Origin of the sequence: Nocardioides cremeus, assembly GCF_030518195.1 — a bacterium.
In the GTDB taxonomy this organism is placed as follows: Bacteria; Actinomycetota; Actinomycetes; order Propionibacteriales; family Nocardioidaceae; genus Nocardioides; species Nocardioides cremeus.
In genome coordinates this window covers 1-111,561 of sequence record NZ_JAULSC010000007.1, presented here as the reverse complement: position 1 = coordinate 111,561, position 111,561 = coordinate 1, and the positions used below count along the sequence as shown (strand labels likewise).

109 protein-coding genes are annotated in these 111,561 nt (G+C 73.2%); 71 read left to right on the top strand and 38 right to left on the bottom strand.

What is annotated here, in order from left to right:
• Positions 1 to 57: 57 nt before the first annotated feature.
• From QWJ41_RS09545 to QWJ41_RS09530, 4 genes are all read left to right on the top strand, one after another.
• Positions 58 to 504: an acyl-CoA thioesterase gene (locus tag QWJ41_RS09545; protein WP_302707640.1), complete on the top strand. Its 447-nt coding sequence runs from the start codon at positions 58 to 60 to the stop codon at positions 502 to 504.
• A 54-nt stretch (positions 505 to 558) separates the two neighbouring features.
• Complete coding sequence (gene ychF, locus QWJ41_RS09540; protein WP_302707638.1) at positions 559 to 1,635, top strand: redox-regulated ATPase YchF; 1,077 nt, start codon at positions 559 to 561, stop codon at positions 1,633 to 1,635.
• A gap of 144 nt (positions 1,636 to 1,779) precedes the next feature.
• Positions 1,780 to 2,553, top strand: coding sequence for an SDR family oxidoreductase (locus QWJ41_RS09535; protein ID WP_302707636.1), 774 nt, complete (start codon positions 1,780 to 1,782; stop codon positions 2,551 to 2,553).
• A gap of 101 nt (positions 2,554 to 2,654) precedes the next feature.
• Positions 2,655 to 4,022, top strand: a complete 1,368-nt coding sequence (locus QWJ41_RS09530) for a wax ester/triacylglycerol synthase family O-acyltransferase (protein ID WP_302707635.1) — start codon at positions 2,655 to 2,657, stop codon at positions 4,020 to 4,022.
• Positions 4,023 to 4,040: 18 nt separating this feature from the next.
• On the opposite strand, the gene QWJ41_RS09525 is transcribed toward QWJ41_RS09530, so the two are convergent.
• The gene (locus QWJ41_RS09525) at positions 4,041 to 4,289 is read right to left on the bottom strand and encodes an SCO4226 family nickel-binding protein (protein ID WP_302707633.1); all 249 of its coding nucleotides are present in this window, start codon (positions 4,287 to 4,289) and stop codon (positions 4,041 to 4,043) included.
• Between the two features lie 102 nt (positions 4,290 to 4,391).
• Positions 4,392 to 5,060 (bottom strand): acyltransferase, encoded by a 669-nt coding sequence (locus QWJ41_RS09520; protein ID WP_302707631.1) that lies wholly within the window; start codon positions 5,058 to 5,060, stop codon positions 4,392 to 4,394.
• 54 nt (positions 5,061 to 5,114) lie between these two features.
• Here QWJ41_RS09520 and QWJ41_RS09515 point away from each other — a divergent pair, with 54 nt between their 5' ends.
• The 4 genes from QWJ41_RS09515 (at position 5,115) to QWJ41_RS09500 (ending at position 9,241) form a co-directional block, all read left to right on the top strand.
• Positions 5,115 to 6,251 carry a DNA glycosylase AlkZ-like family protein gene (locus tag QWJ41_RS09515; protein WP_302707630.1) on the top strand — a complete coding sequence of 379 codons (1,137 nt, stop codon included), beginning with the start codon at positions 5,115 to 5,117 and terminating at the stop codon, positions 6,249 to 6,251.
• 109 nt (positions 6,252 to 6,360) lie between these two features.
• The gene (locus tag QWJ41_RS09510; protein ID WP_302707628.1) at positions 6,361 to 7,935 is read left to right on the top strand and encodes a serine/threonine-protein kinase; all 1,575 of its coding nucleotides are present in this window, start codon (positions 6,361 to 6,363) and stop codon (positions 7,933 to 7,935) included.
• A 120-nt stretch (positions 7,936 to 8,055) separates the two neighbouring features.
• Positions 8,056 to 8,229: a hypothetical protein gene (locus QWJ41_RS09505; protein ID WP_302707627.1), complete on the top strand. Its 174-nt coding sequence runs from the start codon at positions 8,056 to 8,058 to the stop codon at positions 8,227 to 8,229.
• Between the two features lie 22 nt (positions 8,230 to 8,251).
• Entirely contained in the window at positions 8,252 to 9,241 is a 990-nt protein-coding gene (locus tag QWJ41_RS09500; RefSeq protein WP_302707625.1) for an alpha/beta hydrolase, read from the top strand.
• Here QWJ41_RS09500 and QWJ41_RS09495 read toward each other — a convergent pair.
• Complete coding sequence (locus QWJ41_RS09495) at positions 9,225 to 9,548, bottom strand: DMT family transporter (protein ID WP_302707623.1); 324 nt, start codon at positions 9,546 to 9,548, stop codon at positions 9,225 to 9,227. The two genes, QWJ41_RS09500 and QWJ41_RS09495, sit on opposite strands and share 17 nt — an antisense overlap.
• Before the next feature lie 33 nt (positions 9,549 to 9,581).
• Between QWJ41_RS09495 and QWJ41_RS09490 the strand changes: the two genes are divergently transcribed.
• Together QWJ41_RS09490 and QWJ41_RS09485 are read left to right on the top strand one after the other, a co-directional pair.
• Positions 9,582 to 10,139: a TetR/AcrR family transcriptional regulator gene (locus QWJ41_RS09490; protein WP_302707621.1), complete on the top strand. Its 558-nt coding sequence runs from the start codon at positions 9,582 to 9,584 to the stop codon at positions 10,137 to 10,139.
• Positions 10,140 to 10,267: 128 nt separating this feature from the next.
• Positions 10,268 to 11,248, top strand: a complete 981-nt coding sequence (locus tag QWJ41_RS09485) for an SGNH/GDSL hydrolase family protein (RefSeq protein ID WP_302707620.1) — start codon at positions 10,268 to 10,270, stop codon at positions 11,246 to 11,248.
• Positions 11,249 to 11,371: 123 nt separating this feature from the next.
• Here QWJ41_RS09485 and QWJ41_RS09480 read toward each other — a convergent pair whose 3' ends face one another.
• Both QWJ41_RS09480 and QWJ41_RS09475 read right to left on the bottom strand, forming a co-directional pair.
• Positions 11,372 to 12,349: a hypothetical protein gene (locus QWJ41_RS09480; protein ID WP_302707618.1), complete on the bottom strand. Its 978-nt coding sequence runs from the start codon at positions 12,347 to 12,349 to the stop codon at positions 11,372 to 11,374.
• A gap of 219 nt (positions 12,350 to 12,568) precedes the next feature.
• The gene (locus QWJ41_RS09475; protein WP_302707616.1) at positions 12,569 to 14,074 is read right to left on the bottom strand and encodes an AtzH-like domain-containing protein; all 1,506 of its coding nucleotides are present in this window, start codon (positions 14,072 to 14,074) and stop codon (positions 12,569 to 12,571) included.
• 57 nt (positions 14,075 to 14,131) lie between these two features.
• On the opposite strand from QWJ41_RS09475, the gene QWJ41_RS09470 reads away from it, so the two are divergent.
• Positions 14,132 to 14,467, top strand: coding sequence for a YnfA family protein (locus QWJ41_RS09470; protein WP_193669048.1), 336 nt, complete (start codon positions 14,132 to 14,134; stop codon positions 14,465 to 14,467).
• 6 nt (positions 14,468 to 14,473) lie between these two features.
• Here QWJ41_RS09470 and QWJ41_RS09465 read toward each other — a convergent pair whose 3' ends face one another.
• Complete coding sequence (locus tag QWJ41_RS09465; protein ID WP_302707614.1) at positions 14,474 to 14,734, bottom strand: hypothetical protein; 261 nt, start codon at positions 14,732 to 14,734, stop codon at positions 14,474 to 14,476.
• Between the two features lie 62 nt (positions 14,735 to 14,796).
• Here QWJ41_RS09465 and QWJ41_RS09460 point away from each other — a divergent pair, with 62 nt between their 5' ends.
• On the top strand, positions 14,797 to 15,612 hold the full coding sequence (locus QWJ41_RS09460) for a thioesterase family protein (RefSeq protein WP_302707613.1): 816 nt from the start codon (positions 14,797 to 14,799) through the stop codon (positions 15,610 to 15,612).
• Between the two features lie 9 nt (positions 15,613 to 15,621).
• Here QWJ41_RS09460 and QWJ41_RS09455 read toward each other — a convergent pair whose 3' ends face one another.
• From QWJ41_RS09455 to QWJ41_RS09435, 5 genes are all read right to left on the bottom strand, one after another.
• On the bottom strand, positions 15,622 to 16,266 hold the full coding sequence (locus QWJ41_RS09455; RefSeq protein WP_302707612.1) for a hypothetical protein: 645 nt from the start codon (positions 16,264 to 16,266) through the stop codon (positions 15,622 to 15,624).
• Complete coding sequence (locus tag QWJ41_RS09450; RefSeq protein WP_302707610.1) at positions 16,266 to 16,556, bottom strand: SHOCT domain-containing protein; 291 nt, start codon at positions 16,554 to 16,556, stop codon at positions 16,266 to 16,268. The genes QWJ41_RS09455 and QWJ41_RS09450 overlap by 1 nt, the downstream gene beginning before the upstream one ends.
• 102 nt (positions 16,557 to 16,658) lie before the next feature.
• Complete coding sequence (locus tag QWJ41_RS09445; protein ID WP_302707608.1) at positions 16,659 to 18,239, bottom strand: sulfatase family protein; 1,581 nt, start codon at positions 18,237 to 18,239, stop codon at positions 16,659 to 16,661.
• Positions 18,240 to 18,330: 91 nt separating this feature from the next.
• Positions 18,331 to 19,638: an HNH endonuclease gene (locus tag QWJ41_RS09440; protein ID WP_302707607.1), complete on the bottom strand. Its 1,308-nt coding sequence runs from the start codon at positions 19,636 to 19,638 to the stop codon at positions 18,331 to 18,333.
• 68 nt (positions 19,639 to 19,706) lie between these two features.
• Positions 19,707 to 21,257, bottom strand: coding sequence for a hypothetical protein (locus tag QWJ41_RS09435; protein ID WP_302707605.1), 1,551 nt, complete (start codon positions 21,255 to 21,257; stop codon positions 19,707 to 19,709).
• A gap of 365 nt (positions 21,258 to 21,622) precedes the next feature.
• Here QWJ41_RS09435 and QWJ41_RS09430 point away from each other — a divergent pair, with 365 nt between their 5' ends.
• Both QWJ41_RS09430 and QWJ41_RS09425 read left to right on the top strand, forming a co-directional pair.
• Positions 21,623 to 24,853, top strand: a complete 3,231-nt coding sequence (locus QWJ41_RS09430; RefSeq protein ID WP_302707603.1) for a hypothetical protein — start codon at positions 21,623 to 21,625, stop codon at positions 24,851 to 24,853.
• Between the two features lie 335 nt (positions 24,854 to 25,188).
• Positions 25,189 to 25,695, top strand: a complete 507-nt coding sequence (locus tag QWJ41_RS09425; RefSeq protein ID WP_302707601.1) for a hypothetical protein — start codon at positions 25,189 to 25,191, stop codon at positions 25,693 to 25,695.
• On the opposite strand, the gene QWJ41_RS09420 is transcribed toward QWJ41_RS09425, so the two are convergent.
• A complete protein-coding gene (locus tag QWJ41_RS09420; protein ID WP_302707599.1) occupies positions 25,676 to 26,611 on the bottom strand; it encodes a hypothetical protein in 936 nt (311 codons plus the stop codon). The two genes, QWJ41_RS09425 and QWJ41_RS09420, sit on opposite strands and share 20 nt — an antisense overlap.
• Positions 26,608 to 27,561: a DMT family transporter gene (locus tag QWJ41_RS09415; RefSeq protein WP_302707597.1), complete on the bottom strand. Its 954-nt coding sequence runs from the start codon at positions 27,559 to 27,561 to the stop codon at positions 26,608 to 26,610. Before QWJ41_RS09415 ends, QWJ41_RS09420 begins: the two co-directional genes overlap by 4 nt.
• Before the next feature lie 362 nt (positions 27,562 to 27,923).
• Between QWJ41_RS09415 and QWJ41_RS09410 the strand changes: the two genes are divergently transcribed.
• The 5 genes from QWJ41_RS09410 to QWJ41_RS09390 are packed head-to-tail and all read left to right on the top strand — an operon-like array spanning position 27,924 to position 32,825.
• Positions 27,924 to 28,640 carry an NUDIX domain-containing protein gene (locus QWJ41_RS09410; RefSeq protein ID WP_302707595.1) on the top strand — a complete coding sequence of 239 codons (717 nt, stop codon included), beginning with the start codon at positions 27,924 to 27,926 and terminating at the stop codon, positions 28,638 to 28,640.
• Positions 28,641 to 28,650: 10 nt separating this feature from the next.
• A complete protein-coding gene (mshB, locus tag QWJ41_RS09405) occupies positions 28,651 to 29,577 on the top strand; it encodes an N-acetyl-1-D-myo-inositol-2-amino-2-deoxy-alpha-D-glucopyranoside deacetylase (protein WP_302707593.1) in 927 nt (308 codons plus the stop codon).
• Between the two features lie 35 nt (positions 29,578 to 29,612).
• A complete protein-coding gene (locus tag QWJ41_RS09400) occupies positions 29,613 to 29,945 on the top strand; it encodes a hypothetical protein (protein ID WP_302707591.1) in 333 nt (110 codons plus the stop codon).
• A 24-nt stretch (positions 29,946 to 29,969) separates the two neighbouring features.
• The gene (locus tag QWJ41_RS09395; protein WP_302707590.1) at positions 29,970 to 31,748 is read left to right on the top strand and encodes a VanW family protein; all 1,779 of its coding nucleotides are present in this window, start codon (positions 29,970 to 29,972) and stop codon (positions 31,746 to 31,748) included.
• A 39-nt stretch (positions 31,749 to 31,787) separates the two neighbouring features.
• Positions 31,788 to 32,825 (top strand): DUF389 domain-containing protein, encoded by a 1,038-nt coding sequence (locus tag QWJ41_RS09390; protein ID WP_302707588.1) that lies wholly within the window; start codon positions 31,788 to 31,790, stop codon positions 32,823 to 32,825.
• Between the two features lie 7 nt (positions 32,826 to 32,832).
• Here QWJ41_RS09390 and QWJ41_RS09385 read toward each other — a convergent pair whose 3' ends face one another.
• The gene (locus QWJ41_RS09385) at positions 32,833 to 33,825 is read right to left on the bottom strand and encodes a GNAT family N-acetyltransferase (protein WP_302707587.1); all 993 of its coding nucleotides are present in this window, start codon (positions 33,823 to 33,825) and stop codon (positions 32,833 to 32,835) included.
• A gap of 87 nt (positions 33,826 to 33,912) precedes the next feature.
• Here QWJ41_RS09385 and fdxA point away from each other — a divergent pair, with 87 nt between their 5' ends.
• Together fdxA and dapC are read left to right on the top strand one after the other, a co-directional pair.
• Entirely contained in the window at positions 33,913 to 34,239 is a 327-nt protein-coding gene (gene fdxA, locus QWJ41_RS09380; protein ID WP_302707778.1) for a ferredoxin, read from the top strand.
• On the top strand, positions 34,236 to 35,384 hold the full coding sequence (gene dapC / locus QWJ41_RS09375; RefSeq protein ID WP_302707776.1) for a succinyldiaminopimelate transaminase: 1,149 nt from the start codon (positions 34,236 to 34,238) through the stop codon (positions 35,382 to 35,384). The genes fdxA and dapC overlap by 4 nt, the downstream gene beginning before the upstream one ends.
• A 165-nt stretch (positions 35,385 to 35,549) precedes the next feature.
• On the opposite strand, the gene QWJ41_RS09370 is transcribed toward dapC, so the two are convergent.
• Positions 35,550 to 35,936: a cupin domain-containing protein gene (locus QWJ41_RS09370; RefSeq protein ID WP_302707585.1), complete on the bottom strand. Its 387-nt coding sequence runs from the start codon at positions 35,934 to 35,936 to the stop codon at positions 35,550 to 35,552.
• Positions 35,937 to 35,993: 57 nt separating this feature from the next.
• Complete coding sequence (locus QWJ41_RS09365) at positions 35,994 to 36,188, bottom strand: hypothetical protein (RefSeq protein WP_302707583.1); 195 nt, start codon at positions 36,186 to 36,188, stop codon at positions 35,994 to 35,996.
• A 265-nt stretch (positions 36,189 to 36,453) separates the two neighbouring features.
• On the opposite strand from QWJ41_RS09365, the gene QWJ41_RS09360 reads away from it, so the two are divergent.
• The gene (locus QWJ41_RS09360) at positions 36,454 to 38,049 is read left to right on the top strand and encodes an ATP-binding protein (protein WP_302707582.1); all 1,596 of its coding nucleotides are present in this window, start codon (positions 36,454 to 36,456) and stop codon (positions 38,047 to 38,049) included.
• 18 nt (positions 38,050 to 38,067) lie between these two features.
• Here the strand turns inward: QWJ41_RS09360 and QWJ41_RS09355 are convergent, their stop codons facing one another.
• The 5 genes from QWJ41_RS09355 to dapD all read right to left on the bottom strand — a co-directional run bounded on the left by QWJ41_RS09355 (position 38,068) and on the right by dapD (position 44,384).
• The gene (locus QWJ41_RS09355; RefSeq protein ID WP_302707580.1) at positions 38,068 to 40,638 is read right to left on the bottom strand and encodes an ABC transporter permease; all 2,571 of its coding nucleotides are present in this window, start codon (positions 40,636 to 40,638) and stop codon (positions 38,068 to 38,070) included.
• Positions 40,639 to 40,641: 3 nt separating this feature from the next.
• Entirely contained in the window at positions 40,642 to 41,433 is a 792-nt protein-coding gene (locus tag QWJ41_RS09350) for an ABC transporter ATP-binding protein (RefSeq protein ID WP_302707579.1), read from the bottom strand.
• 66 nt (positions 41,434 to 41,499) lie between these two features.
• The gene (locus tag QWJ41_RS09345) at positions 41,500 to 42,297 is read right to left on the bottom strand and encodes a methyltransferase domain-containing protein (protein ID WP_302707577.1); all 798 of its coding nucleotides are present in this window, start codon (positions 42,295 to 42,297) and stop codon (positions 41,500 to 41,502) included.
• A gap of 70 nt (positions 42,298 to 42,367) precedes the next feature.
• Positions 42,368 to 43,336, bottom strand: coding sequence for a VldE C-terminal domain-containing protein (locus QWJ41_RS09340; RefSeq protein WP_302707575.1), 969 nt, complete (start codon positions 43,334 to 43,336; stop codon positions 42,368 to 42,370).
• 70 nt (positions 43,337 to 43,406) lie between these two features.
• Complete coding sequence (gene dapD, locus QWJ41_RS09335) at positions 43,407 to 44,384, bottom strand: 2,3,4,5-tetrahydropyridine-2,6-dicarboxylate N-succinyltransferase (protein ID WP_302707774.1); 978 nt, start codon at positions 44,382 to 44,384, stop codon at positions 43,407 to 43,409.
• 206 nt (positions 44,385 to 44,590) lie between these two features.
• On the opposite strand from dapD, the gene QWJ41_RS09330 reads away from it, so the two are divergent.
• The 3 genes from QWJ41_RS09330 (at position 44,591) to ileS (ending at position 49,956) form a co-directional block, all read left to right on the top strand.
• Positions 44,591 to 45,565, top strand: a complete 975-nt coding sequence (locus QWJ41_RS09330; protein ID WP_302707573.1) for a hypothetical protein — start codon at positions 44,591 to 44,593, stop codon at positions 45,563 to 45,565.
• Between the two features lie 95 nt (positions 45,566 to 45,660).
• Positions 45,661 to 46,248, top strand: a complete 588-nt coding sequence (locus QWJ41_RS09325) for a P-loop nucleotide/nucleoside kinase family protein (RefSeq protein ID WP_302707571.1) — start codon at positions 45,661 to 45,663, stop codon at positions 46,246 to 46,248.
• A gap of 375 nt (positions 46,249 to 46,623) precedes the next feature.
• Positions 46,624 to 49,956, top strand: a complete 3,333-nt coding sequence (ileS, locus tag QWJ41_RS09320) for an isoleucine--tRNA ligase (protein WP_302707569.1) — start codon at positions 46,624 to 46,626, stop codon at positions 49,954 to 49,956.
• Between the two features lie 20 nt (positions 49,957 to 49,976).
• On the opposite strand, the gene QWJ41_RS09315 is transcribed toward ileS, so the two are convergent.
• The 3 genes from QWJ41_RS09315 to QWJ41_RS09305 all read right to left on the bottom strand — a co-directional run bounded on the left by QWJ41_RS09315 (position 49,977) and on the right by QWJ41_RS09305 (position 52,471).
• On the bottom strand, positions 49,977 to 50,462 hold the full coding sequence (locus tag QWJ41_RS09315) for a cupin domain-containing protein (protein WP_302707568.1): 486 nt from the start codon (positions 50,460 to 50,462) through the stop codon (positions 49,977 to 49,979).
• 14 nt (positions 50,463 to 50,476) lie between these two features.
• Complete coding sequence (locus QWJ41_RS09310) at positions 50,477 to 51,532, bottom strand: helix-turn-helix transcriptional regulator (protein WP_302707566.1); 1,056 nt, start codon at positions 51,530 to 51,532, stop codon at positions 50,477 to 50,479.
• 93 nt (positions 51,533 to 51,625) lie between these two features.
• Complete coding sequence (locus tag QWJ41_RS09305) at positions 51,626 to 52,471, bottom strand: LLM class F420-dependent oxidoreductase (RefSeq protein WP_302707564.1); 846 nt, start codon at positions 52,469 to 52,471, stop codon at positions 51,626 to 51,628.
• 108 nt (positions 52,472 to 52,579) lie between these two features.
• Here QWJ41_RS09305 and dapE point away from each other — a divergent pair, with 108 nt between their 5' ends.
• From dapE to QWJ41_RS09285, 4 genes are read left to right on the top strand one after another with little or no spacing between them, the layout of a single operon-like run.
• On the top strand, positions 52,580 to 53,719 hold the full coding sequence (gene dapE / locus QWJ41_RS09300; RefSeq protein ID WP_302707563.1) for a succinyl-diaminopimelate desuccinylase: 1,140 nt from the start codon (positions 52,580 to 52,582) through the stop codon (positions 53,717 to 53,719).
• Between the two features lies 1 nt (position 53,720).
• A complete protein-coding gene (locus QWJ41_RS09295; protein WP_302707561.1) occupies positions 53,721 to 54,470 on the top strand; it encodes an LOG family protein in 750 nt (249 codons plus the stop codon).
• On the top strand, positions 54,467 to 54,754 hold the full coding sequence (locus QWJ41_RS09290; protein WP_302707559.1) for a DivIVA domain-containing protein: 288 nt from the start codon (positions 54,467 to 54,469) through the stop codon (positions 54,752 to 54,754). The genes QWJ41_RS09295 and QWJ41_RS09290 overlap by 4 nt, the downstream gene beginning before the upstream one ends.
• A gap of 15 nt (positions 54,755 to 54,769) precedes the next feature.
• On the top strand, positions 54,770 to 55,195 hold the full coding sequence (locus tag QWJ41_RS09285; RefSeq protein WP_302707557.1) for a hypothetical protein: 426 nt from the start codon (positions 54,770 to 54,772) through the stop codon (positions 55,193 to 55,195).
• A gap of 15 nt (positions 55,196 to 55,210) precedes the next feature.
• Here the strand turns inward: QWJ41_RS09285 and QWJ41_RS09280 are convergent, their stop codons facing one another.
• Positions 55,211 to 56,017: an enoyl-CoA hydratase/isomerase family protein gene (locus QWJ41_RS09280; protein ID WP_302707555.1), complete on the bottom strand. Its 807-nt coding sequence runs from the start codon at positions 56,015 to 56,017 to the stop codon at positions 55,211 to 55,213.
• Positions 56,018 to 56,194: 177 nt separating this feature from the next.
• Here QWJ41_RS09280 and QWJ41_RS09275 point away from each other — a divergent pair, with 177 nt between their 5' ends.
• The 4 genes from QWJ41_RS09275 (at position 56,195) to QWJ41_RS09260 (ending at position 59,285) form a co-directional block, all read left to right on the top strand.
• Positions 56,195 to 56,362: a DUF3117 domain-containing protein gene (locus tag QWJ41_RS09275; protein WP_082602897.1), complete on the top strand. Its 168-nt coding sequence runs from the start codon at positions 56,195 to 56,197 to the stop codon at positions 56,360 to 56,362.
• 20 nt (positions 56,363 to 56,382) lie between these two features.
• The gene (locus tag QWJ41_RS09270; RefSeq protein WP_302707548.1) at positions 56,383 to 57,993 is read left to right on the top strand and encodes a leucyl aminopeptidase family protein; all 1,611 of its coding nucleotides are present in this window, start codon (positions 56,383 to 56,385) and stop codon (positions 57,991 to 57,993) included.
• Positions 57,990 to 58,334: a hypothetical protein gene (locus QWJ41_RS09265; RefSeq protein WP_302707547.1), complete on the top strand. Its 345-nt coding sequence runs from the start codon at positions 57,990 to 57,992 to the stop codon at positions 58,332 to 58,334. The genes QWJ41_RS09270 and QWJ41_RS09265 overlap by 4 nt, the downstream gene beginning before the upstream one ends.
• Before the next feature lie 96 nt (positions 58,335 to 58,430).
• Complete coding sequence (locus QWJ41_RS09260; protein ID WP_302707545.1) at positions 58,431 to 59,285, top strand: hypothetical protein; 855 nt, start codon at positions 58,431 to 58,433, stop codon at positions 59,283 to 59,285.
• Here the strand turns inward: QWJ41_RS09260 and QWJ41_RS09255 are convergent.
• Positions 59,282 to 59,938, bottom strand: coding sequence for an O-methyltransferase (locus tag QWJ41_RS09255; protein ID WP_302707772.1), 657 nt, complete (start codon positions 59,936 to 59,938; stop codon positions 59,282 to 59,284). The two genes, QWJ41_RS09260 and QWJ41_RS09255, sit on opposite strands and share 4 nt — an antisense overlap.
• Before the next feature lie 259 nt (positions 59,939 to 60,197).
• Here QWJ41_RS09255 and sigE point away from each other — a divergent pair, with 259 nt between their 5' ends.
• From sigE to QWJ41_RS09240, 3 genes are read left to right on the top strand one after another with little or no spacing between them, the layout of a single operon-like run.
• Positions 60,198 to 60,884 carry an RNA polymerase sigma factor SigE gene (gene sigE / locus QWJ41_RS09250; protein WP_302707543.1) on the top strand — a complete coding sequence of 229 codons (687 nt, stop codon included), beginning with the start codon at positions 60,198 to 60,200 and terminating at the stop codon, positions 60,882 to 60,884.
• Positions 60,881 to 61,333 carry an anti-sigma factor family protein gene (locus QWJ41_RS09245; protein WP_302707541.1) on the top strand — a complete coding sequence of 151 codons (453 nt, stop codon included), beginning with the start codon at positions 60,881 to 60,883 and terminating at the stop codon, positions 61,331 to 61,333. The genes sigE and QWJ41_RS09245 overlap by 4 nt, the downstream gene beginning before the upstream one ends.
• A gap of 60 nt (positions 61,334 to 61,393) precedes the next feature.
• Entirely contained in the window at positions 61,394 to 62,671 is a 1,278-nt protein-coding gene (locus QWJ41_RS09240) for a S1C family serine protease (protein ID WP_302707540.1), read from the top strand.
• A gap of 28 nt (positions 62,672 to 62,699) precedes the next feature.
• On the opposite strand, the gene QWJ41_RS09235 is transcribed toward QWJ41_RS09240, so the two are convergent.
• The gene (locus tag QWJ41_RS09235) at positions 62,700 to 62,936 is read right to left on the bottom strand and encodes a helix-turn-helix domain-containing protein (protein ID WP_193669083.1); all 237 of its coding nucleotides are present in this window, start codon (positions 62,934 to 62,936) and stop codon (positions 62,700 to 62,702) included.
• 99 nt (positions 62,937 to 63,035) lie between these two features.
• Between QWJ41_RS09235 and QWJ41_RS09230 the strand changes: the two genes are divergently transcribed.
• The gene (locus QWJ41_RS09230) at positions 63,036 to 63,719 is read left to right on the top strand and encodes a hypothetical protein (protein WP_302707538.1); all 684 of its coding nucleotides are present in this window, start codon (positions 63,036 to 63,038) and stop codon (positions 63,717 to 63,719) included.
• Complete coding sequence (locus QWJ41_RS09225) at positions 63,716 to 65,107, top strand: CpaE/TadZ family protein (protein ID WP_302707536.1); 1,392 nt, start codon at positions 63,716 to 63,718, stop codon at positions 65,105 to 65,107. The genes QWJ41_RS09230 and QWJ41_RS09225 overlap by 4 nt, the downstream gene beginning before the upstream one ends.
• Here the strand turns inward: QWJ41_RS09225 and QWJ41_RS09220 are convergent.
• On the bottom strand, positions 65,070 to 66,443 hold the full coding sequence (locus QWJ41_RS09220) for a hypothetical protein (RefSeq protein WP_302707534.1): 1,374 nt from the start codon (positions 66,441 to 66,443) through the stop codon (positions 65,070 to 65,072). The two genes, QWJ41_RS09225 and QWJ41_RS09220, sit on opposite strands and share 38 nt — an antisense overlap.
• 1 nt (position 66,444) lies before the next feature.
• Positions 66,445 to 66,843 carry a hypothetical protein gene (locus tag QWJ41_RS09215; protein WP_302707532.1) on the bottom strand — a complete coding sequence of 133 codons (399 nt, stop codon included), beginning with the start codon at positions 66,841 to 66,843 and terminating at the stop codon, positions 66,445 to 66,447.
• 104 nt (positions 66,844 to 66,947) lie between these two features.
• Between QWJ41_RS09215 and QWJ41_RS09210 the strand changes: the two genes are divergently transcribed.
• Genes QWJ41_RS09210 through pruA form a run of 3 tightly spaced genes read left to right on the top strand, consistent with a single transcriptional unit; the run spans position 66,948 to position 70,378 of the window.
• Complete coding sequence (locus tag QWJ41_RS09210; RefSeq protein ID WP_302707530.1) at positions 66,948 to 68,393, top strand: WS/DGAT/MGAT family O-acyltransferase; 1,446 nt, start codon at positions 66,948 to 66,950, stop codon at positions 68,391 to 68,393.
• The gene (locus QWJ41_RS09205) at positions 68,390 to 68,731 is read left to right on the top strand and encodes a DUF6912 family protein (RefSeq protein WP_302707528.1); all 342 of its coding nucleotides are present in this window, start codon (positions 68,390 to 68,392) and stop codon (positions 68,729 to 68,731) included. Before QWJ41_RS09210 ends, QWJ41_RS09205 begins: the two co-directional genes overlap by 4 nt.
• 9 nt (positions 68,732 to 68,740) lie before the next feature.
• Complete coding sequence (pruA, locus tag QWJ41_RS09200; RefSeq protein ID WP_302707526.1) at positions 68,741 to 70,378, top strand: L-glutamate gamma-semialdehyde dehydrogenase; 1,638 nt, start codon at positions 68,741 to 68,743, stop codon at positions 70,376 to 70,378.
• Positions 70,379 to 70,473: 95 nt separating this feature from the next.
• Here the strand turns inward: pruA and QWJ41_RS09195 are convergent, their stop codons facing one another.
• Positions 70,474 to 70,626 (bottom strand): hypothetical protein, encoded by a 153-nt coding sequence (locus QWJ41_RS09195; RefSeq protein ID WP_302707524.1) that lies wholly within the window; start codon positions 70,624 to 70,626, stop codon positions 70,474 to 70,476.
• Positions 70,627 to 70,705: 79 nt separating this feature from the next.
• Positions 70,706 to 71,776, bottom strand: a complete 1,071-nt coding sequence (locus QWJ41_RS09190; protein ID WP_302707522.1) for an alkene reductase — start codon at positions 71,774 to 71,776, stop codon at positions 70,706 to 70,708.
• 65 nt (positions 71,777 to 71,841) lie between these two features.
• Between QWJ41_RS09190 and QWJ41_RS09185 the strand changes: the two genes are divergently transcribed.
• Entirely contained in the window at positions 71,842 to 72,048 is a 207-nt protein-coding gene (locus tag QWJ41_RS09185) for a hypothetical protein (RefSeq protein ID WP_302707520.1), read from the top strand.
• Here QWJ41_RS09185 and QWJ41_RS09180 read toward each other — a convergent pair.
• Both QWJ41_RS09180 and QWJ41_RS09175 read right to left on the bottom strand, forming a co-directional pair.
• Positions 72,033 to 72,515: a DUF2505 domain-containing protein gene (locus QWJ41_RS09180; protein WP_302707519.1), complete on the bottom strand. Its 483-nt coding sequence runs from the start codon at positions 72,513 to 72,515 to the stop codon at positions 72,033 to 72,035. The two genes, QWJ41_RS09185 and QWJ41_RS09180, sit on opposite strands and share 16 nt — an antisense overlap.
• Positions 72,515 to 73,009 (bottom strand): DUF2505 domain-containing protein, encoded by a 495-nt coding sequence (locus tag QWJ41_RS09175; protein WP_302707517.1) that lies wholly within the window; start codon positions 73,007 to 73,009, stop codon positions 72,515 to 72,517. Before QWJ41_RS09175 ends, QWJ41_RS09180 begins: the two co-directional genes overlap by 1 nt.
• Positions 73,010 to 73,052: 43 nt before the next feature.
• Between QWJ41_RS09175 and QWJ41_RS09170 the strand changes: the two genes are divergently transcribed.
• The 7 genes from QWJ41_RS09170 to QWJ41_RS09140 all read left to right on the top strand — a co-directional run bounded on the left by QWJ41_RS09170 (position 73,053) and on the right by QWJ41_RS09140 (position 85,489).
• Positions 73,053 to 73,862, top strand: coding sequence for a tryptophan 2,3-dioxygenase family protein (locus QWJ41_RS09170; protein ID WP_302707515.1), 810 nt, complete (start codon positions 73,053 to 73,055; stop codon positions 73,860 to 73,862).
• A 64-nt stretch (positions 73,863 to 73,926) separates the two neighbouring features.
• The gene (locus tag QWJ41_RS09165) at positions 73,927 to 78,828 is read left to right on the top strand and encodes an NAD-glutamate dehydrogenase (protein WP_302707513.1); all 4,902 of its coding nucleotides are present in this window, start codon (positions 73,927 to 73,929) and stop codon (positions 78,826 to 78,828) included.
• Between the two features lie 95 nt (positions 78,829 to 78,923).
• Complete coding sequence (locus QWJ41_RS09160) at positions 78,924 to 80,729, top strand: ABC transporter ATP-binding protein (protein WP_302707511.1); 1,806 nt, start codon at positions 78,924 to 78,926, stop codon at positions 80,727 to 80,729.
• Positions 80,726 to 82,558 carry an ABC transporter ATP-binding protein gene (locus QWJ41_RS09155; RefSeq protein WP_302707510.1) on the top strand — a complete coding sequence of 611 codons (1,833 nt, stop codon included), beginning with the start codon at positions 80,726 to 80,728 and terminating at the stop codon, positions 82,556 to 82,558. Before QWJ41_RS09160 ends, QWJ41_RS09155 begins: the two co-directional genes overlap by 4 nt.
• A 38-nt stretch (positions 82,559 to 82,596) precedes the next feature.
• On the top strand, positions 82,597 to 83,496 hold the full coding sequence (locus QWJ41_RS09150; protein WP_302707509.1) for an ABC transporter ATP-binding protein: 900 nt from the start codon (positions 82,597 to 82,599) through the stop codon (positions 83,494 to 83,496).
• The gene (locus QWJ41_RS09145) at positions 83,493 to 84,566 is read left to right on the top strand and encodes an ABC transporter permease (protein ID WP_302707507.1); all 1,074 of its coding nucleotides are present in this window, start codon (positions 83,493 to 83,495) and stop codon (positions 84,564 to 84,566) included. Before QWJ41_RS09150 ends, QWJ41_RS09145 begins: the two co-directional genes overlap by 4 nt.
• Entirely contained in the window at positions 84,563 to 85,489 is a 927-nt protein-coding gene (locus tag QWJ41_RS09140; protein WP_302707505.1) for an SDR family NAD(P)-dependent oxidoreductase, read from the top strand. Before QWJ41_RS09145 ends, QWJ41_RS09140 begins: the two co-directional genes overlap by 4 nt.
• A gap of 108 nt (positions 85,490 to 85,597) precedes the next feature.
• Here QWJ41_RS09140 and QWJ41_RS09135 read toward each other — a convergent pair whose 3' ends face one another.
• From QWJ41_RS09135 to ku, 3 genes are all read right to left on the bottom strand, one after another.
• On the bottom strand, positions 85,598 to 86,623 hold the full coding sequence (locus QWJ41_RS09135) for an IS3 family transposase (RefSeq protein ID WP_302707504.1): 1,026 nt from the start codon (positions 86,621 to 86,623) through the stop codon (positions 85,598 to 85,600).
• Between the two features lie 23 nt (positions 86,624 to 86,646).
• A complete protein-coding gene (locus QWJ41_RS09130) occupies positions 86,647 to 87,081 on the bottom strand; it encodes a hypothetical protein (RefSeq protein ID WP_302707502.1) in 435 nt (144 codons plus the stop codon).
• Positions 87,082 to 87,160: 79 nt separating this feature from the next.
• Positions 87,161 to 88,153, bottom strand: a complete 993-nt coding sequence (gene ku, locus QWJ41_RS09125) for a non-homologous end joining protein Ku (RefSeq protein ID WP_302707501.1) — start codon at positions 88,151 to 88,153, stop codon at positions 87,161 to 87,163.
• Between the two features lie 120 nt (positions 88,154 to 88,273).
• On the opposite strand from ku, the gene ligD (QWJ41_RS09120) reads away from it, so the two are divergent.
• From ligD (QWJ41_RS09120) to QWJ41_RS09080, 9 genes are all read left to right on the top strand, one after another.
• Positions 88,274 to 89,218: a non-homologous end-joining DNA ligase gene (gene ligD / locus QWJ41_RS09120; RefSeq protein WP_302707499.1), complete on the top strand. Its 945-nt coding sequence runs from the start codon at positions 88,274 to 88,276 to the stop codon at positions 89,216 to 89,218.
• Entirely contained in the window at positions 89,218 to 90,126 is a 909-nt protein-coding gene (gene ligD, locus QWJ41_RS09115; protein ID WP_302707497.1) for a non-homologous end-joining DNA ligase, read from the top strand. The genes ligD (QWJ41_RS09120) and ligD (QWJ41_RS09115) overlap by 1 nt, the downstream gene beginning before the upstream one ends.
• An 82-nt stretch (positions 90,127 to 90,208) precedes the next feature.
• Positions 90,209 to 90,958, top strand: a complete 750-nt coding sequence (locus QWJ41_RS09110) for a response regulator transcription factor (protein WP_302707495.1) — start codon at positions 90,209 to 90,211, stop codon at positions 90,956 to 90,958.
• Positions 90,959 to 91,031: 73 nt separating this feature from the next.
• Complete coding sequence (locus tag QWJ41_RS09105; protein ID WP_302707770.1) at positions 91,032 to 91,823, top strand: HAD-IIA family hydrolase; 792 nt, start codon at positions 91,032 to 91,034, stop codon at positions 91,821 to 91,823.
• A gap of 9 nt (positions 91,824 to 91,832) precedes the next feature.
• On the top strand, positions 91,833 to 93,965 hold the full coding sequence (locus QWJ41_RS09100) for an ATP-binding protein (protein WP_302707493.1): 2,133 nt from the start codon (positions 91,833 to 91,835) through the stop codon (positions 93,963 to 93,965).
• Between the two features lie 59 nt (positions 93,966 to 94,024).
• The gene (locus QWJ41_RS09095) at positions 94,025 to 94,582 is read left to right on the top strand and encodes a pyruvoyl-dependent arginine decarboxylase (protein WP_302707491.1); all 558 of its coding nucleotides are present in this window, start codon (positions 94,025 to 94,027) and stop codon (positions 94,580 to 94,582) included.
• Positions 94,575 to 95,156 (top strand): hypothetical protein, encoded by a 582-nt coding sequence (locus QWJ41_RS09090; protein WP_302707490.1) that lies wholly within the window; start codon positions 94,575 to 94,577, stop codon positions 95,154 to 95,156. The genes QWJ41_RS09095 and QWJ41_RS09090 overlap by 8 nt, the downstream gene beginning before the upstream one ends.
• Positions 95,157 to 95,272: 116 nt before the next feature.
• Positions 95,273 to 95,653, top strand: coding sequence for a response regulator (locus tag QWJ41_RS09085; protein ID WP_302707488.1), 381 nt, complete (start codon positions 95,273 to 95,275; stop codon positions 95,651 to 95,653).
• 9 nt (positions 95,654 to 95,662) lie between these two features.
• Positions 95,663 to 96,610, top strand: coding sequence for an oxygenase MpaB family protein (locus QWJ41_RS09080; protein ID WP_302707486.1), 948 nt, complete (start codon positions 95,663 to 95,665; stop codon positions 96,608 to 96,610).
• Here QWJ41_RS09080 and QWJ41_RS09075 read toward each other — a convergent pair.
• Positions 96,567 to 97,661: an LLM class flavin-dependent oxidoreductase gene (locus QWJ41_RS09075; protein ID WP_302707484.1), complete on the bottom strand. Its 1,095-nt coding sequence runs from the start codon at positions 97,659 to 97,661 to the stop codon at positions 96,567 to 96,569. The genes QWJ41_RS09080 and QWJ41_RS09075 overlap by 44 nt on opposite strands.
• Positions 97,662 to 97,775: 114 nt before the next feature.
• Between QWJ41_RS09075 and QWJ41_RS09070 the strand changes: the two genes are divergently transcribed.
• From QWJ41_RS09070 to QWJ41_RS09010, 13 genes are all read left to right on the top strand, one after another.
• Positions 97,776 to 99,002: a substrate-binding domain-containing protein gene (locus QWJ41_RS09070; RefSeq protein ID WP_302707483.1), complete on the top strand. Its 1,227-nt coding sequence runs from the start codon at positions 97,776 to 97,778 to the stop codon at positions 99,000 to 99,002.
• Positions 98,999 to 99,760 carry an ABC transporter ATP-binding protein gene (locus QWJ41_RS09065; RefSeq protein WP_302707481.1) on the top strand — a complete coding sequence of 254 codons (762 nt, stop codon included), beginning with the start codon at positions 98,999 to 99,001 and terminating at the stop codon, positions 99,758 to 99,760. The genes QWJ41_RS09070 and QWJ41_RS09065 overlap by 4 nt, the downstream gene beginning before the upstream one ends.
• Complete coding sequence (locus tag QWJ41_RS09060; protein ID WP_302707480.1) at positions 99,757 to 100,539, top strand: ABC transporter ATP-binding protein; 783 nt, start codon at positions 99,757 to 99,759, stop codon at positions 100,537 to 100,539. The genes QWJ41_RS09065 and QWJ41_RS09060 overlap by 4 nt, the downstream gene beginning before the upstream one ends.
• Entirely contained in the window at positions 100,536 to 101,411 is an 876-nt protein-coding gene (locus QWJ41_RS09055) for a branched-chain amino acid ABC transporter permease (RefSeq protein WP_302707478.1), read from the top strand. Before QWJ41_RS09060 ends, QWJ41_RS09055 begins: the two co-directional genes overlap by 4 nt.
• Positions 101,408 to 102,562 (top strand): branched-chain amino acid ABC transporter permease, encoded by a 1,155-nt coding sequence (locus QWJ41_RS09050; protein ID WP_302707476.1) that lies wholly within the window; start codon positions 101,408 to 101,410, stop codon positions 102,560 to 102,562. Before QWJ41_RS09055 ends, QWJ41_RS09050 begins: the two co-directional genes overlap by 4 nt.
• A complete protein-coding gene (locus tag QWJ41_RS09045; protein ID WP_302707475.1) occupies positions 102,559 to 104,187 on the top strand; it encodes a class I adenylate-forming enzyme family protein in 1,629 nt (542 codons plus the stop codon). Before QWJ41_RS09050 ends, QWJ41_RS09045 begins: the two co-directional genes overlap by 4 nt.
• Entirely contained in the window at positions 104,184 to 104,885 is a 702-nt protein-coding gene (locus QWJ41_RS09040) for a TetR/AcrR family transcriptional regulator (RefSeq protein ID WP_302707473.1), read from the top strand. The genes QWJ41_RS09045 and QWJ41_RS09040 overlap by 4 nt, the downstream gene beginning before the upstream one ends.
• On the top strand, positions 104,882 to 105,817 hold the full coding sequence (locus tag QWJ41_RS09035; RefSeq protein ID WP_302707471.1) for an alpha/beta fold hydrolase: 936 nt from the start codon (positions 104,882 to 104,884) through the stop codon (positions 105,815 to 105,817). The genes QWJ41_RS09040 and QWJ41_RS09035 overlap by 4 nt, the downstream gene beginning before the upstream one ends.
• A 68-nt stretch (positions 105,818 to 105,885) precedes the next feature.
• Positions 105,886 to 107,205 (top strand): extracellular catalytic domain type 1 short-chain-length polyhydroxyalkanoate depolymerase, encoded by a 1,320-nt coding sequence (locus QWJ41_RS09030; protein ID WP_302707469.1) that lies wholly within the window; start codon positions 105,886 to 105,888, stop codon positions 107,203 to 107,205.
• A gap of 31 nt (positions 107,206 to 107,236) precedes the next feature.
• A complete protein-coding gene (locus QWJ41_RS09025; RefSeq protein WP_302707467.1) occupies positions 107,237 to 107,773 on the top strand; it encodes a hypothetical protein in 537 nt (178 codons plus the stop codon).
• Between the two features lie 101 nt (positions 107,774 to 107,874).
• A complete protein-coding gene (locus QWJ41_RS09020; protein WP_302707465.1) occupies positions 107,875 to 108,357 on the top strand; it encodes a YetF domain-containing protein in 483 nt (160 codons plus the stop codon).
• 324 nt (positions 108,358 to 108,681) lie between these two features.
• Positions 108,682 to 109,338, top strand: coding sequence for a hypothetical protein (locus QWJ41_RS09015; protein WP_302707463.1), 657 nt, complete (start codon positions 108,682 to 108,684; stop codon positions 109,336 to 109,338).
• Entirely contained in the window at positions 109,286 to 111,007 is a 1,722-nt protein-coding gene (locus QWJ41_RS09010) for a recombinase family protein (RefSeq protein WP_162250922.1), read from the top strand. Before QWJ41_RS09015 ends, QWJ41_RS09010 begins: the two co-directional genes overlap by 53 nt.
• Here QWJ41_RS09010 and QWJ41_RS09005 read toward each other — a convergent pair.
• Positions 111,004 to 111,225 (bottom strand): hypothetical protein, encoded by a 222-nt coding sequence (locus QWJ41_RS09005; RefSeq protein WP_156393530.1) that lies wholly within the window; start codon positions 111,223 to 111,225, stop codon positions 111,004 to 111,006. The two genes, QWJ41_RS09010 and QWJ41_RS09005, sit on opposite strands and share 4 nt — an antisense overlap.
• Positions 111,226 to 111,561 lie beyond the last annotated feature (336 nt).

Sequence of the window (111,561 nt, the reverse complement as noted above, 5' to 3'; positions counted from 1 at the left end):
ACAGGCCCGGCACCACCCCCGTCGTACGCCGCCGCCCGCGCGGGCAGACTGGGCGCCGTGACCGAGCAGAGCACCGCACAGCCCACCCAGCACCCCGTCCTCGAGGACTTCCCGGCCCACAGCCACGACAAGCTGCGCTACGGCGACACCGACCGCCAGGGCCACGTCAACAACGCCGTCTTCTCGACGCTGCTCGAGACCGGGCGCGTCGAGCTGCTGCACCCCGCCGGCGGGGCCTCGATGAACGACGAGGGCGCCTCGTGGGTGATCGTGCGCATCGAGCTCGACCTGGTCGGCGAGATCACCTGGCCGGGCAGCATCGACATCGGCACCCGCGTCGAGAAGGTGGGCCGCTCGTCGGTGACCATGCAGCAGGGCCTCTTCCAGGCCGGGCGGCCGGTCGCCCGCGCCACCACCGTCATCGTGCAGATGGACGACGAGACCCGCGGGTCACGGGCCCTCAGCGAGCAGCTGGCCGAGCGGTTCCGGGCGTTGCAGGGGTGACCTCCGGAGTGGAGATGTGACCGGGGGTCCCCGCCCCGCCTAGAGTCAGCCCACGTGGCTCTCACCATCGGCATCGTCGGTCTCCCCAACGCGGGCAAGTCGACGCTCTTCAACGCCCTGACCAAGAACGACGTCCTCGCGGCGAACTACCCGTTCGCCACCATCGAGCCGAACGTCGGCGTGGTCGGCGTGCCCGACGACCGGCTGCCGCGGCTGGCCGAGGTCTTCGGCTCGGCCAAGCAGCTGCCGGCGACCGTGGAGTTCGTCGACATCGCCGGCATCGTGCGCGGCGCGTCGGAGGGCGAGGGCCTGGGCAACAAGTTCCTCTCCCACATCCGCGAGTCGGCCGCGATCTGCCAGGTGACCCGGGTCTTCCGCGACGAGGACGTCACCCACGTCGACGGCGAGGTGAACCCGAAGAGCGACATCTCGACGATCCAGACCGAGCTGATCCTGGCCGACCTGCAGACCGTGGAGAAGGCCGTCCCGCGCCTGGAGAAGGAGGCGAAGGGCAACAAGGACCTCGCCCCCGTCGTGGCCGCCGCCAAGGAGGCGCTGGCCCACCTCGAGGCCGGCACCCCCGTCATCGACACCGACCTCGACACCGCGCTGCTGCGCGAGCTGTCGCTGCTGACGGCCAAGCCCTTCATCTACGTCTTCAACTGCGACGCCGACGAGCTCGCCGACGACGACCTCAAGCAGCAGATGCGCGACCTGGTCGCCCCCTCCGAGGCGATCTTCCTCGACGCCAAGTTCGAGTCCGAGCTCGTCGAGCTCGGTGACGAGGACGAGGCCCGCGAGATGCTCGCCGAGATGGGCGTGACCGAGCCCGGCCTCGACGTGCTGGCCCGCGTCGGCTTCGACACCCTGGGCCTGCAGACCTACCTGACCGCCGGCCCCAAGGAGACCCGGGCCTGGACGATCAGGAAGGGCGCCACCGCCCCCGAGGCCGCCGGTGTCATCCACACCGACTTCCAGAAGGGCTTCATCAAGGCCGAGATCGTCTCCTTCGACGACCTGATGGAGCACGGCACCATGCAGAAGGCCAAGGAGGCCGGCAAGGTGCGCATGGAGGGCAAGGACTACGTCATGGCCGACGGCGACGTGGTGGAGTTCCGCTTCAACGTCTGAGCCTCGCCGAGCCGGCGCGAGTTCCGCAGCTCGCGGCGATCGAGTGACCCCGCAGGGCTGTTCCGGGGCCCTCCGGCGGTGCCTGGGCGGTCACTCGACGGGCGGGGTCGGTCGTCACGGGGCCGGCTCGACATACTGGCGCGCATGACACGTCGATCCGTCCTGGTCACCGGCGCCGCCGCCGGCATCGGCCGCGCCGTCGCCCGCCGCTTCGCCGCCGAGGGGTGGCTGGTCGGCGCGTACGACGTCGACGAGCCGGGCCTCGTCTCGCTGGCCGCCGAGCTGGGAGACAGCGTGGTGACCGGACGGCTCGACGTGCGCGACGCCGACCAGTGGCGCGCGGCGCTGGGGACCTTCACCGCGCACACCGGCGGCACCCTCGACGTGCTGGTCAACAACGCGGGCATCCTCGTGGCGGGCCGCTTCGCGGAGGTCCCGCTGGAGTCCCAGCAGCGCGAGGTCGACATCAACGTGACCGGCGTGGTCAACGGCTGCCACACCGCCCACCCCTACCTGGCGGCCACGCCCGGGGCCCACGTGGTCAACCTGGCCTCGGCCTCGGCGATCTACGGCCAGCCCGAGCTGGCGACCTACTCGGCCACCAAGTTCGCGGTGCGCGGGCTCACCGAGGCGCTCGACCTCGAGTGGGCCGCCGACGACATCACGGTGCGGGCGCTGTGGCCGCTCTTCGTGCAGACCGCGATGACGCAGGGCGTCGACACCGCCTCCACCCGCTCGCTGGGCATCAAGCTCACCGCCGACGACGTCGCCGACGAGGTGCTGGCCGCGGTCAAGCCCGGCCGGCACCCCAGCGCCCACCGCGCGGTCGGCCGCCAGGCCCGGCTGATGCTGGCCTCGGCCGGGGTGACGCCCAGCTGGCTGCTGCGCGCGGTCAACCGGCGCATCAACAAGCCCTGACCGGGGATGAGCCCCGGCCACCGGGATCCACGTAGGTTCGCCGGTGACGTGCCACGCAGCCTTGGGAGGGGCTTGACGATGCTCGACGACAGGACCGCGACATGACCAGGCAGCCCCGGGAGCACCGGGTCGACCCGGTCGACGCGATCTGGCTGGGCATGGACCGGCCGCAGAACCTCATGGTCATCGAGGCGCTGATGTTCCTCGACGGGCCGCTCGACCGCGCCCGCTTCGACCACGTGGTGCGCAGCCGCCTGCTCGACGTCTACCCCGTCTTCTCGCGCCGACCGGTGCCCGGCCGCGGTCGGTTCGGCGCGCGACGGGCCCGCTGGCGCGACGTACCCGACCTCGACCTCGACCAGCACGTGCACGAGGTGCACCTCGACGCCCCCGGCGACGACGCGGCGCTGCAGGCCTACGTCAGCGGCTTCCTCGGTACGCCGCTGCCGCGGGACCGGCCGCTGTGGGACATCCACCTGGTCCAGGGCCTGCGCGAGGGGTCGGCGGTCTACGTGCGGCTGCACCACGCGCTGGCCGACGGCATCGCGCTGACCCAGGTGCTGCTCTCGCTGACCGACGAGACCCCCGAGGCCGACCGCGACGGCACGCACGCCCCGCCGCAGCCGCACCACGCGCTGGCCGACGTGGTGCAGGCCGCGCGCCGCGTGGCGCCGGAGGTGCCCAAGATGCTGCGCCCCGAGCGGGTGCGTCGCGGGCTGCTGGAAGGGCTGCGGATCGGGATCAGCGGGGTCGCGGCGCTGCGCAAGCTGCTGCTGACCTCCAACCCCGATACCGCCCTGTCGGGCGCGGCCGGGGCCCACAAGGCCGCGGTGTGGTCGGAGCCGATCGAGCTCGAGGGCGTCAAGCAGATCGCCCGTGCGACCGGCGCCACCGTCAACGACGTGCTGGTGGCGGCGCTGGCCGGCGCGCTGGAGCAGTACCAGCTCGACCACGACGGCCACGCGGTCGACATCCCGACGATGATCCCGGTCAACCTGCGCCCGATGCACCTGCCGCTGCCGCGCGAGCTCGGCAACCGCTTCGCGCTGGTGCTGCTGATGCTGCCCTCGGGTCGCCTCGACGCGGCCGACCGGCTGGCCGAGACCAAGCGGCGCATGGACGTCATCAAGCGCTCCCCGGAGCCGGTGATCACGTTCGCGCTGATCCAGGGCATCGGGCGGCTCGGGGCGCGGCTGAGCCGGGCGCTGGTGACGTTCTTCGCCGGCAAGGCCGGCGGTGTGACCACCAACGTGCCCGGCCCGCGCGAGGCGCGCTACCTCGCGGGCACCCGGATCGGGAGCCTGCTGGGCTGGGTGCCCGGATCGGGCGAGCAGACCGTCGGCACCTGCATCTTCACCTACGCCGGCACCGTGCGCGTGGGCTTCAAGGTCGACACCCGGGTGGTGCCCGACCCCGACCGGATCCTGGGCGCGTTCCACGCCGAGATCGAGGCGCTGGCCTCGGTCTGAGCGTGGAGGTGCGCGTTTCTAGGCCTGGACCGGCACCTCGAAGACCCGGTCGGCGGGGTGGCCGGCGCGCTCGTGGATGCGGTTGACCGCACCTGCGTCGGGGGCCTCGGACAGGCAGAAGACCGTGCCGGTCTCCGGGTCGGCCCAGGCGTGCTTGAAGGTGACGTTCTCCTCGCCCTGGATGGCCACGTCGGCGGCGTGCGCCTCGGCCAGCGCGTCCTCGGTGATGCCTGACATGCCTGTGTGCATGTCCATGAACTCCGGCATGGGGTGCTCCTCCTGTTGCTCGGGTGTCTCTCGACGATCCTCCTGTTCGTCGTGGTCGGCAACGGAGCGGGAGCGATTACCCGAATCGGGTCAAACCCCAGGTCAACCGCCGCTGAGCGAGGAGCCGAGCACCGGCCGTACGTCGCCGCGTGAGCCCACCCAGCCGACGTCGGGCTCGAGGCGGCGTACGACGCGCGCGGGGTTGCCGGCGACCACGGCGTGGTCCTCGACCACGCCGCGCACCACCGAGCCGGCCGCGACCACGACGTTGCGCCCGATCCGGGCGCCGGGCATCACCATGGCGCCGTGGCCCAGCCAGGAGCCGGGGCCGATCACCACGGGGTCGTGCGTGCCGAACTGGTGGCCGATCGGCACGTCGGGGTCCTGGTAGCCGTGGCTGGCGTCGGTGATGAAGACGCCCTGGCCGCAGAAGACCCCGTCGCCGATCTCGATGGACTCGTGGGCGGTGATCGAGGAGCGCGCGCCGATGGCGCAGCGGTCTCCGATGACCAGGGCCCGCTCGGGGGCGCGCGGGTCGCCGACGCCGTACCCGACCGACAGGGTGACCTGGCGACCGATCAGGGTGTCCTCGCCGATGTGGATCGAGGCGGGGTTGAGGATCGTGGCGGGGGCGAAGCCGATGCTGCTGCCGCGGCCCAGGGAGCCGAAGGCCGCGGCCGAGGTGGTGCCGGGCACGATCTCGCCGAGGCCGTCGAGGTAGCGCCAGGCCGCGTGCAGGCCTCGGTGCAGGAGACCGCTGAGGGGGTTCACGGCCGTGACTGTAGTGGCTGCGCACCGTCCCCGGGGCGCCCTACGCTGCCGGGCATGGCCACCGACTCCTCGCCGCACCGGCTCAGCGCCGAGCAGGCGCGCCGGGTCGCGGTGCGGGCCCAGCTGCTCGACGCGCCGGCGCGCCGCCGCGGCCTCGACGTGCTGGAGGTGGTGCGGGCGCTGACGATGGTGCAGGTCGACCTGACCGCGCGGGTCGCGCCCAGCGCCGAGCTGGTGCTGTGGAGCCGGCTGGGCGGGGGCCTCGACCGCGACGAGCTGCCCGCGCGCTGCGAGGAGCAGCGGCTGGTGGAGATCTCGATGCGCCTCGTCCACCACGACGACGTCGCGCTGCACCGCGCCGAGATGGCCGTCTGGCCCGACCCGGCGCTGCACGACCCCTACGAGCACGCCGCCTGGGAGTGGGTGCTCGACAACGGCGGCTGCCGTGCCGACGTGCTCGAGCGGCTGCGCGCCGACGGGCCGCTGCCGGCGACCGCGCTGCCCGACACCTGCGTGCGGCCGTGGGGCTCCTCGGGCTGGAGCAACGGCAAGAACGTCGACAAGATGCTGCAGGTCCTCGCGGTCCGCGGCGAGGTCGCGGTGGCCGGGCGCGAGGGCCGCACCCGGCTGTGGGACCTCGCCGAGCGCGTCTACGCCGACGACCCGCTGCCGCCGGTCGAGGCGGCGCTGCACGAGCGCGGCGTACGCCGCCTGGCCGCGCTGGGCGTGGCCCGCGCCCGGTCGGCGAAGGTGCCGGGCCCCGACCCCGACCACGTCGGCGAGGTGGGGGAGCCGGCCGTGGTGGAGGGGGTGCGCGGGCGGTGGCGGATCGACCCCGCCCAGCTGGCGGCGCTGGAGGAGCCGTTCGAGCCGCGGGTGGCGCTGCTCTCGCCGCTCGACCGGCTGGTCTTCGACCGCAAGCGGATGGTCGAGCTGTTCGACTTCGACTACCAGCTGGAGATGTACAAGCCCCAGGCCCAGCGGCGCTGGGGCTACTACGCGCTGCCGGTGCTGGTGGGTGACCGGCTGCTGGGCAAGGTCGACGCCACCGCCGACCGGCGCGCCCGGGCGCTGGTGGTGCACGCGGTGCACGAGGACGAGCCGTTCGGGGCCGAGACCCGGGCAGCGGTGCGGGCCGAGATCGAGGACCTGGCAGGGTGGCTCGGGCTCGAGCCGGTGCTCCAGGGGTGAGGCCCGGCGGCGTCGTCACCCGTTCGCTTGCGTGGATGTGCCCCGGAGCGGGTATGCAGGACAGGTCGGGCCCCGGACGGGGCCCGGCGCAGTCGTCGGAGGGGGAGTGATGGCACCGCAGCTGATCGCCGGGCGCTACCGCGTGGAGCGCGAGCTCGGTCGGGGCGGGATGGGCGCGGTGTGGTTGTGCCGCGACGAGATGCTGGGCCGCGAGGTCGCGGTCAAGCAGATCGGCGCGCTGCCCGGCGAGGCGGCCGACCTGGCCCGAGGGCTGCGCGAGGCGCGCAGCTCGGCGGCGCTGCAGCACCCCAACGTCGTCTCGGTCTTCGACGCCGTCGACGAGGGCGAGACCATCTGGCTGGTGATGGAGTACGTGCCCTCGCGCACGCTCTCGCAGCTGGCGCGCGAGGAGGGCCCGCTCGACCCGCGCCGCGCCGCCGCCATCGGCGCGCAGGTCGCCGACGGCCTGGCGCTGGCCCACGAGCGCGGCACCGTGCACCGCGACGTCAAGCCCGGCAACGTCCTGGTGGCCGAGGGCGACCACGCCAAGATCTCCGACTTCGGCATCGCACGCAGCAACACCGCCGACGAGCACCGCACCCAGACCGGGCTGATGACCGGCACCCCCGCCTACTTCTCGCCCGAGCTCGCCCGCGGAGCCGACTCCTCGCCCGCCTCCGACGTGTGGGCGCTGGGGGCGACGCTGTACGCCGCCGTCGAGGGTCGCCAGCCCTACGCGCCGCGCGAGAACGCCATCGCGACCCTGGCCGCGATCGCCCAGGAGAGCCCCGAGCCGCCGCGGCGGGCCGGCGCGCTGGCCGGGGCGATAGGACACATGCTGGACCCCGACCCCGAGGCGCGCTGGTCGATGGCGCAGGTCGCCCGCGAGCTGCACGACGTCGCCGCCGGCGGTGCCGGGGTGCAGGACACCCGCGCCGACGACGACGGCGCCGCGACCCAGGTCTTCCCCGCGCCCGCCGCGGTGGCCGGTGCGGCAGGTGCGGGTGCGGCTGCCGGTGCCGCGTCCGAGCCCGAGACCGAGCCTGGGGCCGAGACCGAGCCCGGGGCCGAGACCCAGCCGGAGCCCGTGCCGGCCCCGGTGCCGGCGCCCGAGCCGGGCCGCGAGCGGCAGCGGCGTACGCCGGCGGGCTGGTGGGTGGCCGCGGTGATCGTGGTGCTCGTGCTGGCCATCGGCGGCCTCGTGCTGCTCTCCATCGGTGACGACGACGGAGCCCCGAGCGCGGAGGACACCACCTCGGCGCCCTCCGGCTCGCCCGAGCCGTCCGAGGAGACCGAGCCCACCGAGGAGACCTCGGAGCCGACCGAGGAGTCGGAGCCCGAGGAGACCGAGCCGACGGAGGAGTCCGAGGAGACCGAGCCGACCCAGGGCGCCAGCGGGGGAGAGGCGGTCGGCCTCGTCGAGGACTACTACGCGGTGCTGCCCGGCGACCGCGACGCCGGCTGGGCGACGCTGAGTCCGTCGCTGCAGCAGCAGATCGGCCGCGACAGCTACGACGGGTTCTGGTCGACCATCTCGACCGTCGACATCGTGGCGATCCAGGACGTGGGCGGCGGCTCCGTCGACGTGACGCTCACCTACGACGGCGGGTCGCGGGAGACCCGGCGCCTCGACGTGGGCCGGGTGGGCGGCGAGCTGCGCATCGTCGGCGACCGGGTGGTCTGAGCCGGGCGCACCATCGCCCGCACCATCGGGGTGAGTCGGCATGAGAGCGCGCCGGTGTGGGTAGGAGACCTGGCAGCACACACCGTCGCCGGCGCTCGCGCCGGCCAGGAGGGAGACACCATGATCGGCAGCATCTTGTCCAAGGTCCTCGGCCGCGGTGGCGGCGCCCGCACGGGCGGCGCCGGCATGGGCGGGGGCGGCATGGGTGGCGGCGCGACCCGCGGTGGTGGCGGCACCGACGCCGCCATCGGCAAGGGCGTGCGCGGCATCCTGAGCCGCTTCACCCGCCGCTGACCGCGACCCCGGAACCACCCGCATGACCGAGCGGCCACCGCTGGGCGTGCGCGCGCTCGACACGCTCTTCCGCGCCACGCCCGCGATGTCGGTCGCCCGGATGAGCGAGCAGAGGTTGCGCCGGGTCCAGGGGGCCACCATCCCCTCCCGCGGCCCGGCCAACCTCCTCCTCGGCCGTCCCCGGCGCGGCGTGCGGATCAGCACCCGCACCTTCCCGGCCTCCCACGGCGACCTGCCGCTGCGCCTCTACGTGCCGCAGCGCGCGACGGCGTCGCCGCGCCCGGTGGTGCTGCACCTGCACGGCGGCGGCTTCGTGCTCGGCAGCGCCCGGCAGGGCGACTGGCTGTGCAGCGCGGTCGCCGACGAGCTCGACGCGGTCGTGGTGGCCGTCGACTACCGCCTGGCCCCCACCCACCGCTTCCCCGCCGCCCTCGAGGACTGCTACGAGGCGCTGCTGTGGACCCATGAGCACGCCGACGCCCTCGGTGCCGACCCCGCGCGCCTGGGGCTGATGGGCGACAGCGCCGGCGGCAACCTGGCGGCCGTGCTGGCGCTGCGCGCGCGGGACGAGGGCGGGCCGCAGGTGCGGCACCAGTCGCTGCTCTACCCCGCGACCGACCTGACCGAGTCGCTGCGCGAGCACGCGTCGTACGTCGGCAACCGCGGGATCGTGCTCAGCAACGACGACCTCGAGATCTTCTACGGCCACTACCTGCCTGAGGGTGTCGACCCGACCGACTGGCGGCTCTCGCCGGTGCTGGCGCGCGACCTGTCTGGGCTCCCGCCGGCCGTGGTGGTGGTGGCCGGGCTGGACCCGCTGCACGACAGCGGGGTGCGCTACGCCGAGGCGCTGGTCGCGGCGGGCACGCCGGCGCGGGTGGAGGAGTTCCACCTGATGCCGCACGGCTTCCTGAGCTTCCCCTACCTCGCCCGCAGCGCCCGGGACGCAGCCGCGGCGGTGGTGGCCGATCAGCGGCAGCACCTGTGCGACGAGGTCAGTGCGCCCCGCTGAGGTTCAGCCCGACCACGCCGACCACGACCATCCCGAGGCAGAGCGCCCGCACCCAGCCGAGTGGCTCGTTGAGGAAGACCACCCCGACGACCGCGACCAGGGCGGTGCCGAGGCCGGCCCAGGCGGCGTACGCGATGGAGACCGGCATGGTGCGCACCACGAGCGACAGCATCCACAGGGCCACGGCGTAGCCGGCGACGACGACGGCGGTCCAGCCGGGCCGGGTGAAGCCGTCGGTGCGCGGCAGGGTGGCCGTCGCGGCGACCTCGACCACGATGGCGGCGGCGAGAAGCAGGGCGGCAGGCACGGCGTCGATTGTAGCGATCGCTACAATACTCGGATGCCACGACGCGAGGAGCTGCTCGACGAGGTCACCGACCACGTCCTCGAGCACGGGTTGATCGGGCTGACGCTGCGCCCGCTCGCCGCCGCGATCGGCACCAGCGACCGGATGCTGATCTACCACTTCGAGAGCCGCGACGCGCTGGTCTCGGCGGTGGTGCTGCGCGTCAACGAGCGCGCCGTGGCGGCGCTCGAGGCGCTGCCGGCGCGGCGCACGGTGCGCGCCGGCGTGCACGGGCTGTGGGAGGCCTTCGCGGCCGCGCCGCTGCGCCCGTTGATCACCTCCTACGTGCAGGCCGCCGCCACCGGCCTGCTCGGCGAGGAGCCCTACCGCAGCGACGTGCAGGCCAGCAACGAGCAGTGGGCCGCGGCGCTGCGCGACTACTTCGTGCGCTGCGGGGCGCCGCCGCGGCGCGCCCGCCGCGTGGTGCGCCTGGTCGACGCCTCCCTGCTGGGTCTGCACGTCGACCTGGCCACCGAGACCTCCGACCAGCTCGCCGGCGTCGTCGACGACCTGGCCCGGGCGGCGCAGGGGCTGGCCGACGCCCCCGCATGAGTCCCCGGCCGGCCGGGGACTCCTGCGCTTGTCAGGGGTTGCACCACCCATCAAGCGCAGGAGAGGGCTGACAAGTCCGGGTGTCGGTGCCGCCGTGACCTCCGTCACCCGTGCCCGTTGAGGAGGTCATGACGACCCGCCCGCTGGCCCTCCTCGGTCTCCTCGCCCCGCTGGTCGGCGCGCTGCTGGTCGCGCCGAGCGCGGGCTCGACCCAGGCCGCGGCCCCGCAGGAGCGCCGCCTGCCCGCCTTCACCGAGTACGTCGCTTTGGGCGACTCGTGGACCGCCGACGTCGTGCTGGTCGACCGCTACGGCCTCCCCGACACCACGCATGCCCCGATCGACTGCGCCCAGTCGAAGGTCAACTACCCCAAGATCGTGGCCGAGGCGCTCGACGTGCCGGTCTTCCGCGACGCCTCGTGCGGGTCGGCCACCACCAGGGACTTCCGGCACCCGCAGGAGGACCTGCCGCTGGGTGGCACCAACGCGCCGCAGTTCGACCGGCTCAGCCCGACCACCGACCTGGTCAGCGTCGGGATCGGCGGCAACGACGCCGGCATCGCCGGAGCCGGGCTCGACTGCCTCAACGTCATCCCCGTTGCGAACCCGGTCTCCGACACCGGCCCCGGCCTGCCCTTCGGCGGCTGCAAGGCCAAGTACACCGCGGGCGGCGAGGACCAGCTGGCGCAGCGGATCCGCGCCTCGGAGATCAAGCTCGTCAAGGCGCTGCGCCAGATCCGTCGTCGAGCGCCGCTGGCGCGGATCCTGGTGATGGACTACCTCGACGTGGTGCCCGACCACGGCTGCTACCCGACGCTGCCGGCCACCGACGAGGACATGGCCTACATCTCCGCCAAGTTCCGCCAGCTCAACAAGATGGTGCACCGCGCCGCCCGCCGCGGCGGAGCCGAGGTGGTCAACACCTACCGCCAGAGTGCTGGGCACGACCTGTGCCAAGCGCCCCAGGTGCGCTGGGCCGAGACCTACGGCCCCTCCGTCAACGACCCCGCCGTCGGGGTGCCCGCCCACCCCAACGCCGCCGGCGCCCGCGCCCAGGCGGCGTACCTGCTGGAGCACCTGCGCGAGACCGACCCCGACGTCTCCCGCTGAGCCCCCCGGCCGGGGGTGGGGCCTGCATGAGTCCCCGGCCGGCCGGGGGCTCATGCACTGGTCAGGGGTTGCACCACCCCACAAGCGACGGAGAAGGCCGACAAGAGGAGCGGCGCACGCCGCTCAGGCGCTGAGCGAGGGCGGCGCGAGGACCTGGGCGATGCGCTGCGCTGTGGCCTGGGCGCGCTCGAGGTCGGGCCAGTCCACGCGGATGCCGCGCCAGCCGGTGGCCTCGCAGACCTCCTGCTCGCGCCTCTTCTCGCGCAGCACGACCTCGGTGATGCTCTCGCCGGGCTTCAGCAGCTTGGTGTACTTGATCTTGCCGTCGAACTCCATGAAGACGCCGAGCTCGGGCCAGGCGAAGTCGACGCGCGCGATCAGCCGGCCGTGCCGGTCGCGGACCTCGTACTGCGGGATCGGCAGCGGCAGCCCGTGGACCCAGCACAGGTGGAACAGGCGGCTCTCGCCCACCGACTCCAGGCGCGCGTCGCACAGCCGCAGCACGATGTTGGCGGTCAGCGTGCCGGGCCAGTGGTCCATCGGCGCGTCGAGCCCGTCGTCGAGGGCGAGGTATCGAGCCTCGAGCGCCTCACGGGTGGTCAGCTTGCGGTGCAGGAGGTCGTTGACGACGCACAGCGCGGCCTCGGTCCGCCCGGTGGTGGTGACCTCGATCGCCAGCCGGGTCGGCGACGAGACGATCACCCCGCCCCGGCTGATCGTGTCTCCCGGCAACAACCGGCCGCGGTGCTGCTGGACGCCGGCCTCGCGGCGTCCGGCCTTGCGGTCGCGCCGGGTCACGTGCACGGCGTCCAGGTCGAAGCCCCAGGTCGGGGCGCCCCAGAACGGCAGCGCCGAGACGTGCGAGATGACCAGCTCGGTGCCGGCCTGGGCCACCACCGCCCGGGCGCGCAGCCCGTTGCGGCCGCCCTCGTCGAGCGCGTCGTACGCCGCCTTGGTGGCGTAGGCGCCCCAGCGGACCTTGGCCAGGTCGCCCCGTGCCAGGGCGCGGGAGATCCCGCGGTCGCTCCAGCCGGCGTCGATCAGGTGCTTGCGCAGGTGGATGGGGGTGAGCAGGGGGTCCAGTGGCGTGATGTCGTCCATGCCGCAGAGTTGCCCGCCCAGCGGGTCGCCCGGAGTGCTCGCGCGGGCGTTGTGGATGGCCGCGCGGTGGGCGACGGCTGTGGACTGGAGGTGGCGCGGCGCTCCGGGATGCCGGCGCGGACTTGTCGGCCTTCTCCTGCGCTTGATGGGTGTTGCAACCCCTGACAAGCGCAGGAGTCCCCGGCTGGCCGGGGACTCCTGCAGCCGGCCGGGGCCCGGTCAGGCGAGGGAGGCGGCGAGGGCGAGCAGGTCGCGGTCGCGGCCGGGGGCGGCGGTCAGGCTGACGCCGCAGGGCAGGCCGGCGGCTGTGCGCAGCGGGAGGCTGACGGCCGGCAGGCCCGCCAGCGGGGCCAGGCAGGTCAGCGCGAGCGTGGGCTCGCGCAGGGCGGCCAGGTCGCTGCCGAGCAGCGGGGCCACCGACGGGGTGGTCGGGGCCACCAGCACCCGGTCGCCGACGAGCTCGCGCAGGCGGGCGCGCGCCGCGTGCACCACGCCCTGGGCCCGCTCGGCGGTGCGCTCGTCGATGCTCGAGGCGTGCTCGAAGCGGGCCCGGCCCTCGGCGCCGAGCACGTCGATGCGGTCACGCAGCCATCCGCCACGCACCTGCCACGCCTCCCAGGACTGCTGGGTGATGAAGGCGCGGCGCCACTCGGCGAGCTCGCCCAGCGACCAGCTCTCACGCACCACGAGCCCCTGGGTGGCCACCCAGGCCTCGACCGCCTCGCGCACGTCGGGCTCGGCGAGGTCGAGCAGCTCGGGCACCAGCACCAGCTCGGAGCTGCCGCGCGCGGTGCTGTCGGGCAGCAGCACGTCGCCGACCAGGGCGAGCAGGTCGGCGTCGCGGGTCAGCCAGCCGACGGTGTCGAAGCTGGGCGCCAGCGCCAGCACCCCGTGGGTGCCGATCGCGCCGTGCGTGGTGCGCACGCCGTACAGGCCCTGGTAGGCCGCCGGCACCCGCACCGACCCGCCGGTGTCGGTGCCGAGCCCGATGGTGGCGTGGCCGAGCGAGACCGCGCTGGCCGGGCCCGACGACGAGCCGCCGGGCACCCGGTACGGCGCCCGCGGGTTGGGCGGGGCGCCGTAGTGCGGGTTGGTGCCGAAGAGCGACCAGGCCATCTCGTCGGTGCGCGCGATGCCGCGCAGGTCGGCGCCGGCCTCGACCAGCCCGAGCACGGCCTTGGCGTCGCCCCGCTCGATCGGCGCGGCGGCCTCCCAGGCGGGGTTGCCGCCGCCGACGGGGTGGCCGGCCACGGCGTAGACGTCCTTGACCGCGACGCTCTCGCCCGACAGCGGGCCGCCGGGGGTGCCGGGCACCAGCGGGTCGCCGACCACGCGCCACACGCGGGTGTCGAGGGCGGGGGCGGGCTCGGAGGTGTGCGCGGCGGTGACGACCCAGCCGGCGTCGGTGCGCGCCCACAGCTGCGTCTGCTGCCCGCGCCCGCCCGACTCGTGCTCGGTCAGCGCCACCACCAGCGCGTGGTCGGGGTCGGTGACCTGCACGTGGGTCTGCACCAGGCGCCGCGGGCCGGGGGCGGCGGCGTACGCTGTGATCGCGTCGCTGCCGACCAGGAGCCCGCGCGGGTCGCCGGCCAGGGTGCTCGAGCCGGGGGCGACGAAGCGCGCCAGCGCTGCGGTGTCCCGCTCGGCGACGGCGCGTTCGTAGGCACGGAAGGCCTCCACCAGGCCGTCGGGCACGGGCAGGGCGGGGCCGGAAGATGCTGTCATCGCTGCTGCTCCACGGCGCCGAGTCTGCCCTGCCGGGCGGGCTGCGAGACTGCAGGCGTGCCCGTCGTCGCCTCGCTGCTGTTGTTCGTGCTGGCCGCCCTCGCCGAGATCGGGGGCGCCTGGCTGGTCTGGCAGGGGGTGCGCGAGGACCGCGGCTGGCTGTGGATCGGCGCCGGCGTGGTCGCGCTGGGCCTGTACGGCTTCGTGGCCACGCTGCAGCCCGACGCCAACTTCGGGCGCATCCTGGCGGCGTACGGCGGGGTCTTCGTGGCCGGCTCGCTCGCCTGGGGGATGGTCGTCGACGGCTTCAGGCCCGACCGGTACGACGTCACCGGCGCGCTGGTCTGCCTGGTCGGCGTCGCGGTGATCATGTACTCCCCGCGGGCGGGCTGACCCGGCTCAGTCCTCGCCGTCCCCGTCGTGCCCGGTGTCGTCACCGGTGCCCGAGACCCGCTCCTGCGGGGCGTGCAGGTCGACGTCGGAGGCGGGGTCGGTGGCGTTGAGCTGCTCGTCGGGGTCCTTGTCGAGCCGCTCGGCGGCGTCGGCCTGCGAGATGCCCTCCTCGTCGGGCACGCCCTCGGTGTGGAGCGGCTGGTCGTCGCGGCCGTGCAGGGTGCCCATGTCGTCCTCCGTGGGTCGGGTGCGGGTGGTGCCCGTCACCCTGCCCGTCCGCGGGCCGACCGGCTTCACCCGCGGGGAGGCGGGGTCGGTACTTTCTGCCCATGACGATGCAGGCCGAGTTCGACGTCGACACCACCGTGACCCCCGCGGGCGAGGGCCGGTACGCCGCCCAGCTCGCCCCGGGCTGGAAGGTCGGGGGCGGCCTCAACGGCGGCTACCAGCTGGCCGTGCTCGGCACCGCGATCAGCACCCACCTGGCCGACAAGCCCGACCCGGTGGCGGTCAGCGCCTACTTCCTCTCCGCCGCCGAGGCCGGTCCGGCCACCATCGACGTCGAGGTCAAGCGGGCCGGTGGCCGGATGTCGACGGTCGCGGCCGAGCTCAAGCAGGACGACGCGACCCGGCTCAGCGTGCTGGCCACCTACTCCGACCTCGACCGCTTCGACGGCGACGTGCGCACCACCGCGACCGAGCCCGACCTGCCGCCGCTCGAGGAGTGCGTGGGGCGCGCCGACGTGCCGTCGTACGTGCTGGAGATGGCGCCGCTGATGTCGCGCTTCGACATGCGCTTCCCGCGCGAGCAGGCGGGCTGGACGACGGGGGAGCCGAGCGGGGTGGGGCGCTTCCAGGCGTGGTTCCGCCTCGAGGGCGAGCGCGAGCCCGACCCGCTCTCGCTGCTGCTGGTGCTCGACGCGCTGCCGCCGGTGACCTTCGACCTGGGGCTGATGGGCTGGGCGCCGACGATCGAGCTCTCCGCCCACGTGCGCGCCAAGCCGGCGCCGGGCTGGCTCAAGGTGCAGCACCACACCCGCAACCTGGCCGGCGGGATGTTCGAGGAGGACTGCGAGGTGTGGGACTCCACCGGGCGCCTGGTCGCCCAGTCGCGCCAGCTCGCGCTGGCGCCCCGGGCGGACTGACGAGGCGGTCTACGGCCCTTCGGACATCTCCTCGAAGTCACCGTGCCAGCCGTGGTACCAGACGGCCCCGCTGACGTCGTGCACCGACAGCATCCCCTCGATGCGGCCGTCCCGCAAAGTGTGCAGGGTGTAGTAGCCGGGGAAGGCCTCCGCGTCCTCGACCGTGAGCCCGTCGCGGTCGTCCGCCCACTGCTGAGCGATGTCCTGAGCCTGCTCGGGCCCCAGCCGGTCGGACGAGCCGGACCGGGTCATCATCCCGTACCTCGTGTTCCACATCCTGGCGGGCCCGAACTCGAGCTGCGTCGCTCCTGAGGCCGGGTCGACCAGCACCTCGGTGGCCTTGGTCCCGTCGGGCTCCTCGAGCTCGGCGTAGTAGTTCTCGGTGAAGCGCATGACCTCGCCCACCACCAACCCCGGAGCCAGCCGCTCGGCGAACTCCTCCGCTCGTCGACGGGCCTCGCCCAGGCCGTCCACCGGCTCACCGTCCCCGGCCAGCCATCCCGCCCCCGGGTCTGCGCCCATCATCGGCATCCCCGCTCCGGTCCACCGGCCGGTCCCGCGGCCGCAGCCGTCGTCGGCGAGCAGGAAGATGCCGGAGACGAGCATCGCGAGCAGCGCGGCGACGGGCACCCACGGCCTGCTCGCGGTGGGCATCAGCGGGGTCCGTCGTGGGGAGCCCGCGACGAGCGCAGCGCGGCCCGCATCGACTGGTAGGTGTCCTCGTCGATCTCCCCGGCGGCGAAGCGCCGGTCCACGATGTCCTCGGGGCTCTCCGGGGCCGTGTCGCCGCGTCCGCGCTCCTCCGAGGTGCGCGAGCCCGCGGCCCCCCAGCCGGCACCGGCGCGGGTGACGGCCCAGATGACGAGGGCGAGGAGGCTGACCCAGAAGACGGTCATGGCGATCCAGCCGCCGGCACCGAACCCGCCGCACCCGAAGTCCATCATCGGCTTCCTCCTCCGTCGGGACCTGTCGTCGGTCCCATGCTCGCGCGCGCCCGGGTCGTGGGCCCAGGGACGTACGTCACCGGCGGGGGAGTCCTTCAGCCGTCAGGGCGAGGGCTCCGGCCCGAAGTCCTGCTGCTCGCACTGCGCCACTCCGGCGCAGTCGCCCAGCCGCTCGAGGCGTCGGCGCAGCTCGCGCCGCACCCCGGCGTACGCCGCCCGCCCGGCGACGTTGCGCAGCTCGCCGCGGTCGCGGCGACGGTCGTAGACCTCCTCGAAGCCGTCCCACCAGCGGGTGTAGGTGTAGCGGCCGGTGCGCACCCCGCGCCACGCCCACCCGTAGGCGGCCAGCGCCTCGGGGTCGCTGGTGCCGGCCTGGATCAGCGAGGTGCCGTTGACCCGCGCGCCCTTGCTCCACACGGGGCGCAGGCTGACGCCGTCGGTGTGCCCGGCGGCGCGCACCTTCTCCAGAACGCCGGCGTGGTCGAGGAAGGTGGGGGCGAGGTCGACGAGGCTGGCGGTGGCGCGGCTGGTGGTGCCGGGGGTGATGCCCGGCCCGCGGGCCAGCATCGGCACCTGCAGTGCCTCGTCGTAGGGCAGGTCCTTGCCGAAGACGCGGTGCTCGCCGAGCAGGAAGCCGTTGTCGCTGACGAAGACCACCAGCGTGTCGTCGAGCTCGCCGCTGCGGCGCAGCGCGCGGATGGTGGCGGCGTTGGCCTGGTCGATGGCCTGCAGCGAGCGGGCCCGGTCGCGTACCTGGCGGGTCAGCTTGCGCATCGACACCTTCGCGCGGCCCCGCAGCGCGGCCGGCTTGTCACTGACGTCGTCCTCGTTGAACGAGGCCTTGGTGCGGGTGGCGACCTTGAGGTCGCCGAACATGTCGGCGTGCCTGCGGGCCGGCACCGGTGAGCGCCAGCCGTCGACGTACGCCGCGTGCGGACCGACGTGGGAGGCCCACAGGAAGAACGGCTCGGGCTCGGCGGCCCAGCGCTTGATCAGCCGCTCCGACTCGTCGCGCACGATGTCGGCGACGTACTTGCGTCCGTAGCCGCGGGGCTCGCCGTCGTTGTAGAAGGTGGTGCCGTAGTAGGAGTAGGTGCGCTCGCCGGTGGGGGAGAAGAAGTCCCAGCCGCGCGGGCGCGGGTCGTCGAAGGTGTACTCGTTGAGGTTCTTGCCGACGAACCCGGTGCGGTAGCCGGCGCGGCGCAGCCAGGGCCCGAGGTTCTCCTTCTCGTTGCCGGCCACGAACGCCGACCAACCGCCGTAGGGCCCGTCGTTGTGGCGCACCCCGTTGTTGTGCGCGTACTCGCCGGTGAGGATCTCCGCGCGCGCCGGGCAGCACAGCGGGTGCGGGTTGATGGCGTCGGTGATGTCGATGCCCGCCTCGCCGATGAGGCGTCGGGTGCGCGGCATGAACCGCAGCTCCGCGTCGCTTTGGTCGTCCGTGGTGATGAGCACGATGTTGGGGCGAGGCTGGCGCTGCGTCGGCTCGGGCGCCTGGGTCGGCTCCTGGGTCGGCTCCGCCGGGGTCGGTTGCCGGCGCGGCTCCCGCTCCTGCTCGTACGCCGCCCGCTCACCGCGGCCGGGCCGCTTGGGCCTCTCGCCGTCGTCGGTGCGGGCGGGCCAGGTGGCGATGATCAGCGCCAGCACGATCGCGGTCGTCACGACCAGGACGCTGCTGCTCACGCGCACCCGCGTCGGCAGTGTCGAGAACCCCATGCCTCCTAGACGGTGCAGACGGGCGGTCGGTTGCCCTGACGGCCGAACTTTCTCGTTCTCAAGCAGCGGAGTAGTCGTCGAGCACTAGCTGCAGGCGCGCACGGAGGAGGTCGACCTGCGGTCGAACCGGTGTCGGTGGGTCGCCGGGTGGCAGGGCCGGGGCGCGGGAGCGGACCTGGTGGCCGGTGGGGGTGATCGTGGTGACGACGCCATCGTGGGCGGTGGCGGCGAAGCCGGGCGCCTCCTTGGCCTCGTTGCAGGCCTCGCACAGCCCCTGCCCGTTGCCGCCGCTGGTGGGGCCGCCCGCGCGGTCGGGGACTACGTGGTCGCGGTGCCGGATCGGTGCGTCGCACCACGGGGTGCGGCACGACTGGTCGCGCAGGTCGATGAACAACCCCAGCGCGGCCGGGAAGGTGCGGGAGCGGGCGTCCATCGCGACCAGGGCGCCGGCGCTGGTGGTGTAGAGCCGCCGCAGCGTCGCGTGCGCCTCAGCCAGCGCGGTGGCGACCAGGTCGCGGGCCACGCCGGCGGGAACCGGGCCGTAGCCGGCGATCCAGCCCGGTGCGTGGCCGCCGTCGAGCAGCGTCGCGTCGGAGACGGTCAGGTTGACCGCCACCGGCACCGGGCCAGGAACTGGCGCCGGCTCGGCGTGCTGTGAGCTGGTGAGGGAGGTGACGAGGGCGTCGGCCATCACCTGGCCGCGGCTGCGCTCGTCGCCCGCGGCGCGGGCCTGGTCAGCGGTCCGGGACAGGGCGGCATAGACCGAGACCCCTTGGGCGACCGGGAGCAGCGCGGTCAGCCAGGTCATCGTGTCGGGCGCGGGGCGCAGCGAGACGTGCCGCTCACCCTCGGCCTTTCGCGAACGCTTCAGGGCGGCGTGCGGGTCGAGCTCGTAGGCACGAGCCCGCGCCGCGGCGACCAGCCGTCGGTCACCCCAGCCCTCGGTGGTGGCGGGGTCGGCCATCAGCTCGGCATCGACCCGGCGGCGGTCCTCGAGCGACAGGCAGGCGGTCTCGCGGGCCACCAACGTGGCACGCCACTCGGTGCACCAGCCCGCGCGCATCGCTGCCAGCGTGTGCGGCATCTCGGCCACTAGGATCTTCGCCAGGCCGAGGTGGCGGGCACCCCGGTTCGGCGACTCGCGCCGGGCGAGCGCGACCTGAGAGGCCACCCCGGCGCCCAGCTTCTCCGCGCGGACACCGGCTGCGGCGTGGCGGCGGCGTACGACCTCGTCTAGACGGGCGGTCAGCTCGACCTGCAACGCCTCGAGGCGGCACTTCTCCTCCTCGGCCGCCCGCAGCGCCTCGATCAGCTCGACCTCGGAGAGGTCGGCCGGGTCGAGACCGGGTGCAGGAGCGAGAGCCATGCCCACACTTTACTCGAACACGAGTTCGACGGCTAGGGGTAAGTGGCTGCTGTGGAGAGCGTTCCGGCTCAGTCGCCGTCGACGATGCTGGGGCCCACCTTGAGCCACCAGTTGGCGGCAGCGCGCTGGTTGGCGGGGAGCGAGTCCATCATCCCCAGTCCGCTGGGGGCGCCCATCCCGAGCGCGAGGAGGCCCGCCGAGCAGACCCCTCGGTGCGAGGTGAGCAGGGTCGCGTCGACCACCTTGGCCGTCTCGGCGTCGTCGAGGGGGGCGCCGCTGTTGCCCAGCGCGGTGAGGGCCCGTCGCTGCATCCAGGGGTGTCGGCCGTTGTCGGCGAGCCGCACGATCTCGTTGCGCCGGCTGCCCACGCCGAGCTGCCAGATGGTCTCCCAGGCGCGGGCGCCGACGAACTCGCTGTCGGCCGAGGCCAGGGTCAAGCAGGCATCGGCAACGGCGGAGCCGTAGGGGCTGACCCGCAGCAGGTTGACCGCCATCGAGCGGCGGGCGCCGTGCACGTGGAAGAGCGCCTCGCCCACCAGGCGCTGCAGCAGCAGGTCGGGCTCGGCGGCGTACATCTTCGGGGTCGCGGACTGGGCCTTGGTGGCGATGTCGCGGCTCATCGTGCGACTGGTCTCGGGCACGAGCAGGCAACGCGTCTCACGGGCCTGGGTCACCCGGTTGCGCAACTGGGCGTCGCGCAGGGTCATCAGCACCCGTTGGTAGGACGACCCGGGCAGGTGGGTGGTCAGGTCGAGGATGTCGATGCCGCTGTGGCCCTGCGGGGTGACGAGCTCACGGATCGCCCGCTGCTCCAGCAGCGCCAGCGCTGCTCCCTGGAAGTGCCCGCGGGCGACCTTGGCCGCGGCCACCTGCACCGCGCCCTGGCTCAGTGCGCGGTTGTCGGAGTCGAGCAGGCGCAGCACGAGCTTGCTGGCGCCGTCGTTGCGCACGTGCTGCAGCAGCGACAGCATCGGGTTGACGACCTGTACGTGGGGGTCGACCAACCAGGCGCCGAGGGCCTGGACGACGTGGCGCTGGGCGACGGGGTGCGAAACCAGCGTGATGGCGGCGTCGTAGCGTCGCAGCCGGTCGCCGCCGGTGGTGCGGGCCAGCTCGTTGATCAGCCGCGAGCAGACGGTGGCCCACGTCTCCGCGGGCAGCAGCACCATCTCGAAGCGGGTCAGCTCGACGGCCAGGCGCAGCCAGTCGGCACCGGTCATTGGCGCCGCGCTGTCGCCGGCCTGGCTCAGCAGAGAGGAGATCAGCTCGTCGGCCGGGGTGTCGTCCTGCGAGAACTGCACCGTCTCCGGCGCGGGCGTGCGCGGGTCGGATATGCGCAGCACGCCGCGCTGGGCGGAGAGCAGCACGCCCTGCGGCAGTCCGATGGCGCGCTCGTAGCCGAGCACCACCTTGGCCGGCACCGTGTGCGCGCCGGACTCCCAGCGACTCACCCGGCTCGGGTCGGCGTTGACGTCGTGTTCGCGCAGTCGCTCGACGAAGGAGCTGCGGCTAGCCACGGCAGGGTCGGTCGAGCAGGAGCGACTGGTGGCCAGCAGCCACGAGGTGCGGGCGTTGGCGTTGATCGAGGGGGAGCGCATCGTGCTGGGGTCGTCGGGCATCTGGACGGGTCTGCCGCGGCGCTTGGTCGGCGCAGTGGTCGCGGCGTCGATGGGCGCCTTGTGGCGGGTCGGACGGGCCGATCCTCGCAAAACAGCTCTCCTGGTCATGTCGTCAGCAGTGACGCGGCCCCGATGCCGCGGCCCCATATACCCACAACTAGTGATGCCCGTCTCAGTTATTGCAAAGAACCTTCCTCGCTGCAAGAAACCCACATCACGGTTCTTTACCTTCCTAGAGTCGCGATCGTCTGGCTGGGCGCACTGTGCGTCTGCCGGGCTCACAGCGGCCTTCGGGATCGCTGTGGCATGACCTCGGGCTCGGTCGAGGTCTGTCCTCAACACATATCCGGAAGGATCACATCTTCATGAACAGCAGCGGCATTAAGCGGGGGCTGGCCGGCTCGGCCATCACCGCCCTGGCGATCTCGGGTCTCCCGTTCCTCGCCACCTCGGCCAACGCCGACTCCCTCGCAGCTCAGGAGGGTTCCGCCACCGGCGTCACCCTGCAGAGCCCCGAGTTCGTCGCCTCCGTCGAGAACGACGGCTCCGAGAGCACCGTGCACCTGGTCGCCACCGGCGGCTCGGACGTGCAGCAGGTGCGCTTCGAGTTCCAGAACGCAGCGGGCACTTGGGTGCCGATCGCTACCGTCTCGCGCAATGCGGGCGCGTTCTCCACCGAGTGGGCCCCGCCCCCGGCGACCTACAACAGCAACGTCCCGGTGCGCGCCGTGGCCCTCGGCTCGGTCGGCACCGAGATCGGCACCCCGGACGCCAACAACGTCGACGTTGACGCTGACGCTGACGCGATCGACATCGCTTACACCCCGGGCGCCGAGGTCGGCGTCTTCAAGCAGGAGTACGGCACGGAGGGCCAGGAGGCCCTGCTCGGTGCTGTCTCCGGCACCACCTCGGACCTGGCTGCCGACCCGACGCTGACCTTCGAGTCGAACACGGGCGCGCCCACCACGTCTGAGGACGTCGCGGGCAAGGTGGAGACGGGTGACACCAGCCGCACCTACTCGGCTCCTGTTGACTTCACCGGCTACGTCTTCGACACCACGGCTCCCGTCGTGAACGAGGCGCTCATCCTGGCGCAGGCCGAGGGTGAGGACGCAGAGCCGGTCAACATCTACAAGCAGAGCATCTCGGGCGTCACCGTGACCGCCGAGAACTCGAACGTCCAGGGCACCACGCCGACCGACATTGCCGTCAAGGTGACCGACTCGAAGGGCAACCCCATCGTGGGTGCCCAGGTCGTCGCTGAGGACGCCGTCACCGGCGCCAACAGCGGCACCGCCGTGGAGTACACCAACTCGCAGGGCGAGGCGGTCTTCGAGGGTGCCACTGGGTCGGCTAACGGCACGACGTACGACTTCTACGTCAACACCACCGACAACGACCCCTACGAGAACGGCGTCGACTTCCGTCGTTCGGTGACCGTGGGCAACTACACGCCGGCTCCCACCACGATTTCCACGTCGTCCAAGGACGGCAAGGCCTTCGACGTCGACGAGAACGCCACCGGTGACCTGCGTGTGCGGGTGCTGGACCAGAACGGGAACCCGGTCAACAACCAGACCGTGTCGTACTCGCTGTCCGTGGACCTGTTCCCGCCGGCAACCGGCCCGGCTCCGACGAACCCCCCGGCCACGACCGGCAACGTCACCACCGGCCCCGAGGGCTACGCCAACATTCCGTTCACCGACAAGGGTGATGGCGAGTACACCCTCTCCGCCTACGTCAACCTGGACGGCACGCCCGGTCAGGGCGCTGGCGACCTCTCGGCTCAGGACTTCGTCTTCAAGGCCGGCGACGCCGACCTCGAGTTCGATGACGTCATGGACAACGCCGCGGGCACGACGGCCACCTACGACGCCACGCTTGCGCTTTCCGACGGCACTCCGCTGGCCGGGCGCAAGGTGCGCTTCACCTACGCTGCGAACGGTGACGACGTGGTTGTCGCCGCGCAGGGCGCTCAGCCGAACGGCACCGAGCGGATCAGCAACACTGTGGCCGACGCGGTGACCGGCAACGACGGGTCGGCCAGCGTCGCCCTGTCTGACCCGGCCAACAACCCGACCCGGTCGGAGCTCGATGGCGAGCTCGACGCCGCCTCGGTGAACAACACCTTCGGCAACGCCGGTGCTGACGCCGACGCCGTCGAGGTCAACTTCGTCACCGACGAGGTCGACGGCACCGCTGTCGTGAAGATCGCCGAGAACACGGCCACCGGCAAGCCGGGCGAGGTCACCTCGGGCACCGTCAAGGTCACGGTCGACGACCCCGACACGACCGCCGTCGAGACCGCCCCGGCTGCCAACGTCCTCGTGACGCTCAAGGTTGACGGCGACGCCTTCTTCACCACCATGGGTGGCGAGCCGGCTGACCCGGAGGAGGGTGACCTCGAGGGTGACATCGTCGACCGGGGCCAGACCATCACGGTCGTCACCGATGGCAACGGCAACGCGACGTACTACCTCGGCGTCAAGCGCAGCGACGACTTCGACGACGACGGGGAGGCCACGGTCAACGTGACCGCTACGGTCGCTGGGCAGTCTGACACCGAGGACTACGACTTCTCGTCCGAGAACCCGCTCAACGGCGGCGACGTCATCATCGAGCTGGCCAGCGACCGCTTCCAGGACTCCTCCGTCCTGCCGAAGCTGCCGCTCTCTGACAGCGCTGCGTACGACGTGCAGGTGACCGACCAGTTCGGCAACCCGGTCGACAACGCCGACGTCGACATTGACATCGACGGTGTCGGTGACGCCTCCTCCACCTCGATCCGCACCGACTTCAACGACAACGTCGAGTTCGTAGTGAACTCGAACGTTGCCGGCGACTCGATGCCCGTGGGCACCTGGGACGCTCCGGTGAACGAGTACAACGCCGCCGGCGTGGTCATTCCGGACTCCGAGGACATCGAGGGCGAGGGCCCCGAGGTCGAGTTCTACGCTGTCGACTTCGCGAACAGCACCTTCACGCTGGCGCAGCAGGGACCCGAGACCGTCCCGGTGGGCACCACCGTCATCATGGATTACACGGCGGTGGACCAGAACGGGGAGCCGATCGAGTTCTCGGTCGACTTCTTCCGCACCGGTCCGGACGACTTCCAGGACGGTGACCCGAACAACCCGACCCCCGTCGCCACCGGCGAGGACGGGATGGCGACTTACGTCTTCTCGGGTGCCGCCGAGGGCACTGCCACCGTGACCGCCATCGGCTACGTCGGTGCCACGGTCATCCCCGCCTCGCAGGCCACCGACACGGTGACCTTCGGTAAGGAGAAGGACGAGAAGGCGATCGTCGAGGCGATCATCTCCGCCGACAGCAACGGCCCGAAGAAGGACGTCGTCCGCTTCCAGGTCGACGACGAGGCCGAGGGCGCCACGGTCAAGCTGTTCAAGATCCGTGGCAAGAAGTCGAAGGGCAACAAGCGTCTGGTCCAGGTCCGCGAGGACATCGTTCCCGAGGGCGGCACCCTGACCTTCAAGGTCGCGGACCGCAACGGGAACCAGAAGACTCGCTTCATCGCGAAGGTGTCCGAGACGGACATCTCGCAGAAGGCGAAGTCGAACACCCAGAAGCCGCGCTGATCCAGCGCCACCAAGTGAGGAGCTCCGGGGCGGCCCAGCCGCCCCGGAGCGACTCTCCCCGGGGGAGCCGAACGCGCCCCCACTCCTGTGCACAGTCAACTGAGCGCGATCGTTGAGCACAGCTCACTGAGCCGGAGACACAGACGCGGTCCGGGCCATTCTCTGTTGCCGCTGCTTGAGAATGGTCCGGACCGCCCTGTCACCATAGACATCAGGGTCTTCCGGCTGCATCACCGGGGCCGCACACATCGTGTGCGGCCCCGGTGGGCATTTCGGGGGCGCGATGCAGGCACCCCGCTTTACTTTGTGCCTGGGGCGGATGTTTGACTCGGGTCATGCGTCTGACCCACCCCGCCACCGCCCTGGCCGCCCTGGCCACCACCGCCCTCGTCCTCACCGGCTGCAGCGGCGACGACGACAGTTCCGCAGAGCCCGAGGCGACCTCCTCGCCCTCCGCCGGTTTCGACGAGGAGACCGGCGTGACGAACGACGGCAGCGGCGACCAGCAGCGCGACTGCAAGGTCACGGTCGACCTGACCGGTGCCGCCGAGACCTCGTTCAAGGGCAAGGGCGAGTCCGTGCAGCCCGCCAACGGCGAGCCGGCCGCCTACTACCTCTACAGCGGCAAGAAGGGCTCCATCCAGGTCTTCGCCGGGGCCGGCGACATCCCCACCAGCGCGGTCGTGACCGTCGACGGGGTCGCCTACACCACGCCGCCCGACGACCCGACCGGCGTCGAGGCCGCCGAGGACGGCACCGAGGTCAACATCGACGCGGCCGCCAACCCCACCGAGGGTGGGTCGGTCGACATCGTCGCCTCGTTCACCTGCGGGAAGGGCTGAGCCGCACGATCCAACGCCGACGCGGGTGCTCGGTGACCGTCCACAGGTCGCCGGCCGCGTCGACGTACAGGTCCTCGGGACCCATCGGCATCGCCCAGCGGCGGCGTACGAGGGCGTCGGGGGAGCCGGTCCACAGCGAGCCCGGCCCCCACGGGCCGTGCGAGGTCGTCACCGACCAGCGTCCGTCACGCTCCACCGCACCCTGCATGCCCGCGGGGCCGTCGCCGGCCACGACCGGGGCGCCGCAGGGCAGGTCGGTGGCCTGGTCGACGGGGATGCGGGCCAGGCGCCGGGTGCGCCTGCCGCGGGCGTACTCACCCACGACCAGCCCCGACGAGCCTGCCGACATGAACGAGTAGCGCAGCGGCTCGACGCCCTCAGGCGCCGAGGCGCGGTGCGCGTGGCGCACCGGCAGCACCAGCTCGCCGTCGACCTCGACGACGTCGTCGAGGTGGGCGGTCCAGAAGCCCTTCGCGGTCGCCGCGACGTGCAGCCAGCGACCGGTGCGGGCCAGGCCGCCCGCGTGCACCTTCAGCGGACCCAGCGCGACGCTGCCGTCGTCGGCCAGCCGCGGCACGGCCAGGGCGAGGTGGGCGTACCAGCCGGTGCGGGTGTCGACGACCGAGAGCCGCGAGAGCCCCTGCTTGGAGTACCACGACACCAGCAGCCCCGCGTCGCCCTCACCGGCGTCGGTGATGCCCTGCGGCCACCACTGCCGGTCGCGGCGGTCGGCCGGCTCCCACGTCCACGCCTTCATGCCGAGCGCGCCCAGCGTCCAGCTGCGTCGCAGCTTGCCGGTGAGCGGCACGCCCTCGAGGCCCACCGCCCCCGGCACCCGCGGGTACGCCGCACTCCGCGCGAGCCGCAGCCCGCTCGCCTCGTCGGTCCACGACGCCTCGACCTCGGGGTGGCTCATGCGGTCGGCTCCTCGACTCGTGGGGTGGCGGCGGCGCGGCGGGCGCGCCCGGCCCGGGTCGCCACCGCGACCCCGACCACCGACAGTGCCAGCCCGACCACCTGGCGCGGGCCCAGGGTGTCGCCGAACGCGACCCAGGCCAGCACCGCGGTCACCGGCGGCATCAGGAAGAACACGCTGGCGCCCGCGCTGGCCCCGCCGCGGCGTACGAGCACGCCCAGCAGCAGCAGCCCGACCACCGAGTTGATGCCGGCGATGTAGCCGATCGCCGCCAGGCCCAGCAGCGGGTCGTCGACCCCGCTGGTGCCCTCGACCGCCAGCGCGACCACGCCCAGCGGCAGCGCCGCCACCGCGCACTGCACCGTGGCCGACCAGATCGGGTCGGCGCTGACGTGGATCCAGCGCTGGCCCAGGGTGCCCAGGCTCAACGCCAGCAGGCTGGCCACCCCCAGCACCAGCCCCACCGGGCCGCCGGCGCCGTCGACGTCGGGGCCCAGCACCACCAGCACCCCGACCACGCCCGCTGCGAAGCCGGCCACCTGCACCCGGGTCAGCCGCTCGCCGAGGAGCAGCCCCGCCAGCACCACGGTCAGCACGGGGGACAGCGAGTGAAGCAGCGCCGCGAGGGTCGCGCCCAGGCCGAGCTCGAAGGCGACGTACATCAGGCCGAACTGCACCCCGTTGAGCACCAGCCCCACCGCCCCGACCCGCACCACCTCGTCGCGGGTCATCCGCATCGGCCCGCGCAGCCACCACGCCAGCGGCGCCAGCAGCAGCGCCGCCAGCACGAAGCGCAGCGTCAGCAGCGTGAACGGCTCGACCACGGCGACACCGGCGGGCCCGGCGATGTAGCCCGAGGACCACACCAGCACGAACGCCGCCGCCGGGATCAGCGGCACGGCGCCGGGCGGGGGAGCGGAGCGAGGGGTGGTGGCGTCCCGAGAGGTCACGGGGCCAGCCTGCCCGATGGGAGGTGGGTGTGGTGGTCGCCGGGTCTCGGCGACGCTCCTCGCTGGCGCTCGTCGCTGCTCGACCAACGGCCGGTGGTTTCGAGACGGTTGCTGCGCAACCTCCTCAACCAACGGCCGCGGTTGCTGCGCAACCTCCTCAACCAACGGCGCCTGCTCGACCAACGGCCGGTGGTTTCGAGCAACCCAGCGGCCAACCCCGGGCCGCGCCATGGCGCGGGGAAGTCGACACATCGGTCACTCCAGGCCACCGGCGTCTCAGGAGTGTCGTACTTCCGTATCAGACGGTTGCTGCGCAACCTCCTCAACCAGCGGCGGCGGTGGGGGCGACTATCGTGCGGGGCGTGGGTGAGCGGCGACTGGTGGTGGGGGCGGCGATCGTGCGGGGCGCGCGGGTGCTGGCCGCGCGGCGTACGGCGCCACCCGCGGCCGCGGGCCGCTGGGAGCTGCCGGGCGGCAAGGTCGAGCCGGGCGAGCAGCCCGCCGACGCGCTGGAGCGCGAGATCGCCGAGGAGCTCGGCTGCACCATCGAGGTGAGCGCCTGGTTGAGCGGCGCCAGCGTCATCGACGACCACCTCGAGCTGCGGGTGGCGGTGGCCCGCATCGTCGACGGCGAGCCCGAGCCCCACGAGCACGACCGCCTCACCTGGGTGGGCGTCGACGGGCTCGACGGCCCCAGCGGACTGGACTGGATGGTCGCCGACCGGCCCTTCCTGCCCGAGCTGCGCCACGTGCTGCGCGCCGCCGAGACCGAGCAGCACGACGGGGTGCTGCGCGCGGTGCTCTTCGACGAGGACGACGCCGCCGAGGTGCTGCGCCGGCTGCGCGCCGACGGCTACGAGGCCCGCCTCGAGCGCGAGCGCCTGGCCGGCGAGGACGACGACGAGGACCACCCCTGGGCGGTGCTCACCGACGCCCCCCAGCTGCTGGTCGAGGTGCTCGTCGACGAGCACGACGGCTGGCTCGACGACGACACCGTCGCCAGCGCCGCGCAGCCGGTCGCGCCGCTCGAGCTGCCCACCGGCCCCCGGCGCATCAAGCGCCCTGGCGCGCACTCCTAGGATCGTGCCCATGCCCCACACCTCCTCGACCTCCGGCGACCAGCGCCTGCTCCTCGTGCACGCCCACCCCGACGACGAGTCGATCGGCCAGGGCGCCACGATGGCCAAGTACGTCGCCGAGGGCCGCGGCGTCACCCTGGTGACCTGCACCGCCGGCGAGATGGGCGAGATCCTGGTGCCCGAGCTCGAGCACCTGGCCGCCGACCGCGAGGACCGCCTCGGCGAGCACCGCCGCACCGAGCTCGACGCGGCGATGAAGGCCCTCGGCGTCACCGACCACCGCTTCCTCGGCGGCTTCGGCCGCTTCCGCGACTCCGGCATGAAGTGGCACGCCGACGGCCACGCCGTCGCCGCCGACGACATCCACGACAACGCGTTCTGGCGCGCCGACCTCACCGAGGCCGCCGACCTGCTCGTCGAGGTCATCCGCGAGGTCCGCCCCCAGGTGCTCGTCACCTACGACCAGTTCGGCGGCTACGGCCACCCCGACCACATCCAGGCGCACCGGGTCGCGATGTACGCCGCCCAGCTCGCCGCGGTGCCGTCGTACCGCAAGGAGCTCGGCGCGGCCCACGACATCGCCAAGATCTACTGGGGCGCGATGTCGGAGAGCCGGATGCGCGCCGGGCTGCGCGCGCTGCGCGACGCCGGCGACACCACCACCTTCGAGGGCATGGACCCCGACGGGCCGCTGCCGCACTTCGTCACCCCCGACGAGGACCTCGCCTGCGGCGTCGACGCGACCGACTACGTCGACACCAAGATGGCCGCGCTGGCCGCGCACGCCACCCAGATCACCACCGACGGGCCGTTCTTCGCGCTCTCCAACAACGTCGGTGCCACCGCGTGGGGCGTGGAGTTCTACCGCCTGGTCAAGGGCGAGCTCGGGCCGGTGGGGGAGGACGGTCTCGAGACCGACCTCTTCGCGGGGCTCTGAGCACGCTGCTGCCCACCCCCCGACGCGCCCTGGGGGTGCTGGGCCTGCTGGTCGCGGGGGCCGTCGTGGGACTGGCGGTGCTGCTCGTGCACGCCACCGGCTGGGGCCTGGCGCTCGGCGCGGCCGCGGTCGTCGCGGTGCTGCTGGCGCTGCCGCCCGGCTTCACCACCCGCGTCGCGTTCGCGCTGGGGCTCGCGCTGCTGCTCGTGCAGGCCGTCCAGCAGCGCCCCGAGGGCGACTTCCTGGTCGGCTCCGACCTGGCCGGCTACGGGCTGCTGACCCTCGGCCTGGTGGTGCTGGTGGGGGCGGTGGTGAGCGTGCCGCGGCGGCGCCCGGCCACCACCGCCGCCGAGGATTCAACGCTGTAGGTAGTGGCTTTTAGAGTGGCTCGCGTGAGCCGAGACCCCAAGCGACCCTCCGACGACCGCGAGTCCAGCGGCGCCAAGGCCGTGGTGCTGGTGCTCGGCGTGCTCGTGCTGCTGGCCGCCGGCGGCTACGCCGTGGCCGGTGCCGTGGCCGGCGACAAGGTGCCGCGCGGCACCACCATCGCCGGCGTCGACATCGGCGGGCGCAGCCCCGCCCGCGCCGAGCGCACGCTGGCCGCCGGCCTCGACGAGCGCCTCGCCGAGCCGCTGAGCCTCACGGTGCCCGGCGCCGGCACCCGCGAGGTCGACCCGGCCGAGCTCGGCCTGTCGGTCGACCACGCCGCGTCGGTCGCCGCGGCCGGCGGGCGCAGCTCCTGGGCCCCCGACCGGCTCTGGGACTTCTACACCGGCGGCGAGGAGCTCGACCCCGTCGTCGACGTCGACGAGTCCGCGCTCGACGAGGCCCTCGCCGGGCTCGCCGAGGAGGTCGACCAGCCCGCCGTCGACGGCCAGGTGAAGCTGACGACCAACGGGGTCAAGACGACCAAGCCCGAGACCGGCCGCGAGCTCGACCTCGACGCCTCGCGCGAGGCCGTCGTGGCGGCGTACGTCGACCAGGCCGGCGGCGAGGAGGGCGCGACCACCGAGCTCGAGCTCACCGAGGTCGAGCCCGACATCGACGCCGCCGACGTCGACCGCGCCGTCGAGGAGTTCGCCAACCCCGCCATGTCGGCGCCGGTCTCGCTCGACTTCGGCGACGCGACCGTGACCCTCGACCCGCAGCAGTACGCACCCGTGGTGCGGCTCAAGGCCGTCGACGGCGCCCTCGAGCCGGCCGTGAAGACCAAGAAGCTCGCCGGCCTCGTCGACTCCGCCACCGCCGGCGACGGCGCCCCCGTCGACGCCACCGTGGCGCTGGTCGACGGCAAGCCGCAGGTGGTGCCTGGCAAGCCCGGGCTGGCCTACGACGCCAAGGACGTCAGCGACGCGCTGCTCCAGGTCGTCGTACGCCGCGAGGGCAAGCGCACCATCGAGGTCGAGGCCCGCGTCGAGAAGCCCGACTTCACCACCAAGGAGGCCCGCGAGCTCAACATCCGCGAGCAGGTCTCGACGTTCACCACCTACTACCCCAACGCGGAGTACCGCAACGTCAACATCGGGCGTGCCGCCGAGATCATCGACGGCACCGTGCTGGCGCCGGGCGAGACCTTCTCGATGAACGACACGGTGGGGGAGCGGACCCGCGAGAACGGCTTCACCGAGGGCTTCATCATCTCCAACGGCATCCTCAAGGAGGACCTCGGCGGCGGCGTCTCGCAGATGGCCACCACCCTGTTCAATGCCGCCTTCTTCGCCGGCCTCGAGGACGTCGAGCACAAGCCGCACTCGTTCTACATCGACCGCTACCCGGTCGGGCGCGAGGCGACCGTGGCCTGGGGCGCCATCGACCTGCGGTTCAAGAACGACACGCCCCACGGCATCCTCATCGACACCAACGTCACCCCGGGCGACGCGACCGGCACCGGCGTGGTCACCGCGACCTTCTACTCCACCGAGTACTGGGACATCACGTCCAAGACCGGGGAGCGCTACGACTACACCCAGCCCACCACGCGGACGCTCTCGGGCGAGGACTGCTACGCCTACGAGGGCTCCCCGGGCTTCTCCATCAACGTGTGGCGCTACTTCCGCCGCGCGGGGGAGTCGGAGCTGGAGCGCACCGAGAAGTTCAACACCGTCTACACCCCCTCCGACGGCGTGGAGTGCAAGCCCGCCGGTGGCGGCTCCGGCGGCTCCGGCGGCTGAGCCTGACCCGGTGGGCCGGGGTGGCCCTATCGTGAGCAGATGCTGGTCCACCTGCGGCTCACCGCACCCGCCGACCTGACCGACTCCGTGCGCGAGACGCTGTGCGCCAAGGACTGGATCACCAACGTCACCCTGCAGCGCGACGCGGTGCTCGAGCCGCCCGGTGACCTGCTGGAGTGCGACGTGGCCCGCGAGAAGGCCGGGCCGCTGATCGACAAGCTGGAGCGCTGCGGGCTCAAGGAGCGCGGCTCGATCCTGGTCGTCGAGCCCAGCGGGGCGCCCTTCGACCGCGCCGAGGAGCTCGAGGCCGTGGCCGCCGGGCACCCCGACGACGCGGTGATCTGGGAGCAGGTCGCCGCCGACGCCGAGAGTGGCGCCGACCCCACCGTGTCCTACCACCTGTTCCTGGTGCTGGCCGTCGCGCTCGGCGCGGTCGCGGTGCTCACCGACTCCGCGGTGCTGGTGGTCGGCGCGATGGTGGTGGGCCCCGACTTCGCGGTGGTCGCCTCGGCCAGCGCCGGCATCGTGCTGGGCCGCTGGCAGCTCGTACGCCGCAGCCTGCAGCTGCTGGTGCTCTCCTTCGTGCTGGCCATCGCGGTGGTCGGCCTGCTCTGCGTGCTGGGCCGGCTCACCGGGATGATCGACCTGGCCGACGTGACCGGGCCACGCCCCAACACCGGATTCATCTGGCGACCCGACCAGTGGTCGCTGGTGGTGGCACTGATCGCGGGCGCGGTGGGCGTGCTGGCGCTGTCGATCCAGAAGACCTCCACCATGGTCGGCGTCTTCATCAGCGTCACCACCGTGCCCGCCGCCGGCAACCTGGCCCTGGGCCTGGCCTTCCTCGAGGTCGCCGAGATCCAGGGCTCGCTGGCCCAGCTCGGCATCAACCTCGCCGGGATGCTGGTGGCCGGCACCCTGGTGCTCGCCTTCCAGCGGGCCTGGTGGATCCCCGTCACGGCCGGCGCCGAGCGGGTCTTCCGCGCCCTGTCCTACGGCAACGACGACGGCCGCTCCGGGGAGTCCGGCCCGGGGCACAGTCGGGAGGAGGGTGTCGGCGTACGGGACGGGGACTGAGGGGCCCTCAGCGCTCGTCGCCGGGCACCAGGTAGCGCCCCACGTGGTGCACCGCCAGCCCCAGGTCGTCGTAGAGGGCGCGGGCGGCGGGGTTGTCGGTCTCGACGTGCAGCCACACCGTCATCGCGCCGCGCTCGGCGCCCCACTCGAGCAGTGCGTCGAGGACCTCGCCGGCCAGCCCCTGGCGGCGGTGCGCGAGGTGGGTGCGCAGGCCGTTGAGGCCCAGCCAGTCGTCGTGCACCGCGCCGCGGCCCTCGGCCAGCGGCTCGGCGGGGCCGGGCACCACCACGTGCACCCGCTCGTCGCGGTCGCCCTCGAGCGCCACCACGCCCAGGCCCCGCCCGCCGCCGCGCCGGCGGCGGCGTACGGAGACCAGCGAGCCGAGGCGGAACTCGAACTCGCCGCTCGGGTGGGCGACCCAGCCGCGCTCGCGGAAGGCCGCCTCGACGTCGCTGTCGGCCTCGACGGCCACCATCGGCTCGCGGCCGCGCTCGGCGTAGAAGTCGAGCACCGCGCGCTCGGCCTCGTCGAGGTCGCAGCCCGGGTCGCCCATCGCCAGCGCGGAGTTGGCGCGCTTGTAGAGGCGCCCGATCGGGGCCGGGTCGCTGCGCAGCACCCACTCGCCGAGGTCGCGGCGCTCCACGTCGGGGAAGAGCACGAAGGAGTGCGCCTCGGCCTGGCGGGCCGAGACCCGCTGGCGCACCGAGGCCCGCGGCGGCACCGGCTTGCCGGCCACGATGTCGGCGATCGCGATCGTCACCGGCTCGCCGTCGGCGGGCTGCACCACGCAGACGCCCTCGCCCCACGCCAGGCAGGTGCCGAGCACGTCGGTCAGCGCCGGGCCGCCGCTCGGACCGGTCTCGACGACCCCGGGCGCACCCTCGCTGCGTACGACGCTGCGCACCACCACCCGGGTGCCCACCACGTGCGGGCCGAGGTGCGGGGCCCCGGGGGGCGGTGACGCCGCTCCCGAAGGGTGGGCTTCCGACGACTCAGGCACGACGGGATACTAGGCTGGAGGTCGGTGTCCACCGGACGCCACCACCACGTTCGAACCCCCGCTGACCCCGCCTCCGAGGAGGAACCGGTGACCTACGTCATCTCCCAGCCGTGCGTCGACCTCAAGGACCGCGCCTGCGTCGACGAGTGCCCCGTCGACTGCATCTACGAGGGCAAGCGGATGCTCTACATCCACCCCGACGAGTGCGTCGACTGCGGCGCCTGCGAGCCGGTCTGCCCGGTCGAGGCGATCTTCTACGAGGACGACACCCCGGAGGAGTGGAAGGGCTACTACGACGCCAACGTGCAGTTCTTCGACGACCTCGGCTCGCCGGGCGGTGCGGCCAAGATGGGTGAGATCGACAAGGACCACCCGATGATCGCCGCCCTCCCGCCGCAGAACCAGGACTCCTGAACCAGCGTCGCCGGGCAGGCGGGCCGGTCTCGGCCCGCCTGCCCGACTTCCCCTGGGACAAGCTGACGGGGTACGCCGCCACCGCGCGCGCCCACCCCGACGGGCTGGTCGACCTGTCCGTCGGCACCCCCGTCGACCCCACCCCCGAGGTGGCGCAGGCGGCCCTGGCCGCGGCCACCGACTCGCCGGGCTACCCGGTCACCATCGGCCTCGAGCGCACCCGCCAGGCCTGCCTCGACTGGCTCGAGCGGCGCCACGGCGTCAGCGGCGTGCCCGGGCTCGGGCTCGACGCGGTGATCCCCTCGATCGGCTCCAAGGAGCTGGTCGCGACCCTGCCGATGCACCTGGGCGTGGGCGCCGGCGACGTGGTCGCCTACCCCGAGCTGGCCTACCCGACGTACGAGGTCGGGGCGGCGCTGTGCGGCGCGACGGGCGTGGCCACCGACTCGCTGACGTCCTTCGGGCCCGAGGCGCCGGCGCTGCTGTGGCTGAACTCGCCCTCGAACCCGACCGGGCGGGTGCTGCCCCCGGCGCACCTGCGCAAGGTCGTCGAGTGGTGCCGCGAGCGCGGCACCGTGCTGGTCTCCGACGAGTGCTACATCGAGTGCTCCTGGGAGGGCGAGCGGCCGGTCTCGGTGCTGCACCCCGACATCAACGGCGGCTCGCTCGACGGCATCCTCGCGGTGCACTCGCTCTCGAAGCGATCCAACCTCGCCGGCTACCGCTGCTCCTTCGTGGCCGGCGACCCGGCCCTGGTCGGCGAGCTGCTCGCGGTGCGCAAGAACCTCGGACTGATCATGCCCGGGCCGATGCAGCACGCGATGGTCGCGGCCCTCGACGACGACGCGCACGCCGACGAGCAGCACGCCCGCTACGCCGCGCGGCGCGCGTCCCTGCGCGCGGCGCTGGAGGGCGCGGGCTTCCGCGTCGACCACTCCGAGTCGTCGCTCTACCTGTGGTCGACCCGCGTGGTCGACGGCGTCGAGCAGGACTGCTGGGAGACCGTGGCGTGGCTCGCCGAGCGCGGCATCCTCGCCGCCCCCGGCGTCTTCTACGGCCGCGCCGGCGCCCGCCACGTGCGGGTCGCCTTCACCGCCACCGACGAGCGGGTCGCGGCGGCCGTGGCGCGGCTGGCGGCCGGCTGAAGGTTCATCGGGGACCCGATGGAACTCGCGCCGCCTGGCTGAACCTTCGTGGGGGTGACGAGAGTTTTGTCGGCCGGCCGACAAAACTCCCGCCGGGCCGATGAAGCTTCATCGGCCACCCACCAGGTCCGTCGGCCGGCCGATGAAACTCCCGGCGGCCGCGGCTCAGACCGCCGCCCCCATCACCCCCAGCATGTGGTCGAGCACGACCGTGTGGGCGTGGGAGGGGCTGAAGAGGATGACCTCGGCGTCCTCCTCGACCCTCACGCTGTGCCCGGAGCGCCAGCTGAAGAGGTCGCCGCGGGCGCAGCGCTCCTGCTCGCCGTCGGTGTAGCTGACGACCAGCGCGCCGGAGATGACGTAGCCGATGTGGGTGGACTGGCAGGCGTCTCCGGGCAGCCCCACGAGCAGCGGGGCGATGTCGGTGCCCGCGGCGAGGGTGAACCACTCGGCGGCCAGGGGCCCCTCGGCCAGGCCGAAGTCGGGCAGCTGGCGCGCGGTGGCGCCGGGGACGTCGATCTTGACGGGGAGGTCGTGCTGGTTGACGTGCATGGCGATCACCTGTCGTCGAGTTGAGGAGCTGACACTCGTACGGCGTGACAATCGGTGTCACACTGCGACATGGCGCTCGACCGGGCTCGTGCGGCTCTCGACACCGGTGCATGGGCCGAGGCCCTGGCCGAGGTCGCGGGCCCGGCCGACGAGGGCGGGGTCGACCAGGCGGGTGCCCTGGAGGTGGAGGCCGAGGCCCACTACGGGGCCGGCGACCTCGAGCGCTGCATCGCCGCCTGGGAGCACCTGCACGCTTTGCACGTGCAGCGCGGCGAGACCGAGCGGGCCGGCCGCGCCGCGGCGATGACGGCGTTGCACCTGCTCGTCGACTCGGGCCTGATGGCCACCGTGCGCGGCTGGTGCCGGCGAGCCGAGGCGCTGCTGGAGGCCACGCCGGAGTCGCCGGTGTGGGCGGTGGTGGCGATGGTGGCCGGCTACGAACGGTTCTTCAGCGGCGACATGGCCGGCGCCGAGGAGCAGGCCGGCCGGCCACGTCGCGCTGGGCCGGGAGCGCGACGTGGCCGCGGCGGTCGTCGTCGGACGCACCACGCTGGCCCGGCTACGGATCCTCGACGGCGCGGTCGAGGAGGGTCTCGAGCAGCTCGACGAGGTGGCCCTCGAGCTCACGTCCGAGCAGGTCGACCCGCTCACCGCCGGGATCATGCTCTGCGAGCTGGTCTGCGCGGCTCAAGGGGTCGGGCGCCACGACCGGGCCCGGGAGTGGACCGAGGTGATGGACCGCTGGCGCCCGGGCCGCGCCATCGGCGGCATCAACGGCCGCTGCCGGGTGCACCGCGCCGAGATGCTGCGCTGGTCGGGCCCCGGCGACCTCGCCGAGGCCGAGGCGATGGCCGCCTGCGAGGAGCTCAGGCCGTGGATGCGTCGTGAGTTCGGCTGGCCGCTGGTCGAGCTCGGCACCATCCGGCTGCGCCGCGGCGACCTGGCCGGCGCCGAGGACGCGCTGCTCGAGGCCCACGAGCACGCCTGGTGCCCGCAGCCCGCTCTCGCCCTGCTGCGCCTCGCGCAGGGGCGCGGCGAGGAGGCGCTGGCGCTGGTGCAGGAGGCCGTCGCGCACCCGCTGCCGATGCCCTCCAAGGAGCTCCCGCCCTTCGTCGAGCTGCGGGTGGCGCCGCTGCTGGACGCGCAGGCCGAGATCGCCGCCGCCCTCGGGCGAGCGCTCCCCGCGGCCGAGGCCGCCGACCGGCTCGAGGAGATCGCCGAGCGATGGGCCGGACCGGTTCTCGTGGCCGCCGCGGCCCTGGCCCGGGCCCGCGCCGAGCTGGTGGCCGGGCGTCCCGCGGTCGACCCGGCCGCGGCCGCGGTGGCCGCCTGGGCCGACGCCGAGGCGCCCTACGAGACCGCCGGGGCACGAGAGGTGCTCGCCGCGGCGCTCGACGCGGCCGGTCGCCCCGAGGCGGCCCGGCTCGAGCGGGACGCCGCGCTGGCGGCGTACGAGGCGTTCGGTGCGGCCCTCGACGTACGCCGCCTGCGCGGGTACGACGCCGAGGAGGCCGGGGGAGCGGCGGGTGCGCCCGCGGTGGCCGTCCTCGAGCGGCTGGGCACCAGCTGGCGGGTGGCGCTGGGCGGGGTGGAGCGGGTGCTGCCCGACCTCAAGGGGCTGCGCTACCTCGAGCGGCTGCTGGCCAGCCCTGGCCGGGAGCTGCACGCGCTCGACCTGGTCGCCGCCGAGAGCGCCCCCGAAGCACCCGACGGGGCGACGCGGGTCGACAGCAGCGGGCTGCTGGTGCTCGACGAGGTGGCCAAGGCGGCCTACCGCCGACGCCTCGTCGAGGTCGAGGAGGACCTGGACGAGGCGGTGCTGACCAACGACCTGGCCCGCGAGGAGGTGGCCCGGCGCGACCGCGACTACCTGGTCGACGAGCTGGCCCGGGCGGTCGGGCTGGGCGGTCGCGACCGGCGTACCGGCGGCTCGGCGGAGCGGGCCCGCACCAGCGTGACGCGCTCGCTGCGCTACGCCCTGGCCCGCCTGGCCACCGAGCACCCCGACCTCGGCGCCCACCTCTCGCGGCGCCTGCGCACCGGCACCTACTGCTGCTACGAGCCCGACCCGCTGAGCCCGGTGACCTGGCGGCTGGGGGCGGGTGCCCGCTGAGCCCGCTCAGCCCCCTGGCTACTCGGTCGCGATCGCCTCCAGCACGTTCATCCGCGAGGCGCGGATCGCCGGGAGGATCGAGGCGACCACGCCGAAGAGCACCGAGACCGCCAGGAAGACCACCAGGCTGGTCCAGGGCAGCGCCAGCTCGGAGAGGTCCTCGCGCAGCGAGCGCTGCAGCAGCACCCCGATCACCAGGCCCAGCGCCAGCCCCAGCACCGCGCCCATCAGCGAGATGGTCACCGACTCCAGGGTCACCATTCGCCGCAGCCGGGGGCGCGAGAGGCCCACGGCGCGCAGCAGCCCGATCTCGCGGGTGCGCTCGAGGACGCTGAGGCTCAGGGTGTTGACGATGCCGATCACCGCGATCACCACCGACAGCGCCAGCAGCCCGTAGACGATGTAGAGCAGCTGGTTGATCTGCGCGGTGATGGAGTCGGCGAACTCCTCCTTGTCCTGCACCGCCACGATCGGCAGGTCGGCGACGATCTCGTCGAGCTCGTCCTGCACCGCCTGCACCCGCTCCGACGACGAGCCGGGCTCGGTGTTGACGCTCAGCGTCGTGTCGACGCGGCGCACGCCAGCCTCCTCGAGCACGTCGAAGCCGACGTTGACCGGCCCGGCGACGGGGGTGTCGTCGATGATGCCGGCGACCTCGACCTCGACCGGGTCGGCGCCGGGGAAGCCGAGCTCGAGCGTCGAGCCGACCTCGAGGTCGCGCTCGGTCGCGGTGTCGGCGCTGACCACCGCCTGACCCGCCCCCGGCTGGGCCGCGCCCTCGGTGACTGTGAGGTCGTAGACGTCGCCGAACGCGTCGTCGGAGGCCACGATGTATGTCGGCTCCTCGTCGTCACCCACCGTGGCCAGCACGCCCTGCTGGCGCGCCAGCACCGCCACCCCGTCGACCTGCGCCATCTGGTCGCCGATCGCGACCGGGAAGCTGCCGAAGACCGGCGACTGCACCAGGAAGTCGGCCTCGAACTGGTCGTCGACGAGCTTGTCGGTCGAGGCCGCCATCGACGCGGCCAGCACCCCGACCGCCGAGACCAGGGTCAGCCCGATCATCAGCGCCGACGCGGTCGCGCCGGTGCGGCGCGGGTTGCGCAGCGCGTTGTCGCCGGCCAGGCGCCCGGTGGTGCCGAAGACGGCGCTGAAGACCCGCCGCGCGCCGAGCAGCACCGGGCGGCCCAGCACCGGGCTGATCGCGGCGGCGGTCAGCACCCACACCACCGCGCCCGCCCCGATCCACAGCGCGTCGTTGCCCGGGGCGCCGACCACGCCGGCGCCGGCCGCGCCCGCACCGAGCACGAGGAGGACCACCCCGACGGCGGTGCGCCGACCCAGGCCCTGCTCGGGGGTGGCGGTGTCCTCGCGCATCGCCGCGACCGGCGCCACCCGCGAGGCGCGCCGCGCCGGCAGGTACGCCGACAGCAGCGTCACGCCCAGCCCCACGACGTACGCCGCCGCGACCGTCGCCGGGGTCAGGGTCAGCACCGCGCCGTTGATCTCGAGGCCGAAGCTGCCGAAGAGCACGGCCAGGCCGCGGGCCAGGCCCAGGCCCAGCACCAGGCCCAGCGTGGAGCCGACCAGGGCGGTGAGCCCCGCCTCGAGCAGCACCGAGCGGCGTACCTGCACCCGGCTGGCGCCCAGGGCGCGCAGCAGCGCCAGCTCGCGCACCCGCTGGGCGACCAGGATCGAGAAGGTGTTGGCGATGATGAAGCCGCCGACGATGACCGCGATCACCGCGAAGGTGCCCAGGAAGATGTCGATGAAGCCGAGGAACTCCCCGACCGCAGACTGCGACTCCTCGGCCACCTCGTCGCCGGTGACCGCCTCGTAGCCCGCGGGCAGCGCCGCGCCCGCCGCCTCGACCAGCTCGGCCTGGGTGACCCCGTCGGCGGCGGTCAGCGTCACCGAGGTGAACACGTCGGCACCGCCCAGGAACATCGCCTGCGCCCCGTCGGTGGAGAAGATCACCAGGGTGCTGCCGGCGGTGCCGGCGCCGCCGTTGAAGCCGGCCAGGCCGACCAGCTCGAGCTCGCGGGTGATCGGGCCGGAGCCGTCGATGCCCGGCGGGATGACGGTGACCCGGTCGCCCAGCTCGTAGCCGGCGTTGTCGGCGGCCGCGGTGTCGAGGGCGACCTCGTCGTCGGCCTCGGGCCAGCGCCCGCCGTCGAGCTCGAGGATCGGCTCGCCGGCCATGTTGGGGCTGGCCGCGTAGTTGAAGGCCAGGGTGGGTGCGCCGCCGGTGCCCACGAGCTTGTCGTCGGGGTCGAGGACGTAGAGGCCCAGGCCGTCGACGCTGCCGTCGGCGCGCGCCACCTCGGGCAGCGCCTCGAGGGCCGCCACCTCGTCGGGGGAGACGGTGGCCGTCGAGCCGGCGCCCACCGCCTCGAACGACGCGGTGCCCGCGGGGCGCACCAGCGCGTCAGAGGTCGAGCCCTCGATGATGCCGGTGAACGTCGTGGACAGGCCGCTGCTGAAGGTCAGCACCCCGCCCAGGAAGCCGATGCCCAGCACGATCGCCAGGGTGCTCATCGCCAGCCGCGCCTTGCGCGCCAGCAGGCTGCGCCACGTCAGTCGGAACACCGCTCAGCCCGCCTGCGGCGGCACGGCCGGGGTCTGCAGCCGGCCCATCCGCTCCAGCACCGACTCGCGGTCGGGCTCGCGCAGCTCGTCGACGATGCGGCCGTCGGCCAGGAACAGGATCCGGTCGGTGTACGACGCCGCCACCGGGTCGTGGGTGACCATCACGACCGTCTGCGCGAGCTCGTCGACGCTGCGGCGCAGGAAGCCCAGCACCTCCGCGGAGCTGGTGGAGTCGAGGTTGCCGGTCGGCTCGTCGGCGAAGACGATCGCGGGCCGGCTGACCAGCGCCCGGGCGCAGGCCACCCGCTGCTGCTGGCCACCCGACATCTCGCTGGGCCGGTGGCCCAGCCGGGGGCGCAGCCCCACCGCGTCGACGACCTCGTCGAACCACTCCTGGTCGGGCTTGCGCCCGGCCAGGTCGAGCGGCAGCAGGATGTTCTCGCGGGCGGTGAGGGTCGGGATCAGGTTGAAGGCCTGGAAGACGAAGCCGACCTTCTCGCGCCGCAGCGTGGTGAGGTCCTTGTCCTTGAGCCCGCCCAGCGCCGTGCCGTCGACGACCACCTCGCCGCTGGTGGGGGTGTCGAGGGCCGCCAGGCAGTGCATCAGGGTCGACTTGCCCGAGCCCGAGGGGCCCATGATCGCGGTGAACTCACCGCGCTGCAGGTCGACGTCGACCCCGTCGAGGGCGCGCACCTGCGCCTGGTCGGCGCCGTACACCTTGGTCAGCGCGCGGGCGCTGGCGGCGGGCTCGGTGCGCGGGGCGGTGCGGGGCTCGGGAGTGCTGGTCTCGGGCATGCTCCGAGTCTGGCAGCGCGGCGCCGGGGTGCGCATCGGGAATACCCCTGATGGTGTCCCCGGGGTTCACGCCCGGACCACGACGAGGTGGGCGGGGGCGTCGAAGACCATCCGGCCGTCGGACGCGACGTACGCAGCGAGGAGCTCCTCCGCCTCGACCAGGAGGTCCTCGACGAGGTCGTCGTCGAGGTGGACGCCCAGCACCGGCAGCCAGCCCCGCAGGTCGGCCTCGGCCATCGAGCGGACGCCGGGGAAGACGGCCGGGCGGCGCTCGCTGGTGATCGAGACCGGGGCGGCGCCGGCGGCCTCGAACAGGCCCTGCAGCCGGGCGACGTCACCCAGGACGAACGGCGCCCGGAGGGCGTCGGCCGCCGCGGTGCCGGCGCGCCGCTGCAGCAGGTCGACCCAGGCGGGGTAGACCGGTGAGCGCTCGAGGTCGTCCCACACGGCGACCACGACCAGGCCGCCGGGGCGCGTGCAGCGCACCATCTCGCGCACCGCCGCCACGGGGTCGGGGAAGAACATCATCCCGAACTGGCTGACCACGGCGTCGCAGCAGTCGTCCTCGAGAGGCTGCTGGCCGGCCTCGGCCCGCACCCAGCGGACGCCGGGCTCGATGCTCGCCGCGACGGCGAGCATGCCGGGGTCGACGTCGGAACCGGTCACCGCGCCCTGCGGGCCGACCCGGTCGTAGGCCGCCCGGGCCAGGACCCCGGTGCCGCACGCGACGTCGAGCACGCTCTCGCCCGGGCCGACCGCCGCTGCGTCGAGCACCGGGTCGGCCCACACCCGGAACAGGGCGTCGACGTGCAGCCGTTCGTAGGCCCAGGCCGCCTGCGTCGCGGGGTCGCGCTGCTCGGGCATCGGGCCTCCCGGCGTACGGGTTCGGGACCACCAGTTTACGCCCGCAGCACCGGTGCGCCAGGCGTCGCGGCTAGGCGAAGACGTCGACGTGCACGTGGTCGCGGTGCTCGAGGATCGCCGCGGTCGCCTCGGACACGTCGGAGGTGTCGACCTCGTAGTCGCGCCAGCCCTGGCCCGAGCGGCGGGCGGTCCAGATCTGGCCGTCGAAGATGACGGTGGCCACCGAGAGCCGCTCGGCCTGGGTGACCAGGTAGTGCGCGATCGCCCAGCCGCGCACCTTGTTGGCCTCCGAGACCGGGCGCACGAAGATGTCGACGGCGCGGCCCTCGTAGTGCGCCGAGCCCTCCTGGTGGCCCGAGCTGACCCCGCCGGGGGCGTAGCCGCCCAGCGACAGGTCGCCGAAGACCGAGGTGACGTCCTTGCGCAGCTGGTCGGCGCGGAAGGTCAGCCCGACCTCGCGCAGCTCGGCGTTGACCTCGTCGGCGCCCCCCGGCACCTCGCAGGTCAGAGACGCCTGCGAGTTGCCGGTCAGCGCGGAGGCGAGCACGCGCGCGTCGGCCTCGTGGTCGGCGTAGGCGTCGGGGAAGCCCGAGCGCTGCACCGCCTGGGCGGCCTCGGTGACCTCCATCTCGCGGTAGCCGTCGACCTCGACCAGGGCGTCGTAGAAGGCGTTGGTGGCGTAGACGGGGTCCTGCAGCTGCTGCTCGGTGCCCCAGCCCTGCGAGGGCCGCTGCTGGAAGATGCCCAGCGAGTCGCGGTCGCCGGAGTCGAGGTTGATGATCTTCGACTCCTGGTAGGCGGTGGCCAGCGCGATCGAGACCGCGCGCGCGGGCAGGCCGCGGCGTACGCCGATCGCGGCGATCAGCCCGGCGTTCTCGGCCTGCTGTGCGGTCAGCTCGACGTCGAGCCCGTCGACGCTGGCGGTGCAGGTGCGGCTGGTGAAGACCATGCCGGCCCGGTCGAGGACGACCCACACGCCGAGCGCGACCACCCCGGCCAGGGCCAGGGTGATCGCGACGGCGGGGACGAGCTTCCTCATGGGGACATCGTCCGGGACGACCCCAAGAGGAGCCTGAGCCGGGTGGGCCGGCTCGTCGGTCGTGGGTCGCTCAGTTGGCGTGCAGGTCGGCGTTGAGGGCGATGCCCTCGCCCTTGCGGGCCACGGCCTCGACCGCACCGGAGAGCGAGTTGCGGCGGAAGAGCACGTTGTCGGCGCCGGAGAGCTCGGCGGCCTTGACCACCCGGGCCTCGCCGCCGTCGGGGTCGGGCATGGTGACCTTGGTGCCGGCGGTGACGTAGCAACCGGCCTCGACCACGCAGTCGTCGCCCAGCGAGATGCCGATGCCGGCGTTGGCGCCGAGCAGGCAGCGCTCGCCGATCGAGATCACCGCGGTGCCGCCGCCCGACAGGGTGCCCATGATGGAGGCGCCGCCGCCGATGTCGCTGCCCTCGCCGACGACCACGCCGGCCGAGATCCGGCCCTCGACCATCGAGGAGCCCAGGGTGCCGGCGTTGAAGTTCACGAAGCCCTCGTGCATGACGGTGGTGCCCTCGGCCAGGTGGGCGCCCAGGCGCACCCGGTCGGCGTCGGCGACGCGCACCCCGGTGGGGGCGACGTAGTCGGTCATCCGCGGGAACTTGTCGATGCCGTAGACCGCGACGTGGGTGCCGCCGGCCTTCATCCGGGCCCGGGCCATCTCGAAGTCCTCCACGGCGCACGGGCCGGCGGAGGTCCACACGACGTTGGTGAGCTTGCCGAAGACGCCGTCCATCGAGACGCCGTGGGGGCGCACCAGCCGGTGGGAGAGCAGGTGCAGGCGCAGCCACACGTCGACCGTGTCGACCGGGGGCTGCTGCAGGTCGGCGATCTCGACCAGGCGCACCTCGCGGCGCACGCCGCGGGCGTGGTCGCTGCCCTCGAGGTCGAGCAGCGCCTTGGGGGCCTGCTCCTCCTCGTCGGGGCGGGCACCCAGGCGCGGCTCGGGGAACCAGGTGTCGAGCACGGTGCCGTCGTTGGTGACGGTGGCCAGGCCGTGGCCCCAGGCGGGCCCGGTGGTGCGGGCGGGGTCGGCAGCGGGGGTGGTCATGGGCTCGGGGGCGGCGTCGGAGGAGGTCACGGGCCCAGCCTAGGAAAGTCCGGGCGGTCCCGTGGCACCCTCCCCACGGCTCGGACCCGTCCCGCACGTTCGGTACGAGACATTGGCAGGTGTCGTCGCAGCGCCTAGCCTGTGGCTACCTGCTCGGGGGGAGCGGGCCGGCGCGCGCGCCGTACGTCGACCGGAGGGATCATCCGATGTCCTCCACCACCCGCGCCACCAGGCCGGCACCGCTCGTCGTGCGAGGTCGCAACCGTGAGCTGGCGATCCTCGAGGTCGTGGTGCGCGAGGTGCGCCCCGCCGTCGTGCGCGGCCGCGCGGGAGTCGGGGTGAGCACCATGCTCGACGAGGCCGCGCGGCGCGCGGCCACCGAGGGCGTGCGCGTGGGTCGGCTGCGACCCCGGCCCTGGGCCGGCTCGGCGCTCGAGCTCATCGACGACCTCGAGCCGATGCTCGCCGGCCGCGACAAGGTGCTGGTCGTGCTCGACGACGCCCACCTGTGCGACCCCGCCCAGCGCGCCGAGGTCGTGCGCCGGTGCCAGCGCTCGCGCGCGCCCCTGCTGGTCGGCGCCCACGGCGACGTGCCCGAGATCTCCGAGGCCCGCGACTGCACGCTCGTCGAGCTGGGCTGCCTCGAGCGCGCCGGCGTGGCCGACCTGGTCGGCGACGCGCTGGGCGAGCAGCTCGAGGGCACCTCCGGGCTGGTCTCGGCCTACCACCGCGCCAGCGCCGGCAACCCCGGGGTGCTGCGGGCCGTCCTCGACGACCCCGACCTGCGGGCCGAGTTCGCCGTGGCCGGTGCCGCCGCCGACCCCACCGACCACGCGCCCCGGCTGGCCCACGCGCTCACCGCCTCCGTGCACCGACGCCTCGCGGCCCTCGACCCCGCAGCCCTGCTGGCCGTGGGGGTCAGCGCCGTCGCCGGGCCGCTGGTGCCCGCCGGTGTCGTCGAGGACGCGGTCGGGCCGGCCCCGCTCGCGCGGGCCGTCGAGTCGGGCCTCCTGGTGCACACCCCCGACGGCACCCCCGCCTTCCGCCACGGGGCAGCACGCTGCATCGTGCTCGAGGAGCTGCCGGCGGCCGTCCACGCCGACGTACGCCGCCGCCTGCTCGACGCCGCGCACGCCCACGGCCTCACCGTGGTGCCCGACGACGTGCTCACCCCCGGCTGACCCGGCCCATACTTCGCGCCGACCCGGCCCATGCTTCGCGCCGACCCGGCCTGAATCTCCTCGCGCAGCCCGGCTGGGCCACGTACGGTCCGGCCATGACCGGAGAGCTGCTGCTGATCACCGGCCCGCCCGCGGTGGGCAAGATGACGGTGGGTCGCGCCATCTGCGCACGCAGCGACTTCCGGCTCTTCCACAACCACCACACGGTCGAGCCCCTGCTGGAGGTCTTCGGGCACGGCACGCCGCCCTTCGAGCGGCTGACGCTGGAGTTCCGGCGCCGGGTGCTCGAGGAGGCCGTCGAGCACGGGCTGCGGCTGGTCTTCACGCTGGTGTGGGGCGTCGACGACCCCGTGGAGGCCGCGCTGGTCGGCCAGATGGTCGAGCCCTACCGCAAGGCCGGGCTCCCCGTGCGCTGGGTCGAGCTGTACGCCGACCTCGAGACGCGGCTGGCCCGCAACGGCGGCGCCGACCGGATCGTGGCCAAGCCCTCGAAGGCCGACCTGGTGTGGTCGGACGCGCACGTGCGGGAGGTCGACCAGCGGCTCCGGATGAACACCGACCCGCTCGAGCCGACGGTGGCCGACGAGCTGCTGGCCGACGTCGAGCACCTGCGACTCGACAACGCCGCGCTCACCGCCGACGAGGCGGCGCAGCGGGTGCTGGCCTGGCTCGAGCCGCACTGACCGGTCGGTTCGGGCCGGCTCAGGGGGAAGTTAGGGCCGGCTCGGCGGGAAGTTCGGGCCGGGTGGGCGGGAAGTTCGGGCTGGGGGGCAATCGGATTGCGGGGCGGGCGGGGCGGCGGCGTACGATCGGGGGCACAGGCGTCTGAGCCGTCATCAGCGGCGAGCCTCCGGAAGAACGGTCTCGACGAGCTCGACCAACGGGCGAAGCGGGACTCAGTAGAACCGGACGGGTAGGCCCGTCACAGCCCGCAACGAGCGGCCCCCAGCACGACCCACAGCACCACCGGGGGCAAGCGAGGTGGTACCGCGGACCCCGGCAGGGGAGTCGTCCTCGTGGCAGTCAGCCCCGACGACCGACGTACCCCAGGAGCAGCCGTGACCTACCCGAAGGTCTCTACCGACGCCCAAGGCGCCGCCGTCCCGTCGAGCCCGCGCTTCCCCGAGATCGAGGAGCGGGTGCTGGCCTACTGGGCCGCCGACGGCACCTTCCAGGCGAGCATCGACCAGCGTGACGCGGGGGAGCACGGCGAGAACGAGTTCGTCTTCTACGACGGCCCGCCGTTCGCCAACGGGCTGCCGCACTACGGCCACCTGCTCACCGGCTACGTCAAGGACCTGATCCCGCGCTACCAGACGATGCGCGGGCGCCGGGTCGAGCGCCGCTTCGGCTGGGACACCCACGGGCTGCCCGCCGAGCTCGAGGCGATGCGCCTGAACGGCATCAAGACCACCGACGAGATCGTCGAGATGGGCATCGACAAGTTCAACGACGCCTGCCGCGAGTCGGTGATGACCTACACCGGCGAGTGGCGCGACTACGTGACCCGCCAGGCGCGCTGGGTCGACTTCGACAACGACTACCGCACCATGAACCCCGACTACATGGAGTCGGTCATGTGGGCGTTCTCGCAGCTGCACGAGAAGGGCCTGGTCTACGAGGGCTTCCGGGTGCTGCCCTACTGCTGGAACGACGAGACGCCGCTGTCGAACCACGAGCTGCGGATGGACGACGACGTCTACCAGAACCGCCAGGACCCCGCGGTCACCGTCGGCTACGCCCTCGACGCCACCGGCGACGACGAGGTCCTCGACGGCGCGCACCTGCTGATCTGGACCACGACCCCCTGGACCCTGACCTCCAACCTCGCGGTGATGGTCGGCTCCGAGATCGAGTACGTCGTCGTGGAGGCCGGCGTGCCCGGCACCGACACCACGGCGCGCTACCTGCTGGCCGAGGCCCGGCTGGCGTCGTACGCCAAGGAGCTGACCTCGACGGGCTCGGCCGACGACATCGAGGTGCTGGGCCGCTACCGCGGCGCCGACCTGGTCGGGCGCACCTACACCCCGCCGTTCTCCTACTTCGTGGGCCACGCCAACGCCTTCCGCGTGGTTGCGGCCGACGACGCCGTCACCACCACCGACGGCACCGGGCTGGTGCACACCGCCGGCGCCTTCGGTGAGGTCGACAAGGAGGTCACCGACCGCGAGGGCATCGAGGCGGTGATGCCGGTCGGCAAGGACGGGCGCTTCACGCACCCGGTCGACGACTACGCCGGCCTGCAGGTCTTCGAGGCCAACCTGCAGATCATCGACCACCTGAAGGCCGCGACCAAGGCGTACGGGGTTTCGGCAAGCTCAACCAACGGCACCGGCTCGACCAACGGGGCGGTCACGCCCGGCACGATCCTGCTGCGCCGCGAGACCTACGACCACTCCTACCCGCACTGCTGGCGCTGCCGCGAGCCGCTGATCTACAAGGGCGTCTCGTCATGGTTCGTCGAGGTCACCGCGATCAAGCAGCGGATGCTCGAGCTGAACCAGCAGATCAACTGGGTGCCCGACCACATCCAGGACGGCCAGTTCGGCCGCTGGCTGGAGAACGCGCGCGACTGGTCGATCACCCGCAACCGCTTCTGGGGCTCCCCGGTGCCGGTGTGGAAGAGCGACGACCCGGCCTACCCGCGCCTCGACGTCTACGGCTCCTTCGCCGACATCGAGCGCGACTTCGGCGACCTGCCGCGCAACCACGCCGGCGAGCCCGACCTGCACCGCCCCTTCGTCGACGAGCTGGTGCGCCCCAACCCCGACGACCCGCGCCCCGAGGGGGAGCGCTCGATGATGCGCCGGGTGCCCGACGTGCTCGACGTGTGGTTCGACTCCGGGTCGATGTCCTACGCCCAGGTGCACTACCCGTTCGAGAACGCCGAGTGGTTCAGCGGCACCGACGGCCACCCCGGCCACTTCCCGGCCGACTTCATCGTCGAGTACATCGGCCAGACCCGCGGCTGGTTCTACACGCTGCACATCCTGGCCACCGCGCTCTTCGACAAGCCGGCCTTCGAGAACTGCATCAGCCACGGCATCGTGCTCGGCTCCGACGGCAACAAGATGAGCAAGAGCCTGCGCAACTACCCCGACGTGCGCGAGGTCTTCGACCGCGACGGCGCCGACGCGATGCGCTGGTTCCTGATGTCGAGCCCGATCCTGCGCGGCGGCAACCTCGTGGTCACCGAGCAGGGCATCCGCGACTCGGTGCGCCAGGTGCTGATGCCGCTGTGGAACAGCTGGTACTTCTTCCAGCTCTACGCCAACGCCGGCTCCGTCGACGCCCAGGTCTCCACCGCCTCGAGCGACCGCCTCGACCGCTACCTGCTGGCCAAGTGCGGCCAGTACGTCGAGCAGATGACCACCTCGCTCGACTCGTACGCCGTCGCCGAGGCGTGCGACGCGACCCGCTCGTTCCTCGACGTGCTGACCAACTGGTACATCCGCCGCTCGCGCGAGCGGTTCTGGGACGCCGACGACTCGGCCCCCTTCGACACCCTGTACACGGTGCTCGAGACGGTCTGCCGGGTCACCGCGCCGCTGCTGCCACTGGCCACCGAGGAGATCTGGCGCGGCCTGACCGGCGAGCGCTCGGTGCACCTGGCCGACTGGCCGGGCGCGGGCGAGCTGCCCGCCGACGACCGGCTGGTCGCGGCGATGGACCAGGTGCGCGAGGTCTGCTCGGCCACCTCGGCGCTGCGCAAGGCCCGCTCGCTGCGCAACCGGCTGCCGCTGTCGCAGCTGACCGTGGTCGTCGCCGACCCCGCGGCGCTCGAGGGCTTCGAGCCGATCGTGGCCGACGAGGTCAACGTGCGCTCGGTGCGGCTGCTGGGCGCCGACGCGCCCGAGGCGGCGTCGTACGGCGTCTCGCAGCGGCTGACGGTCAACGCGCGCGCCGCCGGGCCCCGGCTGGGCAAGGACGTGCAGCACGCCATCAAGGGCTCGAAGTCGGGTGACTGGTCGGTGGCCGAGGACGGCACCGTGACCGCGGGCGGGCTGGCGCTCGTCGAGGGCGAGTACACCCTCGAGACCGTCGCCGGCTCGGCCGAGTCGACCGACGCGATCGGGATGCTGCCCGGCGGTGGGTTCGTGGTGCTCGACACCGTGGTCACCGACGAGCTGGCCGCCGAGGGCCTGGCCCGCGACCTGGTGCGCGCGGTCCAGCAGGCCCGCCGCGACGCCGGCTTCGAGGTCTCCGACCGGATCGTGCTGACCATCGCCGGCTCGGAGGCCGTGCAGGCCGCCGCGTCGGCGCACCGCGAGCTGATCACCGGCGAGACCCTGGCGACGGCCTACGAGGTCACCTCGAACGTCGACCACCCGGGCACCCCGGTGACCGTCGGGGACGGCGAGAAGGCGACCGTGGCGGTGGCGAAGGCCTGAGCGCTCGCCCCCGTCGCCGCTCAGTCGAGCGGCGGCGGGGGCGGGCCCAGCACCTGGATCTGGAACTGGGCGCAGATCTCGGCCACCCGGGCCCCGTCGACCTCGGTCGGCTCGGGGACCGTGGCGCTCTCGGCCGGGGTGCCGAGCTTGCGCACGAAGTCACCGAACTGTGCGGGCGTGGTCACCTGGAACATCTTCGCCGTGGCTGAGAGCACCTGGAACTGGTGCGGGCGCTGCTTGGGCAGGAACACCGTGCCGCCCTCGCCGACCACCTCGCTGATGTCGCCGGTGGTGAACCGGATCTCGCCCTCGAGGACGTGGAAGAGCTCCTCCTCGATGTCGTGGCTGTGCAGCGGCGGCCCGAAGCCGCGCCGGCCCTCGAAGACCAGGGCGGTCATCGCGCCGTCGGTCTGGGCGCCGTCTGCCTTGATGGACATCAGGCCGTTGAGGAAGTGCCAGTGCTCGCCCTCGGTGGGGCCGAGGATCGACGGGGTCTGCAGGGTCATCGGGTGCTCCTTGCTCAGGGATGGAAGAGGCGCTCGGCGTACCACTGCGAGAACAGGTGGGAGACGAGCTCGGTGCGGCTGGTCGTGCCGGTCTTGCGGAAGACGCTCTTGAGGTGGTCGCGCACGGTGTGCGGCGAGACGCCGAGGCGCTGGGCGAGCGTCGCGGTCGACTCGCCGCGGGCCAGGCCCAGCGCGACCTCGCGCTCGCGGGGGCTCAGGCCGTGGGCGCGGGCCAGCAGGTCGGCGACGTCGGCGGGGCCCGCCGGCTCGACGATCACCACCGCGTCGTCGCTGCCCCAGGCACGGGAGGCGTGCAGAGTCACCCAGCGCCCGTCGGCGGTGCGGGCCCGCAGGCTGGTGACGTCGCCGGGGCCGCGCAGCAGCGCCGTCATCGTGAGCAGCGCGGAGTGCACGTCCTGCTCCTGGCCGGGGGCCAGCAGCTCGAGCCAGGCCGCGCCGGCCTCGGTGCCCGGACGCACCTCGCCGTCGCGCGTCAGGTGCACCAGCCCCGGGGTGCTGACCCCCGCGCCCTCGAGGCAGGCCCGCGCCAGCGCCTGGCGGCGGATCCCGCGGGCGACCACCGGCCCGAGCGCGGCCAGCAGCGCGAGCTCGTCGTCGCCGAAGTCGCGCGCGCCGCGCTCGCGGTGCAGCTCGATGGCGCCCCAGGTGCCGCTGGCGTCGTCGGCGGTCAGGCGGACCTCGGCGTCGAGGCCCAGCGGACGCATCACCTCGCGGTGCCGGGCGCTGTCGGCCACCGGGTCGGCGCAGGAGCGCGAGAGCAGCGCGACGCTGCCGCTGCCGGCCAGGTCGCGGAAGAGGTTGACGTCGTCGACGTTGATCTCGTGGTGGAACCACGGGGCGCAGGTGTCGACGTCGAAGCCGTCGACGCAGGCGTCGGTGAACAGCGTGGTGGCCGGGTCGGTGGCGAAGAGGACGCCGGTGTCCCAGCCGACCACCGGCTTGACCCGCGCCGCCACCCCCGCCAGCAGGTCGGTCTCGACACCGGCTGCGTCGCAGAAGCGGCGTACGCCGTCGACGGTGCGCTGGGCCAGGTCGGTGCTGATGGTCATGGACGGCTCCTTCGCCGGTCCGTCCACGCTAGGCCCGTCGCCGCACGAGGGCACTCCCTCAGAAGGGGGGTTCGCCCCTGGTCACTCCGGGAGTCAGCCCAGGCCCAGGCGCGCGGCGAGCCGGTCGAGGCTGGCCAGCACCTCGCCGGGCTCCTTGTCGGGCACCCCCCAGATCAGCTCGGTCGCGCCCGCCTCGGCCCACGCGGCCAGGTCGTCGGGATCGGGCCTGGAGGCGATCAGGACCCGTACGTCGGGCCGGCCCTCGCGGCCCGCGGCGGCCCAGGCCCGCTGCAGCGCGCCGATCTGGTCGGTGATGTCGCGCTGCTGCGGGGTGGTCATCCAGCCGTCGGCGTGGCGGGCGATCCAGGCGAACGTCTTGGGTCCCGCGCCCGCGCCGATCACCAGCGGCACGTGGCGCGCCGGCTTGGGCCATGCCCAGCTGGGGCCGAAGGCGACGAACTCGCCGTCGTAGGCCGCCTCCTCCTGCGTCCACAGCGCGCGCATCGCCTCGACGTACTCCTTGAGCACGGTGCGGCGCCGGTCGGCCGGCACGCCGTGGTCGGCCAGCTCGTCGGTGTTCCAGCCGAAGCCCGCGCCGATCTCGACCCGGCCGCCGGAGAGGTGGTCGAGGGTGGCGACCTGCTTGGCCAGGGTGATCGGGTCGGACTCCACCGGCAGCGCCACCGCGGTCGAGAGCCGGATCCGGCTGGTGACCGCCGCCGCGGTGGCCAGCGAGATCCACGGGTCGAGGGTGCGGGTGTAGCGGTCGTCGGGCAGCGTCTCGTCGCCGGTGCCCGGGTGCGCCGCGTCGCGGCGTACGGGGATGTGGGTGTGCTCGGGCACGTAGAAGGTGTCGAAGCCACGCTCCTCCGCGGCGCTCGCCAGGGCCGCCGGGGTGATGCCGCGGTCGGAGGTGAACAGGACGAGGCCGTTGCGCATGCGGCTCACACTAGAACGTGTTGCAGTTCTGGGACAGTGGGATGAACCTTCGGGGCCGGCGGCGCGCACCCCACCCGGGGCGGGGGAGCGGCTGGTTGGATGGGCGCCATGACCAGCCCCCAGACCAGCCCGGCCGGTACGACGAGCGGCCCGGTCGCCCTCGACCTCGGCGCCGACGTGGTGACGCTGACCCGCCAGCTGTGCGACATCGAGTCGGTCAGTCGCGACGAGCAGCGCATCGCCGACGCGGTGCAGACGGCGCTGGAGGCGCTGGGCCACCTCACCGTGACGCGGCTGGGCAACACCGTGGTGGCGCGCACCGACCTGGGCCGCGCCGAGCGGGTGGTGCTCGCGGGCCACCTCGACACGGTGCCGGTCAACGGCAACTTCCCCAGCCGCCTCGACGAGGAGGCAGGGATCCTGCACGGGCTGGGCACCTGCGACATGAAGGGCGGCGACGCGGTCATCCTGCGGCTGGCCGCCACGGTGCCCGAGCCGGTGCGCGACGTGACCTTCGTGCTCTACGAGGCCGAGGAGATCGAGGAGGAGCACAACGGGCTCAAGATGGTCGCCGAGCAGCGACCCGACCTGCTCGAGGCCGACTTCGCGATCCTGATGGAGCCCTCCAACGCCGGCGTCGAGGCCGGCTGCCAGGGCACCCTGCGCGTCGACGTGCGCACCACCGGCGAGCGGGCCCACTCGGCGCGCTCCTGGAAGGGCGTCAACGCCATCCACGGCGCCGCCGACATCCTCGCCCGCCTCAACGCCTACGAGGCGCGGCGCCCGGTGATCGACGGCCTGGAGTACCACGAGGGCCTCAACGCGGTCGCGATCCGCGGCGGCGTCGCCGGCAACGTGGTGCCCGACGAGTGCGTCGTCGAGGTCAACTTCCGCTTCGCCCCCGACCGCTCCACCGACGACGCGCAGGCCTTCGTGCACGACTTCTTCGAGGGCTACGACGTCACGCTCACCGACCTCGGCGCTGCCGCGATGCCCGGGCTCGACCGGCCCGCGGCCAAGGAGTTCGTCGCGGCGGTCGGCGGCGGGGTCGCCCCCAAGTTCGGCTGGACCGACGTGGCCCGCTTCACCGCGCTCGGCGTGCCCGCGGTCAACTACGGCCCCGGCGACCCGCTCTTCGCGCACAAGGCCGACGAGCACGTGCCGGTCGCCGAGATCGAGCACTGCGAGCGGGCCCTGCACTCGTGGCTGACCGGCGCCACGGGCGACGCCGAGCGGGCGGGGGCCTGAGGTGTCGCGGCTGCGCGGTCGCTTCAAGGGCCCGGTCTTCACCCGCGCCGAGGAGGCCACGACCACCGACCAGCGCCTGCTCGACTCGCCCGGCGGTGCCGACTGGGTGCACACCGACCCGTGGCGGGTGATGAGGATCCAGGCCGAGTTCGTCGAGGGCTTCGGCGCCCTGGCCGAGCTGGGGCCCGCGATCGCCGTCTTCGGCTCCGCGCGCACCCCGCGCGAGCACCCGTCGTACGCGCAGGGCGAGCAGCTGGGCCGTCTCCTGGTCGAGGCCGGCTACGCGGTGATCACCGGCGGCGGGCCGGGAGCGATGGAGGCGGCCAACAAGGGTGCCTGCGACGCGGGCGGCACCAGCGTCGGGCTCGGCATCGAGCTGCCCTTCGAGGCCGGTCTCAACGAGTGGGTCGACGTCGGGATCAACTTCCGCTACTTCTTCGTGCGCAAGACCATGTTCGTGAAGTACTCGCAGGGCTTCGTGGTGCTGCCCGGCGGCGTCGGCACCCTCGACGAGCTCTTCGAGGCGATCACGCTGGTGCAGACCAAGAAGGTCACCCGCTTCCCGATCGTGCTGGTCGGCGTCGACTACTGGAGCGGGCTGCTGGACTGGATGCGCGACACGGTGCTGGCCGACGGCAAGATCTCGCCGGCCGACCTCGACCTGATCCACCTCACCGACGACGTCGAGGAGGCGGTGCGTCACGTGGCGGCCGTGCAGCACCGCGGTGCCGAGGAGGACCCGCCGCGATGATGTGGTTCTTCGCGATCCTGCTGGTCCTGGTGCTGGGGGCCATCGCGATGGTCGCCGCCGGCCGCGGCACCCCGCTGGCCCCCGAGTACGACGACCGGCCCGACGTGAGCGTGCCCGCCGGCCGGATCGTGGGCGACGACCTGCGCCGGGTCCGGTTCTCGCTGGCCTTCCGCGGCTACCGGATGTCGGAGGTCGACGCGCTGCTCGACCGGCTGGCCGCCCAGCTGGAGGCCGACGGGGCTCCTGGGGCTGACGGGGAACGTGGCGCGCGCCACGAGCCGTAGGGCACACTCACGCGGGTGTCCTCCCAGGTCGTCGTCTACGTGCTCACCGCCCTCGCGGCGGTGGTGGTCGTGCTCACCCGTGTCCGTCTCGGTCGCGCCGACGGCGCCGCGCGCCGTCTCGACGTGGGACGACGCTGGCTCGCGGTGCACACCGGCGCCGGCGCGCTGGCGCTGGTGCTCTGGCTGGTCTTCCTCGTCGCGCCCGCCGACTCGGCGCTGGGTGGCTCGCTGCTCGGCGTCGTCGCGCTGGGCCTGTGGTGGGTGGTGGCGCTGGTCGGCCTGCTGATCCTCGCGCGCTGGCTGCCCTCGAAGGGCAGGCACGCGCAGGCCGGCACCGAGGACACCTGGTCGACCGGGCCGGGGCTCTCGGTGCTCGCCCACGGCGGCATGGTCGTCGGCGTGGCGGTCTTCACCTGGGCCTACTGGTCGGCCGTGGTCTAGGCCGGTCAGGCCTGGTCAGCGACCCTCGAACTGCGGGCGCTGCTTGGCCACGAACGCCTCGACGGCGGCGCGGTGGTCGTGCGTCGAGCCGGTGCGGGTCATCTGCTCGCTCTCGAAGGCGAGCGCCTCGGCGAAGTCGTGGTGGGCGGCGAAGGCCACCGAGCGGCGCATCGCCCCGAAGGCCACCGTGGGTCCGGCCGCCAGGCGGGTGGCCAGTGCGTCGATCTCGGTGTCGAAGTCCTCGACCGGCACCACCGCGGTGGCCAGCCCGAGCTCGAGGGCCTCCTGGGCCGGCACCGTGCGCGGGAAGTAGAGCAGCTCCATCGCCTTGGCCCGCCCGACCAGCTGGGGCAGGTGGATCGAGGCGCCGGTGTCGCACGACAGCGCGACCCCGGCGAAGGCCAGGTTGAAGCCGGCGCCCTCGGCGACCACGCGCAGGTCGCAGGCCATCGCGATGCTGGCCCCGGCGCCCGCGGCGACCCCGTTCACGGCCGCCACGACCGGCTTGTCCATCTCCGCGATGGCGGTGACGATCGGGTTGTAGTGCTCGTCGACGGTGCTGAAGAGGGCGTCGCTGCCGCCGCTCTCGAGCAGCGAGATGTGCTCCTTGAGGTCCTGGCCGGTGCAGAAGGCGCGCCCCGACCCGGTGATCACCACGCAGCGCACGGCGCTGTCGTCGGCCACCTCACGCAGCGCACCCAGCAGCTGCACCTTGGTCGCGTTGTCGAGGCTGTTCATCGCCTCGGGGCGGTTCAGGGTGATCGTCGCGACGCCGGCGGTGACGTCGAGCAGGACGGTCGTGGGGGCGCTCTCGGAGGTCATGGGGCGAGTCTGCCCGACGCCGCGCCCGCCCGGCGCCCACCCCGCGCCGGGGCCGCCGAGATCGCGCAGGGCAACCCTGTGGTGCCGATCACCAGGGCGATGGGGGATACTAGAGACCAAGCGTGTCCCGGGTCCTCGGGTGCGCACCCCTGCACGCACGAATGGAAGAGGTGCCGGATGGCGGCGATGAAGCCGCGGACGGGCGACGGTCCGCTGGAGGTCACCAAGGAAGGGCGCGGCATCGTGATGCGCGTGCCGCTCGAAGGTGGAGGCCGCCTCGTCGTGGAGCTCAACGCCGACGAGGCCACCGCTCTCGGAGACGCCCTCAAGGGCGTCGTCGGCTGAGCCGGCTGTCGTCGTCCTCGATGCCTGAGACCACCGCCGACCAGCCCCAGCTGCCGCCCCAGGTCGCCCCGCCCGACGTCGCGCTCAGCGACCTCGGGCCGTACGCCGTCCTCGGCGTCGACGTGGTGGCCGTGCCCGTCCTGCCGGCCGAGAGCGGCGACGGCGACGACGCCGACGCTGCCGCCTCTGGTGGCACCGGTCCGGTGCTCGGGCCCGGGGCGGCCGAGCTGTGCGAGCAGCTCGGGCTCGACCTGCTCGCGATCCTGGAGCTCGAGGAGGCCACCGGCGCGGCTGGCGAGGTCACCCGGGTGCCGGTGCCGCTGGGCGGACCCGACAACGCCGACCTGCGCTGGGTGCTGCTCGTCGGGGTGGGCCAGCAGCGCCCGGTCGACCTGCGTCGCGCCGGGGCCGCGCTGGCCCGCGCGGTGCGCAACCGCGAGGCGGTGGCGACCTCGGTGCCGGCCGTGGCCGGGCCTGAAGGCCTGGCCGCTGGCCTGGAGGCCTTCGTCGTCGGGCTGGTGCTCGGCTCCTTCGGCTTCCGCTGGTCGGGCCAGGAGCCCGACCAGCGTCCCGTGGGCCGCGCCGTGCTCAGCGACGTCGAGGACACCGAGGAGAACCGGGCGGTCCTGGCGCGCGCGCTGGCCGTCGCCGGTGCCGGTTGGCAGTCGCGGCTGCTCGCCACCGTGCCCTCGAACCTGAAGAACCCCGCCTGGCTGGCCGCGCAGGCCGTCGAGGTCGCCGCCCGCGCCGGCCTCGAGGTCGAGGTGTGGGACGAGCAGCGCCTGGCCGCCGAGGGCTGTGGAGGCATCCTGGGCGTCGGCCAGGCCTCGGCCAGCCCGCCGCGGCTGATCCGCCTCGACTACACCCCGCCCCGCGCCACCAAGAAGACCCCGACGGTGGTGCTGGTCGGCAAGGGCATCACCTTCGACACCGGCGGCCTGTCGATCAAGCCCGCCGAGGGCATGGCCACCATGAAGCGCGACATGACCGGCGGCGCCGTGGTCATCGCCACCATGGCCGCGCTGCGCGAGGTCGGCTGCCCGGTGCGGGTCGTGGGCCTGGTCGCCGCGGCCGAGAACGCCGTCTCCGGCAGCGCGATGCGCCCGGGCGACGTGGTGCGCCACTACGGCGGCCGCACCTCCGAGGTCACCAACACCGACGCCGAGGGCCGGCTGGTGATGGCTGACGCGCTCGCGTACGGCGTCGCCCAGCTCGCCCCCGCCGCGATCGTCGACGTCGCCACCCTGACCGGCGCGATGAAGGTCGCCCTCGGGCTGCGCACCGGCGGCTTCTTCGCCGACGACGAGGCGCTGGCCGGCCACATCGCCGTGGCCGGCGAGGCGTCGGGCGAGACGCTGTGGCGGATGCCGCTGGCCGACGTCTACGAGGAGCGGATCGCCTCCGAGGTCGCCGACGCCGACAACGCCGGCGGCGGCCCGGGCGCCATCACCGCAGCCCTCTTCCTGCGCCACTTCAGCGGCGACGTGCCCTGGGCCCACCTCGACGTCGCCTCGGTCGGCGACTCGCCGGTCGACGTGCACGAGTGGAGCGCCGGCCCGACCGGCTTCGGGGCCCGCGCGCTGCTGAGCTGGCTGGGCTCCGAGGACCCGCTGGCCGGGGTCGGCTCGTGAAGGGCCTGACCGTGCGCTGGTCGCTGGCCGATGCGCCCCAGGGCGTCGAGGCCGAGCTGGCGACGTACGTCGAGGGCACCTCGCACGCCAAGTTCACCGGCATGTCGGACCTGCGGTTCAAGACCTGGCGGATGCGCGCGGGGGAGTGGTTCGAGGGCTGCTACGTCTTCGCCACCGACGAGGCGCGCGCGGCGTTCCAGGAGACCTTCACCGCCGGCGCCGCCGAGGCGCCGGGCTCGGTGATCATCGGCAGCGCGCCAGTGCTCATCGAGGCCTGCGACGTCGTCGCCGTCGCCGAGGGCTGGGACGGCTTCACCCCCGTCGCGCGCGACGAGGGCTGACGCGACCGTTCGGGATCGTCCGGAGTCGCTCGTCGGCGCCTCCGGCGCCGTCGCAGTCTGGCACCTTCGGGGCTCCGTCCACCGAAGGAGTGCCTCGTGCTGCTCACCTCCCCGACCCGGCTCGCCGGTGTCGTCACGTCCCTGACCCTCCTCGTCGGAGGCATCGGCCTCGCCCCGGCACAGGCTGCCGGACCGTCGCTCCACGCGGCGACGGCCGCTCCGACCGTCGATCGTGCTGGGCAAAAGCCGCTGCGGATCACGGCCCCCGGCGTCTCGTGCGAGTGCGGCGGTGCCGGCTACCTCTGGGGGTGGAGCGTGGTGAGCATGCGGTTCAAGGGCGTGCGCAAGGGGCACACCTACCGGGCCTTCGTGAGAGGCGGTGGGCGGGCCTCGTCGACCGATGACTACGGGTACGCATCGTTCTCGGTCCACGACCACGACTTCGAGTACGGGCAGACCTACCGGTTCGTGGTCAAGGAGTACCGGCGCAAGAAGCTGGTCCGCACCAGCAGGGTCCTGAGGTACACGATCCCGACCCCCGTCGCGCACCCGGAGATGGCCTCCCTCGACACCATCGAGGCCGACGGCCAGGACTACCTCGTGGCCGGACGTACCTACTCCGTCTCCTACGAGGGCGAGTGGCAGGAGGGCGCCCAGTTCGCCAAGGGGGTGGACCGCTACGTCGCGGCCGACGGCACGTTCGGGGGCTACTACGAGGAAGAGGGCTACCCCCTGCCCTGGACCGAGCACGCACCGGACGCCTCACTCACGCTGAGCCCCACCGAGGAGCACCTCGGGCAGAGGTGGAACATCTACGTCGTCGGGTCCCGACCCGCGCCGAAGGACGTCCCGCGCAAGGGCATCGAGGCCGGCGACCCGGTGCGTGGCTCGGAGTGGGGTCACCGCTGGTTCGTCGAGATCATCTCCGAGGAGCAGGCTGCGGCGCTCTAGTCCTCGTCGTCGGGGCTCCACACCTTCTTGGCGCACAGCAGGCCGTCGCCGACGGGCAGCAGCACCGAGAGCAGGCCGTCGTGGGCGGCGACGGTGCGCCCGAGCTCGCGGATCGCCACGGTCTCCTCGTCGCGCTGCGCGGGGTCGGCGACCCGGTCGTGCCACAGGGCGTTGTCGAAGGCCACCACGCCGCCGGGACGCAGCAGGCGCAGCGCCTCGGCGAGGTAGGCGGAGTACTCACGCTTGTCGCCGTCGCAGAAGACCAGGTCGTAGTGGCCGTCGGTCAGGCGCGGCAGCACGTCGAGCGCGGAGCCCGAGATGGTGCGGGCGCGCTGGGAGGCCACCCCGGCCTCGCTGAAGGACTGGCGGGCCAGGCGCTGGTGCTCGGCCTCGATGTCGACGGTGGTCAGCACCCCGTCGCCGCGCATGCCGCGCAGCAGCCAGAGCCCGGAGACACCGGTGCCGGTGCCGATCTCGACCACGGCACGAGCCTCGAGCACCGAGGCGAGGAAGCGCAGCGAGGCGCCGCCGCCGGGGCTGATCGGCACCACGCCGACCTCCTCGGCGCGCGCACGGGCCGCGGCCAGGACGTCGTCCTCGGGGACGAACGCCTCCGCGTGGGACCAGCTGGCGGGGGTGATCGGCGTGGTGATGACGGGCCTCCTGCAGACACGGCGCGCGGGCGCTCGCCCGCACGGTGCGCCCAACCTATCGTGGCGCGGGCCCGCCGCCCGGCACCCCAGCGCCGACCCGAGGGTCCAGTGACCCCCCAGGCACCTCCGGACCCCCTCCCGGCGAGCCTGGGCGGTCACTCGATCGGTTTCCCCGGGTACCCGGGGAACCCGTCGCGGGGCCGGGGCGTTGGACAGGGCGAACGACGTTCACAGGCTCCCCTCAGCAAGGAGTCCTAGCGTGGAGGGTGACGACGACGTGCGCAGCAGGCGGCGACAGCAGGAGAGCGCGATGAACGGTCCCGAGCACCCCGGGCACCCCGAGCACCCCGGGCACCCCGAGCACCCCTCGGCGGACCTGCCGTCGTGGGAGCAGGTCGTGGAGGAGCACTCCGACCGGGTCTACCGCCTGGCCTACCGCCTGACCGGCGACCGGCACGACGCCGAGGACCTCACCCAGGAGGTCTTCGTGCGGGTCTTCCGCTCGCTGCACACCTACTCCCCGGGCACCTTCGAGGGCTGGCTGCACCGCATCACCACCAACCTCTTCCTCGACCAGGCCCGCCGCAAGCAGCGGATCCGGTTCGACGCGCTCTCCGACGAGCGGGCTGCGCGGCTGGCGAGCAGCTCGCCGGCGCCGGAGGCGGCCTACGCCGACCAGCGCTTCGACGACGACATCGAGCGGGCGCTGGCCACGCTGCCCCCCGACTTCCGCGCCGCCGTGGTGCTCTGCGACGTCGAGGGGCTCAGCTACGAGGAGATCGCCCAGATCCTCGACGCCAAGCTCGGCACCGTGCGCAGCCGCATCCACCGGGGCCGGGCGATGCTGCGCAGCGCCCTGGCGCACCGCGCCCCCGCCGACGGCCGGCTGCGCTTCGCCGGCCCGCGACCGCTGCCCGACGTGAGCCCGCTGGGGAGCGCCCGGTGATGGGTCACCTCGGCACCCGCGCCAGCGCCCTGCTCGACGGCCGGCTGGGAGCCGACGAGGCCGACCGGCTGTGGGAGCACGTGCACGGCTGCCACCAGTGCCGCGACCTCGTCGAGCGGCTCGGCGCGGTCAAGACTCGCCTCGGCGGGCTGGGGGCGGCGCCCGTGGCCGGTGCCCCCGAGCACCTCAAGGGCGCCCTCAAGGCGGGGCTCACCCAGGGCGAGGGCTACCTGCTGCTCGCCGAGCAGCCCGCCTCGCCCGTACGCCGCGCGGGCACCGTCGCGGCCACTGTGGGAGGCGCCGCCGGGGTCGCCGTGCTCGGGCTGTTGTCCTTCGGAGCGGCACCTGCCGACGCCCCCACCGCCGACCGCCAGGTGCCGGCCACGTCGGTGACGGTGCCGGCCCACGGGCCGGGCGTGCTGCCTGCCCGCGGGGTCGCCGGTCCCTGATCCAGGGCATCCGCCGCCCGGGTGGGCTCGTGGTCAGGGCCTGCGGGGGATGATGGTGCGGTGGACGACGAGGAGCAGACCGAGCCGGTGCAGCAGCCTGCCCCGCCGCCACCCCCCGAGCAGCCGCAGCAGGGCGCCTGGCTGCCCCCGCACCCGACGGCCGCGCCGGTGCCCGGCCCGTGGACGGGCGCGTCGTACAACGGCTTCGGCCAGCCGCCCCGTCCCGCGCCCCGGGCCAAGGTCAGCGGCTGGGTGTGGCCGGTCGTGACCGTGGTGGCACTGGTGGTCGGCCTGCTCGGCGGCGCCGTGGGCGGCGCGCTGGTCAGCGCGATCGAGCGCGAGGGGCTCGGCCCGGTCCGTGACGGCCTGGCCGGGGTCGACACCGTCACCCAGGCCCCGCTGCGCCCCGAGGACGGCACCGTCGCCGCGGTCGCCGAGACGCTGCTGCCCGCCACGGTGCAGATCATCGCCGAGTTCGGCGGCGACTCCGAGGGGGCCACCGGCTCGGGCTTCGTGCTCGACCGCCAGGGCCACGTCATCACCAACAACCACGTCGTGGCCGACGCCGCCGACGACGGACGCATCCAGGTCGTCGACCAGGAGGGCGCGCGGTACGCCGCCAGCGTCGTGGGCCGCAGCCCCGTCTACGACCTGGCCGTCCTCGAGGTGCCCGACCTCGAGGGCACCGAGCCGGCCTCGCTCGGCGCGTCCACGGCCCTGCGGGTCGGCGAGACCGTGGTGGCCATCGGCTCGCCGCTGGGGCTGAGCTCGACGGTGACCTCCGGCATCGTCAGCGCGCTGCAGCGCCCGGTCACCACCGGCGACTCGGCCAACGAGTCGTCCTACATCAACGCGGTGCAGACCGACGCCGCGATCAACCCCGGCAACTCCGGCGGCCCGCTGGTCAACCTGCTCGGCCAGGTCGTGGGCGTGAACTCCGCCATCGCCACCACCGGCGGCGGCGGCTTCGGCGGCGGCAGCTCGGGCAACATCGGGGTCGGCTTCGCCATCCCGATCGAGCAGGTCAAGGTCACCGCCGACCAGATCCTCCGCACCGGCGAGGCCCGCTACCCGGTGATCGGCGCCCAGGTGCAGACCGGGCGCGAGGACGGGCGCGGCGCCCGCATCGAGGAGGTCGTGGGCGGCAGCGCCGCCGAGGAGGCCGGGCTGCAGAAGGGCGACCTGGTCGTCGAGGTCGAGGGCGACCGCGTCACCGACGGGATCGCCCTGATCGTCTCGATCCGCTCGCACCAGCCCGGCGAGACCATCGACTTCACCGTGCTGCGCAAGGGCTCGCGGGAGATGGTGTCGATCACCCTGCGCGCCGAGGTCGGCTGAGAGCAGCCGGGCTCCCGGGGCGCCGGCGCTACTCGGGCCGCTCCGCCTCGACGTAGGGGTGCTCGTCGACGAAGGTGCGCGTCTCGGCGTACATCCGCGCGATGAACTCCTCGAGCTGCGCGGCCTCGACCCGCCACTGCCCGCGCCCGCCGATCTTGATCGCCGGCAGGTCGCCGCGGCGCACCAGCGCGTAGACCTGCGCGCTGGAGGTGTTGAGGACCTCCGCGACGTCGGCCAGGGTCAGGAAGCGGGGCGTACCGGGCATGGGCCCATGCTCCCACCTGGCGGCCGGCGACGGCGCAGGCCACCCCGGCCTGTGGAGGAGCAGGTGAGAGAGCGGCTCGGAGTGGGCATGATGCCCGCCGTGAGCATCGATCAGCAGGCCGTGCCCGGCGCCGTGCCCGCGGCTGTGCCCAGCGCCGTGCGCAGCAGGCGCCCGGGCTGGCGCGACCCGCGGCTGTGGGTCGGCGTGGCGCTGGTGGCCGCCTCGGTGGTGCTCGGCGCGCGGCTGCTCGCCGCCGCCGACGACATGGTCACGGTCTGGTCGGCCGGCAGCGACCTCGGCGTGGGACAGCGGCTCCAGCCCGACGACCTGGTCGCCCAGCGGGTGCGCTTCGACGACGCGCGGGCGCTGGAGGGTTACCTGGGCGCCGACGACGAGCTGCCCGCCGACGCCGTGCTGGTGCGGCCGGTGGCGGCCGGCGAGCTGGTCCCCGTGGCCGCGCTCGGCTCGGCGCAGGACTCCGGTCTCGTGGAGCTGCCGTTGTCGGTCGACCCCGAGCGGCTGCCCGACCTGGGCGCCGGGATGACCGTCGACGTCTACCTGGTGGCCACCGGTCGCGACGCCGACGGACGCCGTGTCGAGCTCGACCCGGGCCCGGTGCTGGCCGACGTGACCGTCGTCGACGCCGGCACCCCCGACGGCGGCTTCGGCTCCTCGGGCCAGCGCCGCGTCGTGGTCGCGGTGCCCGAGGACGGCGCCGACGCCTACGTGGCGCTGCTCGGCCGGCTGGGGGAGCCGACGGTCCTGGTCTCGAGGTCCCGATGAGCGGTCCCGGCCCCTCGGGCACGTCGCTGCGCGGGCCGGGGGAGCCGGTCGTCGTGCTGGTGGCCGCGGCCGGTGCGGCGTGGGAGTCCACGGCCGTCGAGGCGCTCACCGGGCGGGCCGGCGTGGTGCTGCTCAAGCGCTGCGTCGACGTCGACGACCTGCTGGCGGCCGCGTCGGCCGGCCAGGCCGATGCCGCGGTGCTCGGCCTCGACGCGCACGGGCTCGACGCCGCGGCGGTCGACCTGCTGCGCCGCCACCGGGTCCGCCCCGTGGCGGTGGTGCCGGGGTCGGTGGAGCCCGACACCGCCCGGTTGCGCGCCTCGCGGATCGGCATCCGCACCCTCGTGCCCGAGGGCCGGGTCGACACGGTCGCCGACGCCGTCACCGCGCCCGAGGTGGTGCCCGAGCCGACGCGCCTGGCGTACGACGCCGCCGCCTCCGCCCCCGCGGTCCCTCCGGCGCGACCGCCCGTCGCGGTGCCGCCGACCACGGGGCCCGCCGCTGCCCCCGGCGGCCCCGACGGCCCCGGCGCCCCCGACACCCAGGGCGCGGGCCGGGTGCTGGCGGTGTGGGGCCCGGCCGGTGCGCCGGGCCGCAGCACCGTGGCCGTGGCCCTGGCCTCCGAGCTGGCCCGTCGTCGGCTCTCGACGCTGCTCGTCGACGCCGACCCGCAGGCCGGGAGCATCGCCCAGCAGCTCGGCGTGCTCGACGAGGTCTCGGGCCTGCTGGCCGCGGCCCGCCTGGCGACGGCGGGGGTGCTGGAGGAGCGGCTCGCGTCGGTGCAGCGCTCGCTGGGCCCGCACCTGCGCCTGGTGACCGGGCTCCCGCGTGCCGACCGGTGGAGCGAGGTCCGGCCCGGGGCGTTGGAGCACCTGCTCGAGCTGGCCGGCGCCCAGGGCCACGTCGTCGTCGACACCGGCGCCTCGCTCGAGGACGACCCCTCCGCCGACCTGGGCGGTCGCCCGGCGCGCAACGCGCTCACCCTGGGGGCGCTCGACGTGGCCGACGAGGTGCTGGTGGTCGGCACCGCCGACCCGGTCGGGCTCTCCCGCCTGGCCCGGGGGCTGGTCGAGCTGGGGGAGCGCTGGCCGGGCACCCCGCTGCGGGTGGTGCTCAACCAGGTGCGGCCCACGCTGGGCTGGACCCGCGAGGAGGTGGGCTCGATGATCAGCGGGTTCGTGGCCCCCGCGTCGCTGCACTTCCTGCCCGAGGACCGCGCCGGGGTCGACCGGGCGCTGGTGGCCGGGCGCACCCTGCTCGAGGGCGGGGAGTCCCCGCTGACCCGGGCGGTCGCCGAGCTGGCCGACGCCCTGGTGGGCACGGCCGCCCCGGCCGCGGCCGCCGGGGGCCTCAGGCGGCGAAGAGCAGGAAGAGCCCGCCTGCGGTGAAGAAGACCATCAGCAGCAGCAGCGGCAGCTGACCGGTCAGCTGGTGCCGCTTGGGCAGCAGCGCGATCGCCCGGTCGTGCGCGGCCACCACGGCGACCACGTGGCCCAGCACGACGCCGAGCACCTTGAGGTTGGCCAGCAGCGTGGGGTGGTAGGAGAGCCAGTAGTTGACGCTCCAGTCGCCGGTCCCGAGGTAGTCGGCGCCCGTGGAGAGCGGGTCGCTGGCCTTGATCAGGGTGTCCTGGCCGACCTCGAGCCAGTAGGACAGGTAGTGCGCGGCGATGTAGCCGACGATGATCGGGATCATCGTGTGCGCGAACTGGCCCGGCAGGAGCAGGCGGCGCTGGCCGTGCCCGACCCCGGTGAGCATCGTGCCCAGGGCGAAGAGCAGCCCGACGCCGCCGCAGAAGACGAGCAGGGCGATGTTGTCGGCGAGCGTGGCCGCCCAGTCGCGGCTGGCGATGGCCTCGGTGCCGAGCAGGAAGCGCACCCACGTGGGGGACTCGCGGAAGGAGTCGAAGCCGGTGCTGCCGAAGAGGACCGCCACCACCGCGACCAGTCCGGGACGCGCCTCGGTGGTGGCCAGGTTGGCCAGCGGGGAGCGGACCACGACGCGGCCCTCGGACTCGCCCCACACCGACAGCTTGGCCACCAGCGAGGAGTAGACCTCGAAGGGGTCGGCCCGCTCGAACCAGGTGTCGCCGAAGAGCGCACCGCCCAGCAGCATCACCGCGACGTACACCGAGGCCCACAGCCGCACCGGGCCCAGCTCGGTGGAGTAGGGGTAGACCAGCTCGAGCCAGACGAAGGCGAACAGGCCCAGCGCCGCGGGCCAGTAGCCTAGGCGGGCCGGGTAGGCCAGCACCCCGCTGCCGGGCTCGGAGCCCGAGACCTTCGCGAGGAGCAGGTGGAAGGTGCGCACCGGGCTGACGGCCTTCCAGACCGGGCCCAGCAGCAGCGAGGCGGGCACCAGGCCCACCCACCACCACACGTAGAACATCCCGAAGAACGGGTTGGTCAGCAGGTCCTGGCCCGCGATCGCGGCCAGGGCGGCCCAGCCGAAGAACAGCAGGCCGACCACGCGCAGCCCGCCGCGCCAGGCGGCGGAGTCGACGAGGCGCTGCAGGCTGTCGGGGAGCGGGTGGCCGCCGCGGGGTCCGCGGGCCGGTGAGGCGTAGCGCGGGGTGCGCCAGGCCAGCGCCAGCACGGTGAAGGAGATCGTCAGCGCCGCGACCGCACCGGCGATCGCCAGCTCGGGCGAGATCGGCAGGTCCTTGGCCCCACCGATGCCGTGGGCCTCGATCGTGCGGGCGGCGTCGTCCAGCCGGGGCCCCACGTCAGGAGACTTCGAGCTGGACGATCAGCTGGTCGGGGTCGTGGGCCTCGACCTCGACCACGCCGGGACGCTCGAAGGTGAGGGTCTCCTCGGTGGTGCCCTCCTCGTAGGAGAAGGAGGTCTCGGGGGTGGAGTGCACGTGCACCTCGCCGGCGGCGTCGGAGGTGACGGTGAAGGTGACCTCCTCGCCCACGCCGACCTCGATCCGGTCGCCCTTGGGCGTGACCGTGCCGTCCTCGACGACGATCTCGACGGTCGTCGGCCCCGCGCCCGTCGGGGAGCCCGTCTGCGAGTCCGTCGCGGGCTCGTCGGAGCCGCAGGCGACCAGGCTCAGCGGCAGCGCGAGCGCCGCCAGGGCGGCCAGGCCGCGGGACGAGGGACGGGTCGGGACGCGGTGCATGAGGCTCTTCCTGTCGGGGCGGGTCGTGGCCGGTCAGCCGGGGGCGGACGACTCTGACAGAATCCCATGCACGACAAGGCCGACGGTGAGAGGGGCCCAGCCAGATGACCACCCGGGTGCAGGCGCGCGACCTGGCCTTCCTGGCCGAGGAGACGGCATCGACGCCGCGGCACAACGCCACGGTGGAGGTCTTCGAGCCCGGCGACTCCGGCTTCGACCACGAGCGGCTGCTCGAGCTGATCGAGGACCGCATCTCGTTCGTCCCGCGCTACCGCCAGCGTCTGCAGGCGGTGCCGGGGGGGCTGGCCAACCCGGTGTGGATCGACGACCCCGACTTCGACCTCGGCTACCACGTGCGCCGATCGGCGCTGCCGCGCCCGGGCACTCCCGAGCAGCTGCGCGAGCTGGTGGCCCGCATCGTCTCCCGGCCCCTGGACCGCTCCAAGCCGCTGTGGGAGGTCTACGTCGTCGAGGGCCTCGCCGACGGCCGGGTGGCGCTGCTCTACAAGGCGCACCAGGCGCTGGTCGACGGCGTGCACACCGTCGACCTGGCCCAGGTGCTCCTCGACGCCTCGCCCGAGCCCAAGCTGCTCGGTGGCGACGACTGGGACGCCTGGAAGCGTCCTTCGGCGACGAGCCTGCTGGCCGGGGCGGTGCGCGACAACCTGACCCGCCCCGCCGTGCTGGGCCAGACGCTGCGCAGCGCCTCCGCCTCGGTGGCCCGCACCGCCGAGACCACCGGCGAGCAAGCCGGCCGGGTGCTGGGCGCCCTGACCGGTCGCGGCAACGAGCGCGAGACCCCGATCAGCGGGCGCCACTCCCAGCAGCGCCGCGTGGTCTCGGTGCACACCGCGCTCGCCGACCACCAGCGCATCCGCGACGGCCACGGCGGCACCGTCAACGACGTCGTGCTGGCCACGATCTCGGGTGCCCTGCGGGGCTGGCTGATGAACCGCTCGGAGTCGATGTCGGGGCTGCGGCGCATCCGCGCGGTGGTGCCGGTCTCGGTCATCGACAGCGAGCTCGAGGCGACCTCGCTGGGCAGCCAGATGGCCGCCCACGTCGTCGACCTGCCGGTCGGCGAGGCCAGCCCGGTGGTGCGCCTGCACCAGGTCTCCTACTCCTTCCAGAGCCACCAGGAGACCGGTCGCGGCGTGGCGGCCAACCGCCTCGCCGGCATCGCCGGCTTCGCGCCCAGCACCTTCCACGCCATCGGCTCCCGGGTCGCGGCCTGGGAGTCCGGGCGCAGCGACCAGCTCGTCGTCACCAACGTGCCGGGCCCGCAGTCGCCGCTGTACGCCGCCGGGGCACGGATGGTGGCCACCTACCCGGTGCCGCCGCTGCTGCCCGGGCACCTGCTGGCGATCGGCGTGACGTCGTACGACGGCCAGGTCTCCTACGGCATCACCGCCGACCGCGACAAGGTGCCCGACGCCGACGTGCTGGGCCAGTGCCTGGCCGAGTCGCTCGACGAGCTGCTCGACACCGTCTCGGGCGTGCGTCCGCGCGCGCCGCGCGGTCGCCGCAAGAAGGGCGCGGACCGCTCGTGACGCGCCTCTACCTGCCGGCGAGCCTCGAGCTGCTCGCCCGCCTGCACGCCGGCGAGGCGCTCGCCACCACCGCTGCGGTCGAGGCCGACGACGACAGTGAGGACAGCGAGTACGCCGCGCTGCTCACCGCCGCCGAGGCCTCCGCCGAGCTCGTCGGCGCGGGCCGGCGCCGGGTGGTCGTGGTGGCCGAGGTCGGACGGCCCGGCGACCCGGTGACGGTGCGCGAGGTGGTCGCGGTGCACGTCGACATCGAGACGGGCGCCGATCCCGACGACGACCTCGCGTGGTTCGCCACCCAGGAGATCGGTCAACTGGTCCAGGGGGCCGACGGCGCCTAGGGTCGTGTCATGGACGCGATCTCCTTCCCGCCGGCTCCGGTCAACGAGCCCAACCTCCACTACGCCCCCGGCTCTGCGGAGCGGGAGGCGCTGCTCGAACAGATCGCGGTGCTCGAGAAGGAGCCCCGCGAGCTCCCCGCCTACATCGGTGGCCAGTGGCGCCACGGTGGCGGCGCCCCGATCGAGGTCGTGCAGCCGCACGACCACCAGCACGTGCTCGGCACCGCCCACAACTCCACCCGCGCCGATGCCCAGGACGCGATCGACGCGGCCCTGGCGGCGGCCCCCGCCTGGCGCGACCTGCCCTTCGACGACCGGTGCGCGATCATCCTCAAGGCCGCCGACCTGCTGGCCGGCCCCTGGCGCCAGCGGCTCAACGCCGCGACCGTGCTGGGCCAGTCGAAGACCGCCTTCCAGGCCGAGATCGACTCGGCCTGCGAGCTCATCGACTTCTGGCGCTTCAACGTGCACTACGCCAAGCAGATCCTCACCGACCAGCCGATCGCCAACAGCCCGGGTGTCTGGAACCGCACCGACCACCGCCCGCTCGAGGGCTTCGTCTACGCGATCACGCCCTTCAACTTCACCGCGATCGCGGGCAACCTGCCCACCGCCCCGGCGCTGATGGGCAACGTGGTGCTCTGGAAGCCCAGCCCCACCCAGCAGCTGGCTGCCTCGCTGATCATGGAGCTGCTCGAGGAGGCCGGGCTGCCGCCGGGCGTCATCAACATGCTGCCCGGTGACGGCCTCGAGGTCTCCGAGGTGGCGCTGGCCCACCGCGACCTGGCCGGCATCCACTTCACCGGCTCGACGCCCACCTTCCAGCACCTGTGGCGCACCGTCGGCGAGAACATCACCGAGTACCGCTCCTACCCGCGCATCGTCGGCGAGACCGGCGGCAAGGACTTCATCGTCGCCCACCCCTCCGCCGACCCGGTGGTGCTGCGCACCGCGATGGTCCGCGGCGCGTTCGAGTTCCAGGGCCAGAAGTGCTCGGCCGCCTCGCGCGCCTACGTGCCGGCCTCGGTGTGGTCGCAGATCAAGGACGACCTCGTGGCCGAGGTCGAGGCGATCAAGGTGGGCGACCCCACCGACCTGGCCAACTTCATGGGCGCGGTCATCGACGACCGTGCCTTCGCCAAGCACGTCGCCGCCATCGAGCGGGCGCAGTCGACCCCGGGCCTCGAGGTGGTCGCGGGTGGCCAGACCGACGACTCGGTGGGCTGGTTCGTGCGCCCCACCGTCGTGGTCTCCGAGAAGCCCGACGACGAGATGTTCGCGACCGAGTACTTCGGCCCGATCCTGGCCGTGCACGTCTACGACGACTCCCAGGACGGCGCCTTCGAGTCGGTCGTGGCCCAGATGGAGTCGTTCGCGCCGTACGCGCTGACCGGCGCGATCATCAGCCAGGACCGCGGCGCGGTCGCCTGGGCGCGCCACGCGCTGCGCTTCGCGGCCGGCAACTTCTACATCAACGACAAGCCGACCGGCGCCGTGGTGGGCCAGCAGCCCTTCGGCGGCGGGCGCGCCTCGGGCACCAACGACAAGGCCGGCGCGGCGGTCAACCTGCTGCGCTGGACCAGCCCGCGCTCCATCAAGGAGACGTTCGTGCCGCCGAAGGACTACCGCTACCCCTACATGGGCTGAGCCTCCAGGGGTCGCGGCTCGACCCCGGCAACGACGAACGCCCCGCCCGGGACTCCCGGGCGGGGCGTTCTGCGTCGTGCGGAGTCAGCTGCCGATCAGCCGGGCAGGCACTGGCTGCCGGCCTGGCCCTGGCCGTTGATCGAGATGTCGTAGTCGATGCAGATGCTCGCGGCCGAGGCCGGAGCAGCAGCAGCGAACAGCGAGACCCCGAACGAGAGGGCGAGGACGGCGACGAGGCGCTTGGCCATGTCGGTACCACCTTTCCGAGACGTGGCCGGACCCGAGCGACCCGGCCTTGCCCCGGTGAACGACCGGGTCAGCGCGAGGTCACGCCCCGAGCGCGGGGTAGTCGGTGTAGCCCTCGGCGCCGCCGCCGTAGAAGGTCGCGGAGTCGGGCTCGTTGAGCCCGGCGCCCTCGGCCCAGCGACGCGGCAGGTCGGGGTTGGCGATGAAGAGGCGACCGACCGCGACCGCGTCGGCCAGGTCCTCGTCGAGGATCGCCTGGGCCGACTCCAGGGTGGTGACCTCGCCGAAGCCGTCGTTGGCGATGACGACGCCGCCGAAGGCGGCCCGCAGGTCCTGGACCAGCGCGAGCCGTGGGTCGGCCAGGACACTGAGGTAGGCCAGTCCCAGCGGGGCGAGCTGCTCGACCAGGTGCGTGTACGTCGCGCGGACGTCGTCGGCGTCCTCCTCGGTGGCGCCCTGGATGTTGTGCGCCGGGCTGATCCGGATGCCGACCCGCTCGGGGCCGATGGCCTCGGCCACGGCCCGGGTCACCTCGACGGCGAAGCGGGCCCGGGCCTGCGGGGAGCCGCCGTACTCGTCGTTGCGGGTGTTGGAGCCGGGCGCGAGGAACTGGTGGATCAGGTAGCCGTTGGCGGCGTGCACCTCGACGCCGTCGAGACCGGCCTCGACCGCGTTGCGCGCGGCCTGCACGATGCCCTCGACGACGCCGGGGATCTCGGCGGTCTCAAGGGCCCGCGGGGTCGGGTGCGGCTGCGGGCCGGTCGGGGTGAACATCTCACCGGGCGCGGCCAGCGCCGAGGGCGCCACGATCTCCTCGCCGCCGGTGTTGTCGGGGTGGGCGATCCGCCCGGCGTGCATCAGCTGGGCCACGATCCGGCCCCCGCGCTCGTGGACGGCGTCGGCGACCCGGCGCCAGCCGGCCAGCTGCTCGGGGGAGTGGAAGCCGGGGGTGCTGGGGTAGCCCTGCCCCTCGGCCACGGGCTGGCTGCCCTCGGTGATGACCAGCCCTGCGGAGGCGCGCTGGGCGTAGTACTCGACGTGCAGGTCGCCGGGCAGGGTGCCGACGGCCCGGTTGCGGGTCAGCGGGGCCATCACCAGGCGCGAGGGCATGGTGAGGGCGCCGGCGGTCAGGGGCTCGAAGAGGGAGGGCATGTCAGTCCCAACAGGGCCCGGCCCCCGGGGCATTCCGTCCCCAGGGGTGAGGGACACTTGTGGTGATGACGATCGTCGACCTCGTGCTGGCCCAGCTCGCCCTGCTGCACCTCGGCGCGCTGCACCCGGTGGAGCGCGCGCTCACGCTCGTGCTGGCCTTCGGCCCGTTCGTGGTGCTGGGCGTGGTGGTCTGGTGGCGCTCGCGCCACGCCGACCCCGACCAGCCCGATCAGCCCGGCGAGCCCGAGGTGCCGGCTCAGCGCGACAGGTAGTCGCGCCCCACCTTGTTCTCGACCAGCAGCGCCTTGCGCAGCATGTCGGCGACCAGGCCCTCGACCTTGCCGCCCACCAGCGGGATCGACACCTTCACCGTCAGGTCGACGGTCTCGGTGGTGACCCCGCCACTCTCGGCCAGGGTGGCGGTGCCCCTCATGTCGCCGGGCTTGCCGGGGATGGTCACGGTGATGTCGCCCGCCTCCGGGGACGCCCAGTGCTCCTCCTGCACGATCGTGATCTCGTCGCCGATCAGCTTCTTGGCGAAGGAGGGGATGCCGGCGGCGTCCTGCACCTGCTCGATGCGCACCTCCACGCCCGCCCCGGTCGTCTCGATGCGCACGTCGTGGCGCAGCACCTTCTGGCGCTCGCAGACCTCCTCGCGGAAGGCGGGGTCGGCCAGCATCGCCGCGACGGCGGCGAGAGAGGCGTCGTACGTCAGGTCCTGGCGCAGCTGCTTCGACATCAGCGCGCCCCCGCCAGCCAGGCGGTGCCGACGCCCTGCTCGACCTCGAGGCCCTTCTTGATGTTCTCGGCCATCAGCGCCTCCAGCTTGCCGCCCACCAGCGGCACCTTGACCTTCACGTCGAGCTCGACCACCTCGCGGGTGCCGGCGGCGCCGGGGCCGACCGCCTCGAGCACCACCGTGCCGGTGGCCGAGGTCGGCTTGCCGGGCGAGGTCACCGACACCGTGCCGCCCGAGCGGCTCGACCAGTCCTCCTCGACGACGGCCTGGGTGGTGTCACCCGTGATCTTGCGGGCGATCGAGGGCAGCCCGGCGGTGTCCTGCACCTGGTCGACGAGCAGGTGGAAGCCACCCGAGTCGCGGGGCGTCAACGTGACGTCGGCGGAGACCACCTGCTGGGCCCGGCAGACCTCCTCGCGGAAGGCGGGGTCGCTGAGCATGGCGTAGACGTCGGCGGGGGAGGCGTCGTAGGTGAGCTCGTGGGTGAACTTCATGGCCGACATCATGCCGGGGCCGGGGCGTGATTGGGTGCGGGGCATGAGTGAGACGTTCGTGTCCTTCGGCGAGCAGGGCGCCCAGCTGACCTACGGGTCCTACCTGCGCCTGCCCCAGCTGCTCGACAGCCAGCACCTCGAGTCCGACCCGCCGGCCCACGACGAGCTGCTCTTCATCACCATCCACCAGGTCTACGAGCTGTGGTTCAAGCAGCTGCTGCACGAGGTGGGCGCCGCTCGCGACGCCCTGCTGGCGCCCGCGGGCGCGGGGCGCGAGCGGCTGTGGTGGGCCCAGCACCTGCTCACCCGGGTGCACGTCATCGAGCGGACCCTGGTCCAGCAGGTCGACGTCCTCGAGACGATGACCCCGCAGGACTTCCTGGAGTTCCGCCAGCGCCTGGCCCCGGCGAGCGGCTTCCAGTCGGTGCAGTACCGCGAGCTGGAGTTCCTGTCCGGGGCCAAGGACCCGGGCTACCTCGAGCGCTTCCGCGGGCTCAGCGACGACGAGCAGCAGCGGCTGCGCCGTCGCCTCGAGGAGCCGACGCTGTGGGACGCCTTCCTGGCCGCCCTCGCCGGCGCCGGCCTCGCGGTCGACGACGACGAGCAGGTCGCCCGCTCGCTGCACACCGTGGCCCACGACCGCGACTCCCACGCCGCGCTGTGGGCGCTGGCCGAGGCGCTCCTGCAGCACGACGAGCTGGCCGCCTCCTGGCGGGCGCGGCACGTGGTGATGGTGGAGCGGATGATCGGGGCCAAGTCGGGCACCGGCGGGTCGAGCGGGTCGACGTACCTGCGCTCGCGGCTGCCGCTGCAGTACTACCCGCTGCTCTGGGAGCTGCGCTCGCAGCTGTGAGAGCGTCTGGCGGCGTGCCGCCCCCCGTGTTGTCCGCGTCACGTCGTGGTCCTAGGGTCGGATCGTGTCAACGACGACGCACGATCTCGACAAGTCCGAGCTGATCTCCAGGGCCGTGGAGCTGGCCCGCGCGGGCCGCGGCAGCGGTGGCCCGCCGCACGAGGAGGTCGGCGACCTGCTCGCCGCCTACTACCGCCACGTGGCCCCCGAGGACATCGTCGAGCGCAGCGAGAGCGACGTGTACGGCGCCCTGGCCAGCCACTACCGCCTGGCCCAGCAGCGGCCCCAGGGCCGGGCCAACGTGCGGGTCTTCACCCCCAGCCTGGCCGAGCACGGCTGGTCGGCCGGCGGGCACAGCGTCGTCGAGGTCGTCACCGACGACATGCCCTTCCTGGTCGACTCGCTGACCATGGAGCTCTCGCGCCAGCTGCGCGCGGTGCACCTGGTCGTGCACCCCCACTTCGACGTCGAGCGCGACATCACCGGCGAGCTCGAGCGCGCGCGGGTCGTCGACGACGGCGCCATGGAGCCGCAGGACTCCTCGGTGCGCGAGTCGTGGATGCACGTCGAGGTCGACCGGCTCGCCGACGACGACGACGTCGACCAGATCGTCGACGACGTGCAGCGGGTGCTGCGCGACGTGCGCGAGGCCGTCGAGGACTGGCCGCGCACCCGCCAGCGGATGCTCGACATCGTCGAGGGGTTGCGCAGCGACCCGCCGGTCGAGCTGACCGCCGAGGAGGTCCGCCAGGGCGCGGAGCTGCTGGAGTGGCTGGTCGACGACCACTTCACCTTCCTGGGCTACCGGGAGTACCGGCTCGGGACCGCCGAGATCGAGGGCGTCGAGGAGGACGTGCTGCGCGCGGTGCCGGGCACCGGCCTGGGCATCCTGCGCGCCGACCAGGCGCACAGCTCCTCCTTCGCGCGGCTGCCCGACCCGGTCAAGGCCAAGGCCCGCGAGAAGTCCCTGCTGGTGCTGGCCAAGGCCAACTCCCGCGCCACCGTGCACCGCCCGGCCTACCTCGACTACGTCGGCGTCAAGACGTTCGACGAGCGCGGCGAGGTCGTCGGCGAGCAGCGCTTCCTGGGCCTGTTCTCCTCCACGGCGTACGCCGAGTCGCTGACCCGCATCCCGCTGCTGCGCGAGAAGGCCCGCGAGGTGCTGCGCCGCAGCGGCTTCGACCCGCGCTCCTACGCCGGCCGGGCCCTGATGGACACCCTCGAGACCTACCCGCGCGACGAGCTCTTCCACACCGACGTCGCCCAGCTCGCCACGATGGCCGAGCAGGCCATGCTGGCGCGCGAGCGTCGCGCGGTGCGCGCGATCATCCGCCCCGACACCTACGGCCGCTACGTCTCGGTGCTGGTCTACCTGCCCCGCGACCGCTACAACACCGCGGTGCGCGAGCGGTTCAGCGAGATCCTCCTCGAGCGCCTCGGCGGGGAGTCGATCGAGTTCACCGTGCGCATCAACGAGTCGACCACCGCCCGGGTGCACTTCGTGGTGCACCTGCCGCGCGGCGAGACCGACCCGACCGTCACCGGCCAGCTGCGCGCGCTCGACACCACCGACCTCGAGCGCCGCCTGGCCGACGCGTCGCGCTCGTGGCGCGACGACTTCCTGGCCGCGGTGCTCTCCGAGTACGGCGAGCAGGGGGGTGCGGTGCTCGGCCGGCGCTACGCCGACTCCTTCCCCGAGGCCTACAAGGAGGACTACTCGGCGCGGACCGCCGCCGTCGACCTGGGCCGCCTCGAGGCGATCGAGGGCGAGGAGGGCCTCGACCTGTCCCTGCACGAGCACCTCGACGCCGGTCGCGGCGAGGTGCGGCTGAAGGTCTACCGCGTCGGCACCCCGCTCTCGCTCTCCGAGGTGCTGCCGATGCTCTCGAGCCTGGGCGTGGAGGTCGTCGACGAGCGGCCCTACGAGATCGAGCACCCCGACCGCTACTGCTACATCTACGAGTTCGGGCTGCGCTACGGCCGCTCCCTGCCCGAGCGCTCGCGCGACCTGTTCGTGCAGTCCCTGCGCGCGATCTGGGACGGGCGCACCGACACCGACGGGTTCAACGTGCTGGTGCTGGCCGCCGAGCTGAGCTGGCGGCAGGTGGCGGTGCTGCGCGCCTACGCCAAGTACATGCGCCAGGGCGGCTCGCCCTTCCAGCTCGACACGATCGAGGAGGCGCTGAGCAGCAACGTCGACATCACCCGGCTGCTGGTGCGGCTCTTCGAGACCCGCTTCGACCCGGCCTGCGAGGACCGGGAGGCCCAGGAGGAGACGCTGCGCGAGCAGCTGGCCGGCGCCCTCGACGAGGTCGCCAGCCTCGACCACGACCGGATCCTGCGCTCCTACCTGACCCACGTCGGCGCCACGCTGCGCACCAACTACTTCCAGCGCGACGAGCAGGGCGACCCGAAGAGCTACCTCAGCCTCAAGCTGGAGCCGTCGGCCATCCCCGACCTGCCCCGCCCGCGCCCGGAGTACGAGGTCTTCGTGCACTCCCCGCGCGTCGAGGGCGTGCACCTGCGCTTCGGGTCGGTGGCCCGCGGCGGGCTGCGCTGGTCGGACCGCCGAGACGACTTCCGCACCGAGGTGCTGGGCCTGGTCAAGGCGCAGATGGTCAAGAACACCGTGATCGTGCCGGTCGGCGCGAAGGGCGGCTTCTTCGCCAAGCAGCTGCCCGACCCCTCGAACCGCGAGGCCTGGATGGCCGAGGGCATCGCCTCCTACCGCACCTTCATCAGCGGCCTGCTCGACATCACCGACAACCTCGTCGACGGGCGCACCGCGCCCCCGGTCGACGTGGTGCGCCACGACGGCGACGACTCCTACCTGGTGGTCGCCGCCGACAAGGGCACCGCGACCTTCTCCGACATCGCCAACGAGCTGTCCAAGGACTACGGCTTCTGGCTGGGCGACGCCTTCGCCAGCGGCGGCTCGGTGGGCTACGACCACAAGGCGATGGGCATCACCGCGCGCGGCGCCTGGGTCTCGGTGCAGCGGCACTTCCGCGAGCGCGGCATCGACTGCCAGACCGAGGACTTCACCTGCGTCGGCATCGGCGACATGTCCGGCGACGTGTTCGGCAACGGGATGCTGTGCTCCGAGCACATCCGGCTCGTGGCCGCCTTCGACCACCGCGACATCTTCCTCGACCCCACGCCCGACGCCGCGACGTCGTACGCCGAGCGCAAGCGGCTCTTCGACCAGCCCCGCACCACCTGGGCCGACTACGACACCTCGCTGATCTCCGAGGGCGGGGGCGTGCACTCGCGCTCGAAGAAGTCGATCCCGATCACCCCGCAGGTGCGCGAAGCGCTCGGCATCAAGGACGACGTGACCTCGATGGCCCCAGCCGAGCTGATGCGCGCCATCCTGACCGCGCCGGTCGACCTGCTGTGGAACGGCGGCATCGGCACCTACGTCAAGAGCCGCGACGAGACGCACGCCGACGCCGGCGACAAGGCCAACGACCCGATCCGGGTCGACGGGCGCGACGTGCGCGCGCGCTGCATCGGCGAGGGCGGCAACCTGGGCCTGACCCAGGCCGGCCGCATCGAGTACGCCCGCTTCGGCGGCGACCCCGAGACCGGTGGGGGCCGCGTCAACACCGACTTCATCGACAACTCCGCCGGCGTCGACACCTCCGACCACGAGGTCAACATCAAGATCCTGCTCGACCGGGTGGTCGCCGAGGGCGACCTGACCGGCAAGCAGCGCAACGAGCTGCTGGCGCAGATGACCGACGAGGTCGCCGAGCTGGTGCTGCGCGACAACTACGAGCAGAACCTGGCGCTGGCCAACGCGCTCTCGCACGCGCCGTCGCTGCTGCACGTGCACGAGGACTTCATGAAGCGCCTCGAGCGCGAGGGGGTCCTCAACCGCGCGGTCGAGGGGCTGCCCAGCAGCCGCGAGGTACGCCGGCGCGCCGACCGGGGCGAGGGGCTGACGGCTCCCGAGCTCTCGGTGCTGCTGGCCTGGACCAAGATCGTGCTGGCCCAGGAGCTGCTCGCCTCCGACGTGCCCGACGACCCGTACCTCGACCAGGACCTGCTGGTCTACTTCCCCTCGGCGATGCGCGAGCGGTTCACCGAGCAGATCCGCAACCACCCGCTGCGCCGCGAGATCATCGTGACCCAGGTGGTCAACGACCTGGTCAACGGTGCCGGCATGACGTTCTGGCCGCGCCTGGGCGGGGAGACCGGGGTCGGGCCCGCCGAGCTGACCCACGCCAACTTCGTGGCCCGGGAGATCTTCGGCTCGCTGCCGCTGCGCGAGGAGCTGCACTCCTACGACAACCGGCTCGACGCCGCGGTGCAGACCCGGATGCGCCTGGAGATGCGCACCCTGGTCGAGCGGGCGACCCGGTGGCTGGTGGCCAACCGGCGCGCCCCGCTCGACAGCAGCGGCACGGTCGAGCAGCTGACCGGGCCGGTGCAGGAGGTCGTCGCCCGGCTGCCCGAGCTGATGACCGGGCGCGAGCTGACCGCCTTCGAGCAGCGCCGCGACCGGCTGGTGGAGCGCGGGGTCCCCGAGGACCTGGCCGCGCGCGTGGCGGTGCTCCCGCCGGCGTACATGGTGCTGGGCATCGTCGACGCCGCCAACCGCGAGGGCCTGGACCCCGCCGAGGTCGCCCGGGTGCACTTCGCGCTCGGCGAGCGGCTGGGGCTGCCCGCGCTGGTGCTGCGGATCCTGGCGCTGCCGCGCGAGGACCGCTGGCAGACGATGGCGCGCGCAGCACTGCGCGACGACCTGCACTCGGTGCACCTGCAGCTGACGCTGCGCGTCATCGAGGCCAGCGACGAGGGGGAGTCGGCCCCGGCGCGCATCGCGACCTGGGAGGAGGCCGACGCCACCGCCGTGGGCCGTGCCGCGACCACCCTGGGCGAGATCTGCTCCGACGACGACGCCGACCTGGCGCGGCTCTCGGTCGGGCTGCGGATCGTGCGCGGGCTGCTGACGAGCTAGGCGGCGGTCGAGCCCTGTTGTGGTCCGTCCCGCGGCCCCGGGGGTGAGGAAACGGAGGTGAGGGGTGTCGGCGGCGAGGCCTAGGATCGTCGCCGATGTCAACCACTCTCGGACCTCCCAGCAGCGCCGATCAGCTCGGTCCCGACCCGGACCGGCCGCCAGCCGCCGGCGTGCACTCGCTGTGGCGCCTGCGCGGCTACCTGCGCCCCTACGTCGGCTCGCTGGCGATCATGCTGGTGGCCTCCCTGGGTGGCGTCGCCCTGGCGATCGGCATCCCGCTGGTGACCCGGGCGATCATCGACGGGCCGGTGACCGACCGCGACCTGGGGGCGCTGCTGCCGCTGGCCGGCCTGGCGCTGCTGCTCGGCGTGCTCGAGGCGGTGCTGGTGTTCTGGCGCCGGTGGGTGCAGTCCAACGCCGTGCTCGGGCTCGAGACGACGATGCGGCGCGACCTCTACGCCCACCTGCAGCGCCTGCCGATGGCCTTCCACGCCCGCTGGGGCTCGGGCCAGCTGCTCTCGCGGGCGACCACCGACCTGGCGGCGATCCGCCGGTTCTCGGGCTTCGGCCTGCTCTTCCTGCTCATCAACGTCGTCCAGCTCGTGGCCACCACCGCGGTGCTGCTGCACATGTACTGGCCGCTGGGCCTGGTCGTGGCCGCCGCCGCCGTGCCGATCGTGTGGCTCTCGATGCGCTTCGAGAAGCGCTACGTCGTCATCTCGCGCCAGGTCCAGGACGAGCAGGGCGACCTGGCGACGCTGGCCGAGGAGGGCGCCGTCGGCATCCGGGTGATCAAGTCCTTCGGGCGCAGCACCCACGTCGGCGAGCTCTACGACGTCGCCGCCCGGCGCCTGCACGCCACCAGCGTCGACAAGGCGCGGCTCTCGGCGAAGTTCTGGACCTTCCTCGAGGTCATCCCCAACGTCGCCGTCGTGGTCGTGCTGCTGCTCGGCGCGATCGGGGTCGGGCGCGGGCAGCTCTCCATCGGTGAGCTGGTCGCCTTCATCACCCTGATGCTCAGCCTGGTCTGGCCGGTCTCCTCGCTGGGGGTGATCCTGGCGATGGCCCAGGAGGCGATGACCGCGTCGGCACGGATCCTCGAGATCTACGACACCAAGCCCGCGATCCGCAGCGGCGAGCGCGAGATCGCCGAACCCCGCGGCCACCTGCGCCTCGAGGGCGTGCACTTCGCCTTCCCCGACGCCCCCGACGAGCCGGTGCTGCGCGGCGTCGACCTCGACGTGCGACCGGGCGAGACGATCGCCCTGGTCGGCGCCACCGGCTCGGGCAAGACGATCCTGACCGCGCTGGTGCCCCGGCTGTGGGACGTCACGGCCGGTCGGGTGCTCCTCGACGGAGTCGACGTGCGCGAGCTGCGCATCGAGCACCTGCGCAGCCTGGTCGCGACCGCCTTCGAGGACCCCACCCTGTTCTCGATGAGCGCCCGCGAGAACCTCACCCTGGGCCGCCCCGACGCCAGCGAGGTCGACATCGAGGAGGCGCTCGAGATCAGCCAGGCCGGCTTCGTCCACGACCTGCCCTGGGGCCTCGACACCCGCATCGGCGAGCAGGGCATGGCGCTCTCGGGCGGCCAGCGGCAGCGCCTGGCGCTGGCCCGCGCGGTCCTGGCCCGCCCCCACGTGCTGGTGCTCGACGACACCCTGTCGGCCCTCGACGTGCACACCGAGGCGCTGGTCGAGGAGGCGCTGGGCCGGGTGCTGGCCTCCACCACCGCGATCGTCGTGGCCCACCGGGCCTCCACGGTGCAGCTCGCCGACCGCGTCGCGCTGCTCGAGGACGGCAAGATCACCCACGTGGGCGGGCACCGCGAGCTGCTGGCCACCGTGCCGGCGTACCGCGACCTGCTCGCGGGCGACGAGAACGCGGAGGTGCCCGCATGAGCGAGCAGACGTCGCGCTCGTGGCGCGGGGAGGCGCAGGTCGACGCCGACGAGGCCGCCGAGCGGCTGACCGCCGGCTCGCTGGGCGGCGGCGCGGGGCGCCTGCTGCGCGAGCTGTTGACGCCCTACCGCCGCGCCCTGCAGGTCCTGGTGCTCATCGTGCTCGTCGAGAACGCCGCGCGCCTGGCGATCCCTTACCTGGTCAAGGTCGGCATCGACTCGGGCATCCCGCCCATCCGCGAGCGCGACGACCTGTCCACCCTGCTCATGGTGGTCGGCGCGGTGCTGCTGGCCACGCTGACCCAGGCGGTGGCGCGCAACCGCTTCCTGGTGCGCCAGGGGGTGGTCGGCCAGGACGTGCTGCTGGCGCTGCGCCGCCGCGTCTTCGGCCACTTCCAGGCCCTCAGCCCGGCCTTCCACGACGGCTACACCTCGGGGCGGGTGATCTCGCGCCAGACCAGCGACGTCGACGCCATCCACGAGATGCTCGAGACCGGCTTCGACGGGCTGGTCACCGCGGCGCTCACGCTCGTGGGCACCGCCGGCATCCTGCTCTTCCTCGACGTGCGCCTGGGGCTGGTGGCGCTGCTGTGCGGGCCGTTCCTGGCGCTGCTGACCAACTGGTTCCGCAAGGCCTCGGCCAGCAGCTACCGGGTCACCCGCGAGAAGGTCGCGCTGGTCATCGTGCACTTCGTGGAGTCGATGGGCGGCGTGCGCGCGGTGCAGGCCTTCCGTCGCGAGGAGCGCAACCAGGCCATCTTCGACGACGTCAACGACCAGTACCGCCGCGCCAACCTGGTCGCCTTCCGCCTGGTCGCCTGGTTCATGCCCGGCATCCGGCTGATCGGCAACATCACCATCGCGGTCGTGCTGCTCTACGGCGGCTACCTGGCCTACCGCGGCGAGGTCACCGTCGGGGTGCTGGCCGCCTTCCTGCTCTACCTGCGCCAGTTCTTCGAGCCGATGATGGAGATCAGCCAGTTCTACAACACCTTCCAGTCCGCCTCGGCGGCGCTGGAGAAGCTCGCCGGCGTGCTGGAGCAGGAGCCCGACGTGCCCGAGCCGGCCGAGCCCCGCCCGCTCGAGCAGGCGGCGGGGGAGCTGCGCTTCGACGCGGTGCGCTTCGAGTACGTCGAGGGCCGCCCGGTGCTGCCCGGCCTCGACCTGGTCGTGCCCGCGGGCCAGACCGTCGCGCTGGTCGGCACCACCGGGGCCGGCAAGACCACCCTGGCCAAGCTGGCCACCCGCTTCTACGACCCGAGCGCCGGGCGGGTGCTGCTCGACGGGGTCGACGTGCGCGACCTGGCCAGCGACACCCTGCGCGACCACGTGGTGATGGTGACCCAGGAGAACTACCTGTTCTCGGGCACCATCGCCGACAACATCCGCTTCGGGCGGCCCGAGGCGACGATGGAGGAGGTCGTGGCCGCCACCACCGCGCTCGGCGCCCACGAGTTCATCGCCGCCATGCCGCACGGCTACGAGACCGACGTGGCCAACCAGGGCGGACGGCTCTCGGCCGGCCAGCGACAGCTGGTGGCCTTCGCCCGCGCGTTCCTGGCCGACCCCGCGGTGCTGATCCTCGACGAGGCGACCTCCTCGCTCGACGTGCCCTCCGAGCGGCTGGTCCAGCAGGCGCTGCACACGGTGCTGGCCGGGCGCACCGCGGTGATCATCGCGCACCGGCTCTCCACGGTGCAGATCGCCGACCGGGTGCTGGTGATGGAGCACGGACAGGTCGTCGAGGACGGCAGCCCGCAGGAGCTCGTCGCCGCCGGCGAGGGCCGGTTCTCGGCGCTGCACGAGGCCTGGCAGGCCTCGCTGGCCTAGTCGGCCGCGTCCCTCGGCGGCGTACTAGGGTCCGGGGCATGGGAGCGATCGAGACGGTCGACCTGACGATGACCTACGGCCCGCTGACGGCCGTGGACGGCGTCTCGATGCAGGTCGCCGAGGGGGAGTTCGTCGGCGTCCTGGGCCCCAACGGGGCCGGGAAGACCACGCTGCTGGAGATGGTCGAGGGGCTGCGGCGTCCCACGTCGGGCAGCGCCACCGTGCTGGGTGAGCCGGTGTGGCCGCGCAACGCGGCGCTCCTGCCGCGCATCGGCGTGCAGCTGCAGGCGTCGTCGTTCTTCGAGCGGCTCACCGCGCGCGAGCAGATCCACACCTTCGCCGCGCTCTACTCCCGCCCCGCGCGCGAGGCCGACGACTGGCTCGAGCGGGTGGGCCTCGCCGAGAAGGCCGGCACCCGGGTCGAGGACCTGTCCGGTGGCCAGGCCCAGCGGCTCTCGATCGCCTGCGCGCTGGTGCACGACCCCGAGGTGCTCTTCCTCGACGAGCCGACCGCGTCGCTGGACCCGCAGGCGCGGCGCAACCTCTGGGACCTGCTGTCGGGGCTCAACGAGTCGGGTCGCACCGTGGTGCTCACCACCCACCACATGGACGAGGCCGAGACCCTGTGCGACCGGGTGGCGATCATGGACCACGGCCGGATCCTCGAGATGGACAGCCCGGCCGCGCTGGTCCGGGGCCTCGACGCGCCGACGCGGATCACCGTCGCCCCCGGGCTGGTCGACCGGGCCGCCGGCCGCTCCATCGACGGGGTCGAGGACGCGGAGGTGGGCGTCGAGGGCACCGTGCTGGTCACCCGCGAGCCCGCCCGGGTGGTCAGCCGGCTCGCCGAGCTCGACCTGCTCGACGGGGTGCAGCTGCACACCGGCACCCTCGAGGACGTCTTCCTGACCCTCACCGGACGGGAGTACCGCGCATGAGGCAGTTCTGGGCGCTCTCCCTGGCCATCGTGCGCGGCTTCGCGCGCGACAAGGCGTCGGTGTTCTTCTCGCTCGTCTTCCCCCTGATGTTCCTGGTGCTCTTCGGCGGCATCTTCTCCGACCAGACCCGCTCCGAGCTCGACATGGTGCAGGTCGGCGACGTGCCGGTCCTCCAGGAGCTGCCCGAGGGCGCTCAGGAGGCCTTCGACGACACCTTCACCGTCACCCGCAACGACGACCTCGACACGGCCCTCGAGCAGGTGCGCAGCGGCGACGCCGACGTGGCGGTCGAGATGCGCGACGACACGCTGGTCGCCCACATCACGCTCACCGACCAGGTCGCCGCGGCGGTCACCCAGGGCTCGTTGCGGGCCTTCGTCGACGGCACCAACGTCGCGCTGCTCGCGCAGGACGCCGGCCGCGCGCCGCCGTACGCGCTCGCCGTCGAGCAGGTCGAGGACGAGTCGCTGAGCGCCATCCAGTTCGTCACCCCCGGCCTGCTCAGCTGGGCGGTGGCGATGAGCGCGGCGTTCGGCGCCGCCGCGACGCTGCAGGGCTGGCGGCAGTCGAAGCTGCTGCGCCGGCTGCAGCTGGCCCCGGTCGCGACCCGCACCGTCGTGGGCGCCCGGGTCAGCGTGACCCTGGTGATCGCGCTGGTGCAGATGGCGATCTTCCTCGGCCTCGGCACCGCCCTCTTCGGGCTCTCCCTGACCGGGTCGTGGTGGATGGCGGTGCCGCTGCTGGTCACCGGCACCCTGAGCTTCATGGCGCTGGGCCTGCTGGCCGGCGCGGTCACCCGCAGCACCGAGGGCGCGGTCAACGCCGCCAACTTCGTGGTGCTGCCGATGGCCTTCCTCAGCGGCTCGTTCTTCCCGCTCGACGGCGCGCCCCAGTGGTTGCAGAACGTGTCGCAGGCGCTGCCGCTGCGCCACCTCAACGAGGGGATGCTCGACGTGATGGTGCGCGGCGAGGGCCCGTCGGCCGCGCTCGCACCGATCGGCGTGCTGGCCCTCTTCGCCGTGGTCGTCACCCTCGTGGCGGCCCGTCTCTTCCGATGGGAACGCGCATGAACCTGCTGAGCACCCCGCTGGCCCGCCTCGACCGTCTCGCGCGGCCCCTGACCGGGCGGCCCAGCCCGCTGCACGGCGCGCACGTCGTGATCACCGGCGCCTCCTCCGGCATCGGCGAGGCCACGGCGTACGCCGCTGCTGCCGCCGGCGCCCACGTGCTGCTCGTGGCGCGCCGCGCCGACGAGCTCGAGCACGTGGCCGCCCGGGTGCGCGAGCAGGGTGGGCGCGCCACGACCTACCCCTGCGACCTCACCGACGGCCCGGCCGTCGACGCCCTGGCCGCTCGGCTGCTCGACGAGCACGGGCACGTCGACCAGCTGGTCAACAACGCCGGGCGCTCGATCCGCCGCTCGCTGGCGCTGAGCGGCGGTCGCTTCCACGACGTGGAGCGCACGATGGCGATCAACTTCCTGGCCCCGGTGCGGCTGACGATGGGACTGCTGCCCTCGATGCGCGAGCGCGGCTCGGGACACGTGGTCAACATCGTGACGTGGGGCGTGCAGCTCAAGGCGCCGAAGTTCTCGGCCTACATCGCCTCCAAGACCGCCCTCGACGCCTGGAGCCGGGTCGCGGGCCGGGAGACCTGGGCCGACGGGGTCACCTTCACCTCGATGCGCTTCGGCCTGGTCGAGACGGCGATGACCGCGCCCACCGAGGCCTACGCCGGGCGGGGCGCGAGCCCCGAGCAGGCCGCCGCACGCGTCGTACGCGCGATGGAGGAGCGACCGGTGCTGGTCAGCACGCTGGCCGGCAACGTCGGCGAGGTGCTCAACCTGGTCGCGCCCCGGCTCACCGACGTGCTCTTCGCCCGCGCCGACCGGGCCTTCGCCGACTCCGCCGCCGCCCGCACCGCCGACCCCGCCCCCGCCGCCGCCGCAGCCCCGAAGATCCATCGGGTACCCGACGAACCTGTCGCCACCTGACCGAAGGTCCAGCCAGGCGCCAGGAGTTTCATCGGGCGCCCGATAGAGCTCCCGCCGGGCCGATAAAACTTCATCGGCCACCCAGGAGATCCATCGGCCCGGAACCTGTCAACCTGTTTGGAGTCGCTCGTCGGTGGTGGGGTGGTTGATGGCCACTTGGGCCATGGGGGTGCGGGTCCGGGGTCGGGTGCTGAAGCGCTCGGGATGCGCCTGATAGATCGCGGTCATGGTGGCCACGCGCTGGTGGTGGACCTGGACCCAGGTGCCGTGGTGGACGTCGTGGGGTGTGTGGCCCTCGAGTCCGACGTGGTGGTGACGGTGGTTGTAGTCCTCGACGAAGTCGCGGGTCCAGGTGCGGGCGTGGTCGAGGTCGGTGAAGTGGGCCGGGTAGTGCGGGGTGTACTTCGCGGTCTTGAACAGCGCCTCGGAGTAGGGGTTGTCGTTCGACACCCGGGGCCGGTTCCGCGAGGTGGTGATGCCCAGGTCGGCGAAGAGGTCGCCCAGGGTGCGTGAGGTCATTGCGGCACCGCCGTCGGAGTGCACGATGCGGGGCAGCACGCCGCGGACCTGGAAGGCCTGTTCGAACATCTCGGCGGCCATCTGGTCGTCCTCGCGGGTCTCGACCCGCCAGCCGGTGACCATGCGGGAGAAGACGTCGAGTGCCAGGTACAGCTGGTAGCTCACGCCCCGGTAGGGGCCCTTGAGGTGGGTGATGTCCCAGGACCATGCCTGGTCGGGGCCGGTGACCAGCAGGCTGGGCATCGCGGATGCGCGGTGCTTGCGGGTGCGTCGTACCGGACGGTGGGCCTGGGTGATGGTGCGAGCGATGCGGTACCAGGTGGCCAACGAGGCGACCGGGTCGCCGGCATCGAGTGCGTCGTAGTAGGCCTGGTAGACCGACTTCTTCGCGGCGAAAGCTGCCTGGAGCTTGGTGGTGACCTGCTCGCGCTCCTCGGCGCTGAGCCACGAGGCCGAGCGGCGCTTCGCGTGCGGCATCGGGTCAACAACTGCCACGCGCGGCCGGGTGCGGTAGTGCCACGTCGAGCGTGACACCCCGGCCAGCTCGAGCGCGGCGCGTTGAGAGAACCCCGCACCGATCAACGCCGTGACCAGCGCCGCGCTCACCTCTAGCACCGCCACGACCCCAGCGCCTGGGGCTACTCCTGGGTGGGGGGCCGGGCGGCGGGAGGATCGGACTCGGAGCTCTTGCTGTCGCCGCTTGGATGCAAGATCTCGATAGCTTTTCCCAGCGCATCGACCGCCCGCCGCTGACGAGCCAACTCCTCGTCGCGTTCGGCGACCTCTTGCTCGTGGGCCACATCGCGTGCGGCTAACTGCTCGCGCAGCGCGGCGTTCTCCTCCAGCAGCCGTTTCAGCAAACGGGCCTCATCCACGCTCACCAGACCTCCCGACCTCGGCACCAATCCATGCTCCAGGGTGTCGGCGAGGACCTGCATGCGCCAGCGCCTGAACCTGTCGACCTTGAGCCCGTGGGCCTCGAGGAAGGCCGCCTTACCGCCGTGCGGGACCTGCAGATACTCATAGACCAGCGCACGCTGCTCCTCGGTGCTGTAAACGCCTTCGATGGGCAAGTCGATCAACTCCTAGACGGAGACGACTGACTCACAAGCAGAGTGACAGGTAGGGCCGGCCGATGAAACTCCCGCGGGCTCAGCTGGCCTTCTTGGCCGCCGACTTCTTCGCGGTCGACTTCTTGGCCGCGGTCTTCTTGGCGGGAGCCTTCTTCGAGGCCGACTTCTTGGCGGTGCTCTTCTTCGCCGTGCTCTTCTTGGCGGGGGCCTTCTTCGCGGCGCCCTTGCCGGACCTCGACTCCTTCTCGTCCCCTGCGTCGTCGGAGCCAGCATCGGAGTCGGCGTCGTCGTCGCTCTCGCGACGACCCGACTTGGCGGCGTCGACCGAGCGCTGCAGGGCCGCGAGCAGGTCGACGACCTCGCCGGAGGACTTGGTCGAGGTGGGGGTGCGCTTCATCTCGCCGCCCTCGATCTTGGCCTTGACCATCATCTCGACGGCCGCGGCGTAGTCGTCCTCGAACTCGGAGGCGTCGAAGTCGCCGGCGAGGGTGTCGACGAGCATCGTGGCCATCTTGACCTCGGCGTCCTTGACCTCGCCGGTCTCGACCGAGAAGTCGGGGGTGCGGATCTCGTCGGGCCACATCATCGTCTGCAGCACGATCACGTCGTCGCGCACCCGCAGCACCGCGATCGTCGTGCGCTGGCGCAGCGCGACGGTGACCACGGCCATACGGTCGGCGTCGATCAGCGCCTGGCGCAGCAGCGCGTAGGGCTTGGCGCCGGACTTCTCCGGCTCGAGGTAGTAGCTCTTCTCGAAGAGCATCGGGTCGATCTGGTCGGAGGGCACGAACTTCTCGACCGCGATCTCGCGCGACGACGTCGACGGCAGCTCGGCCATGTCGTCGTCGTCGAGGATGACCATCTCGCCGTCCTCGGTCTCGTAGCCCTTGGCGATGTCGGCGTAGGGGACCTCCTCGCCGTCGATCGAGCAGACCCGCTGGTAGCGGATGCGGCCGCCGTCCTTGGCGTGCACCTGACGGAAGGACACGTCGTGCGACTCGGTCGCCGAGTAGAGCTTGACCGGCACGCTGACCAGCCCGAAGGACACCGCACCCTTCCAGATCGCGCGCATCACAATCCTCCTCGTCGACGTGCGCCCGCCCGGGCGCCCCACCAGTGTGACGGGTGGGACGCCCGGTCGTCATCGCCCGGGTGGGCGCCGTCACCGCCCGGCTCGGGCAGGATGGGGCCCGTGCCACCGCTGCGCCCGATGCTCGCCACCAAGGCGAGCAGCCTGCCCACCGGCCCCGAGTGGGCGCACGAGGTCAAGTGGGACGGCGTGCGCATCCTCGCCGACCTGTCCGCCGCGCACGGCGGCACCGCCCGGCTGTGGAGCCGCAACGCCAACGAGGTCGGCGTCGCGTGGCCCGACGTGGTCGACAGCCCCGTCGGTGCGCGCGACCTGCTCGTCGACGGCGAGGTGATCGTGCTCAACGAGGCGGGCGTGCCCGACTTCCGGGTGCTCCAGGAGCGCCTGCACGTACGCCGCGCGCGCACCGCCGAGCGGCTGGCCGGGTCGCTGCCGGCGACGTTCATGGTCTTCGACCTGCTGCGCCTCGACGGCACCGACCTCACCGACCTGCCGCTGCACGAGCGGCGCGCCCGGCTCGCCGACCTCGACCTCGGCCGCTGGCAGGTGCCGGCGGCGTACGACGACGGGGCGATGCTGCACGCCGCGACCCTCGAGCAGGGCCTCGAGGGCGTCGTCAGCAAGCGGCTCGACTCGCGCTACACCTTCGAGCGGCGCAGCCCGCACTGGCTCAAGCTGGCCCACCGGCACCGCCGCTCCTACGTGGTCGGCGGCTGGCGCCCGCAGGAGGGCAGCAGCGACCGGCTGGCGGCGCTGCTGGTGGGGGAGCCCACCCCCGACGGGCTCGCCTACCGCGGGCGGGTCGGCAGCGGCATCGGCGGGCGGGTCTCGCGCCAGCTCACCGACCTGGTCGCCGGCCTGGGCCGCGCCGACAGCCCGTTCGCCGACGAGGTGCCCGGCGTCGACGCCCGCGGCACGCACTGGCTCGAGCCGGTGCTGGTCGTCGACGTCGACACCCACGGCACCGGCCACGCCCGGCTGCGCCAGCCGTCGTACCGCGGCCTGCGCGACGACCTGTCGCCCGACGACCTGCGGGACCAGTCCTGATGGCCGGCGAGGAGGTGCTGGTCGACGTCGAGGGCCGCACCCTGCGCATCAGCAACCTCGACAAGGTGATGTACCCGGCCACCGGCACCACCAAGGGCGAGGTGCTGCAGTACTACGCCCGCATCGCCCCGACCCTGCTGCCGCACCTGGCCGACCGGGCGGTGACCCGCATCCGGTGGCCGCACGGCACCGGGGGCAGCAGCTTCTTCGAGAAGAACGCGCCGAGCGGCACGCCGTCGTGGGTGCGCACCGTCTCGGTGCCCACCACCGGCAGCCGCGGGGAGTCGCGGCACGGCGACCGCCTGGTCTTCCCGGTCGTCGACGACCTGGCGACCCTGACCTGGCTGGCCAACCTCGCGGCGCTCGAGCTGCACGTGCACCAGTGGCGGGTGGGGCGCAACGGCCGGCCCCGCAACGCCGACCGGATCGTCATCGACCTCGACCCCGGCGACCCGGCCGGCCTGCACGAGTGCTGCCAGGTGGCGCTGCTGGTGCGCGAGCGGCTCGCCGAGCGCGGGCTGGTGGCCCGTCCGGTGACCAGCGGGAGCAAGGGGCTGCACCTCTACGCCACGCTGCCGCGACGCCTGCCACCGGCGGAGTCGACCGAGCTGGCCAAGCAGGTCGCCGAGGAGCTGTCCGCGGCCCACCCGCGCGCCGTCACCGCCACGATGACCAAGGCCCGCCGGGGCGGCAAGGTCTTCCTCGACTGGTCGCAGAACGCCGGCTCGAAGACCACCATCACGCCCTACTCGCTGCGCGGACGCGAGCGGCCGTACGTCGCCGCCCCGGTGTCGTGGGCCGAGGTCGAGGCCGGTGCGGAGGACCCCCTGGGGCTGGAGCAGATGCGCTTCGAGGAGGTCGTGGAGCGGGTGGAGGAGCGCGGCGACCTGTTCGCCGACCCGTCCTGAGCCGGGCGGGCCATCGTCGCCAGGGCGGACAACCGGGGCGTTGGGCCCGCGGTGACCTGCCGGTGCGCCTATGCTGCCAGGCATGGGTCAGCGCGTGTTGGTGGTCGAGGACGAGGAAGACATCGCCTTCCCGCTCGTGCGCACCCTCGAGCGCGAGGGGTACGAGGTCGCGTGGGTCGACAGCGGGCAGCGCGCCCTCGACGACCTGGCCGGCATCCCCGCCGACGTCGTGATCCTCGACCTGGGCCTGCCCGACATGGACGGGCTCGAGGTCTGCCGCCGGGCCCGCGAGGCGGGCTTCGAGGGCGCCATCATGATCGTCACCGCCCGCGCCGGCGAGCTCGACCGCGTGGTCGGGCTCGACTACGGCGCCGACGACTACCTCGCCAAGCCGTTCGGGCTGGCCGAGCTGCAGGCCCGGGTGCGAGCCCTGCTGCGGCGCACCTTGAGCGGCTTCACCGCCGCCGCCGCGGTCGACCAGCGCGGCCTGCGCATCGACGTGGCGGCCCGCCGGGTCTACTACGACGAGCGCGAGGTGCCGCTGAGCGGCAAGGAGTTCGAGGTGCTCAACATCCTGGCCTCCCAGCGCGACAAGGTGGTCGCCCGCAGCCGGCTGATGGCCGACGTGTGGGACGAGAACTGGTACGGCTCCACCAAGACCCTCGACGTCACGATCGGCCGGCTGCGCCAGAAGCTCGAGGGCGTCGGCGTCACCGACAAGATCGTGGCCGTGCGCGGCGTCGGCTTCCGGCTCGAGGGAGCCACCACGCAGCCGACCACGCGCCCCACCTCGACCGCCTCCTCGAGCAGCTCCTCCGCGACCGACGGCTGACCCGGTGGCCCGCGACGAGACCCAGCGCGACGGGGGCGCCCCGCGCCGCGAGGTGCTGACCTGGCTGACCGACATGGACGGCGTGCTGGTGCACGAGGAGGTGCCGATCCCCGGCGCCCAGGAGTTCATCGAGGCGCTGCAGCGCTCCGGGCTCGGCTTCATGGTGCTGACCAACAACTCCATCTTCACCCCGCGCGACCTGCGCGCGCGGCTGCTCGGCAGCGGCATCGACGTGCCCGAGTCGGCGATCTGGACCTCGGCCCTGGCGACGGCCCAGTTCCTGCACGACCAGCGCCCCGGTGGGTCGGCGTACGTCGTCGGCGAGACGGGGCTGACCACCGCCATGCACGACGCGGGCTACGTGATGACCGACCGCGACCCCGACTACGTGGTGCTCGGCGAGACCCGCACCTACTCCTTCGAGGCGATCACCCGCGCCATCCGGCTGATCGACGGCGGGGCGCGCTTCATCGCCACCAACCCCGACCCCAGCGGGCCCAGCCAGGACGGCAAGCTGCCGGCGACCGGCGCCGTCGCCTCGCTGATCACCACCGCAACCGGACGGGCGCCCTACTACGTCGGCAAGCCCAACTCGCTGATGATGCGCAGCGCGCTGAACCGCATCGACGCCCACTCCGAGACCACCGTGATGGTGGGCGACCGGATGGACACCGACATCATCGCCGGCCTCGAGGCCGGGTTGCGCACCGTGCTGGTCACCAGCGGGTCGACGCCGCCCGAGCAGGTCGGCACCTTCCCCTACCGGCCCACCGAGGTGTACGAGTCGGTGGCCGACCTCGTCGACCTCGTCGAGGAGTGGGCGCAGGCCGCCCCGCGGGAGACCCACGACCCGGACGGGCAGTAGTCTCCCCGCATGCCGTCCGGCCCCCCTGCCGCGAGGCGCCAGCGCCGCTTCCTCGTCGTCGCCGCCGTGGTCGCGGCCGCGCTGTTCTCGCTCTTCTGGGCCCTGCTCGCCTCGTCACTGCCCGCCACCACGCGGGCCGACGTCAGCGCGCTGGGCCTGCTCGTGGCCGGTGCGCTGGCCACGGCCAGCGCCTTCAACCGGGCGCGGTGGTCGACCGGCGGCCGGGCGCGTGCGTGGCGGCTGCTGTCGCTGGCCGGGCTGACGGCCATCGCCGGCAACGTCGCCTCCGCGCTGCTGCGCGCCCCGGGGAGCGAGGGGACCGCGCCGGTCGGTGACGTCGCGATCGCCGTGGCGCTGCTGTTCTCGATCGCCAGCCTGGCCACCTTCACCCAGGTCACCCGCAGCCGGGTCGACCTGGCGGTGATGGCCCTCGACGGGCTGATCCTGGGCGCCGCGGTGCTGATGATCGCGGCCAGCCTCGTCTACGAACAGCTGCTCGCCTCGGGAAACAACGTCTCGCTGCTGGCCGGGGCGGTGATCCCGATCCTCGACGTCGTGCTGGCCACCGTCGCGCTCATCCTGCTGCGCCGCACCCGCGGCCCCGACCGGGTCGCCCTGGGTCTGGTCGCGGCCGGCTTCATCGTCTACACGATGACCGACCTGGGGTACGCCGTGCGGGTGGCCGCCGGCACCTTCGAGTTCGGCTCGCCGCTCGACCTGGGCTGGATCGGGGGCTACCTCCTGCTCGCCCTGGCCGCCTGGTGGCCGACCCGGGCCAGCGACGTGACCCGCGAGGACGGCGTCGCGGGCGCGGAGGACTGGGACACCGCGGTGGTCTTCGGCGTGCTCCTGGTGGCCACGATGGTCGAGGTGATGGGCGACGGCGCCGGCGGCCTGCTGAGCATCGAGGCCCTCCTGTGGGTCCTGCTGATCGGGGGAGCGGGGGTCCGGCAGGCGCTGATCGCGCGCGACAACCGCGACCTGCGGCACAACCTCGAGGACCAGGTGCGCGAACGCACCGCCGACCTGCGCCAGATGGGCCGCGAGACCGAGGTGCTGCTCTCCTCGGTCGCCGACGGCATCTACGGCGTCGACCTCGACGGCCGGGTCACCTTCGTCAACCCCTCCGGCGCCCAGATGCTGGGCTACGCCGTCGACGACCTCACCGGGCTGCTGGCCCACGACGTCTTCCACGCCCCCGACGAGCACGGGCGGCCCTTCCCGGCGCAGGACTGCTACATCGCCGACGCGGTGCTCCTGCGCCGGGTCAGCAACGGCGAGGAGGACCGCTACGTCCGCGCCGACGGCGAGCTCTTCCCCGTCGAGATCACCGCGAGCCCGTTGGTCGACGACGACAGCGGCGAGGTCCGGGGCGGCGTGGTCGTCTTCCGCGACATCACCTCCCGCCAGGAGGTCGAGCGGGTCAAGAACGAGTTCCTCTCCGTGGTCAGCCACGAGCTGCGCACCCCGCTGACCTCGATCCGGGGCTCGCTGGGCCTGCTGTCCGGCGGCGTCATGGGTGCCCTGCCCGAGCAGGCGGCCGCGATGGTCGACCGGGCGCTGATGAGCTCGGAGCGGCTGACCCGGATGATCAACGACATCCTCGACCTCGAGCGGATCGAGTCGGGCACGCTGGCCCTGGAGGTCCAGCCCCATGACGTCGCCGACCTGCTGGCCATCGCCGACCGCGAGATGGAGGGCCTGGCCGCGAGCCGCGACGTGCGGCTGGTGCGCCACGTCGACTGCCCGGCGCAGGTCCTGGCCGACCACGACCGGATCGTGCAGTCGCTGACCAACCTGGTCGGCAACGCGATCAAGTTCTCCCCGCCCGGCTCGGTCGTCGAGCTCGACGCCCGGCTGGTCGGCGGCGACGTCGAGATCCAGGTGCGCGACCAGGGACGCGGCATCCCCGCCGACCGGCTCGACACGATCTTCGAGCGCTTCGTGCAGGTCGACTCCTCCGACATGCGCCGCGAGGGCGGCTCCGGCCTGGGGCTGGCGATCTGCCGGGGCATCGTGGAGCGGCACGGCGGGCGCGTGTGGCTGGAGAGCGAGGTCGGCGTGGGCACCACCGCCTACCTGTGCCTGCGGGCCGCGCCCGAGCCGGTCGCCGTCGGGGGACCCACCGCGGCGTCCGGCTGAGCGCCAGGGAACAATCCCCGTCGTCCACCCGGCCGCAGCGTCCTGCTGCGCCGGGCCCGATGTTCTCGGAGGTCCCGTTGGTTCCCGCTCAGCCCCTCGACCGCTCCGCCGACGCCTCCGCCCACCCGGCCCCGGCCGGGCCGCGCATCACCGTGCGCACCGGCAGCGGCACCGGTCGCACCCGGCTCTCGGCCTTCGACGCGGCCCTGCGCGAGGCCGGCGTCGCCGACCTCAACCTGATCACGCTCTCCTCGGTCGTGCCGCCCGGCAGCACGGTGGTGGAGTCGCACGAGCCGCTCGAGCACGACCACGGCGACCGGCTGTGGTGCGTGCTCGCCTCGGCCGGCGCCGAGCAGCACGGTGAGGTCGTCTGGGCCGGCCTGGGCTGGGCCCGCGACAGGGCCACCGGCGCGGGGGTCTTCGTCGAGCACCACAGCGGCAGCGAGGAGGCCCTGCGCACCCAGATCACGCTGAGCCTGGAGGACCTGTGCGCCTCCCGGGGCTGGGACGACGTCGAGAGCAGCACGGTGGTGGCGACCGCCGCGTGCGTCGACGACCCGGTCTGCGCGCTGGCCGTGGCCGCCTACGAGGTGCAGGGGTGGGCGAGCGGTGCCTGAGCGGACCCTGGACGGGCTGACCATCACCATCGACGTCGAGCGGGCCCTCGACCCCGACGTCGTGGATCGCTTCCACGACCTCTACGTCGAGACCTTCGAGCCGATGGCGACCCGGGCGGTGGCCCGCCAGGTGCTGCACCGCGAGGAGTTCGTGGAGGAGATGAGCGACCCGCGGGTGCTCAAGTACGTCGCCCGCGACACCTCCGGCGAGGTGGTCGGGCTGACCACCCTGACCCGCGACCTCGAGACGGTGCCGTGGATCAGCCCGCAGTACTTCGCGGCGGCCTACCCCGACCACACGGCCCGCGACGCGGTCTTCTACCTCGGCTTCACGCTCGTGGCCCCGCAGCACCGGCGTACGCACGTGTTCCGCTCGATGATCGAGGAGATCATCGTGCGGGTCCTCGAGGCCCGGGGCGTCTGCGGCTGGGACGTGTGCGCCTACAACGAGCAGGTGCTGGGCTTCTCGACGATGATCGGCGAGCTGTTGGCCTCCCACGCCGACTGCACCGTCGAGCAGGTCGACACCCAGGCCTACTCGGTCGTGGAGATGCACGGGCCACGTCCGGCCTGAGCCCGCCGGTCCTGGGCCCGCCGACCGGCAGCCGCACGGATGCCGGGCCGGATGCCGGCGCAGGTATCGTCTCCGACAGCAGCCGTCCGGGGGCTGCGACCCGTCGAGAGGAAACGATGCCGACCGTGCTGGTGGTGGACGACGACGACGTCCGCATGGTCACCTGCCTCTCGCTGAGCAAGGTGGGCGGCTGGGACGTGCTCGAGGCCTCCCGCGGCCGCGAGGCGATCGAGGTGGCCCACAGCGCACGGCCCGACGCCATCCTGCTCGACCTGATGATGCCCGAGATGGACGGCATCACGACTTTCGGCCACCTGCAGGACGACCCCGCCACACGCGACATCCCGGTCGTCCTGCTCACCGCCAAGAGCCACGTCGGGCCCACCCAGCCCTGGGACGGCCTGGCCGTGGCGGGGGTGCTCGCGAAGCCCTTCAGCCCGATGGAGCTGCCGCGCGACGTCGCCGCGCTGCTGGGCTGGAGCCCGCCCGGGGCCTAACGTGCGGCCATGAGGTCGTTCACGTGGCGGGGCAAGCGGTTCGGCGGGGTCCCGCGCGACCACTGGCGACGGGTCAACGAGGCGCTCGACCCCGAGACCGACTTCGTGGAGATCTACCGCAACGCGGTGGTGCACGAGTTCCCGTGGGACATGAACCAGGCGCTCTCCTTCGCGCTCTTCCGCACCTACGCCGTGCCCGGGATCGGTCGGCTGCTCGCCGAGACCGGCGCGTTCACCGAGCAGGTGCAGCGCCGCTACGACGACACCGCCCTGCTGCTCGAGCAGCCCTCGCTGAAGGGCTTCGAGCACCCCGACGCCCGGGCCGCGATCCGCCGCGTCAACCAGATGCACCGCGCCTACGACATCCCCGACCACGAGTTCCGCTACGTGCTGTCCACCTTCGTGGTGGTGCCCCAGCGCTGGCTCGCCGACTACGGCAAGCGGCCCCTGAGCGCCACCGAGCTGAGCGCCTCGGTGAACTACTACCGCACCCTGGGCCGGCACATGGCGATCCCCGACGTGCCCGAGACCTTCGACGGCTTCGCGCGGCTGATGGACGACTACGAGGCCGCCCACTTCGGGCCCGACGAGGGCGGGCGCGCGGTGGCCGACTCGACGCTGGCGCTGATGCTCACCTTCCAGCCCTCGTTCGCCGCCCGCGGCGTCGAGCTCTTCTCACGGGCCCTGATGGACCCGCCCCTGCGCGAGGCCCTCGGGTACGCCGCACCCGCGCGGCCGGTCGAGCGCGCCTCCCGGGCCGCGCTGCGGGCCCGGGGCCGGCTGCTGCGGCGCTTCCCGGCGCGGCTGAGCGCCCAGACGGTCGCCGACCTGCCGTGGGTGCGCTCCTACCCCGACGGCTACGACATCGAGCAGCTGGGCACCTTCCCGACACCGGGGGTGGCCGGCTGCCCGGTCAGGCACGCTCCTGGGCCAGCAGCTCCCGCACCCGGGGGATGACCTCGGTGCCGTAGAGCCGGATCGACTCCAGCCGCTGGGCGTGCGGCAGCGCCCCGACGGCGTACTTCATCTGGAAGCGCGAGAGGCCCAGGGTGCGCACCGCCCAGGCGATCTTGCGGGCCACGGTCTCGGGGGAGCCGACGAAGAGCGCCCCCTGCTCGCCGGCGCCCTGCTCGAAGGCCTCGCGGGTGTAGGGGCCCCACCCGCGCTCGCGCCCGATGCGGGTGAAGGCGGCGGCCTGGTGGGGGAACATCTGCTCGCGCGCCAGCTCGTCGGTGGCCGCGACGTGGCCGGGGGAGTGCATGCCGATCGGCAGCTCGGGGCGCTCGTACTCGACCAGCGCGCGCCGGTAGAGGTCGGCGAGCTGGGTGAACCCGGCCGGTGAGCCGCCGATGACGGCCAGCACCAGCGGCATGCCGTACGCCGCGGCGCGCACCACCGACTGCGGCGTGCCGCCGACCGCGATCCAGGCGGGCAGCAGCCCGGCCTCGGTGCGCGGGTGCACGACCTGCTCGCGCAGCGGCGGGCGGATCGTGCCCGACCAGGTGACCGGCTGCTCGGACTGGACGGCGGCGAAGAGGTCGAGCTTCTCGTGGAAGAGCACCTCGTAGTCGGACAGGTCGTGGCCGAAGAGGGCGAAGGACTCGGTGAACGAGCCGCGCCCCAGCTGCACCTCGGCGCGCCCGCCGCTGATCGCCGCGAGCGTGGAGAAGCGCTGGAAGACACGGATCGGGTCGTCGGAGGAGAGCACCGTGACGCCGGTGCCCAGGCGCAGCCGCGAGGTCTGCCCCGCGATCGCGGCCAGCACCACGTCGGGCGCGGAGATCGCGTAGTCGTCGCGGTGGTGCTCGCCGAGCCCGAGGTAGTCGACGCCGACCCGGTCGGCGAGCACGCCCTCGGCCACGACCTGGCGGATCGCCTCGGCCTCGTGCACGGCCCGCCCGTCGGGACCGAGCTCGAGGTCGCCGAAGGTGTCGAGCCCGAAGGTCGGCCGTGCGCGGGTGCCCAGGCGCTGCAGGGCGTCGGGCAGGTCGGCAGGAGGGGTGCTCACGCCGTCGAGCCTACGAGGGGGTCCGTACCAGTCGTTGACATGGCTAAGACCTGTGGTTACCGTCACGCTATGAGACCTGAATCACCTGTCAGGTTTGACGACGAAGGAGAAGTCATGACGCAGCGCACCCCGGCCCGAACGGGCGGACGACGCTCCCTGGCGGTGGCCGCAGCAGCGGTCGTCGGCGTGCTGGGCCTCAGTGCCTGCGCGCCCGACAGCGGTTCCGCCTCCTCGGGCGAGGACGGCGAGGCAGCGGCCGTGCCGGTCTCGATCATCTACTCGCAGAGCGGCCCGCTGGCGGCGTACGGCGAGGCCTACCGCAACGGCCTCGAGGCCGGCATCGACTACGCCACCGACGGCTCCGGCGAGGTCGACGGCCGCGAGATCGAGCTCGACTTCGCCGACGACGCGGGCGACCCCGCCAAGGCCGTCGGCCTGGCCAAGGACGCCATCGGCTCCGGCACCCAGATCATCGCGGGCACCGTCTCCTCCGGCGTGGCGCTGTCGCTGGCCGAGCAGGCCGAGCAGAACGAGGTGCTCTACATCTCTGGCCCGGCCGCCGCCGACGCCGTGACCGGCATCAACCGCTACACCTTCCGCTCGGGCCGACAGACCTACCAGGACGTCGCCACCGCGGGCTCGCTGATCGGCGACCTCGAGGGCAAGAAGGTCGCGGTCTTCGCGCAGGACAACGCCTTCGGCCAGGGCAACGTGGCCGGTGTCGAGGCCGTCCTGGGCGGCGCCGGCGCCGAGGTCGAGCCGGTGCTCGTGCCCGAGGACGCCACCGAGTTCACCCCCTTCGCGCGCCGCATCCTCGACGCCGACCCCGACCTGGTCTTCGTGGCCTGGGCCGGCGACACCACCAGCGCCATGTGGCAGTCCCTGGACCAGCAGCAGGTCTTCGACGAGGTGCCGGTGACCACCGGTCTCGGCGACATCGCCAGCTACGGCGCCTACGGCGCGGCCAGCGAGCAGATCACCTTCCTGTCCCACTACTTCGCCGGCGCCCCCGACAACGAGGTCAACGCCGCGATGGTCGAGTCGCTCGAGGAGGCCGGCGCCGAGGCCGACCTGTTCTCGCCCGACGGCTTCGTGGCCGGCCAGATGATCGTGCACGCCATCGAGGAGGGCGGCGGCGACGACGTCGACGCGATGATCGACGCGCTCGAGGGCTGGGAGTTCGAGGGCCCCAAGGGCACCACCACGGTGCGCGCCGAGGACCACGCGCTGATCCAGCCGATGTTCGCGGCCACGCTGAGCGAGCAGGGCGGGTCGTTCGTGCCGGAGCTGGCCGACCAGGTCGAGCCCGACGTCGTCGCACCCCCGGTCGCGACCTCGTGAGCCAGCCCGGCCCGGTCCTCGCGGTGCACGACCTGCACCTGAGCATCGGCGGCGCGGTGATCATCGACGGGGTCTCCCTCGCGGTGCCGCGCGGCGAGATGCTCGGGGTGATCGGCCCCAACGGTGCGGGCAAGACGACGCTGTTCAACCTGCTGTCGGGCGTCATGCGCCCGACAGCGGGCACGGTGCACCTCGCCGGCGACGACGTCACCGCCCGCTCGGTCGACGCCCGGGCCCGGGCCGGGCTGGGCCGCACGTTCCAGACCTCGAGCCTCTTCGACGGGCTCACCGCGCTCGAGAACGTGCGACTGGCCGCGCAGGCGGCCCTCGGCGGGGCGCTGAGCCTGGTCCGCTTCCCCGGTCGCGGCGGCGCCGCCACCGAGCGGGCGCGTGACCGGCTCGACCAGGTCGGTCTGGCCCACCACGAGCAGACCGTCGCCGGGGGCCTGGCCCACGGCGACAAGCGCAAGCTCGAGATCGCCATGCTGCTGGCCAGCGACCCCCACGTGATCCTGCTCGACGAGCCGATGGCCGGGGTCGGCATCGCCGACGTCGAGGGCCTGATGGACCTGATCCGCAAGGTGCACCGCGAGCACGGCACCACCGTGCTGATGGTCGAGCACCACATGGACGTCGTCCTCGGGCTCGTCGACCGGCTCGCGGTGATGCACCACGGTCAGCTGCTGGCCTGCGACTCCCCGCAGGCCGTGATGGCCGACCCCACCGTCCAGAGCGCCTACCTGGGAGCGAGCGCATGAGCCAGTCAGGACCCGTCCTGCGGGTGCGCGGCCTCTCGGCCCGCATCGGCCAGCAGCAGGTCGTCGAGGACGTCACCCTCGAGGTGCCCGCCCAGGGCGTGACCGCCCTGCTCGGGCGCAACGGCGTGGGCAAGACGAGCACCATCAAGGCGGTGCTCGGCCTCGTCGAGCGCAACGGTGTCGTCGAGCTCGACGGCGAGCGCATCGACACCCTGCCCACGCACCGCATCGTGCAGCGAGGCGTCGGCTACGTCCCCGAGGACCGCGAGGTCTTCGGCTCCCTGAGCGTGGAGGAGAACCTGCGCCTGGCCGAGCGCAGCGCGAACCCGCGCCGTGACCTGGTCGCCGACCTGTTCCCCGACATCATCGCCCGCGGCCAGCAGGCCGCCGGCACCCTGTCGGGCGGGCAGCAGCAGATGGTCGCCCTGGCGCGGGCCCTGCTCAACGACAACCGGCTGCTGCTGGTCGACGAGCCCACCAAGGGCCTCTCGCCCAAGCTGGTCGGCGAGGTCACCGAGGCGCTCGAGCGCGCCGCCCAGGTCGTGCCGATCCTGCTCGTCGAGCAGAACCTCGTCGTGGCCCGCCGCCTGGCCGACCGCGCCGTGGTGATGGCCGACGGCCGCGTCGTGCACACCGGCGACGCCGCCGAGCTGCTCGACGACGAGCAGCGGGTCGTCAGCCTCCTCGGCGTCGGCTCCACCGGCTCCAGCCACGGGTCCAGCCATGACTCCGGCAGCCACCCCGACCCGTCCACCCACGACCAGGAGGTCCGCTCGTGAGCACCGTCGTGCTGCTGCTCGCCACCGGCCTGGGCCTGGGGGCGCTGTACTTCCTCGTCGCCTCGGGCCTCTCGCTCATCTACGGCCTGATGGGCGTGCTCAACTTCGCCCACGGCTCCTTCCTGACCCTGGGCGCCTTCGCCGGGTGGGAGACCGCCCGCCGCCTCGGCGGCGACTCCTGGGGCTCGCTGCTGCTCTCGCTGCTGGTCGGGGCCGGCGTCGGCGCCCTCGCCGCCGTGCTCACCGAGCTGCTGCTGATCCGCCGCCTCTACGAGCGCCACATCGAGCAGGTGCTGGTCACCGTCGGCCTGGCGCTGGCCACCGTCGCACTCTTCGACGGCATCTGGGGCACCGACGCCATCTTCGTCACCGGCCCCGGCTGGTTCGACGAGACCACCACGATCCTCGGCGCCCGGGTGCCCAACGACCGGTTCCTGCTGATCGGGGTCGCGCTCCTCGTGCTGGGCGGCATCGTGGCGTTCCTGCGCTTCACCCGCTTCGGTCTGGTGATCCGCGCCGGCGTCGAGAACCGCTCCATGGTCACCGCCCTGGGCATCGACGTGCGCCGCGCCTTCACCGTCGTCTTCGCCATCGGCGGCGCCGCCGCCGGTCTGGGCGGGGTGCTGGCCTCGCACTACTTCGGCTACGTCTCGCCCCAGCTGGGCGGCTCGCTGCTGATCTTCGCCTTCATCGTCACCGTCATCGGCGGCCTGGGCTCCCTGCTCGGTGCAGCGATCGCCTCCGTCGTGGTCGCGGTGCTGCAGCAGATGGCCAACTTCTACCTCTCCGGGACCGGCGACCTGGTGGTCGTGCTGCTGCTGGCCACCGTCCTGCTCGTGCGTCCCTCCGGCCTGATGGGAGCCCGCGCATGAGCACCACCACCGACACCCACCCCGACACCGGTACGCCGCAGCCCGCGGCCCCGGCCGGCCCCACCGGTGGCGCGCGCCGCGGGGCGGGGCTGCCGCTGCGGCTGCTGGCGGTGCTGGGCCTCGTCGTGCTGCTCGCGGTGCTGCCGTTGATCAACGTGAGCGTGCCCGGCGTGCTGCCGGGAGCGACGTACACGCCCGGCACGCTGCAGCTGATGGCGCTGGCGCTGGTCTTCGCCTCGCTCGCGCTGACCTACCACGTGATCTTCGGCGTGGCCGGGCTGCTGAGCTTCGGGCACGCGCTCTACCTGGCCATCGGCGCCTACGGGCTGGGCATCGTGCTCGAGCGCACCGACCTGGGCCTGGTGCCGGCGATGCTGCTCACCCTGCTCGGCGGCGCGGTCGTCGCGCTGGTGCTCGGCGCGGTCGGGCTGCGCGTCGGCGGCATCTCCTTCGCCATGGTCACCCTGGCCTTCGCCCAGGCCGGCTCGGTGCTGATCCGCCGCAACAGCGACGTCACCGGGGGCGAGGAGGGGCTGCGCCTCGACACCACCAACGTGCCCGACGCGTTCGTCGGCGTCACCGACACCCGCAACCTCTACTGGGTGGCGCTGGTGCTGCTCGTGGTCGTCTTCGCGCTGGTCACCTGGTTCGAGCGCTCGCGCGCCGGCCACGTCGCCGCCGCGACCCGTGAGAACGAGCTGCGGGTCCGGGTGCTGGGCCTGCGGCCCTTCGCGGTCAAGCTGCTCGCCTTCGTCACCGGCTCGGTGCTGGCCGTGGTCGTGGGCATGGTCTACCTGCTGCTGCAGAGCGGCGCCACGCCCCGCGTCGCCTCGGCCGACTTCACCCTGACCATCCTGGTGATCGTGGTGCTCGGCGGCCTCGGCTCGCGCTGGGGCGCGGTGGTGGGCGGCATCGTCTACACGCTGCTCGACCAGCGGTTGACCACGCTCGCGGCCTCCGACGCCGTCGAGTCGCTGCCGGCCGTGCTGAGCGTGCCGCTGGGCGAGCCGCTGTTCATCCTCGGCACCCTGTTCATCCTCGTCGTGCTCTTCGTGCCCGGCGGCCTGGTCGGCCTCGGCGCCCGCCTGGCCGGGGCCCGCACCCGCGCCGGTCGCCCCGCCACGCCCGCCGCGGGGGAGGATGGCCCATGACCACCTTGTCCGCCTCGTCCGCCTCGTCCGCCTCGTCCGCCTCGTCCACCGCGACCGCCGACGGCCTGCACACCCTGGGCCGCTGGATCACCGACCGGGCGACCTCGACCCCCGAGCGGGTCGCGATCGACGACAGGGGAGTGGTGCTCACCTACGAGCGCCTCGACCAGCGCGCCGAGCACCTCGCCGCGCGGCTGCGCCGAGCCGGCTACACCCGGGGCGACCGGCTGGCGACGCTGACCGGCAACAGCGCCGACCACGTGGTGCTCTTCTTCGCCTGCGCCAAGGCCGGGCTGGTGCTGGTGCCGCTGTCGTGGCGGCTCTCGCCGCGCGAGCTGGCCGGGCAGGTCGAGGAGGCCGACCCCGCGCTGCTGCTGGTCGAGGAGGAGTTCACCGCCCTGGCCCGCGCCACCCTCGACCTCGTCGTCGGGCAGGTCCCGGTGGCCGCGATGGGCACCCAGGGCGTCGAGCGGCACGCGCCGGCGCCGGGTGGCTCCGAGCGCGCCCGCGGCGAGCGGCGTACGACGGCGGGGGCGGCGCCGGTCGCGCCGGTCGAGGACGACGACCCGCTGCTGATCATCTTCACCTCCGGTACCTCCGGGCAGGCCCGCGGCGCGGTGCTGACCCACGCCAACTGCTTCTGGACCAACCTGTCGCTCTCGCGCACCGCCGAGATCACCAGCCGCGACGTGGTGCTCGCGCTGATGCCGCAGTTCCACGTCGGCGGCTGGAACGTGCAGCCGCTGCTCGCGTGGTGGATGGGCGCCACCGTCGTGCTCGAGCGCACCTTCGACGCCGGGCGGGTGCTGCACCTGATCGCCGAGCGCCAGATCACCACCACGATGGGGGTGCCGGCGACCTACCTGATGCTGGCCGAGCACCCCGACTTCGCCGCCGCCGACCTGAGCAGCCTGCGCCACGCCATCGTCGGCGGGGCGCCGATGCCCGAGCCGCTGCTGCGCACCTGGCACCGGCGCGGGGTCGCGCTGACCCAGGGCTACGGCCTGACCGAGGCCGCGCCCAACGTGCTGTGCCTGCCGCCCGAGGAGGCCACCCGGCGCGTCGGGATGGCCGGCACCCCCTACCCGCACGTCGAGGTCGAGCTCGTCGACCCGGCCACCGGCGAGGTCGTCGAGGGCCCCGGCACCGGCGAGCTGGTGGTGCGCGGGCCCAACGTCTTCGCCGGCTACTTCCGCGAGCCCGAGCACGAGCGGGCCGAGCAGGAGCGCCACCGCGGCCTGCACACCGGCGACCTGGCCACCCGCGACGCCGACGGCTACTACCGCATCGTCGACCGCATCAAGGACATCTTCATCACCGGCGGCGAGAGCGTCGCCCCGGCCGAGGTCGAGCAGGTGCTGCTGGCCCACCCGGCCGTGGCCGACGCGGCCGCGGTGGGCGTGCCCGACGAGCGCTGGGGCGAGGTGTGCGCGGCGTACGTCGTGCTGCGCCCCGGCGTGGCCACCGACGAGCAGGACCTGCGCGAGCACTGCGCCCGCGAGCTGGCGGCCTTCAAGGTGCCGCGCCACGTCGAGGTCGTCGCCGAGATCCCGCGCTCCTCGAGCAGCAAGATCGTGCGGCGCGCGCTGGCCGACCGGTGGCGCGAGCAGGAGGCCCGGGCATGAGCGAGACCGCACGCAAGCCGCCCAGCACCAAGCGCGGCACCGCGACCCGCAAGGCGATCATCGACGCCGCCGAGCACGTCTTCGCCGAGCACGGCTACGCCGATGCCTCGATCACCCGGATCACCGAGAAGGCAGGGGTGGCCCAGGGCACCTTCTACCTCTACTTCGACTCCAAGCTCACCGTCTTCGAAGAGCTCGTCGAGGACCTCAACCGCCGGGTACGCCACGCCATGACCGAGGGCTCGGCCGGCGCCACCACCCGCCTGGAGGGCGAGCGGGCGGGCTTCCGGGCGTTCTTCGCCTTCACCGCCGAGCACCCCGCGCTCTACCGGGTGGTGCGCGAGGCCGAGTTCGTCTCGCCCCGCGCGCTCAAGCTGCACTACACCCGCATCGTCGAGGGCTACATCGCCAACCTCGAGCGGGCCCGCGAGGTCGGCGACGTCGGCGACATCGACCCCGAGGTCGTCGCGTGGGTGCTGATGGGCATCGGCGAGATGGTCGGGATGCGCTGGGTGCTCTGGGGCGACGAGCCCGGCGCCGCCCCCGGCCCCGGGTCGACCGCCACCGTGCCCGACCACGTCTTCGAGCAGGTGATGGCCTTCATCGAGCGGGCCCTGGCCGCCGCCCACCCCGACCCCAGCAGCGACAGCAGCGACAGCAGCCCCAGCAGCCCTGACACAGGAGCAGACCAGCGATGACCACCGCCACCCGGCACCCCTCGGCGCCCGGCTCCCCGACCGGCCCGACCGGCCCGCGAATGATCCGCGTGCCCGTCGACGGCGGCGAGCTGACCTGCGGCGTATGGGGTCCCGAGGACCCCGACGCGCCCGTGGTGCTCGCCGTGCACGGCATCACCGCCCACCACCGCTGCTGGCCGCTGGTCGCCGAGGCGCTGCCCGGCCACCGGGTCGTCGCGCCCGACCTGCGCGGTCGCGGCCGCAGCGCGACGCTGCCGGCGCCGTACGGGCTCGAGCAGCACGCGCGCGACCTCGAGCAGGTGCTCGACCACCTCGACGTGGCCCGGGTGGGCCTCGTCGGGCACTCGATGGGCGCCTTCGTGGTGCTCACCCTGGCCGCGCGGATCGGGGAGCGGGCCACCGGCCTGGTGCTCGTCGACGGCGGGCTGCCGCTGCTGGCGCCCGCCGGGGGCGTCCCGTCGCCGACCGCGACGCCCGACGACGTGCTCGGCCCCGCCGCGGCGCGGCTGCGGATGACCTTCGAGAGCCACGAGGTCTACCGCGACTTCTGGCGCGAGCACCCCGCCTTCGCCCACGACTGGAGCCCGGTCGTCGAGGGGTACGTCGACTACGACCTCGAGGGCGAGGCGCCGCACCTCAAGCCCTCGGCCGTGGTCGACGCGGTGGCCGCCGACGCCTCCCAGCTCTTCGGGGGAGCGGCGTACGAGTCGGCGATGCGGGCCGTGCAGGTGCCGACCACCTTCCTGCGCGCCCCGCGCGGGCTGATGGACGAGCCGCAGGCGCTGTACCCGCCCGACGCCGCCGAGCGCGCCCGCGAGTGGCTGCCCCAGCTGCGCGACGTCGAGGTCGACGACGTCAACCACTACACGATCGTGCTCGGCCCCCGCGGTGCCGAGGCCGTCGTCGCCGCCACGCGGGAGCTGCCCGCCTGACCGCTGCCTGACCCACTGCTGTCCCGCACCACCCGCACGTCATGCCTGGCCCTACTCGGAGGAGCACCATGATCGACGTACCGACCCCGTCCCTGCCCGGATCCCTGCCCCGGTCCGCGACGAGCGCCGCCCGGCGCAGCGTCCCGGCCGTCCTGGCCGGCGTGCTCGCGGTGGTGCTCACCGCCGTCACGCTGGTCCTGGGCCCCGGCGCCGGCACCAGCGCCCGGGCCGCGGGCAGCTGGACCAGCGAGACCATCGCCGGCATGAACGTGCGGCTCTACGTGCCGACCACGGCCCCGGCGATCGCCGACGGGCGAGCGCTGATGGTCAACCTGCACGGCTGCGTGCAGACCAACACCGACCTGCAGACGGCCGGCAACTGGCAGGCCACCGCCGACGCCTACGGCATGGTCGTGGCCGTGCCCGCCGCCCCCAACGGCGGTGTGATCGCCGGCTGCTGGGACTACTACGACGGCAACCACAGCCGCAGCAACCCCGCGCGCCACGACGACAACCTGCTGGCGCTGGTCGACACGCTGCTCGGGCGCACCGCCCTGGCCCTCGACGCCGACCAGGTCTACCTCTCCGGGCTGTCCTCGGGCGGCGGCGAGACGATGGTGATGGGCTGCCTGGCCCCCGACGTCTTCGCCGGCATCGGCATCAACGCCGGGCCCACGGTCGGCACCACCTCCTCGCAGATCTCGACCGTGTCGACGACCAAGGCGGCCGCGACCTCGACCTGCACCCGCTTCGCCGGCAGCCACACCGCCGGCTTCGACACCCAGCTGACCTCGGTCATCCACGGCAACGACGACTACACCGTGGCCACCGGCTACAACCTGCTCAACGCCGAGGTGATGGCCGGGCTCTACGACGCCACCACCACCTCGCCGGTCACCATGTCGACGCTGCCCGGCACCAGCACGGCCGGCAGCGGCACCGTGTGGTCCGACGCCGAGGGGCCGCGGGTCTCGCTGCTCACCAACACCGGCCTGGGCCACAACTGGCCCGCCGGCGGCGGCCCGGGCGGTCGCTACATCAAGGCCAGCAGCATCGACTACCCGCGCTACGTCACCTCCTTCTTCTTCGCCCACAACCGCCGCGTGAGCGGGACGACCACCGGCACGCCGACGCCCACCCCCACGACCACCCCTACGCCCACCCCGACGCCGACGCCTACGCCGACCACGCCGCCAGGTCCTGTGGACTGCTGGACCAGCACCAACGCCACCCACGAGAGCGCCGGGCGGGCGGTCAGCTACGGCAACGACCCCTACAACCCGTTCTACGCGCTGGGCAGCCAGGACTACCTCGGCCAGGGCAACGCCACCGTGACCTCGGTGCGTGAGACCAGCGACGGCTTCTACCGCAAGGTGAGCGCCTGCTGAGCCCCTGCGGGCGCGGCACTAGCCTGAGCACGTGAAGCCCCTGATGACCGTCGTCGTCGGCCTGGTCGTCGTTCTGCTCGACCTGCGCTTCGGCAGCGGGGGAAGGGCCTTCGACCTGCTGCCCGACCCCGTGGGCTGGATCGTCGTCGCGTTCGCGCTGGGCAGGCTCGCCCACCTGCACCAGGGGTTCCGGCTCGGTGCCGTGGCCGCCGGGGTCGGCGCCCTGGTCTCGGCGCCCCTGTGGCCGGGCCCCGACCTGCTCGGCGAGACGGCGGTGTGGCTGGGGGTCCTGGAGGGGGTCGTCGACCTGGTCGTGGTGGTGGGCACGCTGAGCGGGGTGATGGCGGTCCTGCCGCGCCGTGCGGGGAGCGCGCACACCCTGCGCACGACGTACGTCGTGGTGGCGGGGGTCTACGCCCTCCTCGCCGTCGGTGGTCTGGTGAGCACCGGCCTGGTGGTGCTGGCGCTGATGGCCACCCTGGTCAACCTCGTCGTCACCGTCATCGTGCTCATCTTCCTGGGCAGCGTCTCCTCCGAGACCCCCGACCCGGCCCAGATCTCCCGCTGACCCGGCCTGAACTTCCCACCGACCCGGCCCGAACTTCCCGCCGACCCGGCCCGAACCTCCGCAGCCGGGCTGCGCCGGCGTCGATGCGACACGATGGCCCGATGGACGACCTCGGCTTCTACCTCGGCCTTCCCCTCTTCGGCGCTGTGACGATCGTGGTGTCCACGATCGTGCTCTACCTGGCGATCACCACGCTGCTCTCGCACGCCGGCCAGCGCCTCTACGCCTCGCCGTCGAGCCTCGACCTGGCGGTGGTCACGGTGCTGGGAGCGATCGTCGGCCGATCGATCCTCGGCCAGGTGCCGACGCTCAGCGGCGGGCTGCTCGCGCTCGCGACCCTGCTGGTCGTCGAGGGCGTCGCCGGGCGGGTACGGCGCAGCGACCGGATGGTCGCGCGTCGGAGGCACCGGGCGGTGGCGGTGATGGTGGCCGGGCAGGTGCAGCGCCACGAGCTGACCCGCCTCGGGCTCGACGAGTCGGGCCTGTGGACAGAGCTGCGCGCTGCCGGGGTGCGCTCGCCGCAGGAGGTGGCGGTCGCGGTGGTGGAGCCCGACGGCAGGTTCACGGTGCTGCGTCGCGGCTAGGAGGTGCATCCCTCCGCCCTGACCGGGGTGAAGCACTCCGGCGAGCTGCTCGAGCGCCTCTCCGCCGGCTGACGGGGCTCCGCCGGGTAGATCCGGGACGGCTCGACGCGAAGTCAGGGCCGGGTCAGCGCGAAGTATGGGCCGGGTCGGCGGGGCTGATGAGGTCACAGGGACCAGGGGTGTCGTTGTGGCGGAAGCCCGGCTCGGGCACACCCCGAAGGGTTCTCCACAGGTTAAGAATCGAGGCTTCCCGGGTAGGTGTCCGGCTGCGTAGCGTCACCGATGACGCACTCCTGCTGCTGACCCCTACTCGGAGGGCCTGCCATGGCGATGACCCACGCCGACGCCCGGCGGGCCTCCGCATCCCCGCACCCCGCCGCCAGGGCCGGTTCGGGCGCCCGGCTGCCAGGGCACGCCGAGACCCTCGAGCACCTCGACCACGCGCTGCGCGAGGTGGTGCGCCGCGAGGGCATCGACCCCCAGCGCGACCCAGGCGTCGTACGACGTCTGGCCGAGTCGTTGGTGCACGAGCACGACGAGCGCAGCCTGACCGGCGCGGTGGTGCCTGTCGGCGACGCCGAGGCAGTGGTCGGCGAGCTGGTCGCGCGGGTCTCCGGGTTCGGGGCGCTGCAGCCCCTGCTCGACGACCCGACGGTCGAGGAGGTGTGGATCAACGACCCCAGCCGTGTCTTCGTCGCCCGCAACGGCCGGCATGAGCTGACGAACCTGATGCTCACCCAGGCGCAGGTCGCCGAGCTGGTCGAGCGGATGCTGAAGTCGAGCGGGCGGCGCATCGACATGAGCCGGCCCTTCGTCGACGCGATGCTGCCCGAGGGGCACCGGCTCCACGTGGTGCTCGAGGGCATCAGCCGCGGCTTCTCGGCCGTCAAGACCGCAATGCCTAAAACCACTGCTAGATTCTGGTGGCATGCAGCAGCAGCGAGGTTTGCCCCAAGCGCCCGCGATCTACGCGAGGATTAGCCTCGACCGCACTGGACAAGCCCTCGGTGTCCAGCGGCAGATCGAAGCATGCCGCGAACGATGCGAGGCGCTCGGCTGGCCTGAGCCGAAGGTGTACTCAGACAACGACATTTCTGCACGCTCTGGCAAGCGTCGCCCCCGTTTCGAGCAACTTCTGGCTGACGTGCAAGCCGGGTATGTCGATGGGCTAGTCGCGTGGCACCTCGACCGAGTGTTGCGGCGAGTGGTCGACTTGGAGCGGGTGCTGGATGCGATCGAGGCTCAGCGGTCCGCGATCCCGGTGGTGTTTCTCCAGGCTGGCGAAATCGACCTAACCACCCCGTCCGGCCGCCTTCTCGCCCGGATCCTCGCTGCCGTCGCCGCCAACGAAGGCGACGTGAAGTCTGCCCGTCTTTCCGCGCAACGAGCACAGGCTGCGCAGGCAGGTCGGGCCCATGGACCGCTCGGGTATGGCTATGACGATGAGCAGCGCATCATCCCCGAGGAGGCTGGCGTCATCCGAGACGTTGCACGCCGGCTCATCGAAGGTGACTCGCTGTACTCGATCGCGGCCGACCTGAACGAGCGCGGAGTGCCTACCCCTGGTAGTGGAAAGTGGGACGCGAGGCGGGTTCAGCGGGCCGCCGAACGGGACGAGCGTCAAGCTGTCACCGCCGTCATCGAAGGCGCGCGCAGCAGCAGTTCCCTCACCCCTGGCGCTCTCGCGCGCCTATTGCGGAAGGCTGGCGGAAACGCCGAGGTGTGCTCCGCAGCTTGGGTCCGCGACCAACTCTGGGTCGAACATGTCACGTCTCACGATCACGGTCTGGACGACTCGACCATTGCCCGGATGCTGTTTGCGGCCGGCGTGCCGGCGGACCGGTCATACTGGCGGGCTGCGAACGTGCGCGCAATGGTTCGCCGCGGATCACTGTGTGGCTGGCGCGAGTTCAGCCCCGGCCAGCGGGGAGGCTATGGCGAGTTGATCTCGCCGGGGGACTGGACCCCGATTCTGTCCAAGGAAGCGATTGAGGACATCCGGCTGGTTACAGACCGACCCCGGACAAAGCGTGGCCGTGAGCCGAAGTATCTGCTCGCGGCCATTCTTAAGTGCGGCAAGTGCGGCTCTAGCCTGGCCGGGTCACCAACCCGCAACGGCGGTCCGTTCCGGTATGCCTGCTCCAAGCAGCCGGGCCGACCGCACACCTGCGGTGGCCTTACCATCGCAGGGCCTCAGACTGATCGGATCGTCTCTATGGCCATCATTGACGCGGTCGCGGAGGCCAAGGTCCGCTCAGGTACCGCCCAACGCCGCACCGCCAACGGTGCTGCGGCACGCGGGGCCGAGGAGACAATTGCCGAAATCAGTCGCTTGCGGAAGCACTACGGCCTGGAGTTCGCAGCTGGGCGATTGCACCAGGAAGAGTGGGATGCCGTGCGCGAGGGGTGGGCGCTCCGCCAGCGCGAGGCAGAACGCGTGCTGGGGACGTGGGCGCCAAACCTGCACGCGGTGCTGTCTGATGTGCCGAAAGACCGTCCAGACATCGAGAAGTGGTGGGAATCGGCGTCTGTACGACGCAAGCGAGAGATCGTCCAGGTGCTAGTCGAGAGGATCGAGATCGCGCCTCGAGAGAAGATCAACAACAGGTTCGACGATTCACGGATCGGTGAGCCGGTTTGGAGGATCTAGGCTGCGGGCAGGCCCGATCGCTGAGACTGCGGGCCCTCCAAAGCCATGATCTCGGCGAGTCGATTGAGCACTCCGGATCCGGTGATCACAGGAGATTTGCCCTGCTTGGCACGGGCCTCGCGTGCTCGGCGCGAGTAAGCGTTTGCCATGTCATCGAGCGTGCGCTCCCGCAGCGCGCCAGCGTTGGCGCTTTCAGTGGTGTGGACTGATTCGTTCACGGGGCTGCTCCTTGGAGACCGGAGACGGTGAGTGTGCCAGTCTGAAGTGGCCCCACTTGGAGCCGTAGTGCTGGCTTGAAGTGGCCCCACCCTCGACCTACTTGTCCCCGTACTTTCGTGCCCGTCTGCCAAGGCGAGTCACGAGAGATGCAGGGGTGAAAGTGAGATCGAGAGTGGAGCAGTTCGAACGTATCCGACGCGATGCGCGCGATGAAGGAGCGTGTCAACTTTTCTGTGTAAGGCGGCCGATCTCTTTACTTTGAGTTGGGCTTACAGGTGGGGGTTGATGCGGTCGGGGTAGGCGATCGCGAGTTGGGCGAGGGCCTGCTTCCAGTT

What these genes read in the sequence shown, in the direction of transcription:
- QWJ41_RS09535 (WP_302707636.1), top strand. Translation starts at nt 1,780, where the DNA reads ATGACACGTCGATCCGTCCTGGTCACCGGCGCCGCCGCCGGCATCGGC.
- QWJ41_RS09530 (WP_302707635.1), top strand. Translation starts at nt 2,655, where the DNA reads ATGACCAGGCAGCCCCGGGAGCACCGGGTCGACCCGGTCGACGCGATC.
- QWJ41_RS09525 (WP_302707633.1), bottom strand. Translation starts at nt 4,289, where the DNA reads ATGCCGGAGTTCATGGACATGCACACAGGCATGTCAGGCATCACCGAG.
- QWJ41_RS09515 (WP_302707630.1), top strand. Translation starts at nt 5,115, where the DNA reads ATGGCCACCGACTCCTCGCCGCACCGGCTCAGCGCCGAGCAGGCGCGC.
- QWJ41_RS09510 (WP_302707628.1), top strand. Translation starts at nt 6,361, where the DNA reads ATGGCACCGCAGCTGATCGCCGGGCGCTACCGCGTGGAGCGCGAGCTC.
- QWJ41_RS09505 (WP_302707627.1), top strand. Translation starts at nt 8,056, where the DNA reads ATGATCGGCAGCATCTTGTCCAAGGTCCTCGGCCGCGGTGGCGGCGCC.
- QWJ41_RS09500 (WP_302707625.1), top strand. Translation starts at nt 8,252, where the DNA reads ATGACCGAGCGGCCACCGCTGGGCGTGCGCGCGCTCGACACGCTCTTC.
- QWJ41_RS09490 (WP_302707621.1), top strand. Translation starts at nt 9,582, where the DNA reads ATGCCACGACGCGAGGAGCTGCTCGACGAGGTCACCGACCACGTCCTC.
- QWJ41_RS09485 (WP_302707620.1), top strand. Translation starts at nt 10,268, where the DNA reads ATGACGACCCGCCCGCTGGCCCTCCTCGGTCTCCTCGCCCCGCTGGTC.
- QWJ41_RS09480 (WP_302707618.1), bottom strand. Translation starts at nt 12,349, where the DNA reads ATGGACGACATCACGCCACTGGACCCCCTGCTCACCCCCATCCACCTG.
- QWJ41_RS09475 (WP_302707616.1), bottom strand. Translation starts at nt 14,074, where the DNA reads ATGACAGCATCTTCCGGCCCCGCCCTGCCCGTGCCCGACGGCCTGGTG.
- QWJ41_RS09460 (WP_302707613.1), top strand. Translation starts at nt 14,797, where the DNA reads ATGACGATGCAGGCCGAGTTCGACGTCGACACCACCGTGACCCCCGCG.
- QWJ41_RS09455 (WP_302707612.1), bottom strand. Translation starts at nt 16,266, where the DNA reads ATGCCCACCGCGAGCAGGCCGTGGGTGCCCGTCGCCGCGCTGCTCGCG.
- QWJ41_RS09450 (WP_302707610.1), bottom strand. Translation starts at nt 16,556, where the DNA reads ATGATGGACTTCGGGTGCGGCGGGTTCGGTGCCGGCGGCTGGATCGCC.
- QWJ41_RS09440 (WP_302707607.1), bottom strand. Translation starts at nt 19,638, where the DNA reads ATGGCTCTCGCTCCTGCACCCGGTCTCGACCCGGCCGACCTCTCCGAG.
- QWJ41_RS09435 (WP_302707605.1), bottom strand. Translation starts at nt 21,257, where the DNA reads ATGCCCGACGACCCCAGCACGATGCGCTCCCCCTCGATCAACGCCAAC.
- QWJ41_RS09430 (WP_302707603.1), top strand. Translation starts at nt 21,623, where the DNA reads ATGAACAGCAGCGGCATTAAGCGGGGGCTGGCCGGCTCGGCCATCACC.
- QWJ41_RS09425 (WP_302707601.1), top strand. Translation starts at nt 25,189, where the DNA reads ATGCGTCTGACCCACCCCGCCACCGCCCTGGCCGCCCTGGCCACCACC.
- QWJ41_RS09420 (WP_302707599.1), bottom strand. Translation starts at nt 26,611, where the DNA reads ATGAGCCACCCCGAGGTCGAGGCGTCGTGGACCGACGAGGCGAGCGGG.
- mshB (WP_302707593.1), top strand. Translation starts at nt 28,651, where the DNA reads ATGCCCCACACCTCCTCGACCTCCGGCGACCAGCGCCTGCTCCTCGTG.
- QWJ41_RS09390 (WP_302707588.1), top strand. Translation starts at nt 31,788, where the DNA reads ATGCTGGTCCACCTGCGGCTCACCGCACCCGCCGACCTGACCGACTCC.
- QWJ41_RS09370 (WP_302707585.1), bottom strand. Translation starts at nt 35,936, where the DNA reads ATGCACGTCAACCAGCACGACCTCCCCGTCAAGATCGACGTCCCCGGC.
- QWJ41_RS09350 (WP_302707579.1), bottom strand. Translation starts at nt 41,433, where the DNA reads ATGCCCGAGACCAGCACTCCCGAGCCCCGCACCGCCCCGCGCACCGAG.
- QWJ41_RS09345 (WP_302707577.1), bottom strand. Translation starts at nt 42,297, where the DNA reads ATGCCCGAGCAGCGCGACCCCGCGACGCAGGCGGCCTGGGCCTACGAA.
- QWJ41_RS09340 (WP_302707575.1), bottom strand. Translation starts at nt 43,336, where the DNA reads ATGAGGAAGCTCGTCCCCGCCGTCGCGATCACCCTGGCCCTGGCCGGG.
- dapD (WP_302707774.1), bottom strand. Translation starts at nt 44,384, where the DNA reads ATGACCACCCCCGCTGCCGACCCCGCCCGCACCACCGGGCCCGCCTGG.
- QWJ41_RS09330 (WP_302707573.1), top strand. Translation starts at nt 44,591, where the DNA reads ATGTCCTCCACCACCCGCGCCACCAGGCCGGCACCGCTCGTCGTGCGA.
- QWJ41_RS09325 (WP_302707571.1), top strand. Translation starts at nt 45,661, where the DNA reads ATGACCGGAGAGCTGCTGCTGATCACCGGCCCGCCCGCGGTGGGCAAG.
- QWJ41_RS09315 (WP_302707568.1), bottom strand. Translation starts at nt 50,462, where the DNA reads ATGACCCTGCAGACCCCGTCGATCCTCGGCCCCACCGAGGGCGAGCAC.
- QWJ41_RS09310 (WP_302707566.1), bottom strand. Translation starts at nt 51,532, where the DNA reads ATGACCATCAGCACCGACCTGGCCCAGCGCACCGTCGACGGCGTACGC.
- QWJ41_RS09305 (WP_302707564.1), bottom strand. Translation starts at nt 52,471, where the DNA reads ATGCGCAACGGCCTCGTCCTGTTCACCTCCGACCGCGGCATCACCCCG.
- dapE (WP_302707563.1), top strand. Translation starts at nt 52,580, where the DNA reads ATGACCAGCCCCCAGACCAGCCCGGCCGGTACGACGAGCGGCCCGGTC.
- QWJ41_RS09290 (WP_302707559.1), top strand. Translation starts at nt 54,467, where the DNA reads ATGATGTGGTTCTTCGCGATCCTGCTGGTCCTGGTGCTGGGGGCCATC.
- QWJ41_RS09280 (WP_302707555.1), bottom strand. Translation starts at nt 56,017, where the DNA reads ATGACCTCCGAGAGCGCCCCCACGACCGTCCTGCTCGACGTCACCGCC.
- QWJ41_RS09275 (WP_082602897.1), top strand. Translation starts at nt 56,195, where the DNA reads ATGGCGGCGATGAAGCCGCGGACGGGCGACGGTCCGCTGGAGGTCACC.
- QWJ41_RS09270 (WP_302707548.1), top strand. Translation starts at nt 56,383, where the DNA reads ATGCCTGAGACCACCGCCGACCAGCCCCAGCTGCCGCCCCAGGTCGCC.
- QWJ41_RS09235 (WP_193669083.1), bottom strand. Translation starts at nt 62,936, where the DNA reads ATGCCCGGTACGCCCCGCTTCCTGACCCTGGCCGACGTCGCGGAGGTC.
- QWJ41_RS09225 (WP_302707536.1), top strand. Translation starts at nt 63,716, where the DNA reads ATGAGCGGTCCCGGCCCCTCGGGCACGTCGCTGCGCGGGCCGGGGGAG.
- QWJ41_RS09215 (WP_302707532.1), bottom strand. Translation starts at nt 66,843, where the DNA reads ATGCACCGCGTCCCGACCCGTCCCTCGTCCCGCGGCCTGGCCGCCCTG.
- QWJ41_RS09210 (WP_302707530.1), top strand. Translation starts at nt 66,948, where the DNA reads ATGACCACCCGGGTGCAGGCGCGCGACCTGGCCTTCCTGGCCGAGGAG.
- pruA (WP_302707526.1), top strand. Translation starts at nt 68,741, where the DNA reads ATGGACGCGATCTCCTTCCCGCCGGCTCCGGTCAACGAGCCCAACCTC.
- QWJ41_RS09195 (WP_302707524.1), bottom strand. Translation starts at nt 70,626, where the DNA reads ATGGCCAAGCGCCTCGTCGCCGTCCTCGCCCTCTCGTTCGGGGTCTCG.
- QWJ41_RS09190 (WP_302707522.1), bottom strand. Translation starts at nt 71,776, where the DNA reads ATGCCCTCCCTCTTCGAGCCCCTGACCGCCGGCGCCCTCACCATGCCC.
- QWJ41_RS09185 (WP_302707520.1), top strand. Translation starts at nt 71,842, where the DNA reads ATGACGATCGTCGACCTCGTGCTGGCCCAGCTCGCCCTGCTGCACCTC.
- QWJ41_RS09180 (WP_302707519.1), bottom strand. Translation starts at nt 72,515, where the DNA reads ATGTCGAAGCAGCTGCGCCAGGACCTGACGTACGACGCCTCTCTCGCC.
- QWJ41_RS09175 (WP_302707517.1), bottom strand. Translation starts at nt 73,009, where the DNA reads ATGAAGTTCACCCACGAGCTCACCTACGACGCCTCCCCCGCCGACGTC.
- QWJ41_RS09170 (WP_302707515.1), top strand. Translation starts at nt 73,053, where the DNA reads ATGAGTGAGACGTTCGTGTCCTTCGGCGAGCAGGGCGCCCAGCTGACC.
- QWJ41_RS09160 (WP_302707511.1), top strand. Translation starts at nt 78,924, where the DNA reads ATGTCAACCACTCTCGGACCTCCCAGCAGCGCCGATCAGCTCGGTCCC.
- QWJ41_RS09155 (WP_302707510.1), top strand. Translation starts at nt 80,726, where the DNA reads ATGAGCGAGCAGACGTCGCGCTCGTGGCGCGGGGAGGCGCAGGTCGAC.
- QWJ41_RS09150 (WP_302707509.1), top strand. Translation starts at nt 82,597, where the DNA reads ATGGGAGCGATCGAGACGGTCGACCTGACGATGACCTACGGCCCGCTG.
- QWJ41_RS09145 (WP_302707507.1), top strand. Translation starts at nt 83,493, where the DNA reads ATGAGGCAGTTCTGGGCGCTCTCCCTGGCCATCGTGCGCGGCTTCGCG.
- QWJ41_RS09140 (WP_302707505.1), top strand. Translation starts at nt 84,563, where the DNA reads ATGAACCTGCTGAGCACCCCGCTGGCCCGCCTCGACCGTCTCGCGCGG.
- ku (WP_302707501.1), bottom strand. Translation starts at nt 88,153, where the DNA reads ATGCGCGCGATCTGGAAGGGTGCGGTGTCCTTCGGGCTGGTCAGCGTG.
- ligD (WP_302707497.1), top strand. Translation starts at nt 89,218, where the DNA reads ATGGCCGGCGAGGAGGTGCTGGTCGACGTCGAGGGCCGCACCCTGCGC.
- QWJ41_RS09110 (WP_302707495.1), top strand. Translation starts at nt 90,209, where the DNA reads ATGGGTCAGCGCGTGTTGGTGGTCGAGGACGAGGAAGACATCGCCTTC.
- QWJ41_RS09105 (WP_302707770.1), top strand. Translation starts at nt 91,032, where the DNA reads ATGGACGGCGTGCTGGTGCACGAGGAGGTGCCGATCCCCGGCGCCCAG.
- QWJ41_RS09100 (WP_302707493.1), top strand. Translation starts at nt 91,833, where the DNA reads ATGCCGTCCGGCCCCCCTGCCGCGAGGCGCCAGCGCCGCTTCCTCGTC.
- QWJ41_RS09095 (WP_302707491.1), top strand. Translation starts at nt 94,025, where the DNA reads ATGTTCTCGGAGGTCCCGTTGGTTCCCGCTCAGCCCCTCGACCGCTCC.
- QWJ41_RS09085 (WP_302707488.1), top strand. Translation starts at nt 95,273, where the DNA reads ATGCCGACCGTGCTGGTGGTGGACGACGACGACGTCCGCATGGTCACC.
- QWJ41_RS09080 (WP_302707486.1), top strand. Translation starts at nt 95,663, where the DNA reads ATGAGGTCGTTCACGTGGCGGGGCAAGCGGTTCGGCGGGGTCCCGCGC.
- QWJ41_RS09070 (WP_302707483.1), top strand. Translation starts at nt 97,776, where the DNA reads ATGACGCAGCGCACCCCGGCCCGAACGGGCGGACGACGCTCCCTGGCG.
- QWJ41_RS09060 (WP_302707480.1), top strand. Translation starts at nt 99,757, where the DNA reads ATGAGCCAGTCAGGACCCGTCCTGCGGGTGCGCGGCCTCTCGGCCCGC.
- QWJ41_RS09050 (WP_302707476.1), top strand. Translation starts at nt 101,408, where the DNA reads ATGAGCACCACCACCGACACCCACCCCGACACCGGTACGCCGCAGCCC.
- QWJ41_RS09045 (WP_302707475.1), top strand. Translation starts at nt 102,559, where the DNA reads ATGACCACCTTGTCCGCCTCGTCCGCCTCGTCCGCCTCGTCCGCCTCG.
- QWJ41_RS09040 (WP_302707473.1), top strand. Translation starts at nt 104,184, where the DNA reads ATGAGCGAGACCGCACGCAAGCCGCCCAGCACCAAGCGCGGCACCGCG.
- QWJ41_RS09035 (WP_302707471.1), top strand. Translation starts at nt 104,882, where the DNA reads ATGACCACCGCCACCCGGCACCCCTCGGCGCCCGGCTCCCCGACCGGC.
- QWJ41_RS09030 (WP_302707469.1), top strand. Translation starts at nt 105,886, where the DNA reads ATGATCGACGTACCGACCCCGTCCCTGCCCGGATCCCTGCCCCGGTCC.
- QWJ41_RS09020 (WP_302707465.1), top strand. Translation starts at nt 107,875, where the DNA reads ATGGACGACCTCGGCTTCTACCTCGGCCTTCCCCTCTTCGGCGCTGTG.
- QWJ41_RS09015 (WP_302707463.1), top strand. Translation starts at nt 108,682, where the DNA reads ATGGCGATGACCCACGCCGACGCCCGGCGGGCCTCCGCATCCCCGCAC.
- QWJ41_RS09010 (WP_162250922.1), top strand. Translation starts at nt 109,286, where the DNA reads ATGCAGCAGCAGCGAGGTTTGCCCCAAGCGCCCGCGATCTACGCGAGG.